Annotated in this window: 102 protein-coding genes, 2 pseudogenes, 1 riboswitch and 1 other annotated feature; of the genes and pseudogenes, 27 read left to right on the forward strand and 77 right to left on the reverse strand. The window is 37.7% G+C overall.

Going from position 1 to position 109526, the window contains the following annotated elements:
* Positions 1-246: 246 nt before the first annotated feature.
* Positions 247-516, reverse strand: a complete 270-nt coding sequence (locus CD001_RS20350; RefSeq protein WP_096189432.1) for a NifU N-terminal domain-containing protein — start codon at positions 514-516, stop codon at positions 247-249.
* A gap of 238 nt (positions 517-754) precedes the next feature.
* Positions 755-1360: a hypothetical protein gene (locus CD001_RS20355; RefSeq protein WP_096189433.1), complete on the reverse strand. Its 606-nt coding sequence runs from the start codon at positions 1358-1360 to the stop codon at positions 755-757.
* Between the two features lie 157 nt (positions 1361-1517).
* Here CD001_RS20355 and CD001_RS20360 point away from each other — a divergent pair, with 157 nt between their 5' ends.
* Positions 1518-2471 (forward strand): hypothetical protein, encoded by a 954-nt coding sequence (locus tag CD001_RS20360; protein ID WP_096189434.1) that lies wholly within the window; start codon positions 1518-1520, stop codon positions 2469-2471.
* Entirely contained in the window at positions 2461-5358 is a 2898-nt protein-coding gene (locus CD001_RS20365; protein WP_096189435.1) for a DEAD/DEAH box helicase, read from the forward strand. Before CD001_RS20360 ends, CD001_RS20365 begins: the two co-directional genes overlap by 11 nt.
* Before the next feature lie 76 nt (positions 5359-5434).
* Here CD001_RS20365 and CD001_RS20370 read toward each other — a convergent pair whose 3' ends face one another.
* The 3 genes from CD001_RS20370 to CD001_RS20380 all read right to left on the reverse strand — a co-directional run bounded on the left by CD001_RS20370 (position 5435) and on the right by CD001_RS20380 (position 7488).
* Positions 5435-5956 (reverse strand): BsuPI-related putative proteinase inhibitor, encoded by a 522-nt coding sequence (locus tag CD001_RS20370; protein ID WP_096189436.1) that lies wholly within the window; start codon positions 5954-5956, stop codon positions 5435-5437.
* A gap of 158 nt (positions 5957-6114) precedes the next feature.
* Positions 6115-6936, reverse strand: coding sequence for a YitT family protein (locus tag CD001_RS20375; protein WP_096190701.1), 822 nt, complete (start codon positions 6934-6936; stop codon positions 6115-6117).
* Between the two features lie 279 nt (positions 6937-7215).
* On the reverse strand, positions 7216-7488 hold the full coding sequence (locus tag CD001_RS20380) for a hypothetical protein (RefSeq protein WP_096189438.1): 273 nt from the start codon (positions 7486-7488) through the stop codon (positions 7216-7218).
* 166 nt (positions 7489-7654) lie between these two features.
* Between CD001_RS20380 and CD001_RS27040 the strand changes: the two genes are divergently transcribed.
* Positions 7655-7789, forward strand: coding sequence for a hypothetical protein (locus tag CD001_RS27040; RefSeq protein WP_257009882.1), 135 nt, complete (start codon positions 7655-7657; stop codon positions 7787-7789).
* A gap of 217 nt (positions 7790-8006) precedes the next feature.
* On the opposite strand, the gene CD001_RS20385 is transcribed toward CD001_RS27040, so the two are convergent.
* From CD001_RS20385 to CD001_RS20420, 8 genes are all read right to left on the reverse strand, one after another.
* The gene (locus CD001_RS20385; RefSeq protein ID WP_096189439.1) at positions 8007-8381 is read right to left on the reverse strand and encodes a rhodanese-like domain-containing protein; all 375 of its coding nucleotides are present in this window, start codon (positions 8379-8381) and stop codon (positions 8007-8009) included.
* 90 nt (positions 8382-8471) lie between these two features.
* Positions 8472-9599, reverse strand: coding sequence for an AI-2E family transporter (locus CD001_RS20390; RefSeq protein WP_096189440.1), 1128 nt, complete (start codon positions 9597-9599; stop codon positions 8472-8474).
* Between the two features lie 241 nt (positions 9600-9840).
* Positions 9841-10884, reverse strand: coding sequence for a LacI family DNA-binding transcriptional regulator (locus tag CD001_RS20395; RefSeq protein WP_096189441.1), 1044 nt, complete (start codon positions 10882-10884; stop codon positions 9841-9843).
* A gap of 228 nt (positions 10885-11112) precedes the next feature.
* Positions 11113-13479 carry a glycoside hydrolase family 31 protein gene (locus CD001_RS20400; protein ID WP_096189442.1) on the reverse strand — a complete coding sequence of 789 codons (2367 nt, stop codon included), beginning with the start codon at positions 13477-13479 and terminating at the stop codon, positions 11113-11115.
* Between the two features lie 147 nt (positions 13480-13626).
* On the reverse strand, positions 13627-14505 hold the full coding sequence (locus tag CD001_RS20405; RefSeq protein WP_096189443.1) for a sugar ABC transporter permease: 879 nt from the start codon (positions 14503-14505) through the stop codon (positions 13627-13629).
* The gene (locus tag CD001_RS20410; protein WP_096189444.1) at positions 14505-15818 is read right to left on the reverse strand and encodes a sugar ABC transporter permease; all 1314 of its coding nucleotides are present in this window, start codon (positions 15816-15818) and stop codon (positions 14505-14507) included. The genes CD001_RS20405 and CD001_RS20410 overlap by 1 nt, the downstream gene beginning before the upstream one ends.
* A 67-nt stretch (positions 15819-15885) precedes the next feature.
* Positions 15886-17181: a sugar ABC transporter substrate-binding protein gene (locus CD001_RS20415; RefSeq protein ID WP_096189445.1), complete on the reverse strand. Its 1296-nt coding sequence runs from the start codon at positions 17179-17181 to the stop codon at positions 15886-15888.
* A gap of 546 nt (positions 17182-17727) precedes the next feature.
* Positions 17728-18600, reverse strand: coding sequence for a helix-turn-helix transcriptional regulator (locus CD001_RS20420; protein WP_179298833.1), 873 nt, complete (start codon positions 18598-18600; stop codon positions 17728-17730).
* A 181-nt stretch (positions 18601-18781) separates the two neighbouring features.
* Here CD001_RS20420 and CD001_RS20425 point away from each other — a divergent pair, with 181 nt between their 5' ends.
* The 3 genes from CD001_RS20425 (at position 18782) to CD001_RS20435 (ending at position 23832) form a co-directional block, all read left to right on the forward strand.
* Positions 18782-20167: an MATE family efflux transporter gene (locus CD001_RS20425; RefSeq protein WP_096189447.1), complete on the forward strand. Its 1386-nt coding sequence runs from the start codon at positions 18782-18784 to the stop codon at positions 20165-20167.
* Positions 20168-20572: 405 nt separating this feature from the next.
* Positions 20573-21613, forward strand: a complete 1041-nt coding sequence (locus tag CD001_RS20430) for a TAXI family TRAP transporter solute-binding subunit (RefSeq protein ID WP_096189448.1) — start codon at positions 20573-20575, stop codon at positions 21611-21613.
* 248 nt (positions 21614-21861) lie between these two features.
* The gene (locus CD001_RS20435; protein ID WP_096189449.1) at positions 21862-23832 is read left to right on the forward strand and encodes a TRAP transporter permease; all 1971 of its coding nucleotides are present in this window, start codon (positions 21862-21864) and stop codon (positions 23830-23832) included.
* A 125-nt stretch (positions 23833-23957) separates the two neighbouring features.
* Here CD001_RS20435 and CD001_RS20440 read toward each other — a convergent pair whose 3' ends face one another.
* Both CD001_RS20440 and CD001_RS20445 read right to left on the reverse strand, forming a co-directional pair.
* Entirely contained in the window at positions 23958-24812 is an 855-nt protein-coding gene (locus tag CD001_RS20440) for a MurR/RpiR family transcriptional regulator (RefSeq protein ID WP_096189450.1), read from the reverse strand.
* 25 nt (positions 24813-24837) lie between these two features.
* Positions 24838-26232 (reverse strand): aspartate aminotransferase family protein, encoded by a 1395-nt coding sequence (locus CD001_RS20445; RefSeq protein WP_096189452.1) that lies wholly within the window; start codon positions 26230-26232, stop codon positions 24838-24840.
* Positions 26233-26512: 280 nt separating this feature from the next.
* Between CD001_RS20445 and CD001_RS20450 the strand changes: the two genes are divergently transcribed.
* Together CD001_RS20450 and CD001_RS20455 are read left to right on the forward strand one after the other, a co-directional pair.
* Positions 26513-27679 carry a KamA family radical SAM protein gene (locus tag CD001_RS20450; RefSeq protein WP_096189453.1) on the forward strand — a complete coding sequence of 389 codons (1167 nt, stop codon included), beginning with the start codon at positions 26513-26515 and terminating at the stop codon, positions 27677-27679.
* A 249-nt stretch (positions 27680-27928) separates the two neighbouring features.
* A complete protein-coding gene (locus CD001_RS20455; protein WP_096189454.1) occupies positions 27929-28717 on the forward strand; it encodes a hypothetical protein in 789 nt (262 codons plus the stop codon).
* Positions 28718-28914: 197 nt separating this feature from the next.
* On the opposite strand, the gene CD001_RS20460 is transcribed toward CD001_RS20455, so the two are convergent.
* Both CD001_RS20460 and CD001_RS20465 read right to left on the reverse strand, forming a co-directional pair.
* Positions 28915-29781 carry a hypothetical protein gene (locus tag CD001_RS20460; protein ID WP_096189455.1) on the reverse strand — a complete coding sequence of 289 codons (867 nt, stop codon included), beginning with the start codon at positions 29779-29781 and terminating at the stop codon, positions 28915-28917.
* Positions 29782-30331: 550 nt separating this feature from the next.
* Complete coding sequence (locus CD001_RS20465) at positions 30332-31213, reverse strand: fumarylacetoacetate hydrolase family protein (RefSeq protein WP_096189456.1); 882 nt, start codon at positions 31211-31213, stop codon at positions 30332-30334.
* Between the two features lie 303 nt (positions 31214-31516).
* Here CD001_RS20465 and CD001_RS20470 point away from each other — a divergent pair, with 303 nt between their 5' ends.
* The 3 genes and pseudogenes from CD001_RS20470 (at position 31517) to CD001_RS20480 (ending at position 34929) form a co-directional block, all read left to right on the forward strand.
* The gene (locus CD001_RS20470) at positions 31517-32086 is read left to right on the forward strand and encodes a GNAT family N-acetyltransferase (RefSeq protein WP_096189457.1); all 570 of its coding nucleotides are present in this window, start codon (positions 31517-31519) and stop codon (positions 32084-32086) included.
* A 175-nt stretch (positions 32087-32261) separates the two neighbouring features.
* Positions 32262-33988, forward strand: a pseudogene (locus CD001_RS20475) (DUF4080 domain-containing protein).
* Positions 33989-34017: 29 nt separating this feature from the next.
* On the forward strand, positions 34018-34929 hold the full coding sequence (locus tag CD001_RS20480; protein ID WP_096189459.1) for a DMT family transporter: 912 nt from the start codon (positions 34018-34020) through the stop codon (positions 34927-34929).
* Positions 34930-35204: 275 nt separating this feature from the next.
* Here CD001_RS20480 and CD001_RS20485 read toward each other — a convergent pair whose 3' ends face one another.
* Complete coding sequence (locus CD001_RS20485; RefSeq protein ID WP_096189460.1) at positions 35205-35789, reverse strand: NAD(P)H-dependent oxidoreductase; 585 nt, start codon at positions 35787-35789, stop codon at positions 35205-35207.
* 33 nt (positions 35790-35822) lie between these two features.
* A complete protein-coding gene (locus tag CD001_RS20490) occupies positions 35823-36242 on the reverse strand; it encodes a hypothetical protein (RefSeq protein WP_096189461.1) in 420 nt (139 codons plus the stop codon).
* A 98-nt stretch (positions 36243-36340) separates the two neighbouring features.
* Between CD001_RS20490 and CD001_RS20495 the strand changes: the two genes are divergently transcribed.
* Positions 36341-36859 (forward strand): TlpA family protein disulfide reductase, encoded by a 519-nt coding sequence (locus CD001_RS20495; protein ID WP_096189462.1) that lies wholly within the window; start codon positions 36341-36343, stop codon positions 36857-36859.
* Positions 36856-37548: a cytochrome c biogenesis CcdA family protein gene (locus CD001_RS20500; RefSeq protein ID WP_096189463.1), complete on the forward strand. Its 693-nt coding sequence runs from the start codon at positions 36856-36858 to the stop codon at positions 37546-37548. The genes CD001_RS20495 and CD001_RS20500 overlap by 4 nt, the downstream gene beginning before the upstream one ends.
* Positions 37549-38103: 555 nt before the next feature.
* Here the strand turns inward: CD001_RS20500 and CD001_RS20505 are convergent.
* Positions 38104-38979: a phosphatase PAP2 family protein gene (locus CD001_RS20505; protein ID WP_257009883.1), complete on the reverse strand. Its 876-nt coding sequence runs from the start codon at positions 38977-38979 to the stop codon at positions 38104-38106.
* A 180-nt stretch (positions 38980-39159) separates the two neighbouring features.
* Entirely contained in the window at positions 39160-40221 is a 1062-nt protein-coding gene (locus tag CD001_RS20510) for an EAL domain-containing protein (RefSeq protein ID WP_096189465.1), read from the reverse strand.
* 407 nt (positions 40222-40628) lie between these two features.
* Here CD001_RS20510 and CD001_RS20515 point away from each other — a divergent pair, with 407 nt between their 5' ends.
* Positions 40629-40919 carry a 4a-hydroxytetrahydrobiopterin dehydratase gene (locus CD001_RS20515; RefSeq protein WP_179298835.1) on the forward strand — a complete coding sequence of 97 codons (291 nt, stop codon included), beginning with the start codon at positions 40629-40631 and terminating at the stop codon, positions 40917-40919.
* A 237-nt stretch (positions 40920-41156) separates the two neighbouring features.
* On the opposite strand, the pseudogene CD001_RS20520 reads toward CD001_RS20515, so the two are convergent.
* Together CD001_RS20520 and CD001_RS20525 are read right to left on the reverse strand one after the other, a co-directional pair.
* A pseudogene (locus CD001_RS20520) lies at positions 41157-41969 on the reverse strand (transposase).
* A 336-nt stretch (positions 41970-42305) separates the two neighbouring features.
* Complete coding sequence (locus CD001_RS20525; RefSeq protein ID WP_096189467.1) at positions 42306-43046, reverse strand: DUF2087 domain-containing protein; 741 nt, start codon at positions 43044-43046, stop codon at positions 42306-42308.
* 166 nt (positions 43047-43212) lie between these two features.
* Here CD001_RS20525 and CD001_RS20530 point away from each other — a divergent pair, with 166 nt between their 5' ends.
* Positions 43213-43728, forward strand: coding sequence for a hypothetical protein (locus tag CD001_RS20530; RefSeq protein ID WP_096189468.1), 516 nt, complete (start codon positions 43213-43215; stop codon positions 43726-43728).
* Between the two features lie 107 nt (positions 43729-43835).
* Here the strand turns inward: CD001_RS20530 and arsC are convergent, their stop codons facing one another.
* From arsC to CD001_RS20545, 3 genes are all read right to left on the reverse strand, one after another.
* Positions 43836-44255: an arsenate reductase (thioredoxin) gene (gene arsC / locus CD001_RS20535; RefSeq protein WP_096189469.1), complete on the reverse strand. Its 420-nt coding sequence runs from the start codon at positions 44253-44255 to the stop codon at positions 43836-43838.
* 242 nt (positions 44256-44497) lie between these two features.
* Entirely contained in the window at positions 44498-44839 is a 342-nt protein-coding gene (locus CD001_RS20540; RefSeq protein ID WP_096189470.1) for an ArsR/SmtB family transcription factor, read from the reverse strand.
* A complete protein-coding gene (locus CD001_RS20545) occupies positions 44836-45480 on the reverse strand; it encodes a pyroglutamyl-peptidase I (RefSeq protein ID WP_096189472.1) in 645 nt (214 codons plus the stop codon). Before CD001_RS20545 ends, CD001_RS20540 begins: the two co-directional genes overlap by 4 nt.
* A gap of 213 nt (positions 45481-45693) precedes the next feature.
* Between CD001_RS20545 and CD001_RS20550 the strand changes: the two genes are divergently transcribed.
* The 4 genes from CD001_RS20550 to CD001_RS26100 all read left to right on the forward strand — a co-directional run bounded on the left by CD001_RS20550 (position 45694) and on the right by CD001_RS26100 (position 46949).
* Positions 45694-45909 carry a DUF1659 domain-containing protein gene (locus tag CD001_RS20550; protein ID WP_096189473.1) on the forward strand — a complete coding sequence of 72 codons (216 nt, stop codon included), beginning with the start codon at positions 45694-45696 and terminating at the stop codon, positions 45907-45909.
* A gap of 32 nt (positions 45910-45941) precedes the next feature.
* Positions 45942-46160 (forward strand): DUF2922 domain-containing protein, encoded by a 219-nt coding sequence (locus tag CD001_RS20555; RefSeq protein ID WP_096189474.1) that lies wholly within the window; start codon positions 45942-45944, stop codon positions 46158-46160.
* Between the two features lie 87 nt (positions 46161-46247).
* Positions 46248-46472, forward strand: a complete 225-nt coding sequence (locus CD001_RS27400; RefSeq protein WP_096189475.1) for a YvrJ family protein — start codon at positions 46248-46250, stop codon at positions 46470-46472.
* Between the two features lie 264 nt (positions 46473-46736).
* The gene (locus tag CD001_RS26100) at positions 46737-46949 is read left to right on the forward strand and encodes a hypothetical protein (RefSeq protein ID WP_142303622.1); all 213 of its coding nucleotides are present in this window, start codon (positions 46737-46739) and stop codon (positions 46947-46949) included.
* Here the strand turns inward: CD001_RS26100 and CD001_RS20570 are convergent.
* The 4 genes from CD001_RS20570 to CD001_RS20585 all read right to left on the reverse strand — a co-directional run bounded on the left by CD001_RS20570 (position 46924) and on the right by CD001_RS20585 (position 50499).
* A complete protein-coding gene (locus tag CD001_RS20570) occupies positions 46924-48285 on the reverse strand; it encodes a DUF2254 domain-containing protein (RefSeq protein ID WP_096189477.1) in 1362 nt (453 codons plus the stop codon). The genes CD001_RS26100 and CD001_RS20570 overlap by 26 nt on opposite strands.
* A gap of 242 nt (positions 48286-48527) precedes the next feature.
* Positions 48528-49175: a PAQR family membrane homeostasis protein TrhA gene (trhA, locus tag CD001_RS20575; protein ID WP_096189478.1), complete on the reverse strand. Its 648-nt coding sequence runs from the start codon at positions 49173-49175 to the stop codon at positions 48528-48530.
* A 93-nt stretch (positions 49176-49268) separates the two neighbouring features.
* A complete protein-coding gene (locus tag CD001_RS20580; protein ID WP_096189479.1) occupies positions 49269-49919 on the reverse strand; it encodes a hypothetical protein in 651 nt (216 codons plus the stop codon).
* Positions 49920-50244: 325 nt separating this feature from the next.
* On the reverse strand, positions 50245-50499 hold the full coding sequence (locus CD001_RS20585; RefSeq protein ID WP_096189480.1) for a hypothetical protein: 255 nt from the start codon (positions 50497-50499) through the stop codon (positions 50245-50247).
* A 124-nt stretch (positions 50500-50623) separates the two neighbouring features.
* On the opposite strand from CD001_RS20585, the gene CD001_RS20590 reads away from it, so the two are divergent.
* Complete coding sequence (locus CD001_RS20590; protein ID WP_179298836.1) at positions 50624-51334, forward strand: class I SAM-dependent methyltransferase; 711 nt, start codon at positions 50624-50626, stop codon at positions 51332-51334.
* Positions 51335-51778: 444 nt separating this feature from the next.
* Here the strand turns inward: CD001_RS20590 and CD001_RS20595 are convergent, their stop codons facing one another.
* The 4 genes from CD001_RS20595 to CD001_RS20610 all read right to left on the reverse strand — a co-directional run bounded on the left by CD001_RS20595 (position 51779) and on the right by CD001_RS20610 (position 57825).
* Positions 51779-55210: an efflux RND transporter permease subunit gene (locus tag CD001_RS20595; protein ID WP_096189483.1), complete on the reverse strand. Its 3432-nt coding sequence runs from the start codon at positions 55208-55210 to the stop codon at positions 51779-51781.
* Entirely contained in the window at positions 55197-55658 is a 462-nt protein-coding gene (locus CD001_RS20600) for a MarR family transcriptional regulator (RefSeq protein WP_096189484.1), read from the reverse strand. Before CD001_RS20600 ends, CD001_RS20595 begins: the two co-directional genes overlap by 14 nt.
* 344 nt (positions 55659-56002) lie before the next feature.
* Complete coding sequence (iadA, locus tag CD001_RS20605) at positions 56003-57175, reverse strand: beta-aspartyl-peptidase (protein WP_096190702.1); 1173 nt, start codon at positions 57173-57175, stop codon at positions 56003-56005.
* A 383-nt stretch (positions 57176-57558) separates the two neighbouring features.
* The gene (locus tag CD001_RS20610; RefSeq protein ID WP_096189485.1) at positions 57559-57825 is read right to left on the reverse strand and encodes a hypothetical protein; all 267 of its coding nucleotides are present in this window, start codon (positions 57823-57825) and stop codon (positions 57559-57561) included.
* A gap of 114 nt (positions 57826-57939) precedes the next feature.
* On the opposite strand from CD001_RS20610, the gene CD001_RS20615 reads away from it, so the two are divergent.
* Positions 57940-59250: a sensor histidine kinase gene (locus CD001_RS20615; protein ID WP_096189486.1), complete on the forward strand. Its 1311-nt coding sequence runs from the start codon at positions 57940-57942 to the stop codon at positions 59248-59250.
* 67 nt (positions 59251-59317) lie between these two features.
* Here CD001_RS20615 and CD001_RS20620 read toward each other — a convergent pair whose 3' ends face one another.
* From CD001_RS20620 to CD001_RS20630, 3 genes are all read right to left on the reverse strand, one after another.
* Positions 59318-59794 carry a thioredoxin family protein gene (locus CD001_RS20620; protein ID WP_096189487.1) on the reverse strand — a complete coding sequence of 159 codons (477 nt, stop codon included), beginning with the start codon at positions 59792-59794 and terminating at the stop codon, positions 59318-59320.
* A gap of 7 nt (positions 59795-59801) precedes the next feature.
* Entirely contained in the window at positions 59802-60230 is a 429-nt protein-coding gene (locus tag CD001_RS20625) for a disulfide oxidoreductase (protein ID WP_096189489.1), read from the reverse strand.
* Positions 60231-60572: 342 nt separating this feature from the next.
* Positions 60573-62357 (reverse strand): sensor domain-containing protein, encoded by a 1785-nt coding sequence (locus CD001_RS20630; RefSeq protein ID WP_096189490.1) that lies wholly within the window; start codon positions 62355-62357, stop codon positions 60573-60575.
* 255 nt (positions 62358-62612) lie between these two features.
* Positions 62613-62696: riboswitch (cyclic di-GMP riboswitch) on the reverse strand.
* 223 nt (positions 62697-62919) lie between these two features.
* Here CD001_RS20630 and CD001_RS20635 point away from each other — a divergent pair.
* Both CD001_RS20635 and ald read left to right on the forward strand, forming a co-directional pair.
* On the forward strand, positions 62920-63138 hold the full coding sequence (locus tag CD001_RS20635) for a KTSC domain-containing protein (RefSeq protein ID WP_096189492.1): 219 nt from the start codon (positions 62920-62922) through the stop codon (positions 63136-63138).
* A 283-nt stretch (positions 63139-63421) separates the two neighbouring features.
* Entirely contained in the window at positions 63422-64540 is a 1119-nt protein-coding gene (gene ald, locus CD001_RS20640) for an alanine dehydrogenase (protein WP_096189494.1), read from the forward strand.
* 201 nt (positions 64541-64741) lie between these two features.
* On the opposite strand, the gene CD001_RS20645 is transcribed toward ald, so the two are convergent.
* Positions 64742-65563: an HAD family hydrolase gene (locus tag CD001_RS20645; RefSeq protein ID WP_257009884.1), complete on the reverse strand. Its 822-nt coding sequence runs from the start codon at positions 65561-65563 to the stop codon at positions 64742-64744.
* A 453-nt stretch (positions 65564-66016) separates the two neighbouring features.
* Here CD001_RS20645 and CD001_RS20650 point away from each other — a divergent pair, with 453 nt between their 5' ends.
* From CD001_RS20650 to phnE (CD001_RS20665), 4 genes are all read left to right on the forward strand, one after another.
* On the forward strand, positions 66017-67006 hold the full coding sequence (locus CD001_RS20650) for a phosphate/phosphite/phosphonate ABC transporter substrate-binding protein (protein WP_096189496.1): 990 nt from the start codon (positions 66017-66019) through the stop codon (positions 67004-67006).
* Positions 67007-67356: 350 nt separating this feature from the next.
* Entirely contained in the window at positions 67357-68142 is a 786-nt protein-coding gene (gene phnC / locus CD001_RS20655; protein WP_096189497.1) for a phosphonate ABC transporter ATP-binding protein, read from the forward strand.
* Entirely contained in the window at positions 68123-68947 is an 825-nt protein-coding gene (gene phnE / locus CD001_RS20660) for a phosphonate ABC transporter, permease protein PhnE (RefSeq protein WP_257009885.1), read from the forward strand. Before phnC ends, phnE (CD001_RS20660) begins: the two co-directional genes overlap by 20 nt.
* Positions 68947-69759, forward strand: a complete 813-nt coding sequence (phnE, locus tag CD001_RS20665) for a phosphonate ABC transporter, permease protein PhnE (protein WP_096189499.1) — start codon at positions 68947-68949, stop codon at positions 69757-69759. The genes phnE (CD001_RS20660) and phnE (CD001_RS20665) overlap by 1 nt, the downstream gene beginning before the upstream one ends.
* 254 nt (positions 69760-70013) lie before the next feature.
* Here the strand turns inward: phnE (CD001_RS20665) and CD001_RS20670 are convergent, their stop codons facing one another.
* From CD001_RS20670 to CD001_RS20860, 39 genes are all read right to left on the reverse strand, one after another.
* Positions 70014-72287: a phospholipase D-like domain-containing protein gene (locus tag CD001_RS20670; RefSeq protein ID WP_096189501.1), complete on the reverse strand. Its 2274-nt coding sequence runs from the start codon at positions 72285-72287 to the stop codon at positions 70014-70016.
* A 400-nt stretch (positions 72288-72687) separates the two neighbouring features.
* On the reverse strand, positions 72688-72837 hold the full coding sequence (locus CD001_RS20675; protein WP_096189503.1) for a YrzI family small protein: 150 nt from the start codon (positions 72835-72837) through the stop codon (positions 72688-72690).
* Between the two features lie 35 nt (positions 72838-72872).
* Positions 72873-73022, reverse strand: coding sequence for a YrzI family small protein (locus CD001_RS20680; protein ID WP_096189504.1), 150 nt, complete (start codon positions 73020-73022; stop codon positions 72873-72875).
* A gap of 624 nt (positions 73023-73646) precedes the next feature.
* Complete coding sequence (locus CD001_RS20685; RefSeq protein ID WP_096189505.1) at positions 73647-74015, reverse strand: YisL family protein; 369 nt, start codon at positions 74013-74015, stop codon at positions 73647-73649.
* A 223-nt stretch (positions 74016-74238) separates the two neighbouring features.
* On the reverse strand, positions 74239-74988 hold the full coding sequence (locus CD001_RS20690) for a response regulator transcription factor (protein ID WP_096189506.1): 750 nt from the start codon (positions 74986-74988) through the stop codon (positions 74239-74241).
* Between the two features lie 149 nt (positions 74989-75137).
* Positions 75138-75797, reverse strand: coding sequence for a phosphate signaling complex protein PhoU (gene phoU / locus CD001_RS20695; RefSeq protein ID WP_096189508.1), 660 nt, complete (start codon positions 75795-75797; stop codon positions 75138-75140).
* Positions 75798-75815: 18 nt separating this feature from the next.
* A complete protein-coding gene (gene pstB / locus CD001_RS20700; protein ID WP_096189509.1) occupies positions 75816-76646 on the reverse strand; it encodes a phosphate ABC transporter ATP-binding protein PstB in 831 nt (276 codons plus the stop codon).
* A 19-nt stretch (positions 76647-76665) separates the two neighbouring features.
* The gene (gene pstA / locus CD001_RS20705) at positions 76666-77550 is read right to left on the reverse strand and encodes a phosphate ABC transporter permease PstA (protein WP_096189511.1); all 885 of its coding nucleotides are present in this window, start codon (positions 77548-77550) and stop codon (positions 76666-76668) included.
* A gap of 3 nt (positions 77551-77553) precedes the next feature.
* On the reverse strand, positions 77554-78462 hold the full coding sequence (pstC, locus tag CD001_RS20710; protein WP_096190703.1) for a phosphate ABC transporter permease subunit PstC: 909 nt from the start codon (positions 78460-78462) through the stop codon (positions 77554-77556).
* A gap of 133 nt (positions 78463-78595) precedes the next feature.
* Positions 78596-79615, reverse strand: coding sequence for a phosphate ABC transporter substrate-binding protein PstS family protein (locus CD001_RS20715; RefSeq protein WP_179298837.1), 1020 nt, complete (start codon positions 79613-79615; stop codon positions 78596-78598).
* Between the two features lie 220 nt (positions 79616-79835).
* Positions 79836-81332 (reverse strand): flavin monoamine oxidase family protein, encoded by a 1497-nt coding sequence (locus CD001_RS20720; RefSeq protein ID WP_096189512.1) that lies wholly within the window; start codon positions 81330-81332, stop codon positions 79836-79838.
* Positions 81333-81843: 511 nt separating this feature from the next.
* On the reverse strand, positions 81844-82581 hold the full coding sequence (locus tag CD001_RS20725; protein WP_096189514.1) for an MBL fold metallo-hydrolase: 738 nt from the start codon (positions 82579-82581) through the stop codon (positions 81844-81846).
* 413 nt (positions 82582-82994) lie between these two features.
* Positions 82995-83288 carry a 50S ribosomal protein L27 gene (gene rpmA / locus CD001_RS20730; RefSeq protein WP_096189516.1) on the reverse strand — a complete coding sequence of 98 codons (294 nt, stop codon included), beginning with the start codon at positions 83286-83288 and terminating at the stop codon, positions 82995-82997.
* Positions 83289-83307: 19 nt separating this feature from the next.
* The gene (locus CD001_RS20735) at positions 83308-83637 is read right to left on the reverse strand and encodes a ribosomal-processing cysteine protease Prp (protein WP_096189517.1); all 330 of its coding nucleotides are present in this window, start codon (positions 83635-83637) and stop codon (positions 83308-83310) included.
* A gap of 9 nt (positions 83638-83646) precedes the next feature.
* The gene (gene rplU / locus CD001_RS20740; RefSeq protein WP_096189519.1) at positions 83647-83955 is read right to left on the reverse strand and encodes a 50S ribosomal protein L21; all 309 of its coding nucleotides are present in this window, start codon (positions 83953-83955) and stop codon (positions 83647-83649) included.
* 13 nt (positions 83956-83968) lie between these two features.
* Positions 83969-84041, reverse strand: a sequence feature (ribosomal protein L21 leader region).
* Between the two features lie 71 nt (positions 84042-84112).
* Positions 84113-85606 carry an Rne/Rng family ribonuclease gene (locus tag CD001_RS20745; RefSeq protein WP_179298838.1) on the reverse strand — a complete coding sequence of 498 codons (1494 nt, stop codon included), beginning with the start codon at positions 85604-85606 and terminating at the stop codon, positions 84113-84115.
* A gap of 151 nt (positions 85607-85757) precedes the next feature.
* The gene (locus CD001_RS20750) at positions 85758-86591 is read right to left on the reverse strand and encodes a M50 family metallopeptidase (protein WP_096189523.1); all 834 of its coding nucleotides are present in this window, start codon (positions 86589-86591) and stop codon (positions 85758-85760) included.
* Positions 86584-87411 (reverse strand): M23 family metallopeptidase, encoded by an 828-nt coding sequence (locus CD001_RS20755; protein ID WP_179298839.1) that lies wholly within the window; start codon positions 87409-87411, stop codon positions 86584-86586. Before CD001_RS20755 ends, CD001_RS20750 begins: the two co-directional genes overlap by 8 nt.
* A 630-nt stretch (positions 87412-88041) precedes the next feature.
* Positions 88042-88839: a septum site-determining protein MinD gene (gene minD, locus CD001_RS20760; RefSeq protein WP_096189525.1), complete on the reverse strand. Its 798-nt coding sequence runs from the start codon at positions 88837-88839 to the stop codon at positions 88042-88044.
* A 103-nt stretch (positions 88840-88942) separates the two neighbouring features.
* A complete protein-coding gene (gene minC, locus CD001_RS20765) occupies positions 88943-89641 on the reverse strand; it encodes a septum site-determining protein MinC (RefSeq protein ID WP_096189527.1) in 699 nt (232 codons plus the stop codon).
* 94 nt (positions 89642-89735) lie between these two features.
* Entirely contained in the window at positions 89736-90254 is a 519-nt protein-coding gene (mreD, locus tag CD001_RS20770; protein WP_096189528.1) for a rod shape-determining protein MreD, read from the reverse strand.
* Positions 90251-91135 (reverse strand): rod shape-determining protein MreC, encoded by an 885-nt coding sequence (gene mreC, locus CD001_RS20775; RefSeq protein ID WP_096189530.1) that lies wholly within the window; start codon positions 91133-91135, stop codon positions 90251-90253. The genes mreD and mreC overlap by 4 nt, the downstream gene beginning before the upstream one ends.
* 13 nt (positions 91136-91148) lie before the next feature.
* Positions 91149-92189, reverse strand: coding sequence for a rod shape-determining protein (locus CD001_RS20780; protein ID WP_096189532.1), 1041 nt, complete (start codon positions 92187-92189; stop codon positions 91149-91151).
* A 366-nt stretch (positions 92190-92555) separates the two neighbouring features.
* Entirely contained in the window at positions 92556-93248 is a 693-nt protein-coding gene (gene radC / locus CD001_RS20785) for a RadC family protein (RefSeq protein ID WP_306454087.1), read from the reverse strand.
* 63 nt (positions 93249-93311) lie between these two features.
* Positions 93312-93890 carry a Maf family protein gene (locus tag CD001_RS20790; protein WP_096189535.1) on the reverse strand — a complete coding sequence of 193 codons (579 nt, stop codon included), beginning with the start codon at positions 93888-93890 and terminating at the stop codon, positions 93312-93314.
* Positions 93891-94010: 120 nt separating this feature from the next.
* Positions 94011-95444: an aspartate ammonia-lyase gene (gene aspA / locus CD001_RS20795; RefSeq protein ID WP_096189536.1), complete on the reverse strand. Its 1434-nt coding sequence runs from the start codon at positions 95442-95444 to the stop codon at positions 94011-94013.
* Positions 95445-95690: 246 nt separating this feature from the next.
* Positions 95691-96062, reverse strand: coding sequence for a VOC family protein (locus CD001_RS20800; RefSeq protein WP_096189538.1), 372 nt, complete (start codon positions 96060-96062; stop codon positions 95691-95693).
* Between the two features lie 76 nt (positions 96063-96138).
* On the reverse strand, positions 96139-96819 hold the full coding sequence (locus CD001_RS20805; RefSeq protein ID WP_179298840.1) for an RNA polymerase sigma factor: 681 nt from the start codon (positions 96817-96819) through the stop codon (positions 96139-96141).
* Positions 96820-97300: 481 nt separating this feature from the next.
* Complete coding sequence (locus CD001_RS20810) at positions 97301-98383, reverse strand: hypothetical protein (protein ID WP_096189541.1); 1083 nt, start codon at positions 98381-98383, stop codon at positions 97301-97303.
* A 104-nt stretch (positions 98384-98487) separates the two neighbouring features.
* Positions 98488-99219, reverse strand: a complete 732-nt coding sequence (locus tag CD001_RS20815; RefSeq protein WP_096189542.1) for a hypothetical protein — start codon at positions 99217-99219, stop codon at positions 98488-98490.
* Entirely contained in the window at positions 99203-99853 is a 651-nt protein-coding gene (locus CD001_RS20820; RefSeq protein WP_218839262.1) for a hypothetical protein, read from the reverse strand. The genes CD001_RS20815 and CD001_RS20820 overlap by 17 nt, the downstream gene beginning before the upstream one ends.
* Positions 99853-100836: a type IV pilus biogenesis protein PilM gene (pilM, locus tag CD001_RS20825; protein ID WP_096189544.1), complete on the reverse strand. Its 984-nt coding sequence runs from the start codon at positions 100834-100836 to the stop codon at positions 99853-99855. Before pilM ends, CD001_RS20820 begins: the two co-directional genes overlap by 1 nt.
* A gap of 142 nt (positions 100837-100978) precedes the next feature.
* Positions 100979-101740 (reverse strand): prepilin peptidase, encoded by a 762-nt coding sequence (locus CD001_RS20830; RefSeq protein WP_096189546.1) that lies wholly within the window; start codon positions 101738-101740, stop codon positions 100979-100981.
* Positions 101741-102602: 862 nt separating this feature from the next.
* Positions 102603-103010: a type II secretion system F family protein gene (locus CD001_RS20835; RefSeq protein ID WP_142303623.1), complete on the reverse strand. Its 408-nt coding sequence runs from the start codon at positions 103008-103010 to the stop codon at positions 102603-102605.
* Positions 103011-103017: 7 nt separating this feature from the next.
* On the reverse strand, positions 103018-104049 hold the full coding sequence (locus tag CD001_RS20840) for a type IV pilus twitching motility protein PilT (RefSeq protein WP_096189549.1): 1032 nt from the start codon (positions 104047-104049) through the stop codon (positions 103018-103020).
* A gap of 24 nt (positions 104050-104073) precedes the next feature.
* Positions 104074-105738 (reverse strand): GspE/PulE family protein, encoded by a 1665-nt coding sequence (locus CD001_RS20845; protein WP_096189550.1) that lies wholly within the window; start codon positions 105736-105738, stop codon positions 104074-104076.
* A 26-nt stretch (positions 105739-105764) separates the two neighbouring features.
* Positions 105765-107246, reverse strand: a complete 1482-nt coding sequence (locus CD001_RS20850; RefSeq protein ID WP_096189551.1) for a VanW family protein — start codon at positions 107244-107246, stop codon at positions 105765-105767.
* Positions 107247-107275: 29 nt separating this feature from the next.
* Positions 107276-108133 (reverse strand): hypothetical protein, encoded by an 858-nt coding sequence (locus CD001_RS20855; protein ID WP_096189553.1) that lies wholly within the window; start codon positions 108131-108133, stop codon positions 107276-107278.
* 595 nt (positions 108134-108728) lie between these two features.
* Positions 108729-109526: group II intron maturase-specific domain-containing protein (locus tag CD001_RS20860; RefSeq protein ID WP_257009886.1), on the reverse strand; the 798-nt coding region annotated here is incomplete at its 5' end.

Below are 109526 nucleotides of genomic sequence, written 5' to 3' on the forward strand. Positions count from 1 at the left end.
AGAGATCCGCTATCCCTATCAAAATGCACGATTTTAATGAATAAGCGGCCATTGGTTCCGTTATGTAGAGGGAAAGCAGCTCAAACGAGGTTGATTAGCATAAATAAGGAACTCAGTGTCCTTAAACGCTTTAATAACAGCGTTTTTTGTACCAATAAGAGATCCTATGTCCGTTTAGAGTATAGTACTAATCGTGTCAGCAGCAAATTTAAAAAACGAAGAGCTAGTTATGCTCTTCGTCCACAATTATTGATATACTTTGTTGAATGCTTCTTCTATTTTCGGCAGTAATGAATCCCAATCTGCGTCCATTTCTTTATTAACCGTTACGAAGTCTTGAAAGCCGAAGATGTTGTCAACACCTTCAAGTGCTAATAATTCTTTTGCTAACGGATGATCTGTATCATCACCTTTTTTAAAAGAAGCACTTCCTGATCCTTCAAATAAAACTTGGTTTGCAGTAAATTTCATTGCATTAGGGTTCGGAGTTGGTTCTCCTCTAACTTCAATTGCCATTGTACATTCCTCCTTTATGTAATTGTCTTTATCATAACATGCACGAATAGCGAAAAAAACAAATGAATTCGTAATCGTAATCATTTGCTTTATTCTTTATGAAGGAGCATCCTTCGTTACGTTCAATCCTCTATGCATTTATATATATTATGTACATCTTTTTACTCCCTATAAAGTAGGCTATCAACTTATATACGAAAATAATAGAGCCCGGAACTTCAAATCCGAGCTCTATTTGTTATCCATACCTTTTTCTCAATCTTTCTCTCTCATAGCAAAGCTCTTTTAATTTTCCTTTAATTCGTGTAACCTCATCAGAGTTTTTTTCATTTAATGCATCTGCCAATTCCATCAGGTGATAATCGATTTCAAGTTTGATCATACAAGCTTTGACTTCAGGGTCAACTTTATCTATCGCCAACTCTTTCTTTTTAATCGTTCGATATGAGGCCATCTCGGCTTTTTCACCTCCACCTATTTTCATGACAGAAACAATTTTCCCGTTATCAAAACAGCTCACATAGATCCATCCGTCTGTTGCTGTCTTAACGATCGCTCTCCCTTTCGTTTCGGTAATAAGCTCTTCTAATATAATCGCAAGATCTTCCATCCAAATATTTAACTCTTTTAGCTGAATAACCGTCAAATTTTCAGTTGGCCGTTTTATTGGAATCATGACTTGACCTTCCTGCGAACGGACAATTAATTCAACAATATCATTATCATGTCGCCAGGTAATACGAAAATGAGCCTGGAGCAATTTATGGATAAAGGACTTCAGTACTGGTCTAGGCAGTTCGATAAATAAATCTTGGAACTCAGCCTGAAAACAACTCTCCTTCATAACCACGCTCCTTTCCATTTCTGTTTTTATATTTATCGTATGACGCTGAAGAAAAAAAAGAAGATATTTTTCTATATATTCTGATATTTCATTATGGTTGTCCATTTGCCTAGACAAGATTAAAATATACATAGATGAAATGATTGAGGTGAGCAGATTGGATAAACGATCGTCAGAACAGTTAAAAACGTTGCTACAAAATGAGTTTAGCGATAAATGGTCTTATTTAGCTCATAACCTCTCCTTTCAAAAAAACGGTTTGAACTCGTTTAGAACATGGTGTGAATCACAAAGTTGGGGGGCTCAATTAAGTCTTAGTAAAGAAGAAACAAATGACATCTTCCCATTGTTTTTATTATACAGCTTCATTCAAATTCGGCATAGGATGATTTCTCTTGGCACATATTCCTTTCGAAAAAAGTCTATTGAACCTTACATCGTAAAATCAATGAATGAATCCAACCATTCCTTCTTACTACATACATATTCAAATTGGACAAAATTATTGTTAGAAGATAAAAATACCGTTAAACAATTTTGTCCACAACTTTTCAATCTGAAAGAAACAAGGAATGATGATGAATTGAAAACGAAGACAGCCGTTGATGAATGGCTGTTACATTGGGTTTCGCGCCCTCATATAGAAAAATATATAAACCAATATGAAAAAACGAAAAACGAACAATTACGTGTTCACTTTAAAAATCAAGCGATCCTCATCTTAAAAGAACGTATTTTTTTAGAATCGACTAGACGAGTATTTATTCAATTACTCGCTTATCATAAATGCTCTTATGAAAGTATAAATTATTTTTTATTACACGTTCATGATCCGCTAAAACTGTGCATACATGGTGAGCAATTACTTTCATTCATTAAATCTGAGCACCCTGAATCAACCGTAAAGGTTTTGATTCAATTTATCGAACGTCTTGTGGAACATAAAACACGTTCACATTATACAAAAGCAATTGAATATTTAAACGAGCTTCAGCAATTATTTCAAACACTCGGGAAAAGCGAACAGTTTTACTCGGTTATTAACCTGTTAAAAGGTCGGTATTCTCGCTATCATTCTTTACAAAAGGAGCTGATACGTTTTGAATCGTAACGGATCGATTACGCTCGATGCCTCCTTTTTCTTTACTGATAAACAGAAAGGGTTGTTGCTAACAGTGGCACTTCATCATGAAATCAATCTTCCTTTTACTGATATAACTTTAATCAAACAATGGTTATTTCAAGACGATGATACTTCGTGTTACGGACTTGCCTATCATATCGAAACCTATCATATTGACAAGGAAATCAAACAAGGAGTTTTTATTCCACTTACTCATTTATCAACTTGTCTCACTGTATTCCAAAACGTAAAAAAACCTTTTCAGCTGTCACACACTTTTTCAACTCTTCTTTCTGTACTCATACATAAGAAAGCAGAAGTAAAAAATAAGCAATTCGTTCCGACGGCTACAGGCAATTGGGAATGGACGAGTGATGTAAACGAACAGATTCATGAAACGATATCGATCGTACAGCAATGTGAACAGTCTCTTGAAAAGAGAGCTTTGATTGATAAAAATGAACTCAACCGAACCGTTCGTCATTTTCTACATGATTGGCTGCAACATTCAATCATTGAGACTACATTTTTTGAAACCAATATTGTTCCGTTCATTAATCGTGTCCAAAAGAAATCAACTAACGAGCACGTCCGTTCATGGCTATTCGCATTACAACATCCCACTAAACAATATTCGATATCAAAGGAGCTATATCCTCATTGCTTAATGGCTTGGACTGGCGGAACAACAGAAAACCATTTTCAAATGATGCTTCTTGTTACTGAACCATCAAATGAAAGTGAAGAGTGGAGAGTCTCATTAGTATTAAAGGAATGGCAATCAGGACATGTATGTTCTGTCGAAAAAATTTTGAAAGGTGAACACCCATTCACAAAAAATCCAGTTCGCTTTATTCATCAGCAAATCGAACATTTACAGAAATCATCATTTGTAAGTGAATTTACGATTTCCCAGCCAGAAATCGTGATGAATCATGAAGAAATCAACCAATTTTTACTTCATGAATGTCAGAAGTTGGAATTATCAGGAATATTTGTTTTAGTTCCACAAAGCTTACAAGAACCGCCTCTCGTTCCTAAACTCCATGGTGACATTGCAGAGCAATCTGCCATAGAGGAACAGACTTATATTTGGAGAGGGAGTTCCATCACATGGACGTACTTGATTAACGGTACGGCTGTTGATGAAGTGACCTTTCGACAATGGGTTGAAGATAAACGTCATATGATTTATGTTCAAAATCATTGGGTCATTTGGGATTTAAAACATGCTGAAAAACTACTTCAACATCAACAAACTTATAAAACGAATCATTCAGAGGCACTTTTCGATGCATACCGGCAATATATCGAACAAAAAGAAGGGATCACTTCTACAGGTGTTAACGATCATGATGAATCTGTTATCGAATGGACGTTTCATATCCCCTCTTCATCTGAAATAACGTTAAACGAACTTAAAAATTTCAATAGACATTGGAAAGAGTTGCTTCGTCCGTATCAGCAAGAAGGTCTTTTATGGTTATTAAACATGAGAAAGCGGAAATTAGGAGCTTGTTTAGCTGATGATATGGGGTTAGGTAAAACGATTCAAACAATTGCCTATATCGATTGTGTCAAATCTCTAGGAGTGAAAGAGCAGACACCGGCACTTATTGTTAGTCCAACTAGTTTAGTTACAAACTGGGCAAATGAACTCGAACAGTTTGCTCCTTGGCTTAACGTTTATGTCCATGAAGGAAAACCTACAGCTAGGCATCACTCTTTTAAAAACAATAAAAATAGCGCAGATATCGTCATAACTTCATATCCGATCGCTGTCATTGATAAAAAATATTTTCAGCATGAGCAGTGGAATAGTTTTATTTTAGATGAAGCACAAAAGTTAAAAAATATTGAGACGAAACAACGGCATGTTATTAGCGAAATCACCGCATATCATACAATCGCATTGACAGGGACTCCTGTAGAAAATGATCCGAAGGAAATTTGGAGTATTATGGATATTTTAAATAAAGGCTATTTAAAAACCGATTCCTGGTTTTACGATCGCTTTTTACATAAGTTACATCACGATCGAAACGCAGAAAATCAATTTGATAACCTCCGCAAGTTGATCAGTCCATTTATTTTAAGAAGAACGAAACAGGGCTATCAAAGTGAACTTTCATTGCCTAAAAAAACAAAATATCAATACAACGTTTCTTTATCAAATGAACAAAAACTTCTTTACGAAGCTACCGTGGAAAACCTTCTTGACGACTATCACGAATTAACACATATGGAAAAAAGGGTGAAGCTTTTCCAGACGATGACGAAACTAAAACAAATTTGTAACCACCCCGCACACTTTTTAAAGGAACATTCATTTTCCAGTTTAGATCATCGTTCAGGCAAATGGGATGAATGTATGAAACTGTTATGTTCGTTATTAGCTGAAAATAAGAAAGGACTAATTTTCACTCATTACCGTCATATGGGAATGTTATTAGAAGAAGGTTTACGTAAGAGATTTCATGTGAACACACCATTTTTCCATGGTTCATTATCGACACAGGAGCGACAGAACTTAGTGAAAGATTTTCAGTCTAATGATCACATTCCGTTTATGATTATTTCACTTCGCGCAGGTGGAGTGGGACTAAACTTAACAAGTGCAACAGAGGTCATTCATTACGATCGGTGGTGGAACCCCGCTGTAGAAAATCAAGCGACAGATAGAGTGTATCGGATCGGACAAAAACGTCCTGTCGGAGTCCATACGTTTACGACTGAAGGGACACTAGAAGAGAAAATATCCGTTATGCTTTCTGAAAAGGAGTGGATGACAGAGGAATTGCTGCAACAAAATTCATTGCCGTTATGGAAACTGTCTCACGATGAACTAGAATCGTTGCTCACATTACGTTCTTAAAAGATTTGAAAAGAGGAGGTCATTAAAAGCCAAGCTTTTGGCGACCTCCTCATTTTTTGCTATTTAAAAAACCTAATTATTGAATTGAAATCGTTTGTTCAAATGGTGTATCGGACACTTCTTTACCATCAATGGAATAAACTAGAATCTCTGCTTTTACGTCTAAACTTTCAAATTTTGCTATAGCATCTGACTCCCATACATCTTCAAACGTTAGTGACTCGCCAGGTTCAATTTTTTCTGTAATAAATGCTTGAGTGAACATCCTTCCTTCTGAAAACTTGTATAGCTGCTCACCATCAGCAGAAATAATGACTTCAAATTGTTGACCAGAAGAAAAATCAACTGTTTTTTGGGAATCTCCATCATTTTTCAAAGCCATTTGAACGTTAACACGGTTATTTTCAATAGAAGCATCCAAATCAAACACTAAGTCCTCGTATACCACTTCTGTAGCCTCCTCTTCATCTACACCATTTTCAGCTCCTGATCCATGGTCATCGAGTTCTGAATCTGTTGGGCTTTCTCCTGTGCCGCAAGCAGAAATAAACAGTATGCTGCTCAGCATACAGCATAATAGGAATTTTGCTCTTGTCATTTCCTTTTCCTCCTATTTCTCACTCTTTTTAAGATTAGTCGGTAATAATAAATAAATGTTACAAGTATTGAGAGATGCCGATAAATGAGAGGGAAAGCGTGCACCTTCCTTCTCTTCGATCATGTTCAGGGCTGGGTGTGACTTCTCATGACATTTTGCTATTCATCTTTTCTAAACATACCGAAAATTCCTGTCGTCTGAACAATGTTTGTAAATGCACTTGGGTCCACTTCTTCAATAATTTGCTGCAATAAATAAAGTTCATATCGAGTAATCACAATCATTAAAACTTCTTTATCCTCTCTAGTATATCCTCCTTTTGCAGGAATTCTTGTCACACCGCGAGTAACCTTTCGGTGAAACGCTGATTGTAACTCATCAGGTTTGCTCGTTACAACCATCGCTGTCAGTTTGACATGGCGCGTATGTATAGCATCAATAATTCGAGATGTGACATATAACGTGAGCAGTGTATAAAGTGCTTCTTCCATACCGAACATTAATCCTGCTGTAATAACAATCATTGCATTCATAATAAAAAAGTAAACCCCTAAAGGTCTGTCACTTTTACGAGCTAAAATTAATGCTAGAATATCGACTCCACCTGAGGATGCCCCCCATTTTAAAATAAGACCTGCTCCTGCACCGCCCATTACACCTCCAAAAACCGAATTTAAAATAATATCTTCAGAGAGAGGTTGAACAGGGATTACCGTTAAAAATAAAGTCGTAAAAGCGACATTTATAAAACTGTAAAAAGTAAAGCTTTTACCGACTTTTTTCCATCCTAATATTGCCACTGGTATATTTAATAATAAGAGTAAAAATCCTGGCGGCAATCCGGTTAATTCTGAGAAGATCTGGGCAACACCAGTAAATCCACTTGCAAAAACATTGGCTGGAATTAAAAAGATATTTAAACTGACCGCAAGTAAAATACCACTAATGAATGCAATTAAAATTTTCTTTCCTTCTTCCATTACATCAAACTTTTTTAACACATAGACTTCCTCCTTTCATTTTAGAATGTACCATTACTATCAGTAATAATGAATGAAAATGATTATAATCACAAACTCACACAAAGTAAACCTTTTTTATGAAACATTTAGCCCGACGGACACTATTCATTTCAGTGCAGTAAAAGTTTCCTTAATATTAAAAAGAAATGCCAGGTTCTCCGTTCCAAAAGATAAAACGCTTGTATTCTATCTTTGAAGAACGCTGGAGAGAACCAGGCACTTTGTGATACTTGACGATTATTGATCTCTATTTTCATTATAATAATTAACAGAATAAACGGCACCTTCATCAACCATTGAATTATCCTCAACATCATGTGGGTCAGAATGTCCGACCTTCTCTCTTAAGTAAGGAACATGATCTTCTCTCGTCTTATTTTGCAATTTCGACTTTAAACGCTTAAAATTATGCATGATTTTTTCACGGTTCTCTTCTTTCCCAAAATAATATGTGCCCGCAGCAACAGCTGTTGCAACAACAGTTGACGTCATCATTTTTCTCGTATTCATTATCGATTCCCCCTGAAAGAGTAATTAATATACGTTTACCCTTCTTGATACGTAAATAAACAAATGCATATTTCCCACGATTATTTACACATATTAAATAACAGGATGTTCACAAAATATTCGGTGACCTGGTCCCTGAACTTTTACCATTTTAGGAGGTGTTGAGATGGACCCTACAAAAGACAACAATAAGAAGAAGCGGGACAACCAAGCTTTAAATGAACACAAAAATAAAAGTGAGAAAAATAACCGGCAACACCAAACACATCATTCTTACAGTAAGAAGCCCGATCACTTGTAAACGATGATTCAATAGGTCAGAGGATTTAAGGAATAAAACGAGGCTAGTAAAAACCTAGTTAGAACAAAAGAGGCTGGGACAAAATCCAGTTAAAGAGTGGCTCTCACACCGGTGAGAGCCCTTTCTTATAGAAATAAAAAAGAAGCCGCTCTTCATAGTACGATTTGTGAAGTACACATGAGCGATTTCTTTTTAAACTACGTTATTTGATAATCTTTTACTTTAGATTTTTTAGCTCTTCAACGGAAGTAACCGATGTTTCTTCGCCTTCTGCCGTTTCACCATCCCAGGAAAGCATTCCACCATTAAAGTTTACGACGTTCTCAATTCCATTCTCTTTTAAAAATAAAGATACATTTTGTGAACGATTCCCGCTTCTGCAGATGAAAATATATTCTTTATTCTTATCAAACCCTTCGACTAAACTTGGAACTGTATGCATCGGCATTAGTGGAACACTAGGAATATGAGCTGCCTCATACTCATCAGGCTCACGCACATCAATAATGACGGTTCCTTCCTTCTTTTCATCTAACAACACTTGTAATTCATCTTTATAAATTTGTTTAATTCCATCTTTTTCAGTACTCATAGAAGATCACCTCAAGTTGATTTAATGCTACAAAAGTAAAACCTTTGAACACGTATTTGATCCTTATCTTAAACCGCGAGAACTTCAGTTTCAAGTGATCGGTTTTTCTTCCGTATTTTGATCTTTCATTTCATCAGCTGACTTTTTCCTCAGCTTTAATAAACGGTATGTGTGACTAACAACTACTTTTAATACAGCGTATGTCGGAACAGCTAAAATTAACCCGAGAAACCCTGCAAACCTTCCGACTACTAAAATAAGTAAAATAATCGTTAAAGGGTGAACAGAAAGCTTCTTCCCCATCACTTGCGGAGAAATTAAGTTACTTTCAATTTGCTGAACGACTACAATCGCAATAAGTACCCATAGTACCATCGTCGGCGAATCAATTATCGCAACAATAACTGCTGGTATTGTACCTATCCAAGGTCCAATAAAAGGAATGACGTTCGTAAACATCGCGATGAGAGCAAGAATTAATGAATAGTCAATCCCTATAATAAGGAAACTAATATACATTAATACCCCTACACAAAAGCTGACGATAATTTGCCCTTGAATGTAAGAGCTTAATGCTTCATCCATATCTTTTAAGATTTTTTTTCCTTCAACCTGCTGTTTTTCCGGAAAGAATCGCAGTACTTGATTAGGTGCTTTCGTTCCATCTTTTAATAGATAGAACAACACAAATGGAATAATGATGATCATTATAACAAAGTTCGTGACAGCACCAATTAAACTCGTAAGACTTGTCGTAAATATATCAAATCCTTCTCTTAAATATCCCATTAAATTATCAGTTAATTCCTGTAACGAGAAATTTTCAGTTTCCTGAAAACGGGCAAACCATTCATTATTTTGCACTTCAATAAATAGTTTATTCAGTTCATTCACTAACCCAGGGAAATTTTCTACTAGGTTGGTAAATTGCCTTTGTAAAATCGGTCCAACAAGAAAGACAAGTCCAGTTATTACACCTATTAAGCCTAAATAAATGAGTAAAATGGATAGTACTTTGGGTAGTTTTCTTTTATGTAAGAAATTCACGACTGGTCTTAATAAATAATAAAGTACACCTGCAATTAAAAAAGGGAAAAACAAAGTTTGTACAAAAACGACAATCGGTCTAAATATAAAAGATACGAGTGATCCGAGAAATACAATGAGCAGGATCAGTGCAATAGCAATAAGAATACGAAAAAAACGATTATTTATCACAATCTACCACCAACTCTCTATTAAACAAGATTTCTTATCTTTAACAAAGCATAAAAAGAACGGTTATGTCAAAGACTTTCTTTGCCCATCCTATCATAGATAAGACATTAGCAAATGATTTTATACATATAAGATTTATTTATTTGTCTCCTTTTATTATATCATATTTCCATAAATTGTTTAGGTTTTCACATTGTCGTCATTAAAAAATACCCTGCGATTGAAAAACAGGGCATTACTATTAAAACTTGGCAAGTTTATTTGAATATTTTTGACACGTTTGGCGCTTAATCATTTTATGTGGGATCAGTACTTTTTTCGCTTCGGTTTCGGGGTGAAGGATTTTTTCAATAAGACAATTTGCAGCTTCATATCCTAGGTTATAAATATGAATATCAACTGTCGTCATAGGTGGTGAAGATAGTTCTGAAATCATAAGATTGTTAAAGCTAATAATCGAAATATCATCAGGGACACGAATCTCCATCTCACTTAACATCCTCATCACACCGAAAGTCATAATATCATCTGCAACGATTAATGCAGTCGGCCTTTCATTCAATGACATTAAATCAATGACTGCCTCTTGACCGCCTTCTTGTAATTCTTCATGAAACACGATATATTGATCAGATAAATTTAATCCAGCATTATTTAACGCTTTTTTATAACCTTCCATATGGTCAACGGTGACAACGAAATCTAAATTTCCGCCAATAAATGCAATGTTTCTATGTCCTAGCAACAGTAAATATTCTGTCACAGTTTTTGCAGCTTTAAAATTATCATTATTTACATACGTAATATCTTTCATATTTTCGTCATAAGGACGACCGATCACTGTAAAAGGAAATTTTTGCTCATATAAATATGTCATCACTTTGTCATTCACTCGCGAATAGAGTAAAATAATGCCATCTACTCTGCTACCCTGCACCATATCTTGGACTTCTTGAAAAATTTCATCTTCTGTTTGACCAGTAGACAAATAAAGTCCATATTCTAATTGGTGGGCTTTCGTACTAATCCCTCGAATAACCTCTGGGAAAAACGGATTTTGAAACGTTTTATTAGCTGAATTAGGCATAATAATTCCTAATGTTTTCGTACTTTTATTGGCTAAGCTGCGCGCATTAAAGTTAGGATGATATCCTAGTTCTTTCATCGCTTCCCGGACTTTTTCCTTAGTCCTCTCACTAATCCTTGGACTATTCGCAATCACCCGGGAAACAGTGGAAGGGGCGACATCTGCTTTTTTTGCCACATCTTTTATCGTTATAGCCATGGCTGTAGTTCATCCCTTCTTAATTAAAACTTAATGGTCTTTGTTCATCTCGTTCTATGAGAGGATGTTCAAAAAGTTGTCCTCCTTTTTGAACACTCATTAATAAGCATTTTTTGCAGAAAAGTTATATAGGGGCAAAAGCCCCATATTTACTCTTTTCCATCCAATTCTTTAACTATCATTAAACTTTATTTTATCGTCCCTCTCAAAATTTAACAATAACTTTCATTAAATAGATAAAGGAACGATATACTTTCCGGCTTTAGCTTCTGCTAATTTGGTCACATCTTTTCCGTCAATCATAATTTGAGTAAGATCGTCATCACCATGAATGACTAACGTGAAGGATTCCCAATCCGGTTCATAAGTTCCTGTTCGGTTTGTTGTCAATTCCAACTTGTCACTTGAGTAATGGAAAGTCAATTCATTTTCATACACTTTTCCTTGTTCATAATCGAACGTTTGGCCATCATCTTCATATATACGGTAAACGACCTTTCCTTCTTTGCCTTTGTATAAATGAATTTGATAGTTTTCTTCTTTCACTTCAGTTGTTGATTTTATCGCTCCATGAGCGATTGCCGTATTTTGTTTAACGAAAATTGGTAATGTTTCTAAACCTGCATAGATGAGATGATGGTGCCCACCTTCTAACACCTCTTCTGTCCAATAATTCACCCAACTTCCTTCTGGCAAGTAGACGACACGATGCTCTGTATCAGGTGTCATCACAGGAGCGATGATGACATTGTCACCAATCATAAATTGATCTGATAAGTTAAATGTATGTTTATCAGTTGGATATTCTAAAACGAGTGGACGCATGACCGGAATCCCCGATTCATGAGCTTCTTTAAATAATCGGTACAATTCTGGCATCCAAACATAGCGAAGCTGAATATAATTTTTAACAATCTCTTCAATGTTTTCGCCAAATGACCAAGGTTCCTGTCTTGCTGCATCTAGTGCACTATGGTTTCGAAAATATGGGGTGAATGTCCCAAATTGAGTCCACCTTGCCAATAGCTGACCCGTTGCATCATGTGCAAACCCGCCAACGTCAGGACCGCAAAAGGCTACACCAGACATTCCTAAATTCATACACATTGGTATTGCCATTTGTAAATGTTCCCAAAAGCTTCGGTTATCTCCTGTCCATACTGATCCATACCTTTGAACACCTGCATATCCTGCACGAGTAAGCAAAAACGTACGTTTTCCTTTGAGTTGGCGTTTCATTCCTTCGTACGTTGCTTCACCCATCAAAAGTCCATATATGTTATGGAGCTCTCGATGTGTTTTCGGATCACCATCATTTTCATGCATGACTTTCGTGTCCATCGTTTTCGTTTCATTAAAAACTGCAGGCTCATTCATATCGTTCCATATTCCCTCAATACCTAAATCAGAATAAAAGCGATGCTTTTCTCCCCACCATTTCCGTACATCACGATTCGTAAAGTCAGGAAAAGCACTGTTTCCTGGCCAAACATCCCCGAAATAAATAGTTCCTTCAATATATTTACAGAAACGATCTTGTGTAACCCCTTCTTGGTAAATCGAATACTCTGAATCCTCTTTCACACCAGGGTCAACGATCGGTACAACCCGAATACCTTGATCACGAAGGTCCTGTAAAAGTTTTTTCGGATTTGGAAAACGATTCTTATCAAAAGTAAATACTCGATATCCATCCATGTAATGGATGTCTAAATAAATGGCATCTACCGGTATTCCTTTTTCGAGAAAGTTATGAACGAGCTCTCTCACTTCTTCTTCGGTTTCATAGCTGTAACGCGATTGGTGATAACCTAGCGCCCACTTTGGAGGCAGTGGCATATTTCCTGTCAATGCAGTATATTGAGTCAACGTATCCTTCATTGTTGGCCCAGCAAATACATAATAATCTAATTGACCGGATTCTCCCCGGAATGAATAAGTGTCATCCTCTTCTCGCATATCAAAATGCGTTTTTCCCGTATTATCAAAAAAGATCCCAAAAGCAAGATCATCTCTCAACGTCATAAAAAAAGGAATAGACTGGTACAACGGGTCCGTTTCAGGATTGTGAGGTGCGTAAACATCAGAATTCCACATCGTTAATTGATTTCCTTTTTTATCTAGAAACCCTGTCTTTTCACCAAAACCATAGTAATGGTCATGTTGATGCATATTTTTAAAACAGACTACTTCACCTGCTGCATTAGAGCCTAAACCTTTTTCAGATTCATTCACTAACGTTAAACCTTCTTTATCCGTAATGCTTATTCGTAATGGACTTTTTCTTACTGTTAAAGTCATGTTTTCTGTTGCAACAACAACTTCTTCTTTTCCCTTGTTAACAGTGTAAGAAACAGGTTCACGTTCTTTAATGACCGCCGGACTTGTCGTTAACGAAGGTTCTGTATCTGGATTCATGACTACCCTGACGATTGAGTTTGTGTAAAAAGTAACATGAACATAACCATGTTCACACTTAATCATGAATACACCGTTTTGTTCGGAAAATGACAAAACATTTCCGATATCTTGAAAGTCCGTACCTTTTATTTCTTTTTTCTTTCCTGGATGGATTGCAAAACTTGTATCTTGCATTCGTTTTTCCTCCTGATTTACAAAGTTTTGTTTTCTATGCTGGTTTCATTTAAGTGAGTTTATGATCACCTATTAATAGAAATAAAAAGATACAGGTGAGAGGGATCCCTCCCTTCACCGTACCTTTATTCGCTCCTTTTCTTGCATTTAACCTTTCGTTGCTCCTGAAGTTAATCCAGTAATCAGATAACGTTGCAAAAATAAGTAGACGAGTGAGATTGGAACAGCGATCAATATTGCACCTGCGGCAAACCTTGTAAAGTTATTGGCAAACTGGTCATTTACAAAGTTAAATAACCCAAGCGCTAATGTAAATTTCTCAGGATCTCTGAGAACGATACGAGGTAATATAAAGTCCATAAAAGGTGCCATAAAATTAAATAGTGCAACGACTGCTAAGATTGGTTTCGCTAATGGAAGCATAATCGTAAAGAAAATTCGAAAATGACTTGCACCATCTATTTTTGCAGATTCATCAAGCTCTCTTGGAATCGTGTCAAAGTATCCTTTTACTAAAAATGCATTCATCGGGATCGCCCCACCAACATATATGATAATCAGCCCTGTTAGTGTGTTAAGAAGCCCAACAGTATTTAATAAAATGTAAAGCGCAACCATCGCCATTAACACCGGAAACATTTGCAAGAGCAAAAATGCATATAGCCCATTTTTTCGCCCTTTGAAACGGTATCTTGAAAATGCATATGCAGTTAAAGCGACGATAAATGTGGCAAAAAATGCTGTCGACAATGCAACAATTAATGAATTTTTATACCATGTCAAATAGTTGCTTCGAGGGTCAAAGAATAACCATTCGTAATGGACGAATGACCAATTTTCTGGAATCATTGACGCACCGTAAAGCCCTCTCCCTGGATTCAACGACAAGCCGAAAGCCCACAGTAAAGGGTATAAGATGATGATAAACATGATGCCAATAACCGTATAAATCCCAAATAATTCAATGAAATTTTTTTGTTTCTTTGTTAAAGACTTTCTTTTATTCGTTTTTGTCAAAGTATTCATTAGAAAGTCCCCTCCTCTTTAAATGAACGAGTACGTCTAAATTGGAAGAAAGCAAATGCTGCGACCATCAATCCTAAAATTATCGAAATAGCGGCAGCCATGTTGTACTGCTGATTATCAAACGTTAAGCCGTATATCCAAGAAATTAAAATATCTGAACCACCAGCAGTTTGCCCTCTTACAGCAGGTCCACCCTGATTAAAGAGATAAATAATGTTAAAGTTATTAAAGTTAAACGAATACTGCATAATTAGTAGAGGTGCTGTTGCAAACATGACGTGTGGGAATGTAATATTCCGAAACTTTTGCCAGCGGTTAGCTCCATCGATATCAGCTGCTTCATACCAGTCAGATGAAATACTTTGAAGCACACCTGTAAATAAAGCGAAAACAAAAGGAAAGCCTAACCAGACTTGTATGAGTATTAACGCAATCCTCGTCCAAGTCGGATCCTGTAACCAAGGAATCGTAATACCGAATAACGGCTCGAGAATTTGTAAATTGACTGCACCGAAGTTATCGTTAAAGATGGCAGAAAAAATGATGATTGTAACAAAAGCTGGAACCGCCCAAGGGAGTATAAATACAGTGCGAATAAGCTTCTTTAATCGAACACGTGGATCATTCACAATAATAGCTAAAAATAGTGCTAGAGCAATTTGTAAGGTTGTTGCCACAAATGTCCAAATTAACGTCCAAGATAAGACACTAACAAATGTCGATCTCCATTCTTGGATCGTAAACAATTGAATAAAATTTTCAAAGCCTACCCATTCAAGCAAATGCCTCGGAGGTGCATTGTATAAGTTATAGTTTGTAAATGCCAATGCAACCATAAACAATAACGGGAATACGACGACAAAAATTAATAAGAACAGTCCTGGTGATATGAGAATATACGGAAAGCTCGTATCCCATGCATGTTTCCATCCATCACGTATATTAGGAACCGTCCAACCTAATTGAATTCTCTTTGCGTCTTTTCTAGCATCTTGAATATTTAAGACGTAAAACGTTATGAAAAAGATGAATATTAAAATGGAAATAATTCCTTCACTTAAAAACACTCGGGAATCATCTACTCTTTCAACCTCACCTAGTGACACCAACCCTTGTAGACCGGAGCTGATGAAGTCATACATCACGACAACAAAAGCAGCAAAGAGAATGAACAAGGTCGTCCCTTTAACAAAGCGCTTATTATACATTTGACCGAGCCCCGGAATGATTGAAAGCAATCCAGCTACGTTTGGACTATGTTTACGGTTGACGAAAGCTGTTTCTCGTTGTTGATCTTTTTCGTTAGTAGCCATTTTCACTTCCTCCTGGTTTAAAGAATGAGGATTGAGGAATTTCTTCCTCAACCCTAATTTATTTTTATTAGTTCATGATCGCAATTTGATCTTGAATTTGTTCAACCGCTTCTTCTAAAACTTCTTGAGCATCTTCACCTTGAGAAATAAATTGTAAAGCGTCCCCTATTGGATCCCAAACTTGTGACATTTCTGGAACGTTCGGCATCGGTGTAGCTACTTGAGTTTGTTCAAAGAATGGAGACATAAACTCATCATCAATTTCTACTGCTGTGTGAGCTGGAAGTTCCCCAGCTATTTCAAAGTACGTTTCAGAGCTTTCAGCATTCGTAATAAATAACGCTAATTCAGTCGCCCAATATTGCTCTTCAGAATAATAATTTACTAACCAGCCCTTATTTCCAGCAAACGAGTTTAACGGCTCACCATCCCAACTAGGAAGAGGAGCAACACCTAGATTATCACCAAGAGCTTCACGATAATCTGGGATTGACCATGGTCCTGAAACAACCATACCCGCTTGACCATCTGTGAATAAACCGTTCATAATATCTGCATCAATACCGGTAGGCATTAAACCTTCATCAAACCACGTTTTAATCGTTTCAGCTCCTTCAACAGCTCCTGCTGAAGCTAATCCGATATCATCTGTGTTATAAATGCCTTCCTCATCTTGTGCAAATACGTATCCACCAGGACCCGTTAAAAACGGATACGTAAAGTAGAAGTTTGCTGCTTCCATTAAAAATCCATAAGTAGATCCATCTGTTAAATCACGGGCAATTTCCATTAATTCATCCATCGTTTCTGGCGCTTCTGGAACTAATTCAGTGTTGTAAAATAAGCCATATGTTTCTACAACTGCTGGAATTCCATATTGTACACCTTCATAACTGAAAGAAGTGACAGCTTCTTCATTGTACTCACCTAAACGAGCTAATTGATCTTCTGTTAATTCTAGTTCAGCAGCTAAACCTTGGAGAGAAATGTCCCCCATTCGGTCATGAGGCTGAAAAAATAAGTCTGGACCGAGACCTTGTGGTCCATCTAACGATATTGCATCTGTTTGATCTAACATAGAAAATTCTACAATATTTACGTCAATGCCATATTCTTCTGTAAATCTCTCTGTAATTTCTTCATAGGCATCTAATTGTGATTCTTCATCATTGACCCACATCGTCAATTCATCTGGTTTTTCAGGCTCATCACCATCTGCTGCTTCATCTGTCTCCGTATCTTCCTCTGTTTCCACATCATCTTCCGGTGCCTCTTGTTCATCATCTCCACCACATGCAACGAGTACAATAGACATCATAAATAGAAGCAGAAGCGAAAGTAACAACGTCTTGCTTTTTAACATGACATTTCCCCCTTTAATGATAATTAAAAAATTTCTTGTGCAATCCGTTTGCCCTAAAGTATGAATTGATGATCGATTGAAAAATAATACTTATAATATCCAGACAGTAACCGCTTCCATTTCTCGTTTTATGCGGTTTATCTTGATACAATATATTCCTTTTTATTTTTTCAATAGAAAAACAAATCATACACCTCGTCTATACTGTTACAAATTAAATCAACTTAAGACAACCGTTTGCACAAGTGTTGCTAAAACAATTCCACAGAAACCTCACCCTGTGAAATCGTTTGCATTGCTTATATTTTTATTATACTAATACATCCAAAAATTACAACTATTTTTTTCGAAATATTTCAATGTTTTTATCATTGTCCCTTTTAAAGGGATTATGTCGAGGATTTTCACAATTATAACCTTTAAATTATTACATGGATGACAACCGTTTGCATTAAAATATGATATAGAAATGAATGGACATCTCAAAACAAAGTAAAGCATTTATCTCCTTAATCCCAATATAACTAACTAAATATAACGTAACCATTAATATGTCGTATTTCGTCTTATTCTACGGAATTCACCTGGAGTGATCCCTTCTTTTTGTTTAAACAGACGCGAAAAATAACTTACATCTTTAAATCCTGTTTCATTACTTACTGTTACTAAGTCGACGTTTTCATTTACTAATTTTTGTTTGGCAATCATTAACCTGTAATGATGAAGGTGTTGGATCGGTGTCATCCCCGTTACTTTCTTCATTGCCCGCGTAATATAGTCCGGATGATATAGTAAAGCATTCGCCATACTTTTTATTGTAAAATTGCTATCTTGAAAGTTCGCTTCAATATACCGGAATACTTGATCAACGACTGTTTGTGAGGAAGTCGGAATTTCCATCACTTCTTCTTGTAACAGTAAGATAAAATCTGAAAACATCATTTGCTGCTTTAATTTCATTGCTGGGTCACCAGATTCATTTAACGACAAAAGTTGTTCGATAAATTGAGCACATCGTTCTTCGGAGCGAAAACTCCCATACCGTGGTAAGTGCAACATAAAAGTCGCCGGGTCGGTATACGTACTATCGTGTAGAAAAACTCCTGACCAATCGACTATTTTCTCTTCAATTAATTTATAGTTATTCGGAATCGAAAAATGAATCCAATAAAAATCAGTATCCTCTGAACACCTTTGTGAACCAGCATGTTCAAACCCAGGGGCCAAAATTAAATATTGACCTTTCTTAATTTCAAAATGAACGCCACTTTCTTTCATATATAATGTTCCTCTTGAAACATACAAAAGATCGAAAATATGAAACGTTCTGCGAAAATGCTTCCTTCCTTTATGAAACGTAGCCTTCCCGCCTTTAATAAAGGTTGGCATTGGTGGAACGATACACGTTAACATATTCATAACCGTCAACTCCATGTCGTTTTTGTTCAATTCTAATCGTTTTTTTCAGCTACAAACCTCTTAAAATCTTTACTATGATGTATATGCTCAATATAGATAACGTCTATTTTATCAATGTGTGAATGATATTTACACTTTTATCTCCAAGAAAGAAAATCTTCAATTTAAAGAGGGAATGAGTATGACAGAAACAACTAAGAAAAACGTCGGCAGGATGACATTGTTTGCATTAACGTGGCCGATCTTCATTGAGATTTTACTACATATGTTAATGGGTAATGCTGATACATTGATGCTCAGCCAATATGACGATGACTCAGTTGCTGCTGTTGGCGTAGCCAATCAAATCATGAGTGTCATCATTGTCATGTTCGGTTTTATAGCTACTGGAACAACGATATTAATTGCTCAATATATTGGTGCAAAAAAGGAAGAAAGCGCAGGACGTATCGCTGTCGTGTCCATTGTCGCTAACTTGCTTTTCGGTATTGCATTAAGCTTAGTCCTTTTTGTGTTTGGTGAACCGATTTTAAGAGCGATGAATTTACCCGAAGAATTAATGGATACCGCGCTTATATATTTACAAATTGTCGGTGGATTTTCGTTTGTTCAATCACTAATTATGACGCTCTCAGCTATTGTTAAAAGCCACGGGTTTACAAAAGATGCCATGTACGTCACATTAGGAATGAACTTACTTAATGTATTAGGTAACTACGTATTTATTTTCGGTGCCTTTGGCGCTCCTTCTCTAGGAGCTACCGGAGTTGCCATAAGTACTTCTGTAAGCAGGACACTCGGATTAATCGTATTATTTGTCTTACTATATAAAAGAGTCAGTGGAGACCTCCCATGGCATTTCTTGAAAAAGCAATTCCCTAAAAAGGAACTTAGTCAGTTGTTAAAAATCGGTATTCCATCTGCAGGAGAACACCTTTCATATAACGGTTCACAAATGGTTATTACTTATTTTATTGCAATGATGGGCACGACCGCACTTACAACGAGAGTCTACGTCTTAAATATTATTATGTTCGCCTTCTTATTTTCGGTCGCAATTGGCCAAGGTACACAAATTTTAGTCGGATATTTAATTGGGGAAAAGAAAAAAGAAGAAGCCTACCAACGTTGCTTAAAAAGTTTGTGGATCGGTATGACAATCTCAACGTTCGGAGCGATTGTCTTTGCTATCTTAAAAGATGAGATAATCAGTATTTTCACAAATAATTCTGAGATCATCCAATTAGGTGGTATTTTACTTCTTTTAACGATTATCCTTGAACCTGGAAGAGCATTTAATCTTATCGTAATTAATAGTTTAAGAGCTGCAGGTGATGTGAAATTTCCGGTCTATATCGGTATCGCTTCAATGTGGGGAGTTTCGGTGACAATATCCTATGGTGCAGGTATTGTCATGGGACTTGGATTAATAGGAGTTTGGATTGCTATGATTCTCGACGAGTGGATACGAGGGCTGTTTATGCTGCAACGGTGGAGATCAAGAAAATGGGAAAGAATGTCATTTATCCATGACACTAGTAAAGGGTCAAAAAAGCAAGCTGGATAGCCGTCAATCTGTTCTATTAACATGATCATTCTCTACAATATGAATAATCTAATATAAAACGAAATATAATGAATATATATCGGTTAACTGTCAAATTTATCACCCTCTCAATTTGACAGTTTTTTATACCTTTTTTTGTATAAATCATTAATAAATATTCATTTCAAAATACTTCCAATATTACATTCACTTAGTCAGAATATTCGGACCCCTGTACAATCGTTGACTTATCCTTTTGTTATCAATGTTTTAACATACTCTTTTTCCTATAAAATTCGTTTATTTTAGTAATCTTTTGACAACCATTAAAAATTCTGCTTAAATAAAGTAGGATATCAACAATTTTTTATACGGTTGTTGGTATGTTTCACACTTTAAAAACATATTTTTAAGGGGGAATGAAATTTGAAGAAGAAGTTTTATTCCATGTTCGGACTTCTCCTGTCTGGAAGTTTACTGCTTGCAGCATGTGGGGATGGAGACGATGGAGACAACGGTGAAGCAGGCGGAGACGCAAATGGTGACACTGACACTGAAACAGACGCAGACACAGAAGTAAACGTAAGTAACCTTCAAATTGGTACTGGAAGTACTGGAGGGACTTACTATCCGCTTGGACAAGAAATGGCTAATGTCATAAACGCGAACATCGAAGGTTATGACGGCTTTGATCTTAGTGCCGTTTCTACTGGAGCATCAGTAGATAACATCTCTATGATTAATCAAGGAGAACTTGAATTAGGTATGTCAGTTCATTTACCTGCTTTAGATGCCTTAACTGGTGATGGAGATTTTGAAGGCGTTGCAGTTGAAAACTTTGGCTTTATGGGTCATATCTACCCAGAAGTCATGCAAATTGTTACACCTGCTGATTCAGATATTGAATCAATCGCTGACCTTGCAGGTAAAGATGTTGCAATTGGACCTCCAGGATCTGGTACACAAGCAGCTGCTCGAATGATCCTTGAAGCTTATGGTCTTGAAGATGGTGATTACACAGCTATCGAAGAAGGATTTGGTGACGCTGCTGGTCGTTTGCAGGATGGTAACTTAGATGCTTCATTTGGACTTTTAGGATTACCTGCTGGGAGCATTCAAGAATTAGAAGTACAACGCGATATTCGTATGATTCCTATTAGCGATGAAGGGTTGTCTTATATTGAAGAAAACAGCGGATATGAAGGATTAACAATTCCTGCAGATTCTTATGATTTCTTAGATGAAGATATCCAAGCAATTACTGCGTATGCCATCTTAGTCGGCTCAACTGATTTAATTGACGAAGACCTCGGCTACGAAATTACAAAAGCACTATTTGAAAATAGTGGTGACATTTCTCATGACCAAGGACAGCATTTAACGAAAGAAAATGCACTAAACGGTTCAGATGGTCTTCCACTTCACCCTGGTGCTGAAAGATACTTCGAAGAAGAAGGTTTAAACTAAAAACATACATGCATGAACCAAGGCCGGACTCCTTGCAGTGTCCGGCCTTTTTAAAAACCAATTGTATCCATTGTTTAATAGCAAAAACTATGTTACAAAATAATTATTCTTATTGTTCCTTTTAAGCTCCGCCAAAGGAACAGTTTTATGAGGCGGAACATCGACGAAAACGCAGGAAGATCGTTATCTAATCCTACTTTTTCGTCGATTTACATGTACACAAAGAAATAACCGAGGGTGGTGAACGTATGAAAGAAAAAGACATATTAACAGAAGAACAGCAAAAAGAAGTACTCGCTAAATATGATAAAGAATCTGCCTATCGTACAGATCCGAAAAAGTGGGCTATTATTATTGCCTTTATTTCAATATCATTAACGATCTTCCATTTATGGCGTGCATACCCCGGCAACGGACCTCTCGTATACCTATTACAAGGGGCAGTTCATTTAGGTACAGCACTAGGTCTTATTTTTCTTTTATATCCAGCAACGAAAAAAGGATTAAAGAAACCTGGAGTCCCATGGTATGATGTAGCACTTGCCTTTTTCTCAATGGCATCGATGTATTACATTTTATTCCGGTACGATTGGATTACCGGTGCTGCTAGAATACAAGGTTTCACCTCATTTGATATTTTAGTAGCTACCATTGGGATTATTTTGCTATTAGAAGCAACAAGACGAGCTGTCGGGTTACCTATTGTAGTCATTGCATCACTAGCCATATTATACGGATTATTTGGAACAAACATTCCACACTTTGGACATGGTGGATTTGATTGGAGTGGCTTATCAAGACGATTATTCTACTCATCTGATGCGATATTCGGTACACCGATTCAGATTTCATCAACTTATATTTACTTATTCTTATTCTTCGGGGTCATGCTGACAAAAACAGGTGTCGGTCAATATTTTAATGACCTCGCATTCGGCTTAACCGGTCGTTTTACTGGAGGAACAGCAAAAGCAGCCGTTGCTGCCTCAGCAATGCAAGGAACTGTTACAGGTAGCTCGGTAGCAAATACCGTTTCATCTGGTTCATTTACAATACCAATGATGAAAAGGGCAAAATTCAGGCCTGAATTTGCTGCAGCTGCAGAAGCCTCAGCCTCAACCGGCGGACAAATTATGCCACCGATTATGGGAGCTGCTGCCTTCATTATGGCTGAATACGTATCAAGTGTATCCTACAGTGATATCATCATTATCGGTATTATTCCTGCACTGCTTTATTTTACAGGTGTATTCATGGGAACACACTATGAAGCGAAAAAACATGGTATAAGCGGACTCTCGAAAGAAGAATTACCATCATTGAAAGGAATATTAAAACGATTAGATTTGTTATTACCACTTGTTGCAATTATTACCTTGCTCGTACAAGGGTTTACCCCTACAACAGCCGCCCTTTGGGGAATTGGTGCTGCTTTTGCAGTGAGCTTTTTACGAAAGGATACTAGAATGGGGCTAGGAGATATGGTTGATGCCCTCATTCAAGGTGCCCGTATCGCGCTTCCAGTAATCGCTGCCTGTGCGACGGCTGGTATAATCGTTGGTGTTGTAGTCTTTACAGGTTTAGGAGGAAAAATTGCTGGTGGACTATTAAATATTGCAGGAGACAGCTTGTTCCTTCTATTATTCTTTACAATGATTGCTTGTATTTTACTAGGTATGGGACTTCCTACAACAGCAAACTATGTTGTTACTGCGTCAATGGCTGCACCAGCTTTAATTGCGTACGGTGTACCAGATATTGCGGCTCATTTCTTCGTTTTCTATTTTGGAATTGTAGCAGATATTACACCACCTGTATGTTTAGCTGCTTATGCCGGTTCGGGTATTGCAAGAGCAAATCCGATGAAGGCAGGGGTGACCGCCTTCAAGTTAGCAATTGCAGCGTTTATCATACCGTATGTTTTCGTATTTAATCCTGTCTTACTATTACAAGATGCGACCTTCTGGACGTTAGTTCCGGTGCTTGCGACTGCCTTATTAGGTATGGCTGCCGTTAGTGCAACGATGATGGGATATTTCGTTTACAAACCGTTCTGGTATGAAAGAATTATTTTACTCGCTGCAGGGATCATGCTTATTTACCCTGAAAACTTACCAATCGAGTTAACAGGTTTAATCTTATTTATTGGAGTCGGATTTATCCAATATTTGCGTAAAAAGAAAGATAACGATCGAAATCAAGAACCATCGACAGCATAATTCATTAAAACCGCCCGTTTTGGGCGGTTTTAATTTCTCTTTATAAAAAGTCACTTTACTAACATAGCCCTTAAGGGACCTTTTTAATTGGGTTTTGTCCCAGCCTTTATTTCATTTCTGCTAACTTAATCATAAAAGACATCAAATGTATCCCATAAACCTTCTAATTCCTTCAACCGCTTTTCTACATTCTTATGTTCCGATCTAGTTAAAGCAGTAATGAGTGCACTAGCAATACTCATAGGAGCGGAGAAAGAGTCTATAAATGAATTAATTTCAGTAGATGAAATTAAATTTATGTCACCGTAAGGCACGAGCGGACTCATTAAATGATCAGTAATAACAATCGTTTTCGCATCTCTCTGTTTCACATATTTTAATACTTCCACTGTTCGTTTCGTATAACGAGAAAAGCCGAGTCCAATGACGACATCCTCATTTGTAATATCAAGTAAATGCTCTGAAACACCATCAGCTTGCCGGATTAATTCAGTATTTTGAAGGACAAGGTCTAAATAAAACTCTAAAAATTGTCCAATACTAGTTGCACTTCGATAAGCAATAATATAAATCCGTTTCGCAGTTACTAATTCATGGACAGCTCTTTCAAACTGATAAGCATCAACTTGACTAAGAGTCATTTTTAAATTTTGAATATCATCAGATAACACTTCTTTGACGACATGTTCTGTTTGATCATTTTCATCCGTTGTTCTCGCCAACACTTCAGCTGATGTCATTTTTCGTTGAAGCGCTTCTTGTAAATGCCTTTGTAAATCTGGATACCCTTTATAGTTGAGGAAAAAAGCAAAACGAATGACAGTCGCTTCACCTACTTGCACATTTTTCGCAAGCTTAGACGCTGTTAAAAATGGTGCCGTCTCATGATTTTCGATTAAATAATTGGCAATTTTCTTATGAGACTTGCTCATTTTTTCCCGTTGCTGAATCATCCGCTGATAAACTTCATTTTCTAACATGATTGCTTCCCTCCTCCCGACTATATCATATACTGCTCCCCCTTAACCGATCAAATAAAACCTTTTCATAAGCTTGAATCGTTTTCTTCAGTTCTTCTTCACCATGAGCTGTAGATACACTGTAACGATTCATCGGCTTTGTATAAATCCCTTCACTTATGAGGTGGAAATCAATTTCTTTTCTGAGGGATAAATCTGTCTTTTGAAGATCTCGGTAGTGGAGAATATTCGCTTCTGTCGTACATACAACACTAAATATCGACCCAACACCGATTGCTTTAAGGGGAACACCAGCTTTTTTACCAATATCCTCAATATTCGCTTTTAATATATTTGTATTCGATACGACGTTAGCAAAATCCTTTTCTAGACGTTGAATCGTTGCAAGTCCTGCTGCTAATATCGTTGGGTGACCGTTATAAGTTCCACTATGAAATAAAATTTCTTTTGCTGTCGATGTTTTACTTTCACTGGCATTAAACACATCACCTGATGCTTTTGGACAACTTATATTTAAAATTTCTTCTTTTCCTCCGACCAATCCAACAGGGAATCCTCCTCCGATCACTTTTCCTAATGTTGTCATATCAGGATTAACTTGATATATAGCTTGTGCCCCTCCTAGAGCGACACGATAGCCAGTTTTTACTTCATCAAAAATGAATATAATACCAAGTTCATTCGTCACTTCACGAAGTTTTGTCATAAACGATTGTTCTGCAGGAATAAATCCCCCTTGAACTGGCTCAATAATAATTGCAGCCAATTCATCTGCATGTTCTCTAATCAGCTTCTCTGCTGCTTCTGCTTGATTAAAAGGTAAAATTAAAGGCTTTAATCCTGTCATATCTAAACCAGCTGACTCAGGAACAGCATTTGGCTCCTCTTCAGTCCCCGCTTCATTTAAAGGTGGATTAATACTATATAATACGTCATTGTATCCTCCGTGATAATGTCCTTCAAATTTAGCAATTCTATTTTTGCCAGTATATGCGGTTGCTAACCTTACAGCCAATAATGTTGCTTCTGTACCTGAGTTCGTAAAGCGAACCTTTTCCATTGATGGGTAATGTTCCATAATCTTTTTAGCAAATGTAATTTCCATCTTATGAGGCGTGCCGAACAAGTTCGTACCTTCTTGGTCGATTTGTTCAATCATCGCACTTTTTATTTCTGAAGCACCGTGCCCTAAAGCGAGTGAACCATATGCCATTAAATAATCTATATATTGATTGCCGTCAACATCTTCCACCAATGCTCCATTCGCTTTTTCCATTACAATAGGATACGGAGGAAAATGTTTAATATTGGCGGTTACACCTCCAGGTAAATAATTCTCAGCTTCCTTCATTACCTCGTAGGATTTTCTCGTTTTATTCCCATAATGAATCAAAGGATGTTCAAACTTTTGTATGGCCATTTCATTAAGCCCTTCCTTTCTTAATTTCTCCATTTCATTTTTATGAAGGATTTATTTCATTTTATGATAAAATAGCTTGGATGTGAAGGGGAAATTTCATAAAATTCCAATGAGAAATATTAATTTCATATTATGACTGAAAGAATACGAGTAATATGGAGTATTTATTTCATTTCTATTAAAAAATAGAGGTTCTCTTCCGTTTTTGACCATTTTTGGCTGTTATGTTTAAATGAAGAAAGAACGTCTTTTCAGAATTTTGAAACGGAGGGTGATTAATATGGCACAACCAAAGTACATTATGAACATTGACAAAATTGAACAGATCCCTGAAGAAGAACGAAAAAAATTAAAGGAAATCACTGAAAAGTTTGTCTTTCGTGTAAACGATTACTATTTAAGTTTAATTGACTGGAACGATCCAAATGATCCGATTAAAAAGTTAATCATTCCAAATGAGGGGGAATTAGAAGAGTACGGCAGGTGGGATGCATCTGATGAAGATACGAACTATGCAGCACCTGGGTGTCAGCACAAATACGATGCAACGGCATTGTTAATCGTCTCAGAGGTGTGCGGTGCATATTGCAGATACTGCTTCCGTAAGCGGTTATTCCGTAATGATATTAAAGAAGCAATGGCTGATGTACAGCCTGGAATTGAGTACATTAAAGAACATCCAGAGATTAGTAATGTTCTTTTGACTGGCGGTGATTCTCTCATTCTTGCAACGAAAAAACTCCGCAAAATTATCGAGCAGCTTCGTGAGATTCCTCACGTAAAAATCATTCGACTCGGTTCAAAAATGCCTGTATTTAACCCAATGCGAATATATGAGGACCAAGATTTGCTTGACCTTATTCGTGAATACTCCACTCCAGAGCAACGCATATACGTAATGGCACATATTAACCACCCGAATGAGATTACTGAAGAAGCAAAAAAAGGCTTCCAGGCGCTGCATGATGCCGGTGCAATCGTCGTGAACCAAACACCAGTACTTAAAGGAATTAACGATGACTCAGATGTATTAGCCGATCTATTAGATCAGCTATCATGGGCTGGAGTGACTCCTTACTACTTCTTTATTAACAGACCAGTTGCCGGAAACAATGACTTCGTCTTAACATTAGAAGAGGCATACAACCTCGTTGAAGAGGCAAAGGCTAAAACATCCGGTCTTGGAAAACGTGTTCGCCTGTCCATGAGTCACACGTCAGGAAAAATTGAAATTCTTGCAATAGATAACGGAAAAGCTTACTTAAAATATCATCAGTCTCGTGACGGAAACTATGGCAAGTTCATGGTTCTTGACTGTCCAAAAGACGCGGCATGGTTCGATGATCTTCCTGGCAATGAGGAGCATTGGGAAAAGCCAAAAAAGAAGACAGAAAAAGTAATCTCTGCGAACGAAAAAATAAAAGAAATCGAGATGCAGAAAGCATAAGTTACAATAAGAGGATGTACCTGAAACGGTCCATCCTTTTTTAATTGATTCAGCATTTGTCTTTTTCCTAATAGACAGCCATTGTTATATATTCACCGTCTTCATTTAACTAACAAACTCGCTCATTCGTTCCATTCTTCTGAAAAATTGTGACTTTTCGCTCTAAATCGACAAAAAGTTTTTTCATTAAAACTGATTTCTAGTAAAATAAACAGAGACATAATTTTTAAGAAGAGGAGGAGAGTAACAATGCAAAAGGCATCAACAATATTTTCTTTTCTATTGATTATGTTTTTTTTGCAAGCTTGTTCTACTAACTACTCCCCTTTTCAAGTGAAAGATAACTCAGATTTATTGCTAAACAAAACAATAGAAAAAACACCTTTTCACTTTACATATTTGTATTCTTCTACAACAGATACAGAGCTTCAACTATTTTTTTTAGTATCACACACAGATGAATCTCCTATTTCTAGCGCCGATTACGAGTTTCAAATCGCTAATTATTTGTTTGATGAAAATGAAGTTCCATATGAAGTGATTTACGCGGAAACATATGAAGATACTTATGAATCAGAACAATTTGAAGAGTTCGAAATGTTGCTTAAACTCTCATTGACTCCACCTCCCGAAGAAGAGAATGTCTCAATTACACTGCCAATTTATGTTGTTCCTTCACTCTTTAAGGAAGGGTACCCTTTCCGTGTCCATGAAGATCATATCAGGCAGCTCTCTGTTGGTGACATTTCAATCTCACATTTATCAGTTGACGGAAAGACATTATCGTTTCAATTACGTGATGAACATCCAGATCAATCTTCTAGAAAGCTTTCTTATACGTTTAATAAAATTGACGAAGGACAATCTGTGTATCCTCTTTTTACTAGAATAGAATCTATTAATGAAACATTATCAATAGAGTTAGAATTTGCCCAAGAAATTAGACTGCCATCACAGTTTTCAATTCATCGGACGACTGTACATCTGCCTGAATGGAGATTTTCACTTACTGTACCATTGCATGAAAAAAGCGATTGATTAACGTCAATCGCTTTTTCATGCACTTTTAGTGCGAGTTCAAAAAGGAGGATGAAAAGGACCGAGAAGTTCGAGGCGCCGTAGTTTTGAGTACCGGAACGTATGCCATTCATACGTGAGGAACGGAAAAGCAAGCCAACGAAGAAATTCGATGTGTCACTTTCACCGGAATTTTTGAACAACCTCTTTTACTTATTCTACTCGAAGTCATCATCTTCTTCTATTGGCATATAACCACCTACATGAGGCATTCCATTATCATTCATCATTTCTGGTTGTTGATCCATTCCCGGCATTCCTTCATTCTGTGGTGGCATCATCCCTGGCTGTTGGCCCATTCCAGGCATTCCTTCATTCTGTGGTGGCATCATCCCTGGCTGTTGGCCCATTCCAGGCATTCCTCCATTCTGTGGCTGCATCATCCCTGGCTGTTGGCCCATTCCAGGCATTCCTCCATTCTGTGGCTGCATCATCCCTGGCTGTTGGCCCATTCCAGGCATTCCTCCATTCTGTGGCTGCATCATCCCTGGCTGTTGGCCCATTCCAGGCATTCCTCCATTTTGTGGTGGCATCATCCCTGGCTGTTGGCCCATTCCAGGCATTCCTCCATTTTGTGGTGGCATCATCCCTGGCTGTTGACCCATTCCAGGCATTCCTCCATTCTGTGGTGGCATCATCCCTGGCTGTTGGCCCATTCCAGGCGTTCCTCCATTCTGTGGTGGCATCATTCCTGGCTGTTGGCCCATTCCAGGCATTTCCCCATGCTGAGGTGACATCCCTTGCTGTGGCATGACAGGTTCTTCTCCAGGTCCATATTCCTGTTCAAAGCTAGGTCCCAGTCCTGGCCCACCTCCTGCAAAACCTGTCATTTGCTGTCCCATTTCTGCTTGGCCGTGCTCCATTCCAGGCATCATATGTTGTGGAATTGGCTGCTGAGGATAACCGTGCATAAACGAATAATCGTGGTGAGGCGTCGGCATCCCATAAGGCATATGCTGTCCTGTAGGTCCATGCATCATTGGACGTGACAGCATTCCTCTTGGTGGTCTGCAATTACAGTTCATATGTGAACCCCTTTCATCTCATTGCTGTTTAATCTCATTTCACATTCAGTTTATTGTATGAGAAAGGGCGATAAATGTGACCTTCACCTATGAAAAAAGCCGTGCCGGGATCATGACTAAATGCATTTGCCTAAAATGATCCTGAATCCGTGATAACAGGTGTTGATATGCCATCCATCCACTTGCTTTCCTCGGGCGAACCGCGAGCCTGGCTCGCTTTTCCCGCAGGAAAGAGGATTGCTTCTTCGAAAATACATCGAGTTGTCTCGACGGATATGCTACAAAGCTTGACTCGTAGAGGAAGAGACAGGAGCAATAGCTGAAGACCCCGCAGACGCTGGTCTTTGCGTTGAGGAGGCTGAGGCAGTGCCCGCGGCAAAGAAGACACTACGAATGCAAACGAAGTGCTGCATGAGTAGATGTCGCACTTGTGCTTTGGAGTGAAAGCATCCGCCAGTAACGGATTCGAGTAATAATCCAATATAGTTAAATCGAAAGATTTTTAGGATTCATACAAAGAATAAATTAATTCATCACGGATTCAGGATGATTACATAAATACATTTTTTAGTGTACCAATACCTTCTATTTCTACTTCAACGACATCACCTGCTTTTAAAAATTTCGGCGGATTAAATCCTTTTCCAACCCCTTTTGGAGTGCCAGTTGCGATAATATCCCCTGCTTCAAGTGTCATCCCTTGGCTCAACGTTTCAATTAATTGTGGTACAGAAAAAATCATATTTGAAAACGCACCGTTTTGTCTCTCCTCTCCGTTTACAGTTGTCTTTACTCTTTTTTCTTCAAATGGGAGAAACGTATTTTTTTCAACAATCCATGGACCGATTGGGCAAAATGTATCTAAACTTTTACCTAGTAAAAATTGCTGATGTTTTTTTTGTAAATCTCTCGCAGTTACATCATTTATAATTGTAAAGCCGAATACAAAATCTAAAGCTTGTTCTTTCTTGATCCTTGTTGCTGTCTTGCCAATTATAACTCCAAGTTCCCCTTCATAGTCAACCGCATCTGTAACATCATGGTGGAGATTTACTGTAGCTTTATGACCGATCACTGTTGAAGTTGCTTTTGAAAAAATAACAGGATTTTTTGGTGCTTCAGAGCTACCCATTTCTTTTGCATGATCTAAATAGTTCCTCCCGACTGCAAAAATGTTTTTTCGAGGGTTCGGGATTGGCGCTTGCCAGCAAAAAGATGCATGGTTCATATCATATACTAGTCCGATTTCGGTTTCAGATAACCAATTGTTAAGTAACTCCCTTGCTTTTTTCTGAGCATACTCATCTTGAATGAAATCGGTTATTTCATTAGGGAACTCAATCTTGTCAGATAAACTGAGAACAGCTCCCTTTACTTCATTTACAAGACCGTAATGGTGTTTTCCATCATATGTAAAACTAGCGAACTTCATCGCATCACACACCTTTCACCCTTTTTATCTATGATACAATGACTGAAACATTTTGACGAATCGAGGGTTCACCATCCTGAAAAAAGTCCGCATTGCGCTCTTACAAATTGATATAGTGTTCTTCCTGAACTAGAGGAACAGACGTTGCTGAAGGTGGAAAACGAGAGGAATTTATCATTTCAGATAATATCTGAGCTTTCTATTCTTATAGGGAGACGTCCCAATAATTATGAATAAAACTAGCACTTTCGATATCCAATCCACATAGATTAACGTATATCTTGCAAGACGTGGAGGACTATAATGATGGGAATATTCAGCCCTATTATGAACTATACAAAATCCGGTAGCCCCTATATTATTCGCCATGCACAAGTCAATGACGCTGCACAAATGCACCGATTTACAAGGAGGTTATTGAACGAAGGGACAGGACTCGTTATGAGTCTCAACGATTTTCAAATGTCGATTAACGATCAAATGATCAAAAATGATTTAAGCATACGTACCCCTAATTCAATACAACTACTTGCCGTTATGAACGAACAAATTATCGGGATGCTAACGATCGATATTGATGGTTTATTACGAACGTTACACCGAGGTACTTTAGGCATTATGATTGACAAACCGTTTCGGGCACAAGGAATTGGAAAAGCTTTAATGCTCCAAGGGTTAAAATGGGCAAATGACTTCTCAACGCTTGAAAAGATTGAATTAGAAGTTCTTGAATCAAACGAAAGAGCGATAAAATTATACGAACAATTAGGCTTTTATATTGAAGGAAAAATCCATCGGTTTATGAAAAAAGATACAGGAAAATATGAAAATATCATTCGAATGGGATACTTCTTACCTAAAGTTCATTCATGAATACATGTACGAAGGTACCTTCTATCAAATAGGTACCTTTTTAATGGCTTCAAAAAAATGCAACAGTCGGATCTTTCATTATGGTTGGACTCTATTCTCTCTTTATCATTTATTATTTATAGACAACTTATGATATGATAATCGTTGACAGTATTTGTGAAACTGGAGGTATGAGATGAATATCGTCGTAACTTCGCTTAATGCGAAATATATCCATACATGTCTTGCTTTACGGTTATTAAAGTCATATGCTGCCCCAGAATTTCATGTAGAAATGACTGAATATACAATTAAAGATCCGGAAATGAATGTTGTTTCTGACTTATTTGCGAAAAAACCTGATGTGATCGGATTCAGCTGTTATATTTGGAATATAGAAAAAACGTTGCAAATCGTGAAAATGTTAAAAAAAGTATTACCTCAAACACACATTGTTCTTGGCGGTCCTGAAGTTTCGTATGATACGAAAGAGTGGCTCGATCGTGTCCCGGAAATTGATTTTATCGTGAAAGGGGAAGGCGAAGAAACATTTAAACAGCTTCTTCACCAATTAAAAACGGATCACGCTTTCCATCTAGTCAGTGGCTTAGGTTATCGTAAGGAAGGGAAACCAGTGCTAACAACTTCAAGGCCGAATCTTGATATATTATCAATTCCAACCCCATACAGATTTGAAGAAGATCGAGCGGAACTCGGTAAACGAGTTGTTTATTTTGAGACGAGCCGTGGGGTCCGTTCCAATGTCAGTTTTGCCTTTCGTCAATCGAGGTTGGGGTTCGTTATTTTGACATTGAAAAAGTGAAGTATGACTTGCTTTATCTTATCAATAATGGGGCAAAAATGGTTAAGTTTATTGACCGGACATTTAACATTAAACGTGATTACGCTCTGGAAATCTTTCAATTTTTGATTGATAATCATCAAGGCTGTCAGTTTCAATTTGAAATTACGGCAGACATTATGCGTCCAGAAGTCCTTCAGTTTTTAAATGAACACGCACCTGCCGGTGTCTTCCGATTTGAAATCGGGGTTCAGTCAACGAATGATGAAACGAATGACCTCGTGAAGCGAAGGCAGAATTTCAAAAAATTAGCGAGAACCGTAACGATGGTAAAGGAAGGCGGTAAAATAGATCAGCACTTAGACTTAATCGCCGGACTTCCTCAAGAAGATTATGAATCATTTAAAAAAACGTTTAACGATGTGTTTGCACTGCGCCCAGAAGAATTGCAGCTAGGTTTTTTAAAAATGCTCCGCGGTACAGGGATGCGTGCAATGGCTGAAACGTTCAATTATACGTTTATGGACCATGCACCGTATGAAATTTTATCAAATAATGTTTTATCTTTTGAGGATTTAATTCGTATTAAACGAACAGAAGATATATTAGAGAAATATTGGAATGACCATCGTCTCGATCAAACAGTAACATATTTAGTTAACCATATTTTTGAGACTCCTTTTGATTTTTTCCAACAGTTTGGAGATTTTTGGGACGAACATGGATGGGGGAAAATCGGTCACCAGTTCGAAGATTTATTTCTTCGCTTACGAGCATTTTTAAAACATATAAAAGCTCAGAGCATGCATATTATTGAAGGGCTGATGAAAGTCGATTACCTCCTTCATTTTGAGCAAAAGCCTCGAAAGAAATGGTGGGATGAATCTCTTTCTAAAAGTGAACGAAACAAACTGATGACAGACCTCTTCTCTGAACTTTCTGTTTGTTCAAGTATTAATACCGAAAGAAGCTTAGCGAAGCACCTCATTATTGAAGAATTTACTTTTGATGTTTTATCTCTTATGAACAACGGCAATGTCGTTGAAGGAGACTATTATTTTGTCGTAAATTATGACCCTAAGCAACATGATCAGCACGTTATGACGATAAAAAAGGAATGAATTTGTCCTAAAAACAAGGAGGGGATCTAATGGCGAAAGTAGCTTTTTTGTTCATTATTCTCGGAGCTGCTTTATGGGGGACAATTGGTATTTTTGTTCAAGCATTATACGACTTAGGTTTTACACCCATTGAAGTTGTTACGCTCCGTGTTACGATGGCACTTGTTTTCTTGCTAATGATCGTTTCGATAAAAAATCGAACGGCTTTCAAAGTGAAGGTTAAACACCTTCCTTTTTTCATTGGGACAGGCATTGGCAGCATTGTCTTTTTTAATTGGGCGTATTTTACAGCCATTCAAGAAATGAACTTATCTATTGCAGCGGTATTGCTATATACTGGACCTGCTTTTGTTACGCTCATGTCACGTGTCTTTTTCAAAGAATGGCTTACACCTCAAAAAGTGATCGCACTAATCGGAACTTTTGTTGGGTGTATATTCGTCATTGGTCTTTTCCCGCTCAACACAGAGCTGTTTACTCTATATGGATTACTCGTAGGTCTTGGCTCTGGTTTCGGGTATGCGTTATATAGTATATTTGGCAAAGTCGCGCTTTCATCCTATTCTTCATTGACTACAACGCTCTATACGTTCGTATTTGCAACTGTTGCCCTCCTTCCTACTAGTGGACTTCTAATCAATTTTACTGACTGGTTCACCGTTGAAGCTTTATTCATTAGTATTGGATTAGGTGCGCTCCCGACAGTATTAGCTTATTTGCTCTATACGAAAGGTCTTGAGCACGTTGAATCTAGTAAAGCATCGATTGCTGCAACTGTTGAGCCGGTAGTTGCCTCATTAATTGGTGTGTTCATCTTCCATGATGTCTTAACGATATGGCAGTTTATCGGTATGCTTTTCGTGTTATCGGCTGTTTTACTCATCCACGTAAAGTCGAAGGTCGAAACACCGACACGTCCTTTACAAAAGCAAAGTGGGTAACAGTTGGCATCCATCCAACTAATGACATGTTGTCTATTCTAAAACCTAATAAAATAGAAATAATGTATAGGGGTTGATTGGCAAAATGTACTCGCTTGCCCTCCAGAGCATAAGTGCGACATCTAATCGTGCTGCACTTCGTTTGCAGTAGTAGTGTCTTCTTTGCCGCGGACAAAACTTTAGCTATTCGGGGCAAAACCGCCCCGATAGATCTTCATCTCTTGCTTCTTTCTCTACCAGAACATTCGAGAAAAAACGCTCGATGATAAATTCGTTTATTTATTCGGCATATTTGCGAACTCACTTACTTTCTCCAACATTTTTTTGCGACTGCTTGGAGACGTTTCAATAATATTGCCAAAATGCAATACCCCTTCTAGCTCAACTCCGCAAAATGTAAATATACTTTGATTGACCCCATCAACAAAATGGTCATACAATCCTGTTTCATGCATTTCCTTTTCTGGAGTACCAGATGTAAAAATTATCCTTCCCTTCTTTCCATTTAAAAGCGGTATTGGTGATTCATTTTTTAGACGATATGCAAAGCCGTATGAAAATACACGGTCAATATATCCTTTACCAATAGCAGGAAACCCTCCCCACCACATCGGGAAAATAAACGTAATGACATCTGCTTTAGCAATATACGTTTGTTCTTCTTTCACATCACGAGCATAGTCACTATTTAATGACTGTTCATATTCTTTTTTTGTTAATAAAGGATAAAATAATTGTTCCGCAAGGTTTCTAACGTAAACATGATCTCCATTCTTTTTCAAAGCGGCCACATAATTGTCTAATATTGCACCATTAAAACTGTCTGTAGAAGAGTGCATGAAAATGACGAGATGGTTCATATTGAATAGCCTCCTTCGTTAAGGTTTGCAACTTTAATAGTCAGCATTATACCCTTTCATATAATCCATAACCATGTCCCCCTCTCCAAACAATGTGAACCGTTGTATAGATTCCTCACCATTATTTGTTACGGTAACCTCTGCATACCATTCACCTTCCATAGCTAATGGTAAATCAATTTGATAATATCCTTTTTCTATTTCATCCATCGTACCTTCCATCGGATGATTCATTCGTTCCATATTCATGTAAAGATACACACTGTCAACAGATTGACGTTCTCCTTCGTGACCTTTAATTTTCACTTCATATGTCTGAAATTCTCCAGTTTCAATCGTTTCACCTTCATTTTCAAATATAATCTCATATAATTCTGTTTGTGCACTTGTACTGCAGCCAGCCATGGGTAATAGAGCTATTGCAAATGTCATGAAATAGACGATATTCCTCACTATTGTCCCCTCCTTTATTCGATATGATAGTTATATGTAACAAAGATAGACAATAGAATATATAAAACTATCATCTACTTTTAATGGGGGACAAGTCAATGAACAAAGTAGGAATTTTATTAATTGTCTTCATCCTATTCGGGATGGGATACACAGTGTATTCATTTTTTGGGGGTACGAGTGAGGGGGACATTTCTGTGATTGAACGCATTCATGCTGAAGAACCAATTGAACTTGAACAATACATAGGTGAAAAGAAGACGATTCTTCAGTTCGTTGCGGTTCCTTGTGAATGTTGTAGCTATTCAATGCCATTTATTCAAGAATTTATTGAGCAGCAAGATGAAATCGAGGTGATTACGGTTGTCTTTTACGGTCGTGAGGCTGAAATCAAAGACAAGTTTTTAAATGAATATGAAGCGAAACACGAGTGGGGAATTGACCTTGATCGCCACCTTGCAAACTATTATGATGTTAATTTTTCTCCGACATATGTGTTTTTTGATGAAGATGGCAATAATATGGGCTCCCATCCATATATTATTGCAACGAGCGATGAACTAGGCGAACGTTTCGAAGAGGCATATAACAGCTATCATAAGGACGAGGCTTCATGATGAGTGTTTGGCTTGCATTTACAGCAGGTTTTTTATCTTTTGCATCAGCTTGTGTTCTTCCGCTTATCCCGAGTTACATGGCGATTATTACTGGACTTTCAGTGACCGAACTCAAACATAGCCGTCAGGTAGAGCGATTTAAAATCCTGCCACGTACGATTGCTTTTGTTACGGGATTAATGATCCCGCTTATGTTGATCGGCATGGGAGCAACAGCATTCGGAAATGCTTTGACACCAGCCACATCGACTTTCTTATCCCAGTTTTTCGGTTTTATTGTTATCGTTTTCGGGTTTCATTTGCTCGGATTATTAAACATTCAATTGTTTCACAAAGATGTACGTTTTCATCGGCTCTTTCAAAATAAAGGCGGTATTGTTAGTGTCGGAATAATCGGTATGGCTTTCGGATTCGGCTGGACTCCATGTATCGGTCCGATGCTTAGCTCGATTTTAATTTTAGCTGCTGATTCCGATACACTGTGGCAAGGTTCAGGGCTGTTACTAATTTATGGACTAGGCTTAGGTATGCCATTTATTTTAATTGCTCTTATTAGTTCATCAAGCTTAAAATTATTAGCATTTTTCCAACGGCATGTACGACTGTTATCAATGATAAGTGGTGTTTTATTAATCTTATTTGGACTACTATTAGTCACTGGAAACATGGCATATTTGATTCCGGTTTAACCTTGATTGACATGTGAGTTCAAGATACTTTGAGGCGATTTTCCTTCGATTAGCTAAATTCTTGTCCGCGACAAAGAAGACACCGTGAATACGAACAAAGTGATGTAAAAGTGGATGTCGCACTTGCACTCTAGAGAGCAAGCGAGTGTACTTTTGAACAATCAACCATTAAAATGCTCAATACAAGAAAAGCGCTGCCTCTTCCTCTTCTAGCATCGTTCTGTGGTTATATCCGTCATCCAGGCAATACGCCACATCCTGTGGCATGCCCGGCATTAGGACGTCCTGTCCGTCGAACTCGTAAGATAAGATCTTCGGCTAAAACCCCCGTGTCCTGCGGGAACGCCGAAGTAACCACATCTGTGTGGAAGCTCGTGTAGGAAACGCTCGTGGCTGAAGTCTAGACAGCCATCGAGAGGTTGAAATTTTACACTTTCTTATCTTTCAAGAAAAGGCTCCCACCGATGGTGAGAGCCCCTTCTATTTAGCTGAGTTTTGTCCCAGCCCTTTCTTTTATAAACAAATACTATATTAACTGAAACATTAAAATTTCTATTAAGAACGCGGGTAAAGTTTTAGTTTTACAAAGACTAATGGAGCAAGTAAAATCCCCCAAATTCCCATAATCGCGTAACGGAGCCCATCAAAGAAAGCGTGATCAGGAAACGGAATCTTCAATCCTTCTTGAAGAACAAATATACCGATAAGCCCGATAAAATAGCCAGCAATTCGGTTCAACCAAGAAGCTGCGAGTTTCATTCTTACGTACTTCGTTTCTAATAAATAGCCGACCCCTGCTCCTAAAATAAAGCCAGCGTATTTAACCCCCTCAGGATCAGTAAATAGAAACATCATGATAATAGGAAGGCCAATAGCTAATGTCATTTTCACCTTATAAGAAAGCTTGGTTATTTTTTTTACAGCAAAATGAGCAATAACAATGATAACTAAAGCGAGTAAAACACCAGCAGTAATATCAAGTGGCCAATGAACTCCTGTATAAAGTCGTGCTACAGAGATGAGACCTACTAATAAGGCTACTGCAATCCAAATATTTCTTCGATTCACTTCATACGCAATATATCCCCACAATGTAGCAGAACCTTGGGCATGACCGCTCGGAAAACTATCATGCGGAAATCTCGTCCCTACCTCGGCTGAATCTACATAAAGAGAATGAACACCTTCAATACCAACTGGTCTCGTTATAGCAGTAATAACTTTTAACCATGCATTCAAGTATACTGATATTAAAAACACATATAACAGACGAATACCAAACGGCTTTGAGACGCACCAATAAACGAAAGGTAAAATAATAAAGTAAAATTCCTCATTCCCTAAAAAGGTTAAAAACCAGGCAAAGTAATCGAATATTGGCTGTTGTATCGAGGTGAAAAAACGTAATATTTCTATTTCAAATTCTCTCAATATCCAGTCTCCTCTCGTTCATTATTTTATATGTATGTGCTCATAGTCTATTATACTTATTTTTCATCATGTATGTATTACCGTATCTCTAATCCTTCTATCATCTGACTAGAATAAGGAAAAATGTTACTCATATATCTCAGCAAATTAAAAGAAAATACATATAAGGCTTCTTACAATTCAGCCTCTTTTTATGGGTGTTTTTATAGGTTTTCCGAAGAAAAAACCTTGACCAAAATCCACATATGCCTTTATTGCTTCCCATTCCTCAGCTGTTTCAACCCCTTCTGCGATTATTTCTGTTCCTATAATTTTTGCTTCATCGTGTATTTTCATAATTTGTTCAAGCTTTGCAGTATCTTGATGACAATTGCGAACTAGATGTTTGTCAACTTTTGCATAGTTAGGCTGCAGCTCACGCAAGACTTCAAGTGTAGAAAACCTTGCACCAATATCATCTAACGCAACTTTCATTCCGAACTTTCGGTATTCATGGAAAATTTCCTTTAAATGATTAATATTTAAAACTCGCTCTGTTTCGACTACTTCAAAGACTAAATCTTCGGGATCAACACGATAATCTTTTACTGCTTGAAACGTACTTTTCAAACAATGCTCTGGTTCGGATATCGACGATGACAAAAAGTTAATAAAACGTTTTATACCCTTTTCTAGCATAAGAGAACCTGTACGGATAGATTGAATGCGGGCATCACTATCAAGTTTCGCTTGCAATCCCGTATGGTGGGCAAACGCAAAAAGTTCTCCGGGGATAAAAGTATAGAGTTGACTTTTAGGTCGTAACAAAAATTCATAACCGTATATACTCTCTGTGTCTGCATAGACAATCGGCTGCATAAGTGAATGAAACAAACGGTCATCAATGACTCTTAATAATTCCGGATTCATGACGCGTAATGTTAGTTGAGTTAACGGAATATAGTCAAAAGAATAAACGTCTTGATGACAATCACATATAGATCCTTCTATTTGATCGATTTCATCATCAAGAAGTGAAGACTGCGTCATGCTAACAATTCTTTCTAATTGCTGCCAATCAGAAAAATATGCCGATACCACTTCATTCTTTGAGTTAACTTTCATTTTACAATGATAAGTGAGGTCTAATACTTTCTGTTTTAATTCAGATTGTCTTACTTTCAAATATAAATATCCTTCCGGAATAATTGGTGTTGTAGTTGTACATAAATTACAAGTCTGCATCCATTCACCTTCCTTCAAACTCCCTCTCTTATATTCACCGTATTAACTTTTATAAAGCGAAGGGAAAAAATAGTAATTATAATACCAGTCTTTTATAGTATAAATTAAATAGGACTAACAATCTAGTTAAACATCAACCTCTTAAATTCATTTCCGTTCATCCAAATTTTTGAGTATATACCTATATCAATAGACCTGTTATTTGTTTGTTCAACTATATCAGTCCCTCTTTTTTATCAATTATGATCGTTATAAGAAGAAATGACTCTCATTAATTAATTTCCTTAACATATCTTCCTTTCCTAGTACATATACACTAATTTAGAAAGATGAATTGTTTTTTTTACAGCTCATTTGTTAGTATAAATATGTCGGATATTGTTAGAATATTTGAATTAATCAATTAATAAAAGGAGATGTGTTTGATGACGATGACGGAAGAAGAAGTTCAAGCAAGTCTCGCTGATTCTCACGGATGGTCACTAGAAAATGACCAATGGATTAAAAAGGAATATCGTTTTTCAAGTTATCCTAAAGCCATTCATTTTGTAAACGCCATCGCAAAAATCGCAGAAGATCGACAACATCATCCTTACTTGATTATTGATCACACGCTAGTAAGCGTAAAACTTAGTACCCTTGACGTCGGAGGATTAACGCAAAAAGATTTTGAATCGGCTCACGCATATGACATTACATACTCGAAATACGAGTGAAAATCATTTACCTTTTAAGCTACGGGATCTCTTTTCCGTAGTTTTCTTATCTAAAAGAGATGGAAAACGCTCAGCTCATGATGCAACCTTAAAGCAAATTTGTGATGATCAAAGTATGATGAACCTAAAGAAGAGGCTGGGACAAATCTAGCTAAGAAGTAATTGTTAAAAGGTTCCGATCATCAAAATAAGATGATCGGAACCTTTTTAGTTGTATTTTCGTCATCTGTTGTCCCATTAACTGCTCATGGCGGTGTACTTTCTCAAGTTCACCGCCATGAATGCAAAACCTAATTCATTTTTTTACCTTCTCTTTTCCTCTCACTGACATACGAGTGAAACCCAAATTAGCCTTCAAAAATCCGAAGACAGGCTCCACATCAATCTTACGTTTAGAATGGGCAACCTGAACAATCCTCACACTCGTAGACTTTAAATGCTCGTGTAAAACCACTTTTATCTTTCCGATTCGATAGGTAACGGAACATCAACTTTTGCCCGTTTGGGCATGTAAAAGAATCTGTTTCCTCGTCATACTCCCAATTGGCCGAGTTGAAATTGTTATTTTTATACCTCTTTTTCTTCTCCTTACGGTACATATTATACGTGATAAGTGGGATGCACTCCCGATTCATTCGCCTCGATCTTCGTTCCGTCAAGAAAGATAGCTTCTTCCTCTATCAATTTTTCTTTCACAAGTTGACAGCGAAACTGGACGAAGCACTGCCGTAATAATTCCTTTACTTCTTCATGAACACGGAATCGATTGATGGTACGATAACTCGGTTCATATCCTTGAGCCAGCCACATCATACGAATACTATCTTTGAGTAATGCCTCAATTTTTCTTCCTGAGAAAACAGATTGTGTGTAAGCACATAAAATCACTTTCATCATCATTCTTGGATGGTAAGCTGGGTTGCCCGTTTCACGCAAAAAACTGGCGAAGGCTTCATCAGGTATCTGTTCCACAAGATCATTTACAGTGTAGGCAATATCCTTTTCCTGAAGCTTTACTTCTAAATCTAACGGCAAAATAACTTGATCCATGTTATAATATTTAAACATAAGGACACCCCCGGTTTAGTTATTGTGTGGTTACTTTAATTTTATCAGAAAGTGTCCTTTTTGTTTCAAAAAATTAGTTGATTGTAGCGAAAGGGGCGAGACGCCTTCGGGAAAAGCATTCGGCGAAGATCCCGCAGGGCGGTTTTCCCGACGAGGAAGCTGAGGCAATGCCCGAGGCAAGCGAGCATCCTGTAGTGAAAATCAACGACAAAGTTTAGCAGAGTATAAAGATAAAGAGAGGCACTCCACCCAAACATTGGGATGAGCGCCTCTCTATTTTTAATTTACTGGGTTTTGTCCCAGCCTCTTTCAAAAACGTTATTTTAACCAATAGGCAGATCCGTCTTGATGCCGGTCTACAAACCCGTATTCAATTATATATCTGCGGATTGTCACATAATCATCAAAATACTGTTTAATCGTTTCATTTATTTCACGTTCTGTATACGTTCTCCCCTTTTCAAGCTTCGAACAAATATACTTTAAAATAACAATCTTCCGTTTTTCTTTTGCAGGAAACTGTTTTACTTTCCCTGTACTTTGCTCAATATACGTATCCAAAATCTTTTGTTCTTCATTTTCTGTAATTGCCCAACGGTCATCCACCATCGTCGCCTCCTTATGAACATCAATAAAAGATTCTGTCAGTCCCCCTTCCTCTAACAATTCCATCATTGATAAAAATATTTTTGCCTGTTTTGCTTTTTCACGAAGTTTAAAACGATGCTGTCTGACAGTAGCACTATTAATATTCAGCTCAGCTGCAATGGCTGTATCTTTCTTTCCCGCATACAGAGCAGACAAAATTTGTTTTTGATGATCATTTAATCCAGTATGTCGTTTGCCAAGCTCAATCAATGCTTGAAAGGGTGAACCGTGCACATGAAGAATGTGTTCTTTCATCTCCCTTTCTGCATCTAATAATTCTCCTTCCCGTTTATAAATCACTCCATGCTTTGTCGTAAAATTACAATGAAGACAATGGAAATAATCCGTATTCTTTTGAAAGAAGTAGCCATTTTTCAGCTCGCTTACTCTCCTATTTAATCCTTTTTCCATTTTACACCAGCCTTTATATAAACAATATATCATTACGTTTATAAAATGTAAAACAAAATTAAATTTCGTTTATCATTTGCACCTTTAGTTTTTGTTGAACTGCCACTGTGGTAAAATGAAATGGGATTATAAGCGTCATATATACTTCAATCGGAGGGAAGCAACGATGCAATGGCTGTACTTATTTACCGCAACTATATTCGGTGTACTTGCTCTTTATCATATATTCACTCACCAAAGAAGAAAAAACATGAGGGATTATGTCATATTTAATTTAAAAGACCCTAAAAAAATATCGACGTCTTCAAAATTGTATAAAGTTTCCGTCGTCTTTGCTTATATTTTATTGTTTGTGAATATCTTTTTTTATGTAGAAATTTTTCAAAGCTTTGAACGGGCTACCATATTAATTATGATTATTTTCTTTTTAGGGATAACCGTCCTAATTGCTTTGGACAAGATCTTTGAAGTACGAGGGCATGCCCTTGTTTTTGCGGGGTATCATGTACAATGGGGCAAAATTCGCTCATTGAAATGGGGCAAAAAAAGAAGTAAAAAAACTCAACTTATTATGGAACTTGATAAAGGGACAAAAATAAAAACATCGATTCGTAATGATGAAAAAGAAAAAGTTGAAGAATTACTCTCCAACTATACATATTTCGAAAAAAAATCTAATTAAATGGAATTGTATTTGACTGAAACGCTTAGAACTAAGCGTTTTTTTAAATATTCAACAAGCTGTTCGTTATCGATAACAAACTTGTCGGCTCTCGTTTTCCATTTTCATTATTTCCCTGCTTCTTTAAATGTCTTTATACGTTCACCAATTTCATCTCTTACACGTTGGAAAAACGCCCATTTTTCTTTTTCTGTACCTTCTGCTTTCGCTGGGTCGTCAAACCCCCAATGGACTCTTTCTTTATGAGGAGGTGTAGCTGGGCAAACGTCATTTGCATGACCGCATAGTGTTACGACTAAATCGGCTTTATTTAATAAATCGGAGTCAATGACATCGGAAGTTTGACCTGAAATATCAATCCCTACTTCATTCATCGCTTTGATCGCATTTGGATTAACCCCGTGGGCTTCAATACCTGCTGAATAAACATCCCACTCTTCACCTAAATAATGTTTTCCCCAAGCTTCTGCCATTTGACTTCGGCATGAATTGCCTGTACACAAAAAATAAATGACTCGTTTTGACATCAATAAACGCCCCTTTCATATAAACATATAACAATATACTTATATACTATCATACTTTCCATAAACTAAGCATTTTTCCGAACAAAAAGGATGTTAAGATTTTGTAAACAAATATTTGCTTATGAAAAGCGAAATGTGCTGCCTAAAAACTCTCATGCTTTCGTGTAAGACTTAATGGTGAAAACCTTCGTTACCTTTATACGATTGTCCATCGGTTATATAAACCCTTATAGTATAAAGAACTAACAACAAACCCGCTTTCCACTCTTTTCAAGTTCGTCTAACAGTATTTGACCATCTGTTACTTCATTAATGATTGCTCTAACGAGGTCAATCCCGTGGTGATCTTCATTAATGGAATAGAAAATCCATTGTCCTTTCCTCCGTTCCCGGACAAGGTCTTTGTCTTTAAGTTTACGTAAATGCTGGCTCACGGAAGGTTGACTCGATTGAAAAATTTCAACGAATTCACAGACACATAACTCCTCAATATGTAATAATGCCATCATCGTCAGTCTCGTTTTATCACTCATTAATTTGATAATTTCTGCTGCTTCTGAATATTGTAATCGTTCCTTTTTCATTTTCTCGCCTCTTCCATTTCTGTGAGAGTTTCAACGACTTTATAAATAGCTTTTTCTTGTGTTTCAATACTCATACTCGGGAGGTTCGGTTGTTCCATAACCATATTTGGGCTTGCTGGTACGTGAATAAAACCACCAATCATTCGTGCTTCTTTGCGCTCAATAAATAGCAAAAGTCGATACAGTGTATCGTTACAAATATACGTACCTGCAGTATTTGATATCGATGCTGGAATCTCTGCTTTTCTTACCACATCTATAAGTCTTCTATTAGGTAGAGTCGCAAATAAACCGTCAGGACCATTTTCGTCAATTGGCCGATCGACTGGTTTGTCTCCACTATTATCTCCAGAAACGGCTCTCCCACCAGTATTATGAATATCTTGAACGTTTATACCAATTCTTTCAAAACTAATATTCGCACGTCCAACGGCAACTCCTAAACAGATTACAATATCCGGCTCAAATTCTTTTATTCTTTCAATCAATTCATCTGCACATTTTCCATATACTACAGGGAGAATGACAGTCTCGAGCTCTGTATTCGTAAATTCCCATTTCTTAGCACGTTCGATAATTTCCATCGTTGGATTCGTATGTAGGTCGCCAAACGGTTCAAAACCTGATAATAATATTTTCATTGTCGGATCACCTCCTTTCTATTTTCTCCCTCCATTCGAATAAATTCAAGTAGCTTCATCGACTCATTGCTAAAATGCCTCTCACATCTATTATTATCTATATTTCTTTTCGGTCACACCACTTTGCTATCTTTCAGTTAAAAATCTAATGATCGATCCTATCCTTTTTGTTCAAAATGTCGTACTTATTTTTATGAAAGGAGGTGATCAAGCATGAGCAACGAAGCGATGGACACACGCCTTACGTTAACATTCGTTACCGGGTTTGATGATGAAGGAGCTGAAATTTTTTTAACGAGACATTTTCGTAACATCCAGCCCGCTGCAGAAAGTCCAGCCTTACTGCAGGCGGCTAATTCTTTAGCCTCACTACAGCAATATGAACTGGATAAGGTTGAACGATTTAACACGTATGATTTAGCAGAATAAGGATAAGCAGCTGTCAATAAGGAGGTGATCAAATGGCAAAGAGATTAGAACTTATTTTTGTAAATGAAGGTGGTACAAGCGTAACGATTGGGCTTGATGAACCGGTGGAGCCAGCAGACGGAGAACACATTTCCTCTGTCATGGATGAAATGATTGATTTAGATGTCTTTACTTCAAGTAATGGAAAGCTTACTGAAAAACGTGGTGCTCGTATCGTGGATCGAACAGTTGAAGAAATTGAATTGAGCTAATCGATAACATTGAAGTTATTTCTAGTTGAGGCTGTAAGGAAACCACTTCCTTGCAGCCTTTTATAAAATAACGTAGGAGGTGAAACGATGGAGTCATGGATGATGATGATTGGTGAATTCGGTTTTCCGATCGTGATAACATTTTATTTATTGTATCGTATTGAACGAAAACTTGATCAAGTCGTCTATTCAATCAATAATCTATCATGTCAAAAAAACCTTAGTACTAATCATATGAAGACTCATTCGATAGACCTTGCTAATGATCCGTTAATCAAGGAATACGTGACGAACATAAGAAAGAACACGTAACACAAACTGATTATTAATTGGATACTCACTACGGTGAATTTGAAACGTAATCTTCCAATTTCACCCACGTGCCAGGCACCTGGTAGTAATTCACCAGGTGCCTGGCACGTGGATATTTTTGGTTATTTTGGTATGTTCGTTTTTAGGTATTTTGGTTTCATTGATTTTTATATTTTTATTGTTTTAGGTCTATTTCTTTATTTTTTTCATAGAAATGGTTTTAAGTTTGAAAGCTTGTCCACTTTTAGAAAGAGGTGTTTCAATGTGATCGAACATAACTTGAAAAAGAAGAATCGTAACACGACGACTCCATTAATAAGTAGTAATGTTCACCATGAGCTGAATGATCCTCCTGTTGAAACGTTACTTAATTATTTAGATACTTGGACAAAAAGACTGTTTAAAGTCGTTTACTTATTTGGTATTCCATACGTACTTTACCTGCTCATTTCTATGGCTGCTCATATGACTGGATGATATTTCTCTTCTCTTTCGGTGCATGGACCGTTAAAGCAGATAATTCATCAATTTGTACTTGAAGTTTGTCAATCTCATTTTTTAAAAAAGACTGTTGCTTTATACTTTCAATGATTTGTTCTGCAAAAGACCAGACGTCCTTCTTTAGTTCATTTGACTTTGATAAAAATCGTGCGATGTTTTGTAAACTGTTTAACAATGCCAACACGACCATGACATCTTCTTTTCCGTAATGTCTTAATTCTGCAAAACATAGTTCAATATAATCTTTAAAGGTCATCGGAATTAATATGACCCTTAATTGGCCTTCTTCATCTTCAATTGCCGAATCATGCAGTACTTTATTACTTAATAATCGTAATAAATTACCTAAATGCTCAATACATTGCATCGCTGTGTGAGGGTCATTAATTCCTGGAGATAGTGAGCGATTACCGATTTCTACGAGCTTTATGATTCCAAATCTCACATCTTGTACCGCTTCCCTTTCGTCTCCTATGATGAGCATCGACATATACTTTTTCTTTGAAACAGGTTTTGTTGTTTTCCGATAAACTGTCAGAACTGGTGACTGTGCTGATACATATTCGCCAATTTGTTTATGAACTTTCACGATCGCATCTTCACTTTTCGTTAATTTAACAAGTCCTTTATTATTAATCCACTGTATATAACCTGATTCTGGAGAAAAAAGCGGTGTAGCTACTAGTTCAAACAGTTCTCCTTTTTCCCATTGATCCCAAGGATCATTTTGTTCTCCATCATGATCTTTCATATATTTTTCCATGACTATGACAGTATTTTCATATATGTGCTGAATAAGGTTTCTCACTTGAATCCATTTAGACACATGATGGATAAAAAATACGAAAAAACCGACATTAATGATTGCAACAACGACTGCAACAAAGGGGGATAAATAAAGTCTTGCATCCGATACATCCGGATGAGACTCATTCACTAAAAGCATTAAAGTCAGTGAAAAAACAAAGCCGCTAATAAACACTCCTAAAATCCGTTTCGTATGTGGATCATTCATAAAATTCCGCAGTGTCCGAGCAGAAAACTGAGTGATATAAGTTGTTAAAACAACTAAAATCGATGAAAAAGAGATCGTTGTCATCGTTAATAAAGAGGAAGAAATAGTCCCAAATATATTTTGGGCTAAAGACTGTTCAACAAAAAGTAACGCTGGTAATCTTTCTGCGAAATGAGGATTCTTCCACATAAAAATGTCCAGCTTGCGGCAAAAAAATGCAAAAATGATTGAGAATAAACCATAAAGCATCGGGATAAACCAATAACTTGATCGAACGAATAACCATAACCTCGTCATCGATGCTCTTCCTCCTTTTTACTTAGTATGAAAAAGAAAGAAGAAAATATGAGTTCGCATTAATTTGCTACTTCTTTTTAAGAATCACTCATTTTTTTGTAAAGTGAACAACTATACACAAAGCAGTTATGCTTTCGAGCAAGTCTTAATGGCGAAATCTTTAGTTACAGTTATACGAATATCCACAGGCTTTGAAATTCTTATAGAAAAAACCACAGATCACCGTGATCCGTGGTTCCTCATTATTTAACTGGTAAAACGTAGAGCAATATTGATAAGAAATGAGTAATACTTGCTGCTAAAACGAACAAATGCCACACAGCATGGTGATAGCGGAACTTTCTCCAAATGTAAAACACTGTACCAACTGTATAAAGTACTCCGCCTGTAATTAGTAGAATCACGCCTGGTAAGGCAACTTTTGTCATAATTGGGTTTAAAACAAATACAACGAGCCATCCCATTCCTATATAAAACAATGTTGATAAGACGATAAACCTTTTTACAAAAAAGATTTTAAAAACAATTCCTGCTGCTGCTAAAGCCCAGACTACAGATAACAGCACCCAACCAATTGTACCGTCAACGACAATAACCATAATCGGCGTATATGTGCCAGCTATAAATAGATATATTGCAGAGTGATCTAGTATTTCAAAAACTGATTTCACTTTTTCCTTTTGGAAACTATGAAGCAAAGTTGAACAAACATACAACAGTAAAAACGTCACTCCGTATATTGTAAAACTGATCACGTGCCCGACTGTTCCATGTAGACTGGCGAAGACAATTAACAAGACAAGTGCACCAACGCCTAAAACGATACCGATTCCATGAGTAATCGCGTTAGCAATTTCTTCTTTCTTCGTAAAAGTATGTGTATTACCCAACCTGTAAAAACTCCTCTCATCTTGCCAAAATCTATCCTTCACAAATATGTGTATGTGCCTATTTTTATTTTGTTCATTGTACCATACAAGACATTAATTATACATTATTGAGTTTAACTTCCAACCATCATCATTTTTATAAGTTAAAATCACTTCGAAATCAAAGCGTACATCTTTATCACCAGCAGTGAAAAATGTGTATTCAAGTGTAAAAAGCTCATCTTCTTCATGATATTGAAAAAGAGTTTGTCGGACATAATTAACTTGATCTAATTTCAAATAATGAAAGGTATTCACTATCCCTTCTTCATTTTCAATTTCAATTGTCTCATTATCGGAAAAAACCGTAATATTATCGCCAACTAGCTCTTCAAGACTAACATGATCCACTTCATGCATCGCTTGAAAGATTTCTTTCGATCGTTCATCAAGTTCATTTCTCAATTGCCGCTCTGTATCTCTTAAGTTGTCCACTTCTATTACTTGTTGTTTGTAAGTTAAAATATCATCTTTTAATTGTGCGTTCTCTTCCTTTAATTCATCGATTGTATCTAACATCTCTTTCATTTGTTCACGTTCTTGTTCTAATTGGTTTGCAAGATTTTCATTTGTAGAAATTAATGTATCAATATCAGAGTCAGTATAATCTTCGTAGTCTTCAAGATCACTACTTGAATTTTCATCAGAACATGCTGTAAATAATGGTAAAGTGAAGAAGAGAATGATGAAAGCCACCCTTTTCATAGTAATGAACCCCTTTAGTTTATTTAGAAAACATTTTTATTTCTCTTCATTATACCTTATTTATTATGAAGGAAACGTTTCTATGTATAAAAGCGATTTTATTTTATCACTTTTTTCCAATCATTGAAAAGGGGGAAATTATGCAAGATGATGTCGTATTATATATCAGAATCTATTCAAAGAGCTCAATAGCAGAATAATACTCTGACAAAATGACAGAAAAAAAGCTTTTTTTATTACTTATAATACTAGAAAAAAACCAATCCTACTTTTCAAATAGAATTGGTATAAGTCATCATAAGCAAAGTTCCATACAAATGTAAAATTACCAGAAAAATGCGGTTCCTACTAGGAAACCACCTATCGCCGCTAAAGCAATCGGTACAACTGGACTATATCCTCCATAATAACCATAACCGAAGCCATACTGCCTGGAACCACCGAAAGGTTGTAGGTAAACATTGGTCCTATCAACATTTACAATTCTCCCTACATATTCTCTCCCCCGTCGATCAGTAATTCTAGCGACACGCCCTCGATGTCGGCAGCATAAGTCATAATAATGTGACGCACTTGCCATGTAGCGTCCACCTCCTTCAACTTGCCTCATCTATAGTGTATTGCAATGAATGAAAAAGGTTTGGACAATCGTCACGTTCATAAGGAATTTAGCATACATAAACTATAAAATGGGAGGAAAACCGATGGTAAATTACACTGATATGCTTGCAGCTTATGGTATTGCATCTGCTCATCCTGGAGGAAAGATTTCAACAAAGAAAGTGTTAAGTGAATATCCAATTAAACATCATTCTAACGTTTTAGAAGTTGGTTGTGGGATTGGTGACACGAGTAAAACAATCGTACAACAGTATAATTCTCAAGTCATTGCAGTTGATGCACATGAAAAAATGATCCGAAAGGCGAAACAGCGTCACCGGCATATTCAGAACATTACATTTGTCCAAAAAGATATTTCTGAGGCACATTTTGAAAACGAAACGTTTGAGGCGATCATATGTGAATCTGTCTTATCTTTCACTTCAAGTAAAGAGGTGTTGCAACTGTTTAAAAACTGGATTAAAAGAACTGGAACCCTCTATTTATTAGAACCAGTATATCACGGAGGATTATCCCCTTCACAATTAAATGAGTATAAAACATTCTATGATTTTTCTACGTTAAACACGAAACAAGATTGGATATCTTTAATAGAAAGTTGTGGTTTCACTTTGTTACGCACATACGAAAGCACCGAATTGTTTTCTGATGAGGAAGAAAAAACAATACCAGAGATGATGTTCGATGAAGAAATAACAGCTGATTTAGAAAAGGTTATGGAACAGCATCTAAGCTTCAATGAAAGTAAATTAGCTTTTTTTGATTATGTTTATGCTGTTTGTAAAAAAATATAGTTTTATAAAATAGCTCCTTTCGTATTCATTGCTACTCCTTTATCATCTCTGTTGATGCAAACGACAATTTTTACGGAAAATCATAAGAAAAGCGCAAGGCGCACGCCTATCGGCAGAAAGTGCTGCCTCTTCCTCTTCTAGCATCGCTCTGTGGTTATATCCGTCAACCGGGCAATACACCACGTCCTGTGGCATGCCCGGCATTAGGACGTCCTGTCCGTCGAGGCAAATCGCTAGATCAGATCTTCGGCTAAACCCCCGCGTCCTGCGGGGACGCCGAAATCACCACATCCGTGTGGAAGCTCGTGTAGTAAACGCTCGTGCCTGAAGTCTAGACAGCAATATTGATATTTTATACGAGAAGCGTAGCCATGGTTGTTTCTTATCTTTTAAAAAATGCCTTTATAAAAAAAGCCAGGATCTCAACGGATCCTAGCTTTTTCGTTAATCATCTCGATCTCTCTTTTTATTTCTTTCTACGATATTTTCTAATAAGTCGAGCAGATCGTCACGCGACATGTCAGTACGCTTTTTACGCTGTTTGCGAGGGGGTAAAGATGGCGGATTCTCCTCGTCATACATAAATGGTTCTTCGTAACGTTCTTCATTTACATCTTGAATTTCCTCATGTTCATTGTACGATTCTTCAAAATGTAACGGCTGTTCTTCATCAACTTCACGATAAAACTCTTTAAAGTCTGTTTCACGATCATCTTTATCTGCCTCTTGTAATTTGTAATGGTTTCTTCTTTTTCCTTGTTCAGTAGTATAAGCTTCATCAAGCAAGTACGCAGGAATTAATTGACCATCCGGCATGACATATTTTCGGTTTAAGTTCCGCGTTTCTCGGTCGAAAAAGCTGTAGACAACAGGTATAAAGAACAATGTTAAAAACGTCGCACTTATCATGCCGCCAATAACTGTAATCGCCATGGGCTGCTGCAACTCTGTTCCTTCCCCGATTCCTAATGCAAGCGGGACAAGTCCTAAAATCGTCGTCATAGCTGTCATTAAGATCGGGCGTGCACGGTCTTTTACTGCTTCAACAATCGCTTCATAGCTGCGATATCCAGCTGCTTTTTTCTGATTAATATAATCTACTAGCACAATCGCATTATTCACGACAATACCAGCAAGAACGATAAGCCCAATGAAAGCTGTCACACTAATCGGTGTTCTTGTCACCGTTAACCCGATTGCTACACCAATAAGTACGAGCGGAACACTAAACATAATAACAAATGGATATTTAAACGATTCAAATTGTGCAGCCATTACTAAATACACAAACACAATCGCTAATATAAGGGCAAGAGTTAGATCATTGATTGCGTCCTCCATCAACTCTTGATCACCAGTAAATGAGATCGATGTCTCAGAAGGAATATCGAGATCATCAATTGTTAATTGAACTAAATCTGATATCTCTCCAAGATGGTATTGTGTTCCATATTGAAGTGTAAATTGAACAGAATCCTCTTGGTTAATACGATTAATTGTCGCTGGTCCTTCACCTTCTTCAATCGTTGCAATATCACCAAGGGAAATATACTCTCCATTTTGATTTCGTAAGCGTAAATTTTCTAATGCATCAATATCATCAATGGCTTCCTCTTCATATTGAACATGGACTTCATAAATGTCATTATTATTTGTAACGATTTGTGTAGCCATTGCACCTCGCATCTTATTATTAACAAGGTCAGCAACTTGAGCAGGTGCGAATCCTTCATCTCTTGCAGCTTCTTCATCAACGAGAATTTGCACTTCCGGAACTGTGTCAGTCAAGTCATTTATTACTTCATTAAACTCTGGCATTTCTTCAAATTCTGCCATAAGTTCATCAGAAACTTCTTCAAGACGGTTTGGATCTGTATCTGTCACATTAAAAGTAAACGTATTCGGACTGTTTCCAAATGATGCTTCAAACTCTATTGAAATATCTGCATCAGGAGCAGCACGTTCAATGTCACGTCGAATTGATTCAGCAAAATCCATCGTTGATACATTCCGTTCATTTAAAGGAAGCATCGTCACATAAATGGAGGCTTCATGACTGTTACTCGTACCAAAAACCGAGGCTTCCTGGCCAGCTGATCCAGTAATACTTAGGTAATCACGGATATCTGCCTCATCATCAAGAATCTCCTCAATGTTTTGAATCGATTCATGCGTTTGTTCTAAAGATGTACCTCGCTCCATTTCAACTTCGACAGTAAAGAATCCTTCATCTGAAGCTGGTAAAAATTCTGTCCCGACTGTTGTGACACCGTACCCTCCTCCAACTAACAAAAGAAGCGTGATGATGAAAATAACTGTACGATTTTTTAATGACCAGCGTGCAGAGCGGTCAAATGTTTTGACAAAAGATGACTCTCTTCGCTTCTTTTCAATATTTTCTTTAGGTGCTTTTAAAATACGGCTTGCAATCATCGGGACGACAGTTAATGCAACTGCAAGAGAGGCAAATAAACTGAATGAAACAGTGAGAGCAAACTCTCTAAATAAATTACCGACTATCCCTGATATAAAAACGACGGGCAAGAAAACGGAAATTGTCGTTAATGTAGATGCAGTAATCGCTGCTGCGACTTCTTTTGCACCATCCATCGCAGCTGTTTTCGGCTCTTTTTTCATTGATAAATGACGATAGATGTTTTCAATTACGACAATTGAATTATCGACGAGCATCCCGATCCCTAATGCAAGTCCGCCCAATGTCATTATGTTAAGTGAAAAGTTTGTGAAATAAAGTAATACAAACGTCACGATAACAGAAAACGGTATCGCTATTCCAATTAACAATGGTGTTTTCATGCTTCGTAAAAAGAAGAACAACACGAGCATCGCAATGATTCCGCCGGCAATAAGAGCCATAAAGACATTACTGACCGCTTCTTCAACGAAATCACCTTGGTCAAACAACATCGCTATATCTAAATCACGATACTTTTCATCTTCCAGCAATTCATTTAGCCTGTCATTAAACGCTCTAGAAACATCTGCTGTATTTGCATCAGATTGCTGCTGGACACTTAACAATACGGATGGATCTTGATTTGTTTCAGTAATGACATTACTTGCCTCAGGGATAATATCAACTGTACCAACATCATTTACCGTGATTTCGTCACCAGTTTCTGGGTCAACGGTTAATACAATTGACTCAATGTCTTCTAAATCATTCATTTCAAAAAGGACTCTGGTTGTTAACTCATAATCCCCGCTTCGAACTGTTCCTCCTGGTGCAGTTACGTTATGAGCTTGAATAGCATTCACTACGTCAGACTGCTCGAGTCCAAAACCTTCAAGCTCATCTTGATTTAGTTCAACGACAATCTCATCAATGGCATCACCTACAATATCAATTGTCGCTACACCATTAATCTTCACTAACTCCTGCTCTAAATCATGTACGAGTTCACTTAAATGATCATCCTCGTTTCCTGTAGCTAGTGAAAGCTGGATAATCGGGAATTGTGACGGATCAAATTTTAAAAAACGTGGATCACCAGCGTCTGATGGTAATGGTGCTTGATTCATTCTCGTAATAATATCATTTTCGACATCGTCAATCGATGTTGTCCATGAAAACTCAAGAATCGTCATTGAAGAGCCTTCCATCGAGATCGTGCTTATATTATTTAATCCGGGTAACGTTGCTAAACTTTCTTCAAGCGGACGTGAAACTCTTTGAACAACTTCTTCCGGACTAGCATCATCATAACTCGTTACGACAGCTCCAATTGGCGGATCAATGTCTGGAATTAGTTTTAAAGGAATATTAATTAGTGAAATTAATCCTAATAGTAAGAACAATGTCATTGCTACAATTGTAAATACAGGTCTTCTGATTGAAAAATTAGTCAGTTTCACGTCGTTCCTCCTTCTTCCTTTCTGCTAAAATAATGTCTCGAAATTGTTTATATGAATGCTGAAGATTGCTTAAATCCTCAAGTTTCATTTTCGATAAATACTTTGAAAAAATCAATTCCCGCTTTTCGACCATTAGTTTTAATAAATGCTCCCCATCTGGTCCAAGTTTTAATATCGTATTTCTTCTGTTTGCTGGATCGATGTCACGTGCAACCATGTCCATTTGCTCTAATTTAGCAACCATTTGACTTACTGCACTCGCTGATACATTTAAATAATAGGCTAAGTCTTTGACATACTTAACTCCCTTTTTTCCGATCAAAAATAAAAGCAGTTGTTGATTTGATGAGAGTTTGTTGTCGTATTCAGTACTAAATTCATGATTGATCATGAGGCTGATATCTACGACAAGTTCCTCAATTTCTTTCATCATTTCACTTCTGTTCATTGTCCACCTCAAATAATTAGTTTTTAAATAATTAACTTTCTTAACTATAAAGATTCTTGAACTTTTTTTCAACAAAATGAAAGGTAAATCATTGACAATTTATTGAAGGGGATATGGTTGACATAGTTAGGAAAATTTATTGAAGATCTGATAAAAATTTTAGGAACACACTGTTAATTGAAATGACAGTGCTTTTGGGCTTATTGCACTTATATGTAATGATTGATGTTATCGCTTCCGCTTGCCGTTAGACAAGATATAAACGTATAAAAGGTACCTTAAAGGCACCTTTTATTGGCTATAATTACTCGTATTCGATTCATGTTAATATTCACTTTAGATCATTATTCAAATGTCCCTTTTACGACATATTCGTTATCTTTCATAAGCCATCGACCGTTTGCAATCACACTATTTATTTCAAGATGATCTTTTGAAAGGATTAATATGTCGGCATCTTTGTTCGGCTTTAATGTCCCTTTCGCATCTAACTTCAACACATTTGCTGGATTTTCTGTTGCCACTTTAAGAGCTTGATCAAATGGTATTTGTTCTTTCACATGAGCATCACGAACTTCTGTAAATAAACTCTTTACTTTCCCAACGCCAAGTCCTATAAATTGTTTATCCTCGTTAAATTTTGGTAAGCTTCCTTGGCCGTCAGAAGTAAACGTCACTTGATTTATTGGTACACCATCTTCTAGTACTCTTCTTAATATACGGCTGCATTTTAATTCCGAGTGCTCAAGATCTGGATTTAAACTACTCGTTGTAAAATCGATATATCCACCTTTCTTAGCATAAACAATCCCTGCCTCAAGAAGATCTGCATGTCGATTTATATGTGTCGGCCACAGTTGTTGAATTGGGATTTCCGTCTCATCAACTATTTCTTCAAGTAGAGTAAGCATCCCTTTTCCATCACCGACATGAATGTTTACAACGCCACCTTTTCCTGACAATATTCCACCAATTCTCGCCTCGCTAGCTAATCTGGCTAATTCCGCTTTTGTCGGTTGAGATGATCGGTGGTCGGAAATCGCAATTTCACCTGCACCAATGATTTCTTGTACGAGGATCAAGTCACTTTCTACAGATCCTGTTAACGTTTTTACTGGAACGTGATAATTCCCACTCATACAATAACAAGAGATTCCTTCTTCATTTAGTCCTTTCGCCTTTGCAACGAGATTCGTCATCGTTCTTGTCGTGCCATCTGTGCCAATAACACCTACAACTGTCGTAATTCCTGCTTCTATACAATCTGTTAACATTAGTTCTGGTGTACGAGTTTTAAAACTTCCTTCTCCTCCGCCACCTGTAATATGTACATGACCATCAATCAAGCCTGGCGTAATGAGTTGATTTGTTGCATCAATCAATTCTAAATGATTTTTTGATGCTGTTATTTCAATCTCCTTTTCAATTGCTGCAATTTTTCCATCAGCTATTAAAATATCTTTTACACCTAAATATTCAGGTGAAAATAATTCTCCGTTTTTTATTAGTTTCAGCAAGTTGAACACCTCTCCGAATAAATTTCTTTTATAAATTAATGAAATTTTCATAATGTTCCCATGTCTTATCTTAAATGACTTGCTGATATCTTTCCATCGTTTTGTAGACGAAAAGTTAGATTATACCGATCAAGTTTTCATCTTTTTATTTCTCATTTCAGAGGAAATAATTCTTATTGAAACAAGATAAGCGCAAGGCGCCCGCCTATCGGAGAAAACGCTGCCTCTTCTAGCATCGCTCTGTGGTTATATATATCCGTCAACCGGGTAATACGCCACGTCATGTGGCATGCCCGGCATTAGAACGTCCTGTCCGTCGAGGCAAATCGCTAGATCTGATCTTCATAAAAAAACCTTGAGAACAATGAAGTTCTCAAGGTTTTTTAGAAGTATAACATTGCGGCAATCCCAAGGGAAATCGAGCCCAATACGAATAACCCGACCGATGCTGCTTTCTCTTTCTTGTTATATAGCCCAAAAACGACGAAATATAACAATAACATGAATCCCATAAATAATATGCCATCAACAATCGGGTGGAATAATGTCGCTAGTGAGGCAGTATGTTGATATATGGGGAAATTTACGATTAAAGCGATTGCCCAACCAACAAATATTCCGATACCGATACACTGAATTAATTTTTTCATTCTTTACTCTCCATTCTTTTTCAAAATTTTTCACCTTTTATAACAATTTATTGAGATTGTTCTTTATTATCCGTACAATGTAACTAGAGAAAGAAGACTGGGAGGAGACCCAATATGGAAATATTCCTACAATTTTTACTCAATTTATTCGTTTTATTAACACCCATCTTCTTATACGTCATGTTCTGGAAAGGCTTAAAACTCCATCATCATACGACTTTGACAAAATTATTTTTCTTTTTTTTATGTATGGTAACGATCATCTTTATTATGTTATTCCCGATTCGGGTCGAGATCATGCAGAATATTCTTCCATTTGACTTTCAGTTCATCCCAATATTTGTCGCTACCTTGCTTGGAGGTTGGATATATGGCATACCGCTTATAATCGTTCAATCATCAACAAATTTCATTCTCTATGATTTAGAGGTAATGTTGTTCGGCTTATGCGCAGCAACCTTTATTTTTTTCGGAGCATATTGGATATCGTTAAGATACAATAAATTTGAGATGAAAAAGCGATCGCTTGTCACTTTAGCTGTCTTTTTCTCTCCAATTATGATTATTCTTTTTTTCCCAACTAACCCATTGATGCTTCCGTTAGGAGAATCTCTCATTGTCGGGATCGTATATGCAAGTGTAACAGGGCTAATTGCATTACTTATTCTCTCCTTAATTAACCTGATACAAACAAGTGAACAGTTAGAGAAAGACTTACAAAAAAGTGAACAGCTTCGACTAGTCAGTGAACTTGCTGCATCAGTTGCCCATGAAGTACGTAACCCAATGACTGTAGCAAGAGGATTTATCCAGTTGATTCACTCAAACTCGAAGTTAACTGATGATGAAAAAAAATATTTACAACTGACCATTTCAGAACTTGACCGAGCTCAATCGATAATAAGCGATTATTTATCATTGGCAAAGCCAAAAGAAAAGGTGAATGAGCCTGTTCTCGTTTATCATGTAATGGACAAGGTTAGACACACGGTTCAAGCTTATGCGCTCATGAATAACGTTTCGGTATTTTTAGACGTTCCGACCCATTTAAAAGTGAAAGCTGATGATAAAGAACTGACACAAGTATTATTAAACTTAGCTAAAAATGGGATCGAAGCGATGGAACACGGTGGCAGCTTATTTTTAACAGGATCACAAAAAGAGTCCCATGTCATATTAAAAGTTAAAGATACCGGTTGCGGCATGACGAATGAACAAGTAAAACGGCTTGGTACTGCTTATTATTCGACAAAAGAAAAAGGGACTGGGCTTGGTCTCATGATTACATATAATCTTATTCGATCATGGGGCGGCCAAGTAACCGTTAACAGTAAAGTTGATATTGGAACAGAATTTATCATTCAACTTCCTGCTGCATTTGAAAATGAATTTATCTCTAGTAAAACTTCAAGTCAAAGTGTATAAAAATTCGAAGTGAATTTCAAATTAAAAAGGCTGTTTTACGAGAAAACAGCCTTTTTGATCGTTAAGTTTAACCATTATTTAATACGAAATGCTCATAAAAATTTTGGTACTCTTCCTCTCCATGCAATCCTTCCATACGCATTACTTCCTCACCATTTCTATAATGAATAAGAGTAGGCGTCGCAGAGATTTGATGGTCATCCCATCCTTGTTCAAATTCCAAGATGTTATAAAGCTCTAGATCTACTCCTGTTTCATCCGCTAAAGGGATGAGAATTGGCGATGCTTCATTACAATACTCACATTGTGGACTATAAAAATACACGGTTACATCTTCTTCATTCTCAAGCTTATCATCTAATTCGTCCGGAAGAATTATATTCGAATACAAAGGATCATCAAGCTGTTCAATTGTCTCAGGATATAGACGTTCTTTCCCAAATGGGTTTCCTTCTGACTGCTGTTTGTTTTGATAAGAAGTTAAAAATGCTAAAGCACCAAATATAAGAATCACGATAAGACCGAATATAATAATTTTCTTCATTTTACAATCACTCCTTTGATGATTTAATCACCCATACCATAATGAGTGAGATACTCATGAATGCAATAAAAGCTAAAAATGGAATCGTCATAAATCCAAACCAGTTAATATATTGATGATTGCATGGAATGATACCACAAGCAGTTGAATTTTCACCTATAGCAGGTATTTTTTGCACTAAATAATGGTAGAGTGAAAACCCTGCACCGATTACACTAATAGGCAATGTATAAAAGGCTTGTTTCGCATCTTTTTTTACTGCAGCGATTGCTAAAGTGATTGCTAAAGGATACATAAAAATTCGCTGCACCCAGCAGAGCTCACATGGAATATAATTTCGTACTTCTGAAAAGAAGAGCGAGCCAAGTGTTGCAATTAAAGCAATTCCCCAAGCAGTAAACATTGCTAGTTCAATTTTTTCTTGTTTATCTTTCATCCTTCTCCCTCATTTCGGACAGGTCTTGCTTTTCTATCTTAGTACGAACTGTTTGTTTTGAAAAGAAATATGATTAATAATTCACCAAAACGTCACTCATACCTTTGCCATTAGTGTATTTAATGATTTGATATAGATATTGAAATTCCTTGAAGCACCGTAAAACCTTTCCTTTTTTATGGCACTCCAAGAGAAGTTGACTTTTCGATTAGGGAAATCCAAATAAAGCTTTTAGTCCAACTTACAACAACGAGAGGATGACTCATGTAGTGTCTGTTTTCCAGGCACTTGCTATGGAGTCATCCTCTGAGGCAGTGCAACCTTATAAACTATTTGCCCGTGCTAGAGCACCATCATCGGAGTTGTTTTCTTAATGAATGAAGTGACTTCGTCTGACGGCAAAGGTCGGCTGTATAAAAAACCTTGCATTTCATCACACTGTTGTTTGTTCAAAAATTCGACCATATCAGATGTTTCTACTCCTTCAGCGATAACTCTTAAATTCATATTATGGGCAAGCTGAATAATCGAAGTAACAATAGCTTGATCATTCGTATTGTCCAGCACTTCTCGAATAAATGACTGGTCAATTTTTAAAGTATCAATCGGAAAACGTCGCAAATATCCTAATGAGGAGTAGCCCGTTCCAAAATCATCGATTGAAATACTTATCCCAATTTCTTTTAGTTGTTCTAACGTCTTAAAGCATTCTTCACGATTATACAATAAATCGTTTTCTGTAATTTCAAGATCAAGTAATTGAGGTGGTAAACCCGTTTTACTTAAAACCTTTTTTACTTTACTGACAAAGTCAGGACGTTGGAACTCAATGGGAGAAATATTAATGCCCATCCGAAGAGATATCCCTTGTTCGAACCACTTTTTTGCTTGTTTGCACGCTTGTTCAAGAACCCAGTCACCTATCGGTACAATCAAACCTGTTTCTTCAGCTAATGGAATAAATGAACCTGGTGAAATGATCCCAAGCTCTTCATCATCCCATCTAATTAATGCTTCTACTCCGATGACTTTTTTTTTCTTTAAATCAATTTGCGGCTGATAACATAAATAAAAAGCTTTTTTTTCGGTTGCTATTCTTAACCGCTTTTCGATCTTAAGTCTTTCAACATGTTTCGTTTTGATTGATGGTGTGTACCATTGATAACCATCTTTTCCACGTTCTTTTGCATGATGCATGGCAAGTTCGGCTTGATAAACGATCGATCCATAAGTTTTCCCATGCTCTGGGTAATCAGAAATACCGATACTTGCAGTAATAAATAGCTCATATCCATTAATGACAAAGGGCTTTTGAAAACAATCCAGTATTTCCTCAGCAAATACATGTACTTCCTGCTCGTGTGATGGATTATTCAATAAGATCGAAAATTCATCTCCTCCATATCGATAAACCGTAACATTGATTTGTTCAATCTCTTTCAGCCTCATTGCAATCTTTTTTATTAATTGATCACCAGTAAAATGACCTAATGTATCATTGTAAAATTTAAACCGATCTAAGTCTATGTAAAAAACGGCAAATGAACGGTTTGTATGTTTCGCTTTGTTTATTTGCAAAAGAATATCCTGCTCAAATTTTTCTCTGTTCGGCAATCCGGTTAATTTATCAGCAATGACAAGTTCTTCAATCGTTTTTTTTGCTTCTTTCAATTCGGTGATATCACGGTGTAATAGAAGATACCCCTCTCCTTCACCATCTTCTGGAAAAAGTGGGGTCATGACTGTTTGGAATGTGACGACATCACCGTTTTTCATTTCGTATATAGCTTCCCAGACAAGTTGATTTCCTTCATCGAATTGGGCATTTTTTTTGAGGTTAAACGACGAATCGTAATCCCTACCAATTAATTCATATTCAGCGTATCCAAGCGATGCTGTAAATGAACGACTCACATATACGATTTTCCCATCTCCTGTTGTAATTACGAGTAACGATGTTTTTTCTAAAGCTTCTTTTAACTTATGTATAAGTTCCTGATATCCTCTGTTTTTGTTATCATCATCTTTATTTACCTGAAACCATACTTTCGAAAACCAATCTGGAAAATGAGAATCCATGTCGTCTCGGTTCAGTTGAACTTTTATGCTTTCATCTTTATTCTTCATTTTTTCCCTCCCTGGATGAAGTTCTTTTAGATGATGATCGAATTGCAGAAAGTTGACGTCACATCATTGTACGTCATTTACTAATCATACTGTTTGATCTGATCATCTTCTTTACATGATCATTTCTTAGGGGGACAGACCGTTTATCCCAGATCGTTTACGACACAATCACAGTATCCACATATTTATGACATGTGTGAAATAAAGGATCTTTATAAAATATTTATTTTTTTCCATAAATGCACAAAAACCGACCTTTATTCAGGTCGGTTGCACTACTAGCTCCTGCATATCAAAGTGCCCACATGAAGATATGCTTTCATAGCTTCCTCATCACATCATTTCATAATATGAAAATATTGCTAATTTCATTGTATTATTTTTTCAAACAAATAATCAAGATTTTTGACGAAATTTTTCGGTAAATTTGTTATTTAACACTCCTTTTAAGAAAAGGATCTTCCTTAAATTCTGTTCACGATCTTTCTCATGTTCTTTGTTTCTTTTTTCAGCCTTCAGGGTATTCTATTACCAAACCTCATTAAATAAAGGGGGATATATCATGGAGTTTGTCGAATTAAATCATGGAAATTTAAAATCAGTCTCCTATGATGAAGCTTTAAGAGAATTACACGTCCGCTTTAAAGATGGAGACTATATGATTTATTATGAAGTGTATAAGCTTGACTATATCGGTTTATTATCAAGTGAAAATTATTCTGATTTTTTTCAAGACCGGATTCAACCTAATTATCCATCGACAATGATTAATGACAGATAATTTCCTATTCACTAATTAAGGACTTCCGTTTAACTTATCGCGTAAATGTTCATGATAAAAAGGCGGGAGTCTTCTTCATGTCATTTAAAACTTTGGCGTCTGACTGCTCCCCCTTTAATTGAATCTGGCCAGAATGATTTAACGAGTGGCGTACTATGTTCTTAATGTGGAAAGTATTGAGAAACCATGAAAAAAATAGTGGTTTAACGAATGTTAGTTCGTTAAAATAGAATTGGATATCTTAGGTTGTAAACGAAAACCTACATATAAGGAGGGGTTAATTGTGAAAATTGGAGTACCTAGAGAAGTGAAAAACAATGAAAACCGTATTGCACTGACACCAGCAGGCGTTTTAACTTTAGTACAGGCTGGTCACAATGTTTATGTTGAAACAAACGCCGGAATTGGAAGCGGTTTCACGAATGACAATTATACCGAAGCAGGTGCTGTCATACTCGAGACCGCTAAAGAAGTTTGGGATCACTCTGATATGGTCATGAAAGTAAAAGAACCGCTTCCATCAGAGTATGATTATTTTCGTGAAGGGTTGATTTTATTTACTTACTTGCATTTAGCTGCTGTTCCTGAATTAGCAAAAGCACTTACCGAAAAGAAAGTTACAGCAATTGCTTACGAAACTGTGGAAGTGAATCGGACACTTCCTTTACTTACACCAATGAGTGAAGTTGCCGGAAGAATGGCAGCACAAATTGGCGCTCAATTTCTTGAAAAGCCTAAAGGCGGTAGTGGTATTTTACTATCTGGAGTGCCTGGAGTAAAACGTGGAAAAGTTACGGTAATCGGCGGCGGTGTCGTCGGCACAAATGCAGCAAAAATTGCGATGGGCTTAGGGGCTGATGTTACAATTATCGACTTAAGTCCAGAACGGCTTCGTCAGCTAGATGACATATTTGGGACCGAAATTAATACATTGATGAGTAATCCGTTAAATATTGCGAATGCCGTTAAAGAATCTGACCTTGTTATCGGAGCCGTCTTAATTCCTGGTGCCAAAGCACCGAAACTAGTCACGGAAGAGATGATTCAAGAAATGATGCACGGTTCCGTTGTCGTTGACGTTGCGATTGATCAAGGGGGAATTATCGAAACCGTTGACAAAATTACGACGCATGATGATCCAACATACACAAAACATGGAGTTGTGCATTACGCAGTCGCAAACATGCCTGGTGCTGTTCCGAGAACTTCAACGATTGCCTTAACGAATGTAACGGTTCCTTATGCACTCCAAATTGCAAACAAAGGAATCATTCAATCGTTAAAGGATAGCATGCCTTTAGAAAAAGGAGTCAATACGGCAAAAGGATATGTCACTTACGAGGCTGTCGCACGTGACTTGGGCTATGAATACAAATCTGTCCGTGAAACATTATCCATTTAATCATTCACTACTTGAGGCTATCACGGAAAGATCAACGTTTTTCGTGATAGCCTCGCCTTTTTTATTGGATCGGTTCATATTGGATGTTGCCTCACCTTTCACTCTGAGCACTAAAAGGCTAGCTCCTTGAAGAACGTGGGGAGATAGCCTTGGATAAACACGTTTTTTATGTGAAAAATTTAGGCTGGATTTCGGCTTCCTTTACTTTTTCATCGCCTCGATCCAATCCGTAATTCTATTGACATGTGTTAATCGTTCGTGTTCAGCTTGATGCGGATGTTCTGATATATAAACAGCTTTCATTCCTTTAAGTAAGGCAGGTGCAATTTCATTAATAAAATTGTCCCCAATTGAAACGATCTCTCCCATGTCGACCTCATATTGCTTTTGAAGTTCACCAAATAATCCGTCAGTAAATGTCGGCTTTTGCGCTGATGTAATAATGTGCTCAAATACGTGATCTAAGTTTAATTCTTTCAATAATCTTCCAACGTCTTCACGGTCACTGTTCGTCATTAGTACGGTCGGTGAAGACTTTCTTAATTCCAATAAAAATTCACGAAGCCCAGGTATTTGATCAAGCTGAAATTCATCACTGACCATATATTCTTTTGTCTCTAAATAACGCCGGTAACAATCTTTTACACCATAGTGTTTTGCACATGCAAATGGTAGCCACCAACCGTCCCCAATTGCAACAATGTTTTCAAAGTCAAACTTTATTTGGTCTTTTCCATACAATTCTCCTATGTTCTCAATTGGATTTGCATCCCAATCATGTGCTTCAACGACTGTTAACGTCATTGGGTCTACTGTTACGGCTAAATCTCTTTGAACATCATACGCTTTCCCAATTTTTACAGGATGATTGCCCTTTTTCATCTTATCGTAGTCATTCCAATAGTCGTCTTGTTTTTCGGCTATGACATCGGTTAACAGCCGTTTTGCGTAATAATCAAAGTGATCTGTTCCTTCATACAATGTTCCATCTAAATCAAAGATGTATAAATTCCCTTTCAACATCATTCACTTCCTTTATGTATTCGTGTGATTGGGCTTTATCAAATACCGATATGTTTCTTACTTTATTGTGCATGTTCAAAAAGGAGGACAGAAAGAGCCAAGTAGATCAATGGACAAATTTATGAGTCGCAGAAGCGTATCGTGTTAATACGTGAGTAACAGAGAAACAAGTCAACGCAGAGATACGAAAGCTGTTTTTCCCGGACTTTTTGAACATCCTCTTATAGCAAACAAATGGTTAAGACATCCTCCTATAAAGAGTAATACAAAGACTCCCTTCCATCAAGCAGAAGTTCTCTTAGCAAAATATGAATCGGTCTTTAACGAAATGTAAACAAAAAACAGCCTTTGTAAAGGTTATGTAAGAATAAGGTAAATTCTATAGTATTCCACAAATCCCTCATGCATAATCACAATTGTAAGACAACAATAGATAAAAAGTGAGGGGTTAACATGAAAAAATTGTTGGTAGGTTTATTTTCTACTGTGCTAGCTTTGTCGTTAGTTGCATGTGGAGAAGATGAAGAAGAAGCAGTTGCTGAATCCAATGAAGATGATGGCAATGATGAACAGACAGAAGAAGTTGCAGACGATGATGATGCAGATACAAATGGTGAAAACGGAGACCTTCCTGATGAGATTGTATTAGGTTTTGTTCCTTCTACTGATTCTGACCAAATTGCTTCTACAGTCGAACCGCTAGCAGAGCGTCTATCTGAAGAGCTAGGAATTCCAGTAGATGGCCGTGTCATGACAAATTATTCAGCACTTGTCGAAGCGATGGGGAGTGGACAAGTTCAAGTCGGTTTTATTCCTGCATTTGCATATGTGTTAGCAAATGAACGCCATGATATTGATGTTATCTTAAAGTCCATTCGTGATGGTGAAGATAACTATAGAGCACAATACTCCGTTCGTGCAGATTCGGGCATTGAATCGTTAGAAGATCTTGAAGGTACAGTATGGGCATTCCCAGATGTTGCTTCAACGAGTGGTTACCTATTCCCTGCAACGCAAATAAGAGATGAATTTGACATTACAGAGGATGAATTTTTCGGTGACTTACTCGAAGCTGGTTCTCACGACAATGCATTAATTACTGTTTTAGAAGGCAATGCCGATGTTGCTACGACATTTGAAGATGCGAGAGAAATCATTGAAGATGACTACCCTGAAGTATTTGATGAACAAGATGGGTTAGTCGTATTAGGCCACACAGAACCAATTCCAAACGATACTATTTCAGTAATTAAAGAATTACCAAGTGACTTTGTTGACCAAATCCGTAATGCGTTTTTAGCATTCAATGACGATGAGGAAATGATCAACATTATGCAAGAAGTTTATCGATGGGATGGAATTGCAGAAGCAGAAGACAATGAATATGACATAGTGCGTGAAGCTTATGAAAACTTCGCTGATGAAGTAGACCCATTAAACTGACATCGTTTACATGTCAAATCATTTTTTAGCAAAAGAGGGGGAGATACTCTTCTCCTCTTTCGCACGTCTTTAAACAATTGTGTATACAGCTGCTAATCTCAGCAAGTAAGCAAATCAATTTCACTTACAGTGTGTGTTCAAAAAGGCGCTTCCTCCACACGGATGTGGTGACTTCGGTGTTCCCGTTAGACACGGGGAGTTTGGATGAAGATCTGATCGATCGAGTTGTCTCGACGGAGAAACGAGTCAACGCAGAGATACGATAGTTTCCCACTTTTTGAACATCCTCTTACACTTTTATTCTTAACTAAGAAATAGAGTTATAACGTTGATTACAGGGGGACAATGAAATGATTGAATTTAGAGATGTGTCACTTGTTTATCCGAATGGGACACAAGGATTAAAACATATTGATTTAACGATTAAACAAGGTGAATTTGTCGTGATTGTCGGACTTTCCGGTGCAGGGAAGTCAACGCTCATACGCAGTATTAATCGTATGGTGACACCAACTAGCGGAGAGTTGATCGTTGATGATGAGAACATCCTCACATATAACAACAAAAAGCTTCGAGAGCTACGAACAAAAGTCGGGATGATCTTTCAAAACTACAACCTTGTTAAACGCTCTAGTGTGATGAAAAATGTAATCGCCGGTCGCCTTGGTCATACGGGGACTTTGCGAAGCGTGTTGAACTTCTACAGCAAAGAAGACTTATCATTAGCTTATCAATCTCTACAGCGAGTTAATATCGGTAATAAAGTACATGCAAGAGCTGATGAGCTTAGTGGAGGTCAGCAACAACGTGTCAGTATTGCAAGGGTGTTAACACAACAACCGAAAGTGATTTTAGCAGATGAACCCGTTGCAAGCCTTGATCCTCCTACTTCACACCAAGTGATGACTTATTTACGAAAAGTGAATAAAGAAGACAATATTACTACGATTGTTAATTTGCATTTTATCGATATGGCGATGGAATATGCAGACCGTATTATCGGAATGCGTAATGGAGAAGTCGTTTTTGATGGTGACGCTAAACTTGTGACAGAAAAAACGTTTGAAGAAATATATGGACGAAAAATTCGAGAGGAAGATATGGTAGGAGGAGAAGATGATGAAGCCATCAATTAGTTCAACAGAACATCATCCCCTTTCGAATCCTCCTGGTCTTCGGGCTCAAAAAGCGAAATGGAAACTAACCTTTGTCTTTATTATTGTCGCAGTTGTTTACCTGTTTTCGTCGCTTTATACAGAATCGTCGCCGAAAGATTTATGGGACGGGCTCCCAAATGTATGGAGAATGATCGCTGAGTTATTTCCGCCAAACTGGAGTTACGCAGGTGAAGCCTCAGGACGTCTCGCAGAAACAGTCCAAATGGCGATAATTGCAACGACAGTTGCCGCAATTTTATGTATACCAATTAGTTTAATGGCTTCATCTAATATTGCACCAAATAAATACATTTACAATATTACGAAGCAGTTTATGAATATTTTGCGGACGATTCCTGACTTGCTTCTTGCTGTCATTTTTGTCGGCATTTTCGGAATCGGTGTTTTTTCCGGAATTATCGCGTTAATCATTTTTTCATTAGGAATATTAGCCAAACTGCTAGCTGAAACAATTGAAGCAATTGATAAAAACCCTCTTGAAGCGATTCGTGCCTCAGGGGGAAATACAATACAAGTCATCGTATACGGAGTCATCCCACAAATTTTACCGCAATATACATCGTTTTCTCTTTACGTTTTTGAAATAAACGTTCGGGCCTCACTAGTGCTCGGTTTTGTCGGTGCTGGTGGAATTGGTCAACTGTTGCAGCGTTCAATCAGCTTTTTCCAATATGGAAATGCGATGATGATCATTTTAATCATCTTTGTCGCTGTCGTGATCATCGAGTACATTAGTGGAAAAATTAGGGAGGAGATTTTATAATGGCACAAAGTGAGACATTGATCTTACCTCCAAAAAAGAAACGGCCAGTAAAAAAATCAATAAGAAACTGGGTCATTGGTATCGCATTATTAGCCATTTATATATGGACTTTTTCCAGTATCGGAATCGACTGGAGTAGAGTTTTCAGTGATCAAACATTAAACAATGTTGGAAGAGTCATTCCACAATTATTCGCACCAGATTGGTCCGTTACTGCTGAAGCCACATTATTAATGGCTGAAACGCTCGCAATGGCTTATACAGGAACATTGTTAGCGGCTGTTCTCGCTATTCCATTCGGTTTTTTTGCAGCGAAAAATATGATTAAAAGTAAAATAATGAACACTGCTTCTAAATGGGCACTTGATGCGATACGGGCTTTTCCGGAGATTATGCTTGCGTTAATTTTCGTTGCAGCTGTCGGACCATCGGCTTTTGCAGGTGTCCTTGCGATCGCAATCGGGTCAATTGGAATGCTCGGAAAACTTTACTCCGAAGTCATTGAGTCAATCGATATGAATGTCGTCGAAACACTTGAAGCAAACGGAGCAAATAAACTGCAAATTCTTTTTTATGGCATCATTCCACAAGTCATACCTGAATTTTTATCTTATGCCATTTATCGTTATGAAATTGATGTGAGATCATCAACAATCCTTGGTCTTGTCGGTGCTGGTGGAATCGGAATGATGATACAGATTTCAACGATGAACCGAAATTGGGACGAAGTCGGTATGGCATTAATCATCATAATTATCATCGTTACCGTCATTGACTATTTAAGTGCGTATGTTCGAAAAAAAATCGTCTAGTGAACGAAAATCAAATAAGTATGAGGGTGTCCAAAAGCCTTGCTTATGGTACCCTTTTTTTGCTTGTATTTCTTCGTTTCATGTGTACGCTTTTACCCTAGGGCTCAAGTCCGGCATCTCCTCATGCTGAAGATCCTTGCATGAGCAGTGTCCTCTTTCCGCATCAATGCTTCAATTTCTTCGGTCATATAGTTGTTGTGAAAAAAAAGTCACAACAACTACATGATGATTTACTGGGAAGAACTTGGATGCAGTTAATGAACGATTGTAAAGTTATCGATGTTAATTCGTACCCCTGAAGTACCCGAGACTAAAAGGCGGAACCTCACATCCTCGGATACATCCATATCAACAGTTACCTTTTCCAAGTCATTTTGGCTTGTGAATGGTCCTTCTACATCACACCAAGAAGATCCTTGATCAAACGATTTTTGCAATGTGATTTCTCCACCAGAATCTGATCCGAAGTTCGCATGATAGAAACTCACTTCAGCTGCTGCTGGCAAGTCAAAGTTCATCGAAACCGAGCCTTCAGAACGAATACGCGCAGACCTATTACCAAAGCTTTTATCACTACTGCGAGCTCCGAGTAAAGCATTATCAAAATGCCAAGACCCTGTTGCCAATTCTACATCACCGGCTGCATAGGAGCCTTTTGTAGCACCTTCAAAATCTTCAAATTCAGCCTCTTCTCCTCCATACCAATCATATAAAAATACTTCTTTATAAAAATCAGCAACCTCTTGATTTTGTATAATTACGCCCGCCTCACGATTATTCTTTCCACTGTTTTTTGACCAATTAATACTAGAGACTAAAACTTGATCATCAACGATGACTCCTTTGTTATGTGTGATTTCTATGCCTAGAGCATCTGTATTGATTAGCTTTGCTTCCATATCGAGGTCATACTCGTCAGCAATGCCATTAAGGTAGTCTATCGTATTGATGTTATCACGTCGGTTATCCGGATCAAGCCACGCATCACCTAAAGAAAAACGAACGGAGGCACCGTTTTTAGCCGCATCTATCACGGCTTCCATATAGATATTCGGATGAGATTCAGACGAATCGTCTTGGCCTCCCCAAAATTTATGAGAGTACATTTGGTCAACGAATACATACTCTTCTGCACTGTTTATCATCCCTAGTATTGAATCTTGCTGTCTAAAACTCGTGTCCGGAGCTATAACAGGCGAAACGCTAAACGCCCCGGATACTTCTTCACTCTCAAATGGTGCCTCATACGATCCTGTCGTTATTTCAAATTCCGGTTCAAAATCATTGGATGGGTCACCCCACCGGTCATGAGAAGGCGTATGTGCGAAGATATCAGGAAAGTTGTCATCCCAGTCCGTTTCGAACACATCTAAATAATAGTTCGCAACATCTTCATTTTCAATGACAATTCCCCAGCCTCTGTTACCAAAGGAACTGTCGACAGGTGTTCCGCTAGATTTCCAGTTTTCACTTTGTACAAACAATGTTTCTCCGTCAATGATGCCATATTTGGAATGATCCCAGCGGTAGCGTTTATGAATGTCATTGTCACGGTCCATCACAATATAGCGGACCTCTCCACCAGCTTCATAAATTTGCTGTGATACCCACCTTGATTCATCCTGAAGTCCGCCAACGGGTCCACCGTCAAAGTGGGTCCTTACTTCTACGCCCCTTTCTATTGCTTCAACTAAATGCTCAGTTAAATGAGGGCTATGCATCTCATATACACTTAAGTCAATCGATTCTTGTGCACTATCGATCAGACTTGACAATACTTCATAAGTAGAATCAGGAGACGTATACGGACGTACAGTCCCTTCAAATTCAAAGGTTTCTAACTCAAATCGCGACTGTGCTTGTTTGTATGTGCGCAAATCGTCCGTTACAGCAAGGGGATTCGTCTTTAAGCTATCCCAATCAGAACGACTGTCAGTATCAATCCACACTCCTGTTACCTCATCTCGATTTCGAACGAGGAGATCACCAGAGCTCCCTGTTGGTACAGGATCACTCGTCCAGCCATCTCCACTGTAATCGGAATTTCCATATATGACAATATCAATCTTTTCTCCTTCGTTATCCCTTAAAACTACTTCATCACCATTATTAGCAAAACGAGGGTTGCTGCCTTCCAAATTCGGAACATCAGAAACCGTATTTTCAGAGAACTCAAAATCAGGCATCATACCATTTAAGATATTGTGTTCAATTGCAACATCCGCATCCCTTACAATATAAAGCGTCTCTCCTCCTTCAATAAACGTACCATCTGGAAAAACAGCTTCTGTATTGAGGTCTCCGATACTCCAGCTAGAAAGATCAATGTCTTCATCAAGTGGGTTGGTTACCGCTATAAATTCATCAGGTTCAAAAGAAACATGTGTATCATAATAAACCTCTGTAATAATAACGTTCGTTGCATCGTAAGCTTCCCCGACTAGAAACGCAGAACTTGACAAAACTGGTGGAATTAAAAAAAATAACATAAGTAAAAAAGCTGGCAAAATCTTATTTTTTTGTAACACCTCATAAAACCTCCTTCTCGTACTAGTAACACGTATTAATTATCAGAATATTCAGAATCGTACTCCTCAATTAAAATGTAGCACAGCCTACCATCATACTCAATAAATGCTAAGTAAAGGTTTTGTAAACAACAAAAATCAGATCAAATGATATAGATTTTATCCAAACTTTGTATGTAAAATGATATCGATGATTTATTTTTATGAAATATTCATGTCTTAGCTTCGAGATTAAGAAAAGCGCAAGCGCCATCGATGGGCGCATTGCGCTTTCCTTCCTTATTTTCGTTTAAAAGGTAAAAGCTTTGCTAAACAAAGCCTTTCCCCTGCGGCAATCTGACTAAAGTGAAAATCGGTATAAATATCATATTATCATTCATCCTCCTTATTTAAGTATTTTTTATAACATTCTCACGTATTCACTTTGTTTCGCTTGAAGCATTAATCGCCGCTCGCGCTGCATTGTTTCATGCTGTGCATGACGGATATCTTTTTCCGTTACTTGTCTTTTCGTAATGGTAATTGTAAAAAACAATAAGTTAATAACCATTTCTTTTCACCTCTCCTATTCATATGAATGATTCATTAAATCATTCGATGATAATGACTTTGTTTTGCTTTCATTTGTTCACGCTGTTCACGACTCTTATTTCTGCGGTGTTCAATCTCAACTTCTTCAGGAGAGTACTTCCTTTTTTTAATAATAATTGTGAAGAACAATAGATGAATCATCATATAAAATCACCTCCTCTATGTGCACGATTATCATCATGACAACTTTTATTCACGCCCGTCATTACCATTCACCTCCTTCAAAAATTAAACGTTTTGATTACAAAACGAAGATGTTTGCATACGTTTTTCTTATACACGTTGGATTTTATGCCATCATTACAAATTACATGATTGTAAATCGGATCGATATGATCACACTAAAAAGAACACAAGTTTATATTGACCTGTGTTCGACGTAACGAAATAAAGTATTCAAATCCACGTAAAATAGTGCATAAAAAAGCACAGGTCGATATCTAACCTGCGCATGTATAAATCATTTAGAAAATATCGAAAAGCTGATTACAGACAGCTTTTCCACACGGAGGCAAGATATTGAACAATATGAAGTTGTGTTAAATTTGTTTGAATGACATTACGCATTGTTCACGCCTCCTTTCCAATAATTTCTTTTTATTCCATTGCTTATTGTACTCTCACTAGAACGATTTGTAAACACTTTTCTGTAAATTTATAATAACTGTTTCTAAAAATGGAAATCCGCTAAGATCTGAAACTAAAAAAGCTGTCTCTCACTAGCTTTCATTAGCCATTGAGAGACAGTTTCTTCTTCAAACAAATATATTACCCGATCACGAAATATCCAAAATATAGTACTAGTACTACCGCTACAACAAACTGAATCCAAAAAATGCGTTTGCTGTTTCCAGTTAACGTTCCTTTAGCCATCCGGTTCGTAATCATTTCCATTACAAAAATTAACCAGAATGCAAGAGCACCTTTTATCACCGCTAATAAGCTCATATGTATGAGAACTAATGCACCACCAGTAATAAGTACAAGTACATAGAACAAACGCAATGTCATTTGTAAAATTTTACTAACTTTTCCTTTTCCTCCACGTATAAAAGATACTGTTAATACAAAAAGCACGAGTGTAATAAACCAAAATAACGTGTGGCTATGCAAAAAGGCAAAATAATGTTCAGCCATTTCTTTTACTCCTTTCATTTCTTCAAAATATTGAGGTATGACCTTGTCATATAGACTCTAAGTAGTAGTATATCGAAAAAATGACATAAACGTAAAGCACAACCATTCATTCGATCATCTAGATTGATAACGATTTATTACTATAGGCAAAGCAAATCGTTTTAAACACTCCTTTTCATTCCTTCATTGTTCACAAAATTGTCAGGGACCTGGTCCCTGACAATTAAATAATTGGTTTGTTCAATTGGTCTATTATTTCTATTTCTTTCATCATATAACCTATATTTCTTACTGTTTTAACATATGTCGGATTCCTTGGATGCGGTTCAATTTTTTGACGGATTCTACTAATGAATACATCGATAATCCGCTCATCCATGTCAGCATCTTCACCAGAAAGTGAGTGAAGCAGCTCCGTTCTAGAGAGCGCTTTACCTTGATTCATAAATAAATAGTAAATAAGTTCATATTCCTTACGAGTTAAATCAATCGCTCTTCCGCTTAAATAAACAACAAAATGTTCAGGATCTAAGACGAGGTCACCATTAACGATTTGTTCGCTCCTATTTTCAATTCTTCGCTCTTTTTCATTTACACAACACATTCTCCCTCGCCTTATGACTGATTTAACTCTAGCAATGAGCTCCTTTATTCTTATAGGTTTACTCATATAGTCATCTGCCCCAAGTTCAAAACTCAATACTTGATCTAGCTCCTCATTTTTAGAAGAGATGACAATAAGCGGCGTCCAATCCTTATACGTAATCCGTAATTCCCTGCAAAAATCAATACCACTTATCCGTGGCATTTCAAGCTCGATTATAATTGCATCAGGTGATATAGATTGCAATTGTTTAAAAGCTTCCTCACTATCATATGCAATATGCGTACGAAAACCACTATTTTCAAATCCGTTTTGAATAACCTTCACTTCAGCTTTTTGATGGCCAACAATGAGTATGGATTTTTTCACGACGTCCTCCCCATCCTTCAGACGTGAGTCAAAACCAATGTAATGTACTCTTTAAGCTAAAACGTAAAACATTAATATTGCAAACGAGAAGTATATTCAATAGATAAACTCGTCTAGACGAAGCAGTAAATCATGAAAAGACTAGAGAATTAATTTAAATCAAACCTTTTACCATTCACTTCATAGATGATCCATTCGGCTATATTCGTACAATAATCAGCAATCCGCTCAATATATCTAGAAATATAGGCCATTTGTGTCACTTGTTCTGTCACACCTTTTTCAGAAACGACAACACCGAAAATATTTCTTACAAATAATCCGTATGCTTCATCAACCTCATCATCCATTGTTGCGATGTGCTGAGCAGCTAATACATTTGATTCTTGATATGCCTTCAATGATTCTTGAAGCATTCTTTGCGCCTTTTCTCCCATCGTTAACAGTTCATTTTCGAATGGCACCATATGTTGATGGTCTTTTAATCTACTCGCTGCTTTAGCGATATCGACTGTCAAATCACCAACCCTTTCTAAGTCACTGGAAACCTTTAATGAAACAATGATTTTTCTTAAATCAGATGCGACTGGCTGTTGTTTCGCAATCATTAACGTAGCTTTTTCATTAATTTCTAGCTCGATTTGATTTACCTGTATATCATTTTCAATAATCTCATCGAACTTTGAATATTGTTTTCGTTTAATTGCGTTCATCGTATCGCATAATGCTTTTTCAACCATTGTTCCTAAAATCATAATTTCCTTTTTTAATCCATAAAGTTCATTTGTAAATTGTCCTCTGACTGTCATTGATTCACTCTCCTCTTTTTATCCAAACCGCCCAGTAATATAATCTTCTGTCCGCTGATCTGAAGGGGTTGAAAAAATTACATTTGTATCATCATATTCAATCACTTCCCCGTTAAGGAAGAAAGCTGTTTTATCAGATATTCGAGCAGCTTGCTGCATGTTATGAGTCACAATAATGATCGAGTACTTCTCTTTTAACTCTTGGACGAGCTCCTCGACTTTTAATGTAGATTTTGGATCTAGTGCAGACGTTGGCTCATCCATTAAAATTACGTCTGGCTCAATGGCTAAACATCGTGCTATACAAAGTCGCTGCTGTTGTCCGCCGGATAAACCGAAAGCATTTTCGTTCAATCTGTCTTTTACTTCATCCCAAATAGCTGCACCTCGTAAACTCTTTTCTACAATTTCTTTTAATAATTTCTTATCTCGAATACCATGGATTCTAGGTCCGTAAGAGACGTTATCAAAAATTGATTTTGGAAATGGATTTGGTTTTTGAAAAACCATTCCTACTCTTGTTCTTAACTCTTCTACGCGATATGCTTTGTTAAAAATGTTCTGCCCTCTGTATAAAATATCACCACTAACTTTCACATTTGATACGAGCTCTACCATTCTATTAAGTGTTTTAATATAAGTTGATTTCCCACATCCAGAAGGACCAATAATCGCTGTAACGTCATTTTCTAAGATCGGAAGGTTTATATCTTTTAACGCATGCGTTTCTCCATACCAAAGGTTCAAATTTTTCGTATGATAAATCACTTCTTTATCTATCCGGTCTGCACCTGTTTTTTTCCCCTCTTGTAAGTGTGTTTCTTTTTTTAATGAGGTTTGAGCTGACATGTTTATACCTCCTTAACCACTAATATCTTTTTTGAAATTTATTTCGTATAATAATTGCGATTGAGTTTAATACAAATAACACGACTAGCAGCACAATAATTGTCGCAGCTGCTAAATTTGCATATTCATCTACTAATACAGAATCAAGTGTCCAGTAATAGATTTGCATTGGCAGTGCAGTAAACGTATCAAACGCACTTGAAGGTACAGGAATAATCAGTGCAGGTATTCCGATTGCAACTAGCGGTGCTGTTTCTCCAATTGCTCTCGAGATAGCAAGAATCATCCCAGTTAAAATACCTGGCAATGATGCCGGTAAAATAATATTTTTTATCGTTTGCCATTTTGTCGCACCCATTCCGTAAGAAGCTTCCTTTATTTCACTTGGAACAGTTCGTATCGCTTCTTGTGCAGCTACAACGACAATTGGCAGAACGAGTAAAGACATCGTTAATCCTCCAGCAATAATACTCGTACCAAAACCTAGTACACGAACAAAAATCGTTAAGCCTAATAGACCAAATACAATGGAGGGAACTCCCGCTAAATTAGAAATATTTGTCTGTATAAATGAGTGTATTTTTCCTTTTTTTGCATACTCTTCAAGATATAAGGCCGTACTAACACCGAGAGTGATCGTGACTGGACCGACAATTAACATAAGCCATAACGTCCCTACTATAACTCCTCTAATTCCTGCTCGCTCTGCATCTGTAGACAATAATCCCGTTAGGAAGTTCATATCGATCCAACCGATACTGTCAATAATGACTTGATATAATAGTATTGCTAATACGACGAGGCCAAATAGCGTAGCACCGGCAAAAAGAACTTTTACTAACTTGTTTAGAAAGAGCCTTTTCCCCATTTTATTTCGGACAGCATTATGATCGATATATCGCATACGTTAATACACCTCCCGAAATTTCTTCGTGATGTAACGTGCAACCATGTTCATCATTAACGTAAAAATAAATAATGTAAATGCTACTGCATATAAGCTGTAATAGGCTGTCGTACCACTTGCAGCATCGCCACTCGTTACCTCGACGATATATGCCGTCATTGTTTGCATAGATTGAGTAACGTCAAACGTAAAATTTTTCGTACTCCCACTTGCAATCGTCACGATCATCGTTTCACCGATTGCTCGAGATATTCCTAAAACGAATGAAGCAATAATCCCTGAAATTGCAGCAGGGATAACAACACGACCTGTAACCTCCAACTTTGTAGCACCAATAGCTAAAGCCCCTTCTCTCATTGCGTTTGGTACAGAATTCATCGCATCTTCAGATAGAGAGGCAACAATCGGGATAATCATAATTCCCATGACAATACCTGGACTTAATGCATTCGTTGCACCTAGGCCTGGTATCACCTCTCTTAAAAGAGGAGTTACAAATGTAAACGCAAAAAAACCATATACGATTGTTGGTATCCCTGCTAAAACTTCAACCAAGGGCTTCAAAATTTTTCTTGCGCTTCTTGAAGCATATTCACTTAAGTAAATGGCAGTCGTCAATCCAATTGGAACAGCTACCAGCATAGCAACGAGCGAAGTCATTAGCGTACCCGTTAATAACGGTAGAATACTAAAGGATGGTTCTACTGGACTTAAAGGTCTTAATTCTGTACTAAAAAAGAATTCTTTAAAAGATACCTCGGAGAAAAATAAAAATGTTTCATATAAAAGTGTAAATAATATACCGACAGTTGTTAAAATTGATATTGAGGCACCTATAAATAATAATACAGGTACAATTTTTTCTATCACCGTTGTTCGACTTCCTGCTTGCTTTTTTTGACTAATCATCTCGCTGACACTTTCTGTTTTAGACACAAAACTGTCCCCCTTCCGACATCGTAGACCATAAACATCTAACAAATGAAAGGGAAGATGAAGGTACGACTATCACTTCACCATCCCCCTTTACTCGTCAAACTATTTATTCAATAGACTCTATATATTCAATACTTTCTTGTAGCTCATCTTCTGGTAGCGGTGCAAACCCTGTTTCGCCAGCAAATTCATCTGCTACAGAGAATACATATTTAGCAAAATCTTTTACTTCCGGCTTCTCTTTTGCAGAATTGATACTTAAATTTGTAAACACTGGACGTGTAAATGGAGCATAATCCCCATCTTCCTTAATCGTGTCTAATGAAGGAGCTACTGGTCCATCACCGAAGTCCACGTGAACAGCAGATATTTGATCATCATTGTTCGCATAATATCCATAACCAAAGAATGCGATTCCGTTAACATCTTCAGAAATTAGATTAACTAATGTGGAATATTCTTGTTGAAGATTGATCGTTTGAGCTAGATCTTGCTCTTCAATAATTTCTTCAACGAAAAATTCATTTGTTCCATGGTTTTCATTCGGTCCATATAAATTTACAGGCTCGTCCGGCCAATCAGAGCGAATATCAGACCATAAAAATTCATCATCATCTGAATGAGTACCTGTAACAAACATTTCTTTAATTTCTTCTTCTGTCATCTCTGTCGCCCATGTATTATCTGGGTGGATAACTAAAGTTAAGCCATCAAGAGCTACTTTAAATTCTGCTGTCTCAATCCCGTTGGCTTCTAATTCTTCCAGTTCTTCATCTCTAATACCACGAGAAGCATTTGATAAATCTGTTTCACCAGCAACAAACCTTTGCATACCAGCACTTGTTCCCGCACGGCTCACTTCAACACTAACGCCTTGTTGTTCTGTTACCATATATTCTTCGGCGATTCGTGACATTAGTGGATATACGGTTCCAGATCCATCAATTAATACTGTTCCAGAAAGTTCCTCTGATGTGCTTTCTTCCGAACTGTTTTCTTCTGAATTTGTTCCTTCATCATCATTGTTGCTCTCACTTGCATTACTTTCTTCACCTTCACCACAAGCAACTGCCAAAGCCATAAGCCCTGCCATCATCATTGATAAGCTAAACTTTTTCACTGACAACGTCCTCCTCGTGTATTTGTTTCATTTCTATTAATCGGTGATCCCTTGATCACAGTTCAAAGTATAATTGACGAATATTAAGGATAAATAAATGTGATGTAAATCGTTTGTTAATCCTTTGTAAAGTTCATAAAGAATAAAAAATACACGATCATCTTTTGACAATCGTGTGTCTATATATAAATTTTTCAGTTGAGCACTTCGCATTCATCACAAACTTTTAGCTAGTAAGCATGTTCACTTCATTTGCAACCCTTATGCCAGACTCTACAGCTCCTTCGATCCATCCATGAAGCAATGAAGTATGTTCACCGGCAAAATGAATAATTCCCTCTCGCTTCCTAATAATTTCAGGATAGTTATATGCTTGGTAAGGTGCAAAGATCGCAAAGCATCCCCCTGAAAAACGATTCTGTGTCCAGCTAAACGAGCGTCCATTCATGAAGGTCTCTTGAACAACATCACCATGAATCAAAGACAGATATTTTTTTGCTTGAGACATTCGCTCCTCTTCCGTGAGCTTCTCCCATAATCTTGCTTTATCTCCCCACGAATAGCATGCTTGGATTACACCAGGTCCAGGTTGCCCATGTTCACGACTAGGGTAGTATACGAATTGCAGTGGTTGATCAGTCGTCAACTTCCCCCCAAACATCCCATGGTCCTCCCAAAATTTCATTGAAAACTCCATCCCTATTTTTACGGATGGAACATAATGTAAATTACGAATTGTCTTCCACTTCCAAAAAGAGATTGAATCGTGTGGTTCCACATCAATAAATTGGAAAACCGAAAATGGAATCGTATTAATGATGCAATCCCCAGTAAATGAACTAACATCTTCGCCTGCTTCATTAGCAGTAAAGACCTCTCCTCCATTTTCTTGCTGTTTAATTCGCTTTACGATTTGTCCAAGCTTTATGTCATCATGAAGATGTGGAAGAAACGATTGAGGCAATTGATCGTTTCCTCCTTCAATTTCTCTATAATCAGCTTCTGGATGAAAAATCGTTCCTATTATATTTAGGACAATATCAATAAATGAAAAATCAGGAAACCCCTCTATTCCAATAAGAACTTTTATTTTCTGAATTGCAGCTGGAGATAGCTTCGGCCCTAACGGATTTTCCCGTAAAAACGTAGACATTGAATGCCTGTCAAAACGTTTTATAAGCCTTCTTCTTTCTGGTTCAGATGACTGTAAAAATGTTTCAATAAATGGGTCGAGTGCAGATTGAAGCAGTTCAAAAACATTTCTGCTATGTTCCTCTTCATCTACAGGGAACTGTAAAAGTTCCGGATGTTGTTCATACTGATATTTTCTTATCAATTGGTTGTTTACAAATAATAAATCATTTGGAGAAGTATGAATGAAATGTTTTAATGGTAAATTAAAATGTTCAATAAGCGCAAGTGTTAAAAAATGATGACTTAATATCCGCATCGCACCAGCTTCAAAGTAATTTCCTCCTGTAAAGGGCTCACGGATTGTGTTAACTCGGCCGCCTATTCTTTTATTCCCTTCTAGAATTGTGACTTTATGGCCTGCTTGTTTTAATAAATAACCAGAAACGAGGCCGGCCATCCCCGCCCCTAAAATGATAACTTTTTTAGGAGAATTTGTTTTCGGCAGACCACTTTTTATTAGTTTCAACATAGATTTAGTAGCTTCACTAGCATCGGCCGACGATGAAAAGTTGCCGTCAAGGTAATTCATGTAACCACCCTTTTTTTATACAATAATATTGGGAGGCACATCAATTTATGTATATATTTAACATATTATTTTTTCAAAAAAGCTTTGTTTGAGCATCCAAATTTATTTTTCTTCATAAATAAATACAGGCTAGCCTGAGACTGAACCTGTATAATGGCTTGTTCAAAAAGGAGGATAAAAAGAGCCATGAGTGTCACATCACAAGCTTCCACACAGATGTGTGACTTCGGCGTTCCCGCAGGACGCGGGGGTTTTAGCAGAAGATCTGATCTTACAAGTGTCTCGATGGACAGGACGTCCTAATGCTGACATCCACAGAACGTGGCGTTTTGTCCGGTTGAAAGATAACCACAAAGTTTAGCTTGTAGAAGAAGATTCAAAGTTTTTCAAGGCGACGAAGTTTTGAGGTATGGTGTGTATCGGAACTAAAAACGGAGTCAACGCAGAGATAGATAGCTATTTTTCCTAGACTTTTTGAAGATCCTCTATAAGTAAGGGGTAGTTATGTTTTTTAGGAATCCCACGTCCAATTGGATGAAGCTAATTCTACTTTCCCTTCAAAAATATCTTTAGCTTGATCGAGAAGCTGATTATGTTTGCCGAAGTGCGGCAAATGGGAGAGAAGGAGCTGTTTCACCCGGGCTTTTTTTGCAAGAGTCGCTGCCTCTTCACTGTTCATATGCCCGTAGGCACTGGCTTCCTCTCCTTTGTAAAAACTACACTCCGTTATGAGTAAATCCGTACCACGAATAAAAGGGACTATTGTTTCGTCATAAGAAGTATCACCTGTATAAACAAAATTACTTCCCTTTTCAGATACGACCTTTACTGCGTAACAAGGAGCAGGATGTGTTGTTTTGTGAAAAGTCATTGCTAAAGAGCCAACTTTTAATTCTTTATTAGCATTATACGTATACACTTCTGTATATGGTTTCTTACCGAGAGCTTGGAATGATTTCTCATCTTCGATATGTCCATATATTTGTAGCGGCTTATTCGTACGCTTTAAATTCATGTCAACGACACGACTGTATTGGAGAACACCGATATCCGCAATATGATCATGGTGATAATGAGTCAGAATACAAGCATCTAGTTGATTTAAATCAATATGCTGCTGCAGGCGAGCAACACTGCCGCTGCCACAATCGAGTAATACTTTCGTATCCTCAGTTTCAACTAAGTAAGCAGAAGTTGCTTCATTCATACTAGGGTAAGCTCCCCAAAAACCGATCACAGTCAATTTCATGAGCATTCTCCTTTCACTGTTATGATTACCTTATCAAAACTAATAATAATCTAAAAGAGCAATTATGTATGGTGATAAGAAAAGCGGAAGGCGCCCTATCGGCGAAAAGCGCTGCCTCTTCCTCTTCTACATCGCTCTGCGGTTATATCCGTCAACCGGGCAATACGCCACGTCCTGTGGCATGCCTGGCATTAGGACATCCTGTCCGTCGAGGCAAATCGCTAGATCAGATCTTCGGCTAAAACCCCCGCATCCTGCGGGAACACCGAAGTCACCACATCCGTGTGGAAGATCGTGTAGTTAACGCTCGTGCCTGAAGTCTAGACAGCAATCGAGAGATTGAAATGTTATACTTCCTTATCTTTAAACAAAAAACCCCTGCAGAGAGCAAATCTCCACAAGGATTCTCCTTTTTACGCTTCTTGAACTTCTGGGTAAACACTTACGCGCTTACGGTCACGTCCAACACGCTCAAATTTCACGACTCCGTCTACTTTCGCAAATAACGTATCGTCTCCACCTTTACCAACGTTCACACCTGGGTAAATGCGAGTTCCACGTTGACGTACAAGGATAGATCCGCCCGTTACTGACTGTCCGTCTCCACGCTTTGTGCCAAGACGCTTCGCGATAGAGTCACGACCGTTCTTTGTACTACCTACACCCTTCTTTTGGGCGAAAAATTGAAGGTCCAAATTTAAAAACATGGTCTTCACCTCCTGAATATCAGTTATCGATTCGTATATACTGTCCGTACTGTTCTTCCATCGTTTTTAATGAATAGAACATACCCTCAAGTAATAATTGAACTTTCTCATAAGTGTCCGAATCAAGGTTATTAGGAACACGACAGCGGAGAAAGCCTCCGTTATCTTCCATATTCACATCTAAACGTGTCTCGCAAATGGCTGCAATGGCATTGATACTTCCGAAAGAAATAGCCGATGCGCCTGCACAGACAAGATCTTGTCCATGTGGAGCAGCATTTGCATGTCCGTCCATTGTAAACGTATGAATCGTTCCATCTTCATTACGGTCAAAACGCACATGTATCATAGCGACACCTTACGCGTTGATTTTGTCAATAACTACTTTAGTGTAAGGTTGACGATGACCTTGCTTACGACGATAGTTCTTTTTCGCTTTGAACTTATACACGATCGTCTTCTTGCCACGGCCATGCTTTTCAACTTTACCAGTAACCGTTGCACCTTCTACAGTTGGAGTTCCCACTTTTGTTTCGTCTCCACCTACAAGGATGACTTGGTCAAATGTAACAGTTTCACCTTCAGCTACATCAACCTTTTCGATGTAAACCTCTTGGCCTTCAGTAACTTTCACTTGTTTTCCACCAGTTTCAATAATAGCGTACACGTACGGCACCTCCTTTAGTACTCAGACTCGCCATGACAGGTGCAAATGGATGCTTAAAAACCTGATCTGTGCGGTTGTAGCTCTTTGGGTGCTACCAAACAACTAACAAAGGAAATCATACCACAATAGAAACATCCGTGTCAATATTATCTCTCGTCTATCTCCTGCGCAGCCACGCTTCTTTCATACTTTGTAGATCACCAGTTAATCGAATCGTATATCCGAATATACGATTTTCAACCGTCTCTTTCGCGAGTAAATAAATCGTTTTATTTACAGCTTGTTCGATTTGTTTGAGCTTCTCCCCACCATCTTTTAGCAATTCATTCGCTGGTTGTGGGGTGATTTCGATGAGCAACGCCTCATCATCTGAATAGCGATGCTCATAGGCAGCTCGTCTTAATGATTCAATCACAGCTGACGAACTCCACTCTTTTCCTTTTCCAAAACACGTTTGACAGCTTTGCAAATAATAGTCTGCTAATGATTTTCTCGTTTTCTTTCTCGTCATTTCAACTAATCCAAGCTTTGTAAAGCCTGCCACATTCGTAATCGTTCTGTCATACTTTAAAGAGTTTTTTAATGTATGCAACACTTTTTCTTTATCATTCTCTTCTTTCATTTCTATAAAATCAATAATGATAATCCCGCCAATATCTCGTAGTCTGAGTTGTTCTGCCACTACCTTTGCTGCTTCAATATTCGTATTCAGCACCGTATCTCGGAAATTCCCTTTCCCTACATATTTACCTGTATTCACATCTATTACTGTCAACGCTTCAGTTGTTTCGATGACAAGTGATGAGCCATTTTTCAGCCAAACATTTGGTTTTAACGATTTTTCTAACTGCTTTTCTAACCCATAATGATGAAAAATGGACTCTTTTCCTTGATACAGATGAATATTTTTACTATTGTTCTCATCCACCCATTCTTTTAGCCATTGATAATCTTCAACCGAATCAACAATAATTTCCGTTTTACCGTCACTGGAAAAATCGCGTGTTACTCTTAAAAATAACGAATCGTTATCATATAAAAGAGCGGGTACTTTTTTTATTGCTTCCCCTCTTTCAAGCATCAAATGGTATTGGTTTCGTAAACGTATTAGTTCATCGTAAACTATACTCTCATCTGACTGCTCTGCATTTGTCCGAATGATGAGCCCTTCACCCTCTTCGATCCAATCCTTTCCTTTGTTTCGCCATTGTTCTCGTACAGCATCGTCACTCATCTTTTTGGAGACAGCAACATAATTGCCTGAAGGTAAGTATACAATGTATTTCCCAGGTAATGAGTACTGTTCGGTTAATCGAGCACCTTTCGTTCCAGTTGCTTCTTTTTTCACTTGTACAATGATTGACTGCCCTTTTGTAATGAGATTCGTAATTGATGGTACTGGCTCATCATTTTCTACAGCTTTTTGATAAGCGATGAGTTCATTTTTGTATAGATACCCGTTTTTCTCATCTCCAAGATCAACAAAGGCAGCATCCATTCCCGGAACGATATCGATTACTTGTCCCTTAATAATATTTCCAGAATAGGCAACTCCTTTTTCATGCTTATAAAGCCATTCGACGACATGTCCATTTTCCAATATCGCGCCGCGTTTCTCCTCAAATAACGTATTTAAAATAATTTTCCGCAAAATTTCTGACTCCCATCTTACATTGCTCGTTGCGACTATTATATAGAAGATGTGATCATTTTTCCAATCCCTCCACCCATCCAGTAAATATTAAAGCAGAAAAATCAACCATAAAATTCCATGTGCCTGGCACATGGAATTTTATGGTTGATTACGGTATTTTTTTGATTGGTAGTTTACGCTTATCACGGTCAAAAAATGCTTCAATTACGTTCGCTTCATGAATGAGACAACCATGCTTATCTGTAAAGAATAGGTGAACCTTCCCTCGGTATACATTTTTTACTGCTTCAGCTACAGTTGTTGTCAACGGAACATGTATGACTTTTTCTTTTCCTTGTGGTTTTAACCTCTTCCTTTCTAATAGAAATCGTAAAAACATGTAGTGACGCTGTTTCCATTCTAAATAATGATGAACCCATAAAAAAGCGGCAATCATCATTAAATTTAAATGGAATGGTAAAATCGTCAGACATAGAAATGTAAGCAGGCTCAAAATCGTGATAGACGATGCAAAACTTACGTAATACGATCTATGGAATGGAAAAAAACTCGTCGTTAAAGAATAAAGTAATTTACCACCATCTAAAGGAAGAATCGGCAAGAGATTAAATAAAAGAATTGTCAAATTATGAAACAAAAAAATTTGATGATCCTCGAATGTCCAAAATGGTGTAAAAAGGAGAAAGTAACTTGCTGCTATTAACCATAAATGTTGCAATGGACCAAATATCGTGACAAGTATTTCTTCCTTAACAGGTCTGTTCCCATATTCTTCAGTTTCTGCCATTCCTCCAAATGGTAACAAATGAATTTTTTTAATTCTCCACCGAAAACGATGTGCCATCCAGCTATGGCCCATTTCGTGCATAAATACGATGAAAAATAACATCATTACCTCTTTAAACATCCCGGTAACAATCCCTATGCCTAAAACTACCCAAAGGACAGGGTGGATATGGACTTTTGTTAACAAACTAATCAACTGTAATCACTTCGATCGGGTCGACAAATACATCCCCTTCCCTAAGGGCAAAATAGTAAACTCCGACCGCTTCCTTTTCTTCGTGTTGTGACACATGTCCAAGAGTATCTCCTATATCAACATGATCATATAACTGTACGGAAATATCCTCGAGCATTCCATACCATGATTCAGATCCATCATAATGACGGACAATGATCATGTTTCCCCAATCGTTCTCTTCATCCTCCCCTACAAAGCGAACCATTCCATTTCGAACCGCTTCTACTGATTCATCAGATTCTGTCTCGACGTAGATTCCTCGTCCATTTTGCTCAAAAGATTCTTTTACTGTACCAGAAGCAGGAAGTGCATAAGTATCTACTTGCGGCTCATTTTCAAAATCACCAGGTGCTACAACGTCGAGTTGCGGTGGAAATAGTGCAAGAGGACGTCCAAATGATTCCTCATACCAAGTTGCCACTGCTCCAAACTGAAAGTCTTCCTGGAATGATTGTTGAACATAATTTTTTACTCCAGCGAGAGACGGGGATTGCGTTTGAAATAGAATTCCTATAAGGAAGAACAAACAAATACTAGCCAGTATTTGCATCATAAACAAATCTTTCCGAAAAAATGGTTCACTCCTTCCTTTTCCAAGTGGCCGGTTGCTGTCATATGTGAATAACGTATCCTCTCTTTCTTCATCATGCCTCATACTGACATAAGGATAGTCATCACTACGTGCCCTATGTTTGATTCGATCCTGATGAGATGAGTAGATTCGTTTCTTTCTTTTTGCATCCAGTTTTCGCCTTATTTTCTCAACACGATTCTTCATATCCATGTCCCTTTCCTATACGCTTGTCTTATTGGTCCATATATATGACTTGTCTGCTCCACATATGACAACACGATCCAACTTTAAATGAAGACATCGTTTTGTATTCGTTTCATGATTTTACTCGTTTTGAAATTTTGGCGGACACTGGATTCGTTCTTACTATAAAAAAGCATAACTCTGGAAGTTTAGCGGACTTCTATTCCTCAATGGTGTTTTTTTCGGCTGTATCATCAAATAACGAATCGTATGTCCTTAAGCACGATAAAAATAGCGATTTTTATGACAATAAATGATCATATGTCTACGAAAAGTTTCGGTCAGTTCATAATCACATCGAGCATACGTAAAAAAGCCCCCACATCAAATATGGAGGCAAGACATAATAAATCTATATCAATTAAGGGGGTATTTTATCTTATTCACACTGTAAATATTTGTTCATCAATGTAACAACTAAAAAGAGGCACTCTGTCAATTGTTGTGGTGACTCAAGGTTAACAAAAGAGAGAAACATTGACCTAATAAGGGTGACCACAACATTCATAATAGAACCCTAAAAGATCGTACATAATGTTTTCATAACATTAAGAAAAGCCATTAAGATTTAATCTTAACGGCTTCTCGTATTTATCCTCGTATACCGAGGAACTTTTTCATTTTAGTAAATACACCTTTTTGCTCGTCCAACGACATGAGAGGGACGGACTCCCCGCCGATACGGCGGGCAATATTTCGATAAGCAATGGATGCCTTGCTTTTCGGTTCCATTGCAACAGGCTCACCTTGATTTGTCGCTTTTATAACATCGTCGTCATCAATAACGATACCTAATAATTCAACAGCAAGGATAGAGACAATCTCTTCAACATCCATTGCATCGCCATTTTGCATCATATGATTACGGATTCGGTTTATGACTAATTTCGGAGCTCCAGTCGGTTCTTTTTCTAGTAAGCCAATAATCCGGTCAGCATCACGAACCGACGAAATTTCAGGTGTCGTGACGACAATCGCACGATCCGCACCTGCGACAGCATTTTTAAACCCTTGTTCAATACCTGCAGGACAGTCAATCAATACGTAATCATAATCCTGCTTTAAGTCTGTAACAAGTTCCTTCATCTGTTCCGGGGTAACGGCAGACTTATCTTTAGTTTGTGCAGCTGGAAGTAAATATAAATGATCAAAACGTTTATCTTTAATTAAGGCTTGATGAAGTTTACAACGCTGTTCCACTACATCAACTAGATCATAAATAATGCGGTTTTCAAGTCCCATTACAACGTCCAAATTCCTCAGGCCAATATCAGTATCTACTAAACAGACTTTTTTTCCGGATAGTGCTAGTGCGGTACCAATATTCGCTGTAGTCGTTGTCTTACCAACTCCGCCTTTTCCAGATGTCACAACGATCGCTTCTCCCACGTGATTCTCCCCTTTCTAAAACAGCATTCCATTTCTCCTAATCTCTGAAATTATTCTACCATGGTTTCAAAGAAAAAGGAGATAAAGTTTACATATGTAGTCTCTAATTTATCGTTTCTAATGATGATGATAAGTGCGGTCGAAGGTGGATTAGCCGTTGAAGTCGGTCTAACAGCATTTCCCCATCTTCACTGACAAATGCACATTCCATCGTTTGTATTGTTTGTTCTTCTTCTTTTTCAGGTGGACGTCTTAATATTTCTGCAATTTTAAGCTGTGTCGGAGACATTGAGGAGGCACAGATCACAGCTTGTTCATTGCCGCTTATCCCCGCATGTGCCGCTCCGCGCAAGGCACCCATTACAAAAATATTTCCTGTAGCTCTGACTGTACCGCCTGGATTGACATCACCGATTAATAAAAGGTCACCTTCTACTTCAAAAATTTGCCCTGATCTGACAACCCTTACGAGGCGAGTGACTTCCAATTTTTTTCGAAGAGCTTCTGCTTCTTCTTTCGTAATCACATCTGAGTCTATTGTATCAATAACTGCTTGAATATGCTCTATTAAGATTTGCTCAAGCTGCTCAACATTTAATTTATTAATATATCTTTTTCCAGTAACGAGCTTGACACGTACAGAACCGCCCCCTTGATCTGCTACAGTCATCCGTTCTGAAAGTTTTTCCTTTAATTCTTCTAGTAGGGTGTCAAATGTGCACTCATCGTTGAGGATAAATGTTAACCCATCCTTTGTACCTTTAATGAGTACATTTTGTTTTTTCACCTGTTTATCAGTCATGGATTGTCTCTCACCTCATTCCTATCTATGGTACATTCAACATACACAGAGCGTATCCCTTCACGAAACAACATCAACTCATTTTCAATAAAGCTTATAATTCTTCCAGTCGCTTCTTTAAATAATAGAATCCCTTCCGTAATGGATAAGCTGCAACACTAATGATGACGAAATTCATTATGAACGTCGGAATAAATCGATCATATAAGAACATGTGATGACCCATTTCTGTCATCCCAAGCAAAAGCATCATTCCGTAAGAAAAATATTCCAATAATGTTACCGCAATCATCGTTATAATGACGGTAACGAATAAATTACGTTGAAAAAATGGAATTGCAATCGAAAACAAATAAGCTATAAATCCCATTGCAAACGTATTTATACCAAGCGCTGAAGAAAATATGACATCATACAAGACCCCAAAGATAACTCCATAAAACGTTCCGACAGCCCGTCCACGAAAAATACCAGCAAAAATGATCAGCATGAACACCCAGCGAGGTACAAAAATATATTCAACACCATATTGGTCAGGTGCAAAAATTTGATAGACGGTTCCTTCCATAATAAATAACAAAAAGAGTGTTATAAAGAACGCATATCTAATCATGAGTCATCGCCTTCGATTTCAGGATTGATCTCATCTTCTAAAGAATCGGAACCACGTTCAATGACCATCACATAATCAAGATTGTGAAATTCTGCGGAAGGCTCAATATATGCAGATTGTGTTAAACCAAATTCATCAGTTTCAAAGGAGACGACTTCTCCAATTGGCAGTCCTTCCGGGAAGACTCCACCAAGTCCTGACGTGGAAACTGTATCCCCTTCCTCAATTTCTGCATCAATATCAATCATTGAAAAATGTAAATATCCTGTTTCTTCTTGAATTCCTTCGATAAAGCCTTGAACTGTATAATCATCTGCTGAGATTTGGGCAGATATTCGATTCGTACGATCTTGGTCACTGAGCAATTGGATTGTTGAAGAAAATTGAGATACTTGATCAACTTTTCCGATGAGACCTTTAGATGTCATAACGGCCATATTTTCTCGAACACCGTCCTGTGCACCTTTGTTAATGCCGATATATTCATTCCATCTATCCGGTGAACGGTGGATGACAAGCGCCTGCCGGACGGTATAATCAAATAAATTTCCTTGAAGATCAAGTGCACCTTTAAGTTCTTCATTATGGCGTCTTAGTTCATTTACTTCAACTTGTAAAGCTGCATACTCATCTAGATGGGACTTTAAAATTTGGTTTTCTTTATACGTGTTTCTCATATCGCTAACACTCTCAAAAAAATTAGAGAAAAAATGCGCAGGCCTTGCAAATGCTGACTGAGCCCAACCCACACTGTCCGTAATGAATTGTTCAGGCCATGACATCGAGCGTTGTTCACGCATTGAGAACCCAATTAATGCTACTAACAAAATAATACATACTAGCAGGACGATAAGACGCCTATTTGAGAAAAATGAAGGCATTTAAGACACCTACTTACCCTTTTCTATTTGATCGGACAGTGATGCCAGCCTTTGATTTAAACAAATGAAGGTTTTCTAATGCACGTCCAGTACCAACTGCTACACAATCAAGCGGACTCTCAGAAACGAGGACAGGCATATTCGTTTCGTCACTTAATACACGATCTAAGTTACGTAAAAGTGCGCCTCCACCTGTAAGGACAATACCACGGTCCATGATGTCTGCTGCCAATTCTGGAGGTGATTGCTCTAACGTATCTTTCACAGCTTGAACGATTGATGTTACTGTATCATTTAAGGCATTTGCTACTTCATCTGCAGAGATAGAGATTGTTTTTGGCAAACCAGAAACAAGGTCACGTCCACGAATCTCCATCTCATCCACTGTATCTGGTTTGCTTGCAGAGCCAATTTCAAATTTAATAGCCTCTGCTGTCCGCTCCCCGATCATCAAATTATATGTTTTCTTCACATACTGAACAATTGCTTCATCCATTTCATCACCAGCGACACGAATCGATTGGCTTGTGACAATTCCACCAAGAGAAATGATCGCCACTTCTGTTGTACCCCCACCGATGTCAACGATCATGCTTCCAGTTGGTTCCCACACAGGTAAATCAGCACCAATTGCTGCTGCAAATGGTTCCTCAATAGTATATGCTTCGCGAGCACCTGCTTGTTTTGTGGCGTCTTCTACAGCTCTTTTTTCAACCGCTGTAATTCCTGACGGTACACAGACCATGACATTAGGCTTTCGCGTAAAAATTCCTCGTGATCGCAATGCTTGCTGAATAAAATGTTTCATCATTGTTGCTGTCGTATCAAAATCAGCAATAACCCCATCTTTCATTGGACGAATTGCGACAATATTACCCGGTGTACGACCTATCATATTTTTCGCATCATTACCGACTGCTTCAATAGAACCAGCATCATTACGAATAGCAACAACGGATGGTTCGCGTAAAATAACACCTTTTCCTTTCACATAAACTAGCGTGTTTGCCGTACCTAAATCAATTCCAAGATCTTTTGAAAATCCACCAAACATCTATGTAATCTCCCTTCATTGTTGAAAACGTAAAAATCAATTTACATTCATTAAAATTTTGCACATGGAAAAACCATACCTTTAATTATACTCAATATCATCGCAATTGAGTAGCATTTTCATACAGTCCATATAAATTCATACTTTTTTAGGAAAAAATACACATTTTTCTACTTGAAAATGTCGTTCCAATCTATTTTTCCCAGAAATGATCGTTCATTCTTTAAAACTTATTTTCCCACTTTATCCTAACATAACAGTATATACATGTATATATGCATGAATATCGAGACTTCTTACATATTCTCAACAGGAGATAGGCATTAAGTAGGAGGCTCACCCCAAAATCAGAGCAGCCTCCTTCTATTATACATACCCTTTTTCTTTTAACGAACAATACTTTTGATCGCCGATAATGACGTGATCTAACAGTTCAATGCCGATCATTCTGCCGCATTCTGTAAGCCTCTTCGTTACTTCGATATCTTCATGACTTGGGGTCGGCTCTCCGCTCGGGTGATTATGAAGACAAACAATGGAAGCTGCAGAATATCGAAATGCTTCTTTATATACTTCACGAGGGTGGACTATCGACGCATTCAAGCTGCCGATAAAAATCGTCTGCTTATGGATCACTTGGTTTTTCGTATTCAAATAAAGCGTAACAAAGTGCTCTTGAGTAAGGTGACGCATTTCTTCCATCATAAAGTCGGCCACATCTTCTGGGGATTTAATGACGTACCGATCTTCTGGAGGAAGCTGGCGAATTCTTTTTCCTAATTCAAGGGCAGCTTTCAATAAGACCGCCTTTGCTTCACCGATTCCCTTTATTTCCTGCAATTCTTTGACAGATCCTTCTTTTAGAAGTCGTAACCCATTAAAATGCTGCAACACACGTGCAGACAGTTGGATAACTGACTCATTCCTCGTTCCCGATCCTAATAAAAGTGCAATTAATTCTTGGTTTGACAGTGCTTGTGCACCTTCTCGAAGAAGTCTTTCCCTCGGTCTTTCGCTCTTAGGTACATCTCTAATCATCATCGACATGTTAACACCCATTCTCCTTTCGGTACTCCATGCTGCTTAAGCACTGAATGGATGAGCAATGATGAATATACTGTCTTAAGGCATACGTGTACTTATTAAATTGTTTTCTTTAAACGCACGAACGACCCTCGCAACAGGAAGGCCTACGACTGAAAAATAATCTCCTTCAATTTTTTCAACTAATGCCGCTCCAAGACCTTGAATTCCATAAGACCCTGCTTTATCAAATGGTTCACCACTTGCAATATACGCATCAATATCACTTTCACTCAATTCAAAGAAATAGACAGCAGTTTTTTCATAAAACGTTAGATGCTTTTCTTTACTGATGATTGCGACACCTGTCATGACTTCGTGTTTTTTACCTGATAATTGCTGGAGCATTTTTTTAGCATCTATGTTGTCCGTTGGCTTTCCTAACACGTTCCCATCAATGGTTACGACCGTGTCTGCACCTAATACAATTCGGTCCTGATGACGCGAAAAAACATCGGTTGCTTTTTGCAATGCTAAAGAGACGACTAGTTCTTCAGGAGATAATTTTGGGTCGAATTTCTCTTCAATCTGACTTTTTTCGATTGAAAATGGTAGTTGTACTTGCTCTAGTAGTTGTTTTCTTCGCGGTGATTGCGAGGCTAAAATGAAAGGTTTCATGCGGACCTCCTCCAACTTAATGAAGAAGAGGAGTTGTATTCATCATAGCAAATCCTCTCCTTTTAAACAATCGTTTTTTGTTATTTTTTGTAATGGTCTATATTCTCCAAATTTACAAGCTTATTTTTCGCCAAAAATTAATTCTTGCGCCGCGATTCCAGGATTAGTCATTTCTTTCGGATCTAGAATCTGTTCTAGCTCCTCACTAGTTAAAATCCCTCTTTCCTCACAAATCTCCCTTACTGGACGATTGGAAACAATCGCTTCTTTCGCAATTCTCGCTGCAGTTTCATAACCGATATGCGGATTGATTGCAGTAATGATGCCGACACTTTGTTCAACGAGTGCTTTACAATGTTCAATGTTTGCTGTAATCCCTTCAACTGCATATTCACGGAATACTTGGATACCATTTTGTAAAATCGTGAATGACTGAAGTAAATTAAACACAAGCACTGGCTCCATGACATTCAGTTCAAGCTGTCCTGCTTCTGAAGCTAAGCTGATCGTATGATCATTCCCAATCACTTGAAATGAAATTTGATTGACGACTTCACACATAACAGGGTTTACTTTTCCTGGCATGATTGATGAACCTGCTTGACGCGGTGGCAAATTAATTTCATTTAATCCCGTACGTGGACCTGAACTCATAAGTCGCAAATCATTCGCAATTTTAGACAGATTAATAGCTAATATTTTCATTGCGCTAGAAAGTTGTGTATAAGCGTCTGTGTTTTGTGTTGCATCCACGAGGTCTTCCGCACCATGGAATGGCATTTCGGTCACTTCACCTAAATATTCAGTCACTCTCTCTATATACTCCGGCATCGCATTTAATCCGGTTCCAACTGCCGTTGCCCCCATATTCACTTCATAAAGCTGGTCAACTGACCGTTGCACTCTTTTAAGATCGCGGCTCAATAAACGCCGGTATGAGCCGAATTCTTGCCCAAGACGAATGGGTACTGCATCTTGTAAATGTGTTCTTCCCATTTTAATTACTTCATCAAACTCACGCTCTTTTTTCCTCATTGTCTCAACTAATTCATTTAATGACTTAATAAGCCCTTTAGATAAGTTTAAACAAGCTATATGTATCGCAGTGGGAAATGTATCATTCGTCGATTGAGCCATGTTTACATGGGTGTTTGGACTTACGATCATATAGTCGCCTTTTTTACCACCTAATATTTCAATTGCCCTATTTGCAATGACTTCATTTGCATTCATATTAAAAGAAGTTCCTGCGCCACCTTGGATACTGTCGACGATAAAATGTTCATCGAGCTTTCCTTCAATAACATCATCTGCCGCTTCAACAATCGCATTCGCTATTCGCTCATTTAGTACGCCGACTTCAGCGTTCGCCTTTGCTGCAGCCTTTTTAACATACCCAAATGCTCGAATTAACTCCTTATGTGGCGGATACCCGGTAATAGGAAAGTTCTCTTTAGCACGAATTGTTTGAATTCCATAATAGGCTGTTGCTGACACTTCTCTTTCTCCCATTAAATCTTTTTCAATTCGAATATGATGCTTTTCTTCAGACATTCGATATTCGCTCCTTCTCCACTAAGTTCTAATGATAGTATAATCGTTTTTCATACGATAAAACACGCTGCCCGTTATTATTTTACGGAGAGAGGTCGGTTCTGTAAATGACTATTTTCGAGAATGCCTGAACGAAAACACTCTTCTCGGATTGAGACTTAGCAGAATTTTATAATTTACATCTCTTTTTCCTAAAATGTCTTTTATACAAGAGAAGCTCAGCATCTCGGCTCATGAATCCTTTATTCACTTTTCAGGGAATGTCACAACACCTATTTCGTGACCGTCAGGATCAGTCATATCGAAAAATGTCATCCCTTCAGCTGTATGAATGGCAGAGACATTTGCCCCTTTATCTTTCAAAGCTTCATACGTCGCATAGACATCTTCAGTATAAAAATTAAATAGTTGCCCAGGCAATTTCGGAATATCAGTTACTTGATAAAGAGTGAGCGCCGTTTGAATGACTTCCTCTTGTGGAAAGCGGAAGCCGACATATCGTCCGTCATCACTTCGAAATACCGGCTCAAGTCCAAAAAGGTTCTTATACCACTGTTCTGAATGTTTCAGATTACGAACTGGTAAAAAAACAGAATCAATTCTTTTAACTAGGCTCATCTTCTCCCCTCCTTTTCATACTCAATTTACCATTAAACGAAATTAATTGAAGTATTCTTACAATTAGCGTAAACATTTATGTTGTAATCGTTAGAACATGTCCATCAGGGTCAAGAATATGAAAGTAAATCGAATTTCCGCTCTTTTTCAGATGCTTTACTTCATAATTTAAATAACGGAAAGTCAAATAAGCTTCTTGGATCGCTTTAGGGTTTCCCGAGCGAAAAGCTTGTAAAAAATCACGAAATAAATAAGGCATTTCAATCGTTGGTATAAAATCTCGTCTCAATTGACGGTGTTTATGAGCAATATCCGTTTTTTCATGAAGAGCCCGCAATGTTTTCCTCGTCCTGTGCAATGTCGTATGAACATTGCTCTCTGATTCCTTAAGCATTTCTGCTGTTTCTTTACCGGTAAACAAATAAACATCGACTAATAATAAAATAACAAACGGCTTAGGAGGCAGTAGTTGTGCAAGTGCTTCAAATGTCTCAGCTAATTCTATATCTGTTGGTTTTTCAACTTGTAATCTATCAATAGACTCTATTGATTCATCTTTCTTTTTTCTGCAAATATCAATCCATGTCGTTCTCGCAATTTGATAGAAGTAAGCTTTTTTTAAAGGCCGTTCTGGTATTTTTTCGTATGCGATATAAGCTTTGACGATTACCTCTTGATATAAGTCTTCCCCAATCCATTTATCTTTCGTTAGTTGACAGCAAAATGCGAGTAGTTCGTTCTCAATTAATTTGATCATTCGATGAAAAGACTCCATTTGATCACCTATGTTTTTTTCTTAATATTCTATCATCGTCTCCCAAATAATAGAAGACTACATACTTATCTATTGCGACTTTAAAAAACATAAGAAAAAGGGCTGTCTCAAAAGCTATTTAATAAGAAAAGCGCTGGAGTCCCGACAGGATGAAGTCCGAACTTAGACTTCAAGTGGCGGGGCGAAGCGACCTCGAGCCGATGGCGCCTGAAGTCTAGACATCAATCGAGAGATTGATATTTTATAAATTCTTATATTTCGAGAAAAAACGAGCTGGAATTTACTAAACATTCGCAGCTCGCTTTTCTATCCGGTTTAACGATCATCATATGCCTCGAAAGAGCGACAGGCTGCGACTCTAGCGACTAGCATTTCCTTCTCGAAAGCTCCTGGATATTTCGAATCCTTTTAAATTATAAAACAAAAAGAAAGGGTATCATTAAAATACTTTTTAAACACACCTTTAAGATTCGTTCGTTGAATGTAAAGCTGTAATAAAGTTTTCATATAATAATATTGACTCCATGACAGTTGCTTGTAAATTTAAAGACCCTTCACGAGACAATTCCCCGTCAGCTACTTGATCAAATACAGCAGAACTTCGCTCATACCACTCCTCGGCTTTATCATAGTATTCGGAGCTTTCTTCTAGCTGTGTAAACGACTCCTCCCATTCTTGACCGGCGGCCACGAGAGAACTCAGTTCATCTTCTGGAACCCCACCATTTACAAATGCTTCTCCGCTTCTGTCAACCGTCTCTGTAATCCAGTTTACACCATTGCTCATAAAGGTTGTCCATTGATCAGATACGTCTAACCCATTGGCTACAACCGCATAAGGCTTCACATACGTATCAACACCGGCATCATTATAATATTGAGCAAATGTTGAGGCAGATTCACGATTATTCCCTACACCAATAAATAAAAAATGAGGGTCTGTATTTTCTGTAATTACACCTGGAACTCCTTGCTCATCAAGTATTCCCTTCATTTCGTCCCCTTTTTCTACAGATGAGAATGCACCCGCTTGAACGAGATGGACATCGACTGCCGGGACACCATTTTCAGCAACAGCCGTTTGCGTGTTCCCCTCTCCTTCTGCTACACTGCCATTTAGCGATTGCTCTGCTTCTGAGGCGACTTGTGTTGGTTCATTGCTCGTAAACAAATAAAGGAGCATCATACCGAAAGCTCCACCAACAACTACCGCCGAAATGACAGAAAGTAAGACCGTGTTTGAAAAGAAACTATATTGAAATGGTGAAGAATTGCGATTTCCTTTTTTACGATGCTTTGGCGGAAGCTTCGGACCTCGTTCACGCCTTCCATCATCCCAAAATGGAAGTGACAATTGGCGTTTCCGCTTACGTTTCTTGCCAAGATCAACAATTTTATTCTTTTTCGGCCGATCATTCGATGAATATAGTGTATCCCAATCATTTTGGAAATCTTCGCTTGTTGCTGCTACTTCGTCCTTTACTTGCTCTGAGAATTCCTTCTCTTTTCCGTTGAGACGGATCGATACGCTATTTTTCTTTTCCACTTCGACCTGACTCCTTCCTTTCATCATCCTCGTTGATACTATTCTATTAACGAGTGAAGAATGATAGAACGGATTTTTTTAAGAGAAAAGATCCAATTATCAACTTAGTCAGAAAATGGCTGATCACGCTCTTCCATCGTTGGATATTCAATCTTCGGCGCTTCATGCTCCAAATGTTCAATAGCTGGGAAATAATAGGAAGAGACGACAAGTTGGTAGAATAATGCATCTTCTCCGTCGATAATGATGTCCTCAGTTCGATCTTCTCTCGTAAAATACAATTCCTCAACATTCGTAATTCGAATGAGCGAATCAAGTTCCTCTATAAAGCGTGAAAGAGAATCATACGTGTTTACTTTTACAACGATATTTGCTTGTTGTTTATATAAATCAGCATCAATGACCTCACTATCGCTCACACCTTCATCACTCGTTTCTTCCACACTGTTATCTTCTTCAATTATATTTAGTGAAGCTGTTTCCGGTGCTTGATAGACCGGCAAATCATCGTTCATAACGAGCTCGACAATCCGGACATTTGCCAATTCTTCTGCACGATTAATATCTAGTAAAAACTGATCTGTCAGTGGAACAACAGGCAGCTTGTATTGCAGTTCTGTCGTTTGACCTTGCTGCTGCTCTCTTTCCTCTTCAAGTTTACGCTTTCTCTCAGCCAGTTGCTGAACAACTTGTTCCTCTTGAGCTACGTTTGAAATGGTATAATTCCGCTTATCAATTATCGGCGATAAATAAAATAAATACATAAGTGCAACGAAAAGGAGGAGAACAGCAGCTCCGATGCCCCCATAAAAAACGGTTCTACGATTCGTCGTCAACGTCCTCACCCTCCACCTCTTCGATATCGTCTTCCAATTCTCCTCCACTTTCATTGTGCGCCTTTATAGCATCAGGATTTAAAGTAATCGATAAATATGTTTTATAATGTGGCAAATATTCCTCTGTAAGTAGTGTCTCTTCTTCATCAATGGTGATTTCATCACCGAATAACGACTGAACGTTGACATCGTCTACGAACGGCGAATCCATAAGCTCAACATAATAATAAGAAAGGTCTTTCATTTCAATAAAAGCGATTTCTAGATCTAAATGAAACGGGGATCGGTAATCATATTCAATTAAATAACCTTGTTCAGGCATTCGGGTAACAACTTCGTGTAATACTTGAGAAGCTGGAACAACTTTATCTTCTAATTCTTTAATTAAGGAGATTAGCTTCGCTTCATCGGAATCATCCATTTCATCGATATCACCTTGCAACTGTGCCGATTTGATACGAAGCTCATCATATTGTTGTTCTAATTGTTCTGTTTCGCTCTCGACTAGCTTTGCATATACGGTAATAAGTAAAACAGACAATAGGCTTAACGTACTCACAATACTAATTAAGCGAATGATCGTCCGATCTTTTTTCTTCCTCTTAGGTAACAAGTTAATTTCGACTGGCATCATCACACCTCTTTTTTCAGCACTAGGCCAACTCCTTCATAAAAACGGGTCGGAATTTGTTCCTGATCTATTGTCATACACTCGAGGATTTCAACAGACTTCACAGGAATATCAAAACGTTTTTCACAGGATCCCTCAAATGTTCGAAGAAACGGATGGTCCCCTGTAAAAATAATGTTGTTTACACCTGCTTCTCCTTTTTGGTAAGTAAATCGATAAAAGTTTATCAGCTTCTCGATATCTTTTAAAATTTCCTCCCATGCTCCGTATACATCATTCTCGTCGCCGTTCCACTTATAAATGCTGACTGAAGCTTCTTCAGTTATCGTCCAACGTTCAGTTGATAATTCCCATTTTAAACTTCTCATCATTAATGGTACTTGATCATGAAAGATCGTTACATTCACTTGGGATCGATAACATTGCACGAGCATCATATGTTCATAGCGTTCCGATAAATCTGTTTCGAAATAGAGACGGAAGTAAGATAAAGGGGATAAATCCGCTACAACCGGTTTCGCTTTACATTCTTCCAATAAATTAGCAAAATAGGATACCGTATCTTCAGGGGCGGCAAATACTAATACTTCTCGCATCTTGCCAACTAATCCTAAATCATGAATATCCATTAACGGGTTTTCAAAAGGCAAATGTAATTTTTCACCTAGTTCAAAAAACAAGTGCCCAATTATCTCCTCTTCCTTTATTGACTCAGGAATTTGATGATGGCGAAGCACGACAACAGAATCAGGAATTGTGAAAAACACTTCTTCTCCTTTTATTTTCCAAGTGCTCATACACTCTTCAATTATTGTCCTTAACGTTTCATGTTCAACAATTTTGCCATTTTCAATGACTCCAATCGGTAGATAGCGCTCTTGAAAATCTATAATCGCATTTAACTCAGGGCGTTTTGCTCGAACATAACGAATGACATGGTCTTGAATGATCAAACTGTTCCGTGTATGTTTATTTCGTCGAAACATTTACAAAACCTACCTTTTCATATGTATATCGATAATAACTCATCACGTCGCTTTAATTACTCGGGACCTTCTCGCAGTCGGTGCTGAATGCGATGTCGTAATAACTCCGCCGTAATAGAGACACCTCAATTGATTGTCGAAACTAGAACAAAAAGAGCTGGAAGTAGTAAGTCAACAATTCTTCTCCATAAAAGTAAGCAATAAGACTTCCAGCAACTATCGAGGGACCGAACGGTAGTATTTTTTTTCGTCCCCACTTTTTAACTACCATTCCGATTAAACCAATGAAAGCACCAATAAAGGATGATAGAAAAATAGAGAGCAACGTGTTAGTTAAGCCGAGAACGAGTCCGATGACAGCGTATAATTTAATATCACCGCCCCCCATTCCTCCCTTTGAGACAACTGCAATTAGAAAGAGCAGACCAAAACCAACTAAACTGCCAGCTAGTGCATCCCAAAACGGTTCAAGTGGAGCAATTGTGAATCGAAGAATAATTATAGGAACGATAAAAGTGAGTAACACTTTATCTAAAATAAGGTACGACGTTAAGTCACTCACCGTAATAATCATTAACAACGATACGAATAAAAGTGCGATAATCAATTCCGATGAAAAGCCAAAATGTAAGTAAGCTATTACAAATAAGACTCCTGTTAACAGTTCAATACACGGATATATTAGTGAGATTTTTGTTCCACATGTATTGCATTTCGCTCTTAAAAATATGTATGAAAAAACCGGAATTAATTCGATTGGATGTAATGTTCGTTTGCATACCGAACAATACGAACGCGGGCGAACGATTGATTGTCTTTTTGGCATTCGTATTCCGACAACGTTATAAAATGAACCTAATGTCATTCCAATAAAAAAAATATATATGTATATAACTACTTCCATTTACATCCATCCCGCCTGCTCATATGAGATCTATATTCATTAGATTGATATGATGATAGATCTTCTAAATTTTAGGAACCTATCTTATATTATAGAAGTTTTTACGTGCATAATAAACCGAAACATGAGGTAATTTGAGGAATATTTAGGAAAATCTCGTTTTTTTGTATGTGAGGATGATTTAAGTTTTTGATCGCAACATAGTGAAGCAGTTTCGTTCATCTGTTCTCCATTTGATGGGTATTTAATTCTGCATCACTTTTTGTCGGATTTTGCGCTCATAAAAGATTCTTGAATGGACGAAAAAAAGAGGTTGTCCCAAGTTTTAACTTTGTGAACAGCCCTTCTTTTTTATCTAATTCGAAATCGCTATAGGCGGACGCTTCCACTCCAGGACACAAGTGCGACATCTACTCGTACTGCACTTCGTTTGCATTCGTAGTGTCTTCTTTGTAGCGGGCAATACCTCAACTTCCTAGGTGTCACACGGTGTGCACCAAGAGGATTTTTGCTTCTTCCTCTGCAAGTGTAATCGAAGAAAAGTATGCGTCGAAGCAGCTAGCAGAGAATTTCAACGAAGAATCGCTCGTTGCTCCTGTGCCACTTTGTTTGCTCGTCGCAGAAAAACAGTGCTCCTGTGCCACTTTGTTTGCTCGTCGCAGAAAAACAGTGCTCCTGTGCCACTTTGTTTGCTCGTCGCAGAAAAACAGTGTTCCTGTGCCACTTTGTTTGCTCGTCGCAGAAAAACAGTGCTCCTGTGCCACTTTGTTTGCTCGTCGCAAGAGATGACTATTGCTTTTCCCGCTTGACTCTCTTTCGAGTACATAATTATAATTATAGAAAAACGAGCTAAGATTATGTTTCAGCTCGTTTCATTATTCGTAAACAGAGGGGGAAATACTTGACGGTGCTTTTCTGCTGCTTCAGAAAATGAAGTCCCGACTCGAATATCCTCTTCTACTTTTACTAATGTTTGTTTTAACAATTTGTTTTTCGTTTGTTCACCTAATAAATGAATACTATCAACAAGTGAGATGCCTGCTTTCAGTAATGTTGAAAACTGACGGAGGAAGATGACAAGTTCTTTTGATTTCACACGTTGAAATAACGAAATTTCTTTATATAGGATGCCTTCAAGTAAAGTGATCTCCAAAATGGCAACCCCTTTTTTCTTCAATGCTTCACGTGCTTCTCTCTCAGAATTAGATTTGATTTTACCACTCTCAATCATACCTTCACGGTTTCGACCTTCATATTGATAGATTGCCATATTCAATTCACTCACTTATATAATAGGATGCAGTTTCATTTGAAATTTCTCCAGCTTTTAACATGTTATTGATCGACATCTCCATCGTGTGCATGCCTTGTGACTTGCTCGTTTGCATAACACTCGGTATTTGATAAATTTTTTCGTTACGAATTAAGTTTTTCACAGCAGCTGTATTCAACAATATTTCCGTCGCTGCTATACGTCCTGTTCCATCCGCTGTTCGTAATAGCCGCTGTGAGACAACAGACGTAAGAACGGATGCAACTTGAATACGGATTTGTCCTTGCTGCTCTGCAGGGAAGACATCAATAATCCGATCAATCGTTGCTGGTGCGTCTGTCGTATGCAATGTTCCAAGTACAAGGTGCCCAGTTTCAGCAGCAGTAATCGCTGTGCTAATTGTCTCGAGATCCCTCATCTCTCCAACTAGGATGACATCTGGATCTTGACGAAGAGAGGATCTCAGTGCATTCGCAAAGCTTTGAGTATCAAACCCAATTTCACGTTGGTCAATGACGGACTCATGATGTTTATGTAAATATTCAATTGGGTCCTCGAGTGTGATAATATGTCGCTTCATCGTTTGATTCATAAAATCGATCATTGAAGCTAGCGTTGTTGACTTACCTGAACCGGTCGGTCCTGTAACTAAAACGAGTCCTTGAGGCTTTGCAGCAATTTCTTTTAGAGAAGCGGGCATCTTCAATTCTTCTAAAGTAGGGATTGACGTCGGAACGACTCGAATGGCAATGCTAACACAGGAACGTTGAAAGTATGTATTGACTCGAAACCTGGACAACCTTGGAATGCCATAGGAAAAATCCAGCTCCCCTTTTTTCTCGAACTTGCTCCATAACGTTTGGGGAATAATTGCCTTTGCCATCCCTTCTGTATCAGCAGGCTTTAAAAACGTTTCTCCGTATTTTAACAGTTCACCATTTACTCGGAATACAGGAGGGACTCCTACAGTTATGTGGATATCTGAAGCACCCATTTCAAAAGCTGTATGTAATAATTCATTAAGCCTTTCTTTCATCGTCAACCTCCTATGAAAAGCATATTAATCTTCTGCTGCAACTCTAAACACTTCTTCAATTGTCGTCATACCTTTTTTCGCTTTAAACAATCCATCATCAAGTAAAAAAATCATATCTTTTTCTAATGCGTAAGTTCGAATTAAGGATGAAGATTCTTTATTTAAGACCATTTTTCTAATCATGTCATCGATGACAAGTACCTCCTGGATCGCCATTCTCCCTTTATATCCTGTTTCATTACAGTTAATGCAACCTTGTCCACGATAGAGAACATCGCAGTCAAAGCCACGTTTTATATACCATTCTTTTTCTGTTTTTGTTGGTTCATAAGCTTGTTTACACGCAGGACAAATTTTTCTAACTAGCCTTTGGGCTACGATACCTGTTAATGATGACATGACGAGAAATGGTTCTATTCCCATATCTATAAGGCGAGGGATCGTTGCAATTGAACTATTTGTATGTAATGTGCTGAATACAAGATGTCCAGTTAGTGAAGCACGAACCGCAATTTCTGCGGTATCGCGATCACGGATTTCCCCGACCATGACTACATTCGGGTCTTGACGGAGCATGGAGCGCAGTCCCTCTGCAAATGTAAGCCCGATTTTCGGATTCACTTGTACTTGATTAACTCCTTCAATTTGATACTCGACAGGATCTTCAATTGTAATGATGTTCACTTTATCATTATTTAAATGGTTCAGCGCAGCATATAATGTCGATGTTTTACCTGATCCAGTCGGCCCTGTAATCAGAACCATTCCAGATGTTTTTATTAAAAGTTTTTTAAAGTTTTCTTGATTGAATTTATTAAAATCAAGCTGATCAATTTTAGTCATTACTTGACTTAAATCTAGAACACGAACAACAATTTTTTCTCCAAAGACTGTCGGCATTGTAGAAATTCTTAAATCTACTTGGCGATCATTGAATGATACTTTTACTCTCCCACCTTGCGGCATTCTCGTTTCAGTAATGTTTAAGTTTGCCATAATTTTAATTCGTGCGGTTAAAGCATTTTGAAAATGTTTCGGAAGAGCTTGGTCCGTTTTTAACACCCCATCAACCCGGTATCTGACTACCATTTTTTTCTCTTGAGGATCAATATGAATATCGCTTGCTTTTTGCTGCAACGCTGACACAAAAAGCTGATTTACGATTCTCACAACCGGTGCATCTTCAGAATCATCTAAAAGATCGCTACCGCTTAACGTCTCTTCATCTATATCCTCAACTGAAAACTCCTTCATAGATGGTTCCAAATCGTAATATTTGTAAATGGCTTGCTGAATATCTTGTTTCGTCGCAATCGCAATATCAATATCAAAGCCAGTCGTCATGCGCAGATCATCAATGGCAACGTAATCCATCGGATCAGCCATTGCAACTTGCAGCTTTTCTCCTGTACGTTTCATTGGAAAAACGAGATTCCGCCTTGCAAACTCTTTTGGAACAATTGATGTCAATTGACTGTCAATAGGATGACGGTTTAAAGTAACGTGAGGAATACCAAGCTGAAACTCAAGCACTTCGATTAACTGTTTTTCTGTAATATATCCGCGCTCTAACAGCGCATCCCCTAGCTTCTGATCTTGCAGTTTATTCTTTACGGTTTCTTCAACTTGCTCTTTTGTTAACAATTCAGCTCCTACGAGAAGATCACCGAGCCGTCTACTTTTTTTCATGCCGCCCCTCCTTCTTCAATCGTTCATTAATATCCTTTAATTGGGTTCCCATCGTCATCTATAGGCTTAAACGGGTCACGTTTATCACTCGTTGAATCAGCCCCATTGTTTGCTCGATCACCTTCATTTTTATTAGTATCGCGATTTCCTGATCCCTCCAACTCTTCTGTGCGATGATTTGAACTTGAGTCATCAATAAGATCTTCATCCGAATTTGAATGATTTTCTCCATTTGAGAGTTCACTCTCATCTTCACCCCCATTAAAATACTCTTCCAGAACATCTTCCAACGTAGGTTTTTCTTCCAGGTCGTCTTCGGATGATTCTTCGTCTTCATCCCTATGTTGATCCTGTATACGATGTATTTCTAACCGGTGCTGTGGGGCATAAAAATCTTCTGCCATCACTTTCTCATATTCGAGTTCACCGTCAATGCTGATAATCGACCTTATCGTCTTCGCATGATAGCCCGCTTCACCAGCTTCAATCACTTGCTGACTTCCTTCTGACACGTCGCTAGCATAGCGAATCTTCGTTTTCGGTTCAATCTGTGCTAATTGTTCAACTACAACATTAATTTCATATGGGAACATATTACCGACTAGTTCTACCATCAATTCTCCTTGCTCATTCATCAAAAAATGAAGCTCATATTCATAATCATTCGGGTTAAAAAATACGAGGTCACAACTATCTAAATCAATAAATGCATCGTAACCAAGAGGAATATTGTCATACAGTTTGTGACGCTGATGCCGTTCGATTAAATCGAAATTGGATTGTAAAAGAACTTCATAAATAGCAGAACTTAAAACTTGCAAACTTTCACCATTTACAGCTTCGATGTTATGCTCTTCCAGCATCGTCAAGAAGGAAAAAGATTCATCTTGGTGTATCGTAACAACTTTCAGCTTTTCGACTATAGACTCAAGCATTGGTGAAGCTAGACCAGGTCTAACTGCGGATGCTATTACAGCTTCATTAGGTATGATTGTCTCCTCTAAATAAGGATGAAGGGAAAATTGAACCGTTCCATTAGGCAATGTTGTCAGTTCGTTTTTCATGTTTTCTGTAAAACTCGTTAAATCAACATATTGCTCCAAGTTTTCATAAAACGGAAACTCGGATACGATTTGAGCAATATCTCGTTCAGCGACATCGATTAAAACCGCTTGCTCAAAGTTGTTTTCGTTTAGTAACTCATTTATCAATTCTTCCAATCGAACGTGAACAACATTGGAAGGCACTTCATATGTATAGTCAAACCAGCGAATTTGAATATCAATATCGTTTTTCCATACTTCAAGCTCCTCTTCAACTGCATTTATCGCTTCACTTTTGGTCATTTCCGATATATCGACAGATGCTAAATATGTTTCACGGTCAAACCGCTCTTCCTTCCACCAAACTTCATACATGAGTGAGCCAGTATATGTAAATAACGATAAAAATATCGCACTGCCTAACATGACTAAAAAAACCGCAGCAAACCATTGTCTCGTTCCCACTAGTTTCTCTCCCCCTCACTGACAACTTCTCACTGTTCTTCTAATTGTTCAAACAGCTTCTTCCTGCGCTTTAAAAAAACTTCTTTATTGTCAGACTGTATCGCACCCTCTTCCAGTTCATCTAGGTTTAAAACCTTTCGATTTTGAAGCACTTCATCAATTTCCGAGAAACCATCTTTTTTATGAATCGGTCTGTCGTTATGGTCTAATAAATGTTTTCTCTCAATACCGTCGTAAATGGATTCAATATCTGCTTCTTCAATCGTATTTTCATGATCCGATGTATCATGATCCAACATCCTGTTTTGAGGATCGTTCTTTCCTTCTGAAGCATCTATATGAATCTTCTCTGTACGCATCGATTTTTCCTCGTTTTGTTGTGTAAAGTCATTGCCGCGCTGCTGTTCGGTTTCAAAAAGACGTTCATATCGTAGAGGATTGTCAATTTCAACCTGTTGATTATCTCGCTTACCTTCGTTCATACCGTGTATCATAGCATCAATACTCTCTTGATTTAATGAGCCCGTTTGTTTAACAAGAGAAGTTGATATTGTCGATTTTAGTTCGGTTTCTTTTTGAAAAGGGGGTATCCTCCGCTCAGTAAGGAACTTTTCATCTTGTTCGTGTTCATAACCAGCTTGATCTTGTTCAGGCTCCTGTAAATTCACCTTAGTTGTAACGACATAGGAGAAGGTAAGCAGCAATAAAAGCAGTGAAGCTAAGGCGACCTCCCAGCCATATACCAGGTAAATGCTGTATGCGCCTACAGTTGATAGAGAAGCTAGAGTGATTAATAAGAAAATAACTTTCCGTTGAAAAATTGATGGAAGTGCCATCAGTAATGGAATTAATATCAACGTACCTATTAACAAAAAGAGGAAATCCATTCCTATTCACCTACTTCGGTATTTTCACTGGTTTTTAAATGGAAGGAAAATCTTGTATGTACAAAATCTGTAAAATTGCTTTTACTATTATTTTATACTACGTATATACCAATTGAAAGTCTTTGTGAAAACTAACGATCTCTTCTTTGTACAAATTGTTCAAATAAGCAAATATGTTTCACCTGTCATCAATCGATTATTCCAATCGTACTACACGACTTGATTTTCACTGAATCTGATCGAGAGATTGAAATTTTATACTTTCTTACTTATAACCTGAATCCGTGATAACCGTGTTGATATGCCATACATCTACTCGCTTTCCGGCGGCGACTCCAGTGGGAAAAGCAACGACTGAAGACCCCGCAATGAGTGTGTTTTATGCGAATGAGGAGACTGAAGCGTTGCCCACGGAAAGCGTCCGCCAGTAACGAATTCGAGTATTACCGCAACTAACCAAAAGATAAAGAGTCTTTAGCAAATACTCAGAAATGACTTATTTCGTCACGGATTCAGGTTAATCGAGTAGGAGGGGGTGACTAACCCCCGACCTCTCACACCACCGTGCGTACCGTTCGGTACACGGCGGTTTCATTTAAGTCCAACGTAACGATTGATATCTCAAAAGTAGACTTTTAAGCCCTTGATTATTCCAATATCGGTTATCAAGGGCTCTATCTAATATAGGACTTTTAGCTATACGCCAGTATCCTAGTCTAGAATTAGCCCACTCCCATGCCTGTTGTTCATTGATTCCTTGCTTCCTAAGATTCTTTTGTTTCGTTTTAATCTTCTTCCACTCTTTCCATCGAATCATCCTCAACCTTCTTCGAAGCCAACCATCAATCCTTTTAAAGACTGAGGTAGTTTCGGCTAGTTGATAATAGCCCATCCAACCGATCAGATAGCGGTTGATTTTCTCTATCCTATCCCCCATAGAAATTGACCATTTCCTCGAGGTGAGTTTTCGTATTCTCAGTTTAAAACGTTGAATACTTTGCTTGGATACTCTAATTTTCGGTTGTTTAATGTTGTTGGTGAAAGTGAAGCCTAGGAATGTTCTTCTCCATGGTCGGTCTACTGCACTCTTCTCTTTGTTCACCTTCAGTTTGAGTTTCTTCTCAATATCCGTTGTAATACTTTCCATTATCCGTTCACCTGCTCTTCTAGAGCGGACGTAGATATTACAATCGTCGGCATAGCGTACGAAGGCAAGACCTCTTTCCTCCAGTTCCTTGTCAAGTTCGTCTAGAACAATGTTAGACAGGAGGGGACTAAGCGGTCCTCCTTGCGGAGTCCCTTCAGTATTAGGACTGACAAGGCCTTTCTCCATCACACCAGATTGAAGATACCTACGTATCAACCTAAGTAGTATGGGGTCATCCACTCGATA

The organism is Evansella halocellulosilytica (assembly GCF_002335745.1).
Classification (GTDB): domain Bacteria; phylum Bacillota; class Bacilli; order Bacillales; family Salisediminibacteriaceae; genus Bacillus_CA; species Bacillus_CA halocellulosilytica.

Excerpts from the sequence above, each read along its gene's own strand:
- CD001_RS20380 (WP_096189438.1), bottom strand. The coding sequence starts at position 7,488 with ATGAATACGAGAAAAATGATGACGTCAACTGTTGTTGCAACAGCTGTT.
- phnE (WP_096189499.1), top strand. The coding sequence starts at position 68,947 with ATGGCACAAAGTGAGACATTGATCTTACCTCCAAAAAAGAAACGGCCA.
- CD001_RS20405 (WP_096189443.1), bottom strand. The coding sequence starts at position 14,505 with ATGAATACTTTGACAAAAACGAATAAAAGAAAGTCTTTAACAAAGAAA.
- pilM (WP_096189544.1), bottom strand. The coding sequence starts at position 100,836 with ATGTTTCGACGAAATAAACATACACGGAACAGTTTGATCATTCAAGAC.
- rpmA (WP_096189516.1), bottom strand. The coding sequence starts at position 83,288 with ATGTTTTTAAATTTGGACCTTCAATTTTTCGCCCAAAAGAAGGGTGTA.
- CD001_RS20615 (WP_096189486.1), top strand. The coding sequence starts at position 57,940 with ATGGAAATATTCCTACAATTTTTACTCAATTTATTCGTTTTATTAACA.
- CD001_RS20610 (WP_096189485.1), bottom strand. The coding sequence starts at position 57,825 with ATGAAAAAATTAATTCAGTGTATCGGTATCGGAATATTTGTTGGTTGG.
- CD001_RS20435 (WP_096189449.1), top strand. The coding sequence starts at position 21,862 with ATGAAAGAAAAAGACATATTAACAGAAGAACAGCAAAAAGAAGTACTC.
- CD001_RS20350 (WP_096189432.1), bottom strand. The coding sequence starts at position 516 with ATGGCAATTGAAGTTAGAGGAGAACCAACTCCGAACCCTAATGCAATG.
- CD001_RS20835 (WP_142303623.1), bottom strand. The coding sequence starts at position 103,010 with ATGGCAATCTATCAATATGAAGGTCGAAACCGTGAAGGTATGATTGAG.
- CD001_RS20395 (WP_096189441.1), bottom strand. The coding sequence starts at position 10,884 with ATGGCTATAACGATAAAAGATGTGGCAAAAAAAGCAGATGTCGCCCCT.
- CD001_RS20485 (WP_096189460.1), bottom strand. The coding sequence starts at position 35,789 with ATGAACCATCTCGTCATTTTCATGCACTCTTCTACAGACAGTTTTAAT.
- CD001_RS20425 (WP_096189447.1), top strand. The coding sequence starts at position 18,782 with ATGACAGAAACAACTAAGAAAAACGTCGGCAGGATGACATTGTTTGCA.
- CD001_RS20620 (WP_096189487.1), bottom strand. The coding sequence starts at position 59,794 with ATGAAGAAAATTATTATATTCGGTCTTATCGTGATTCTTATATTTGGT.
- CD001_RS20680 (WP_096189504.1), bottom strand. The coding sequence starts at position 73,022 with ATGATGATTCATCTATTGTTCTTCACAATTATTATTAAAAAAAGGAAG.
- CD001_RS20460 (WP_096189455.1), bottom strand. The coding sequence starts at position 29,781 with ATGAACTGTAATTGCAGACCACCAAGAGGAATGCTGTCACGTCCAATG.
- radC (WP_306454087.1), bottom strand. The coding sequence starts at position 93,248 with ATGGGTGTTAACATGTCGATGATGATTAGAGATGTACCTAAGAGCGAA.
- aspA (WP_096189536.1), bottom strand. The coding sequence starts at position 95,444 with ATGTCTGAAGAAAAGCATCATATTCGAATTGAAAAAGATTTAATGGGA.
- arsC (WP_096189469.1), bottom strand. The coding sequence starts at position 44,255 with ATGTCAAAACGAGTCATTTATTTTTTGTGTACAGGCAATTCATGCCGA.
- CD001_RS20375 (WP_096190701.1), bottom strand. The coding sequence starts at position 6,936 with ATGGAAGAAGGAAAGAAAATTTTAATTGCATTCATTAGTGGTATTTTA.
- CD001_RS20650 (WP_096189496.1), top strand. The coding sequence starts at position 66,017 with ATGAAAAAATTGTTGGTAGGTTTATTTTCTACTGTGCTAGCTTTGTCG.
- CD001_RS20525 (WP_096189467.1), bottom strand. The coding sequence starts at position 43,046 with ATGGAAAAAGGATTAAATAGGAGAGTAAGCGAGCTGAAAAATGGCTAC.
- CD001_RS20355 (WP_096189433.1), bottom strand. The coding sequence starts at position 1,360 with ATGAAGGAGAGTTGTTTTCAGGCTGAGTTCCAAGATTTATTTATCGAA.
- mreD (WP_096189528.1), bottom strand. The coding sequence starts at position 90,254 with ATGATTAGATATGCGTTCTTTATAACACTCTTTTTGTTATTTATTATG.
- CD001_RS20400 (WP_096189442.1), bottom strand. The coding sequence starts at position 13,479 with ATGCAAGATACAAGTTTTGCAATCCATCCAGGAAAGAAAAAAGAAATA.
- CD001_RS20645 (WP_257009884.1), bottom strand. The coding sequence starts at position 65,563 with ATGTTGAAAGGGAATTTATACATCTTTGATTTAGATGGAACATTGTAT.
- CD001_RS20590 (WP_179298836.1), top strand. The coding sequence starts at position 50,624 with ATGGTAAATTACACTGATATGCTTGCAGCTTATGGTATTGCATCTGCT.
- minC (WP_096189527.1), bottom strand. The coding sequence starts at position 89,641 with ATGACTGATAAACAGGTGAAAAAACAAAATGTACTCATTAAAGGTACA.
- CD001_RS20570 (WP_096189477.1), bottom strand. The coding sequence starts at position 48,285 with ATGACGAGGTTATGGTTATTCGTTCGATCAAGTTATTGGTTTATCCCG.
- CD001_RS20685 (WP_096189505.1), bottom strand. The coding sequence starts at position 74,015 with ATGGCTGAACATTATTTTGCCTTTTTGCATAGCCACACGTTATTTTGG.
- CD001_RS20720 (WP_096189512.1), bottom strand. The coding sequence starts at position 81,332 with ATGAATTACCTTGACGGCAACTTTTCATCGTCGGCCGATGCTAGTGAA.
- CD001_RS20550 (WP_096189473.1), top strand. The coding sequence starts at position 45,694 with ATGAGCAACGAAGCGATGGACACACGCCTTACGTTAACATTCGTTACC.
- CD001_RS27400 (WP_096189475.1), top strand. The coding sequence starts at position 46,248 with ATGGAGTCATGGATGATGATGATTGGTGAATTCGGTTTTCCGATCGTG.
- CD001_RS20555 (WP_096189474.1), top strand. The coding sequence starts at position 45,942 with ATGGCAAAGAGATTAGAACTTATTTTTGTAAATGAAGGTGGTACAAGC.
- CD001_RS20470 (WP_096189457.1), top strand. The coding sequence starts at position 31,517 with ATGATGGGAATATTCAGCCCTATTATGAACTATACAAAATCCGGTAGC.
- CD001_RS20540 (WP_096189470.1), bottom strand. The coding sequence starts at position 44,839 with ATGAAAAAGGAACGATTACAATATTCAGAAGCAGCAGAAATTATCAAA.
- CD001_RS20725 (WP_096189514.1), bottom strand. The coding sequence starts at position 82,581 with ATGAAATTGACTGTGATCGGTTTTTGGGGAGCTTACCCTAGTATGAAT.
- CD001_RS20805 (WP_179298840.1), bottom strand. The coding sequence starts at position 96,819 with ATGATCAAATTAATTGAGAACGAACTACTCGCATTTTGCTGTCAACTA.
- pstA (WP_096189511.1), bottom strand. The coding sequence starts at position 77,550 with ATGCGATATATCGATCATAATGCTGTCCGAAATAAAATGGGGAAAAGG.
- CD001_RS20445 (WP_096189452.1), bottom strand. The coding sequence starts at position 26,232 with ATGGCCATACAAAAGTTTGAACATCCTTTGATTCATTATGGGAATAAA.
- CD001_RS20755 (WP_179298839.1), bottom strand. The coding sequence starts at position 87,411 with ATGAAGAATCGTGTTGAGAAAATAAGGCGAAAACTGGATGCAAAAAGA.
- CD001_RS20600 (WP_096189484.1), bottom strand. The coding sequence starts at position 55,658 with ATGAACAGAAGTGAAATGATGAAAGAAATTGAGGAACTTGTCGTAGAT.
- CD001_RS20450 (WP_096189453.1), top strand. The coding sequence starts at position 26,513 with ATGGCACAACCAAAGTACATTATGAACATTGACAAAATTGAACAGATC.
- phoU (WP_096189508.1), bottom strand. The coding sequence starts at position 75,797 with ATGACAGTCAGAGGACAATTTACAAATGAACTTTATGGATTAAAAAAG.
- CD001_RS20635 (WP_096189492.1), top strand. The coding sequence starts at position 62,920 with ATGGAGTTTGTCGAATTAAATCATGGAAATTTAAAATCAGTCTCCTAT.
- pstC (WP_096190703.1), bottom strand. The coding sequence starts at position 78,462 with ATGATTAGTCAAAAAAAGCAAGCAGGAAGTCGAACAACGGTGATAGAA.
- CD001_RS20440 (WP_096189450.1), bottom strand. The coding sequence starts at position 24,812 with ATGTTAGAAAATGAAGTTTATCAGCGGATGATTCAGCAACGGGAAAAA.
- CD001_RS20495 (WP_096189462.1), top strand. The coding sequence starts at position 36,341 with ATGAACAAAGTAGGAATTTTATTAATTGTCTTCATCCTATTCGGGATG.
- CD001_RS20830 (WP_096189546.1), bottom strand. The coding sequence starts at position 101,740 with ATGGAAGTAGTTATATACATATATATTTTTTTTATTGGAATGACATTA.
- CD001_RS20385 (WP_096189439.1), bottom strand. The coding sequence starts at position 8,381 with ATGAGTACTGAAAAAGATGGAATTAAACAAATTTATAAAGATGAATTA.
- CD001_RS20845 (WP_096189550.1), bottom strand. The coding sequence starts at position 105,738 with ATGAAAAAAAGTAGACGGCTCGGTGATCTTCTCGTAGGAGCTGAATTG.
- CD001_RS20420 (WP_179298833.1), bottom strand. The coding sequence starts at position 18,600 with ATGAATATGTTAACGTGTATCGTTCCACCAATGCCAACCTTTATTAAA.
- CD001_RS20675 (WP_096189503.1), bottom strand. The coding sequence starts at position 72,837 with ATGGTTATTAACTTATTGTTTTTTACAATTACCATTACGAAAAGACAA.
- CD001_RS20370 (WP_096189436.1), bottom strand. The coding sequence starts at position 5,956 with ATGACAAGAGCAAAATTCCTATTATGCTGTATGCTGAGCAGCATACTG.
- mreC (WP_096189530.1), bottom strand. The coding sequence starts at position 91,135 with ATGCCTTCATTTTTCTCAAATAGGCGTCTTATCGTCCTGCTAGTATGT.
- CD001_RS20585 (WP_096189480.1), bottom strand. The coding sequence starts at position 50,499 with ATGGCAAGTGCGTCACATTATTATGACTTATGCTGCCGACATCGAGGG.
- CD001_RS20625 (WP_096189489.1), bottom strand. The coding sequence starts at position 60,230 with ATGAAAGATAAACAAGAAAAAATTGAACTAGCAATGTTTACTGCTTGG.
- phnC (WP_096189497.1), top strand. The coding sequence starts at position 67,357 with ATGATTGAATTTAGAGATGTGTCACTTGTTTATCCGAATGGGACACAA.
- CD001_RS27040 (WP_257009882.1), top strand. The coding sequence starts at position 7,655 with ATGGACCCTACAAAAGACAACAATAAGAAGAAGCGGGACAACCAAGCT.
- CD001_RS20480 (WP_096189459.1), top strand. The coding sequence starts at position 34,018 with ATGGCGAAAGTAGCTTTTTTGTTCATTATTCTCGGAGCTGCTTTATGG.
- CD001_RS20780 (WP_096189532.1), bottom strand. The coding sequence starts at position 92,189 with ATGTTTGGTGGATTTTCAAAAGATCTTGGAATTGATTTAGGTACGGCA.
- CD001_RS20820 (WP_218839262.1), bottom strand. The coding sequence starts at position 99,853 with ATGATGCCAGTCGAAATTAACTTGTTACCTAAGAGGAAGAAAAAAGAT.
- CD001_RS20410 (WP_096189444.1), bottom strand. The coding sequence starts at position 15,818 with ATGGCTACTAACGAAAAAGATCAACAACGAGAAACAGCTTTCGTCAAC.
- CD001_RS20515 (WP_179298835.1), top strand. The coding sequence starts at position 40,629 with ATGACGATGACGGAAGAAGAAGTTCAAGCAAGTCTCGCTGATTCTCAC.
- CD001_RS20855 (WP_096189553.1), bottom strand. The coding sequence starts at position 108,133 with ATGGATTTCCTCTTTTTGTTAATAGGTACGTTGATATTAATTCCATTA.
- pstB (WP_096189509.1), bottom strand. The coding sequence starts at position 76,646 with ATGTCAGCTCAAACCTCATTAAAAAAAGAAACACACTTACAAGAGGGG.
- CD001_RS20465 (WP_096189456.1), bottom strand. The coding sequence starts at position 31,213 with ATGAAGTTCGCTAGTTTTACATATGATGGAAAACACCATTACGGTCTT.
- CD001_RS20500 (WP_096189463.1), top strand. The coding sequence starts at position 36,856 with ATGATGAGTGTTTGGCTTGCATTTACAGCAGGTTTTTTATCTTTTGCA.
- CD001_RS20800 (WP_096189538.1), bottom strand. The coding sequence starts at position 96,062 with ATGAGCCTAGTTAAAAGAATTGATTCTGTTTTTTTACCAGTTCGTAAT.
- CD001_RS20455 (WP_096189454.1), top strand. The coding sequence starts at position 27,929 with ATGCAAAAGGCATCAACAATATTTTCTTTTCTATTGATTATGTTTTTT.
- CD001_RS20735 (WP_096189517.1), bottom strand. The coding sequence starts at position 83,637 with ATGATACATGTGCGTTTTGACCGTAATGAAGATGGAACGATTCATACG.
- CD001_RS20580 (WP_096189479.1), bottom strand. The coding sequence starts at position 49,919 with ATGAAAAGGGTGGCTTTCATCATTCTCTTCTTCACTTTACCATTATTT.
- CD001_RS20415 (WP_096189445.1), bottom strand. The coding sequence starts at position 17,181 with ATGTTAAAAAGCAAGACGTTGTTACTTTCGCTTCTGCTTCTATTTATG.
- CD001_RS20840 (WP_096189549.1), bottom strand. The coding sequence starts at position 104,049 with ATGAAAGAAAGGCTTAATGAATTATTACATACAGCTTTTGAAATGGGT.
- CD001_RS20630 (WP_096189490.1), bottom strand. The coding sequence starts at position 62,357 with ATGAAGAATAAAGATGAAAGCATAAAAGTTCAACTGAACCGAGACGAC.
- CD001_RS20790 (WP_096189535.1), bottom strand. The coding sequence starts at position 93,890 with ATGAAACCTTTCATTTTAGCCTCGCAATCACCGCGAAGAAAACAACTA.
- CD001_RS20545 (WP_096189472.1), bottom strand. The coding sequence starts at position 45,480 with ATGAAAATATTATTATCAGGTTTTGAACCGTTTGGCGACCTACATACG.
- CD001_RS20530 (WP_096189468.1), top strand. The coding sequence starts at position 43,213 with ATGCAATGGCTGTACTTATTTACCGCAACTATATTCGGTGTACTTGCT.
- phnE (WP_257009885.1), top strand. The coding sequence starts at position 68,123 with ATGATGAAGCCATCAATTAGTTCAACAGAACATCATCCCCTTTCGAAT.